At 45.1% G+C, this 115,343-nt stretch carries 100 protein-coding genes and 1 riboswitch; of the genes, 58 read left to right on the forward strand and 42 right to left on the reverse strand.

Annotated features, from left to right (window positions below):
• The first annotated feature begins 363 nt into the window (after positions 1 to 363).
• The gene (locus KF839_RS02930; protein ID WP_292916332.1) at positions 364 to 4,104 is read left to right on the forward strand and encodes an ATP-binding protein; all 3,741 of its coding nucleotides are present in this window, start codon (positions 364 to 366) and stop codon (positions 4,102 to 4,104) included.
• 159 nt (positions 4,105 to 4,263) lie between these two features.
• Here KF839_RS02930 and KF839_RS02935 read toward each other — a convergent pair whose 3' ends face one another.
• The 10 genes from KF839_RS02935 to KF839_RS02980 all read right to left on the reverse strand — a co-directional run bounded on the left by KF839_RS02935 (position 4,264) and on the right by KF839_RS02980 (position 15,396).
• Positions 4,264 to 4,875 (reverse strand): exopolysaccharide biosynthesis protein, encoded by a 612-nt coding sequence (locus tag KF839_RS02935; RefSeq protein WP_292916333.1) that lies wholly within the window; start codon positions 4,873 to 4,875, stop codon positions 4,264 to 4,266.
• A gap of 45 nt (positions 4,876 to 4,920) precedes the next feature.
• Complete coding sequence (locus KF839_RS02940) at positions 4,921 to 6,144, reverse strand: ABC transporter permease (protein ID WP_292916334.1); 1,224 nt, start codon at positions 6,142 to 6,144, stop codon at positions 4,921 to 4,923.
• 67 nt (positions 6,145 to 6,211) lie between these two features.
• Positions 6,212 to 6,958, reverse strand: a complete 747-nt coding sequence (locus KF839_RS02945; protein ID WP_292916335.1) for an ABC transporter ATP-binding protein — start codon at positions 6,956 to 6,958, stop codon at positions 6,212 to 6,214.
• Positions 6,958 to 8,103, reverse strand: coding sequence for an efflux RND transporter periplasmic adaptor subunit (locus KF839_RS02950; RefSeq protein ID WP_292916336.1), 1,146 nt, complete (start codon positions 8,101 to 8,103; stop codon positions 6,958 to 6,960). The genes KF839_RS02945 and KF839_RS02950 overlap by 1 nt, the downstream gene beginning before the upstream one ends.
• Positions 8,104 to 8,511: 408 nt before the next feature.
• Positions 8,512 to 9,786, reverse strand: coding sequence for a hypothetical protein (locus tag KF839_RS02955; RefSeq protein ID WP_292916337.1), 1,275 nt, complete (start codon positions 9,784 to 9,786; stop codon positions 8,512 to 8,514).
• A gap of 195 nt (positions 9,787 to 9,981) precedes the next feature.
• Positions 9,982 to 11,493 carry a M48 family metalloprotease gene (locus KF839_RS02960; RefSeq protein WP_292916338.1) on the reverse strand — a complete coding sequence of 504 codons (1,512 nt, stop codon included), beginning with the start codon at positions 11,491 to 11,493 and terminating at the stop codon, positions 9,982 to 9,984.
• Between the two features lie 256 nt (positions 11,494 to 11,749).
• A complete protein-coding gene (locus tag KF839_RS02965) occupies positions 11,750 to 13,126 on the reverse strand; it encodes a phosphomannomutase/phosphoglucomutase (protein ID WP_292916339.1) in 1,377 nt (458 codons plus the stop codon).
• Positions 13,127 to 13,226: 100 nt separating this feature from the next.
• Positions 13,227 to 13,430: a zinc-finger domain-containing protein gene (locus KF839_RS02970; RefSeq protein WP_292916340.1), complete on the reverse strand. Its 204-nt coding sequence runs from the start codon at positions 13,428 to 13,430 to the stop codon at positions 13,227 to 13,229.
• A gap of 27 nt (positions 13,431 to 13,457) precedes the next feature.
• The gene (locus KF839_RS02975; protein ID WP_292916341.1) at positions 13,458 to 14,378 is read right to left on the reverse strand and encodes a branched-chain amino acid transaminase; all 921 of its coding nucleotides are present in this window, start codon (positions 14,376 to 14,378) and stop codon (positions 13,458 to 13,460) included.
• A gap of 112 nt (positions 14,379 to 14,490) precedes the next feature.
• A complete protein-coding gene (locus KF839_RS02980) occupies positions 14,491 to 15,396 on the reverse strand; it encodes a hypothetical protein (protein ID WP_292916342.1) in 906 nt (301 codons plus the stop codon).
• 281 nt (positions 15,397 to 15,677) lie between these two features.
• Between KF839_RS02980 and KF839_RS02985 the strand changes: the two genes are divergently transcribed.
• From KF839_RS02985 to KF839_RS03000, 4 genes are all read left to right on the forward strand, one after another.
• Positions 15,678 to 16,541, forward strand: a complete 864-nt coding sequence (locus KF839_RS02985) for a hypothetical protein (RefSeq protein WP_292916343.1) — start codon at positions 15,678 to 15,680, stop codon at positions 16,539 to 16,541.
• 170 nt (positions 16,542 to 16,711) lie between these two features.
• The gene (locus tag KF839_RS02990) at positions 16,712 to 17,935 is read left to right on the forward strand and encodes a bifunctional alpha/beta hydrolase/OsmC family protein (protein ID WP_292916344.1); all 1,224 of its coding nucleotides are present in this window, start codon (positions 16,712 to 16,714) and stop codon (positions 17,933 to 17,935) included.
• Between the two features lie 7 nt (positions 17,936 to 17,942).
• Entirely contained in the window at positions 17,943 to 18,347 is a 405-nt protein-coding gene (locus KF839_RS02995) for an RNA-binding S4 domain-containing protein (RefSeq protein ID WP_292916345.1), read from the forward strand.
• A gap of 12 nt (positions 18,348 to 18,359) precedes the next feature.
• Positions 18,360 to 19,145: an aldolase gene (locus KF839_RS03000; RefSeq protein WP_292916346.1), complete on the forward strand. Its 786-nt coding sequence runs from the start codon at positions 18,360 to 18,362 to the stop codon at positions 19,143 to 19,145.
• Between the two features lie 92 nt (positions 19,146 to 19,237).
• Here KF839_RS03000 and KF839_RS03005 read toward each other — a convergent pair whose 3' ends face one another.
• Both KF839_RS03005 and KF839_RS03010 read right to left on the reverse strand, forming a co-directional pair.
• Positions 19,238 to 20,215, reverse strand: a complete 978-nt coding sequence (locus tag KF839_RS03005) for an isoaspartyl peptidase/L-asparaginase family protein (protein ID WP_292916347.1) — start codon at positions 20,213 to 20,215, stop codon at positions 19,238 to 19,240.
• 102 nt (positions 20,216 to 20,317) lie between these two features.
• Entirely contained in the window at positions 20,318 to 20,830 is a 513-nt protein-coding gene (locus KF839_RS03010) for a protein tyrosine phosphatase family protein (RefSeq protein ID WP_292916348.1), read from the reverse strand.
• Between the two features lie 96 nt (positions 20,831 to 20,926).
• Here KF839_RS03010 and KF839_RS14850 point away from each other — a divergent pair, with 96 nt between their 5' ends.
• A complete protein-coding gene (locus KF839_RS14850) occupies positions 20,927 to 21,250 on the forward strand; it encodes a hypothetical protein (RefSeq protein ID WP_416362344.1) in 324 nt (107 codons plus the stop codon).
• On the opposite strand, the gene KF839_RS03015 is transcribed toward KF839_RS14850, so the two are convergent.
• From KF839_RS03015 to thiS, 4 genes are all read right to left on the reverse strand, one after another.
• A complete protein-coding gene (locus KF839_RS03015; RefSeq protein ID WP_292916349.1) occupies positions 21,189 to 22,616 on the reverse strand; it encodes a cytochrome c peroxidase in 1,428 nt (475 codons plus the stop codon). The two genes, KF839_RS14850 and KF839_RS03015, sit on opposite strands and share 62 nt — an antisense overlap.
• Positions 22,617 to 22,994: 378 nt before the next feature.
• A complete protein-coding gene (trmB, locus tag KF839_RS03020; RefSeq protein ID WP_292916350.1) occupies positions 22,995 to 23,666 on the reverse strand; it encodes a tRNA (guanosine(46)-N7)-methyltransferase TrmB in 672 nt (223 codons plus the stop codon).
• Positions 23,667 to 23,700: 34 nt separating this feature from the next.
• Positions 23,701 to 24,516, reverse strand: coding sequence for a thiazole synthase (locus KF839_RS03025; protein ID WP_292916351.1), 816 nt, complete (start codon positions 24,514 to 24,516; stop codon positions 23,701 to 23,703).
• A 48-nt stretch (positions 24,517 to 24,564) separates the two neighbouring features.
• On the reverse strand, positions 24,565 to 24,768 hold the full coding sequence (gene thiS, locus KF839_RS03030; protein WP_292916352.1) for a sulfur carrier protein ThiS: 204 nt from the start codon (positions 24,766 to 24,768) through the stop codon (positions 24,565 to 24,567).
• A gap of 622 nt (positions 24,769 to 25,390) precedes the next feature.
• On the opposite strand from thiS, the gene KF839_RS03035 reads away from it, so the two are divergent.
• Complete coding sequence (locus KF839_RS03035; protein WP_292916353.1) at positions 25,391 to 26,584, forward strand: response regulator transcription factor; 1,194 nt, start codon at positions 25,391 to 25,393, stop codon at positions 26,582 to 26,584.
• Between the two features lie 181 nt (positions 26,585 to 26,765).
• Positions 26,766 to 27,110, forward strand: coding sequence for an exosortase system-associated protein, TIGR04073 family (locus KF839_RS03040; RefSeq protein ID WP_292916354.1), 345 nt, complete (start codon positions 26,766 to 26,768; stop codon positions 27,108 to 27,110).
• A gap of 132 nt (positions 27,111 to 27,242) precedes the next feature.
• Here KF839_RS03040 and htpX read toward each other — a convergent pair whose 3' ends face one another.
• The 6 genes from htpX to argH all read right to left on the reverse strand — a co-directional run bounded on the left by htpX (position 27,243) and on the right by argH (position 34,063).
• Positions 27,243 to 28,124 carry a protease HtpX gene (htpX, locus tag KF839_RS03045; RefSeq protein WP_292916355.1) on the reverse strand — a complete coding sequence of 294 codons (882 nt, stop codon included), beginning with the start codon at positions 28,122 to 28,124 and terminating at the stop codon, positions 27,243 to 27,245.
• A gap of 160 nt (positions 28,125 to 28,284) precedes the next feature.
• Positions 28,285 to 28,620, reverse strand: coding sequence for a cell division protein FtsB (ftsB, locus tag KF839_RS03050; protein WP_292916356.1), 336 nt, complete (start codon positions 28,618 to 28,620; stop codon positions 28,285 to 28,287).
• A complete protein-coding gene (eno, locus tag KF839_RS03055; protein WP_292916357.1) occupies positions 28,617 to 29,900 on the reverse strand; it encodes a phosphopyruvate hydratase in 1,284 nt (427 codons plus the stop codon). The genes ftsB and eno overlap by 4 nt, the downstream gene beginning before the upstream one ends.
• A gap of 108 nt (positions 29,901 to 30,008) precedes the next feature.
• Positions 30,009 to 31,685: a CTP synthase gene (locus tag KF839_RS03060; RefSeq protein WP_292916358.1), complete on the reverse strand. Its 1,677-nt coding sequence runs from the start codon at positions 31,683 to 31,685 to the stop codon at positions 30,009 to 30,011.
• Positions 31,686 to 31,779: 94 nt separating this feature from the next.
• Entirely contained in the window at positions 31,780 to 32,664 is an 885-nt protein-coding gene (locus tag KF839_RS03065; RefSeq protein WP_292916359.1) for a fructosamine kinase family protein, read from the reverse strand.
• On the reverse strand, positions 32,657 to 34,063 hold the full coding sequence (gene argH, locus KF839_RS03070) for an argininosuccinate lyase (RefSeq protein ID WP_292916504.1): 1,407 nt from the start codon (positions 34,061 to 34,063) through the stop codon (positions 32,657 to 32,659). Before argH ends, KF839_RS03065 begins: the two co-directional genes overlap by 8 nt.
• A gap of 266 nt (positions 34,064 to 34,329) precedes the next feature.
• Here argH and KF839_RS03075 point away from each other — a divergent pair, with 266 nt between their 5' ends.
• Positions 34,330 to 34,941: a hypothetical protein gene (locus tag KF839_RS03075; RefSeq protein WP_292916360.1), complete on the forward strand. Its 612-nt coding sequence runs from the start codon at positions 34,330 to 34,332 to the stop codon at positions 34,939 to 34,941.
• Between the two features lie 72 nt (positions 34,942 to 35,013).
• Here KF839_RS03075 and murA read toward each other — a convergent pair whose 3' ends face one another.
• Positions 35,014 to 36,267, reverse strand: a complete 1,254-nt coding sequence (gene murA / locus KF839_RS03080) for a UDP-N-acetylglucosamine 1-carboxyvinyltransferase (RefSeq protein WP_292916361.1) — start codon at positions 36,265 to 36,267, stop codon at positions 35,014 to 35,016.
• A 151-nt stretch (positions 36,268 to 36,418) separates the two neighbouring features.
• On the opposite strand from murA, the gene KF839_RS03085 reads away from it, so the two are divergent.
• From KF839_RS03085 to KF839_RS03095, 3 genes are read left to right on the forward strand one after another with little or no spacing between them, the layout of a single operon-like run.
• Complete coding sequence (locus KF839_RS03085) at positions 36,419 to 36,802, forward strand: RidA family protein (protein ID WP_292916362.1); 384 nt, start codon at positions 36,419 to 36,421, stop codon at positions 36,800 to 36,802.
• A 17-nt stretch (positions 36,803 to 36,819) separates the two neighbouring features.
• On the forward strand, positions 36,820 to 38,883 hold the full coding sequence (recG, locus tag KF839_RS03090) for an ATP-dependent DNA helicase RecG (RefSeq protein ID WP_292916505.1): 2,064 nt from the start codon (positions 36,820 to 36,822) through the stop codon (positions 38,881 to 38,883).
• Positions 38,884 to 38,906: 23 nt separating this feature from the next.
• Positions 38,907 to 39,839, forward strand: a complete 933-nt coding sequence (locus KF839_RS03095) for a bestrophin family protein (protein WP_292916363.1) — start codon at positions 38,907 to 38,909, stop codon at positions 39,837 to 39,839.
• Positions 39,840 to 39,864: 25 nt separating this feature from the next.
• Here the strand turns inward: KF839_RS03095 and KF839_RS03100 are convergent, their stop codons facing one another.
• The gene (locus tag KF839_RS03100; RefSeq protein ID WP_292916364.1) at positions 39,865 to 41,010 is read right to left on the reverse strand and encodes a GGDEF domain-containing protein; all 1,146 of its coding nucleotides are present in this window, start codon (positions 41,008 to 41,010) and stop codon (positions 39,865 to 39,867) included.
• Between the two features lie 344 nt (positions 41,011 to 41,354).
• Between KF839_RS03100 and KF839_RS03105 the strand changes: the two genes are divergently transcribed.
• From KF839_RS03105 to rsmA, 8 genes are all read left to right on the forward strand, one after another.
• Positions 41,355 to 41,897 (forward strand): chorismate--pyruvate lyase family protein, encoded by a 543-nt coding sequence (locus KF839_RS03105; protein ID WP_292916365.1) that lies wholly within the window; start codon positions 41,355 to 41,357, stop codon positions 41,895 to 41,897.
• Complete coding sequence (ubiA, locus tag KF839_RS03110) at positions 41,894 to 42,763, forward strand: 4-hydroxybenzoate octaprenyltransferase (RefSeq protein WP_292916366.1); 870 nt, start codon at positions 41,894 to 41,896, stop codon at positions 42,761 to 42,763. The genes KF839_RS03105 and ubiA overlap by 4 nt, the downstream gene beginning before the upstream one ends.
• A 9-nt stretch (positions 42,764 to 42,772) precedes the next feature.
• Positions 42,773 to 44,236 carry a 4-hydroxy-3-polyprenylbenzoate decarboxylase gene (gene ubiD, locus KF839_RS03115; protein ID WP_292916367.1) on the forward strand — a complete coding sequence of 488 codons (1,464 nt, stop codon included), beginning with the start codon at positions 42,773 to 42,775 and terminating at the stop codon, positions 44,234 to 44,236.
• 3 nt (positions 44,237 to 44,239) lie between these two features.
• Positions 44,240 to 44,584, forward strand: a complete 345-nt coding sequence (locus KF839_RS03120; RefSeq protein ID WP_292916368.1) for a DMT family protein — start codon at positions 44,240 to 44,242, stop codon at positions 44,582 to 44,584.
• 198 nt (positions 44,585 to 44,782) lie between these two features.
• A complete protein-coding gene (locus KF839_RS03125) occupies positions 44,783 to 46,978 on the forward strand; it encodes an LPS-assembly protein LptD (RefSeq protein WP_292916369.1) in 2,196 nt (731 codons plus the stop codon).
• Between the two features lie 39 nt (positions 46,979 to 47,017).
• Positions 47,018 to 48,343, forward strand: coding sequence for a peptidylprolyl isomerase (locus tag KF839_RS03130; protein WP_292916370.1), 1,326 nt, complete (start codon positions 47,018 to 47,020; stop codon positions 48,341 to 48,343).
• Entirely contained in the window at positions 48,340 to 49,338 is a 999-nt protein-coding gene (pdxA, locus tag KF839_RS03135; protein ID WP_292916371.1) for a 4-hydroxythreonine-4-phosphate dehydrogenase PdxA, read from the forward strand. Before KF839_RS03130 ends, pdxA begins: the two co-directional genes overlap by 4 nt.
• A 2-nt stretch (positions 49,339 to 49,340) precedes the next feature.
• On the forward strand, positions 49,341 to 50,114 hold the full coding sequence (gene rsmA, locus KF839_RS03140; RefSeq protein WP_292916506.1) for a 16S rRNA (adenine(1518)-N(6)/adenine(1519)-N(6))-dimethyltransferase RsmA: 774 nt from the start codon (positions 49,341 to 49,343) through the stop codon (positions 50,112 to 50,114).
• A 7-nt stretch (positions 50,115 to 50,121) separates the two neighbouring features.
• Here rsmA and KF839_RS03145 read toward each other — a convergent pair whose 3' ends face one another.
• The 8 genes from KF839_RS03145 to KF839_RS03180 form a co-directional block, all read right to left on the reverse strand.
• Positions 50,122 to 50,901, reverse strand: coding sequence for a flagellar brake protein (locus KF839_RS03145; protein ID WP_292916372.1), 780 nt, complete (start codon positions 50,899 to 50,901; stop codon positions 50,122 to 50,124).
• A 2-nt stretch (positions 50,902 to 50,903) separates the two neighbouring features.
• A complete protein-coding gene (locus KF839_RS03150; protein ID WP_292916373.1) occupies positions 50,904 to 51,233 on the reverse strand; it encodes an EscU/YscU/HrcU family type III secretion system export apparatus switch protein in 330 nt (109 codons plus the stop codon).
• The gene (fliK, locus tag KF839_RS03155) at positions 51,220 to 52,275 is read right to left on the reverse strand and encodes a flagellar hook-length control protein FliK (RefSeq protein WP_292916374.1); all 1,056 of its coding nucleotides are present in this window, start codon (positions 52,273 to 52,275) and stop codon (positions 51,220 to 51,222) included. Before fliK ends, KF839_RS03150 begins: the two co-directional genes overlap by 14 nt.
• A 65-nt stretch (positions 52,276 to 52,340) precedes the next feature.
• A complete protein-coding gene (locus KF839_RS03160; RefSeq protein ID WP_292916375.1) occupies positions 52,341 to 52,673 on the reverse strand; it encodes a flagellar protein FliT in 333 nt (110 codons plus the stop codon).
• A gap of 24 nt (positions 52,674 to 52,697) precedes the next feature.
• Entirely contained in the window at positions 52,698 to 53,123 is a 426-nt protein-coding gene (gene fliS / locus KF839_RS03165) for a flagellar export chaperone FliS (RefSeq protein ID WP_292916376.1), read from the reverse strand.
• Positions 53,124 to 53,174: 51 nt separating this feature from the next.
• Entirely contained in the window at positions 53,175 to 55,145 is a 1,971-nt protein-coding gene (gene fliD / locus KF839_RS03170) for a flagellar filament capping protein FliD (protein WP_292916377.1), read from the reverse strand.
• 25 nt (positions 55,146 to 55,170) lie between these two features.
• Positions 55,171 to 55,521 (reverse strand): flagellar protein FlaG, encoded by a 351-nt coding sequence (locus tag KF839_RS03175; RefSeq protein WP_292916378.1) that lies wholly within the window; start codon positions 55,519 to 55,521, stop codon positions 55,171 to 55,173.
• A gap of 87 nt (positions 55,522 to 55,608) precedes the next feature.
• Complete coding sequence (locus KF839_RS03180) at positions 55,609 to 57,060, reverse strand: flagellin N-terminal helical domain-containing protein (protein WP_292916379.1); 1,452 nt, start codon at positions 57,058 to 57,060, stop codon at positions 55,609 to 55,611.
• 297 nt (positions 57,061 to 57,357) lie between these two features.
• On the opposite strand from KF839_RS03180, the gene KF839_RS03185 reads away from it, so the two are divergent.
• From KF839_RS03185 to KF839_RS03205, 5 genes are all read left to right on the forward strand, one after another.
• Positions 57,358 to 58,920 (forward strand): hybrid sensor histidine kinase/response regulator, encoded by a 1,563-nt coding sequence (locus KF839_RS03185; RefSeq protein WP_292916380.1) that lies wholly within the window; start codon positions 57,358 to 57,360, stop codon positions 58,918 to 58,920.
• A gap of 16 nt (positions 58,921 to 58,936) precedes the next feature.
• Complete coding sequence (locus KF839_RS03190; protein ID WP_292916381.1) at positions 58,937 to 59,569, forward strand: response regulator; 633 nt, start codon at positions 58,937 to 58,939, stop codon at positions 59,567 to 59,569.
• 135 nt (positions 59,570 to 59,704) lie between these two features.
• Positions 59,705 to 61,417, forward strand: a complete 1,713-nt coding sequence (locus KF839_RS03195; protein WP_292916382.1) for a GGDEF domain-containing protein — start codon at positions 59,705 to 59,707, stop codon at positions 61,415 to 61,417.
• A gap of 205 nt (positions 61,418 to 61,622) precedes the next feature.
• Positions 61,623 to 62,420, forward strand: a complete 798-nt coding sequence (locus tag KF839_RS03200; protein ID WP_292916383.1) for a GGDEF domain-containing protein — start codon at positions 61,623 to 61,625, stop codon at positions 62,418 to 62,420.
• A 136-nt stretch (positions 62,421 to 62,556) separates the two neighbouring features.
• On the forward strand, positions 62,557 to 63,795 hold the full coding sequence (locus KF839_RS03205) for an EAL and HDOD domain-containing protein (RefSeq protein WP_292916384.1): 1,239 nt from the start codon (positions 62,557 to 62,559) through the stop codon (positions 63,793 to 63,795).
• 70 nt (positions 63,796 to 63,865) lie between these two features.
• Here KF839_RS03205 and lpxK read toward each other — a convergent pair whose 3' ends face one another.
• Complete coding sequence (lpxK, locus tag KF839_RS03210) at positions 63,866 to 64,888, reverse strand: tetraacyldisaccharide 4'-kinase (RefSeq protein ID WP_292916385.1); 1,023 nt, start codon at positions 64,886 to 64,888, stop codon at positions 63,866 to 63,868.
• A gap of 236 nt (positions 64,889 to 65,124) precedes the next feature.
• On the opposite strand from lpxK, the gene KF839_RS03215 reads away from it, so the two are divergent.
• The 8 genes from KF839_RS03215 (at position 65,125) to KF839_RS03250 (ending at position 74,617) form a co-directional block, all read left to right on the forward strand.
• Positions 65,125 to 66,018, forward strand: a complete 894-nt coding sequence (locus KF839_RS03215) for an alpha/beta fold hydrolase (RefSeq protein WP_292916386.1) — start codon at positions 65,125 to 65,127, stop codon at positions 66,016 to 66,018.
• Between the two features lie 341 nt (positions 66,019 to 66,359).
• On the forward strand, positions 66,360 to 67,529 hold the full coding sequence (gene moeB, locus KF839_RS03220; protein WP_292916387.1) for a molybdopterin-synthase adenylyltransferase MoeB: 1,170 nt from the start codon (positions 66,360 to 66,362) through the stop codon (positions 67,527 to 67,529).
• A 95-nt stretch (positions 67,530 to 67,624) separates the two neighbouring features.
• A complete protein-coding gene (locus tag KF839_RS03225; RefSeq protein ID WP_292916388.1) occupies positions 67,625 to 68,065 on the forward strand; it encodes a M67 family metallopeptidase in 441 nt (146 codons plus the stop codon).
• 223 nt (positions 68,066 to 68,288) lie between these two features.
• A complete protein-coding gene (locus KF839_RS03230) occupies positions 68,289 to 68,561 on the forward strand; it encodes a MoaD family protein (protein WP_292916389.1) in 273 nt (90 codons plus the stop codon).
• Between the two features lie 40 nt (positions 68,562 to 68,601).
• Positions 68,602 to 70,479, forward strand: coding sequence for a CoA transferase (locus KF839_RS03235; RefSeq protein WP_292916390.1), 1,878 nt, complete (start codon positions 68,602 to 68,604; stop codon positions 70,477 to 70,479).
• Positions 70,476 to 72,161 (forward strand): class I adenylate-forming enzyme family protein, encoded by a 1,686-nt coding sequence (locus KF839_RS03240; protein WP_292916391.1) that lies wholly within the window; start codon positions 70,476 to 70,478, stop codon positions 72,159 to 72,161. Before KF839_RS03235 ends, KF839_RS03240 begins: the two co-directional genes overlap by 4 nt.
• Entirely contained in the window at positions 72,161 to 73,363 is a 1,203-nt protein-coding gene (locus KF839_RS03245) for an acyl-CoA dehydrogenase family protein (RefSeq protein ID WP_292916392.1), read from the forward strand. Before KF839_RS03240 ends, KF839_RS03245 begins: the two co-directional genes overlap by 1 nt.
• Positions 73,364 to 73,447: 84 nt before the next feature.
• A complete protein-coding gene (locus KF839_RS03250; RefSeq protein ID WP_292916393.1) occupies positions 73,448 to 74,617 on the forward strand; it encodes an MFS transporter in 1,170 nt (389 codons plus the stop codon).
• A 15-nt stretch (positions 74,618 to 74,632) separates the two neighbouring features.
• On the opposite strand, the gene KF839_RS03255 is transcribed toward KF839_RS03250, so the two are convergent.
• On the reverse strand, positions 74,633 to 75,418 hold the full coding sequence (locus KF839_RS03255) for an alpha/beta fold hydrolase (protein WP_292916394.1): 786 nt from the start codon (positions 75,416 to 75,418) through the stop codon (positions 74,633 to 74,635).
• 60 nt (positions 75,419 to 75,478) lie between these two features.
• Here KF839_RS03255 and KF839_RS03260 point away from each other — a divergent pair, with 60 nt between their 5' ends.
• From KF839_RS03260 to KF839_RS03280, 5 genes are all read left to right on the forward strand, one after another.
• Complete coding sequence (locus tag KF839_RS03260; RefSeq protein WP_292916395.1) at positions 75,479 to 77,014, forward strand: alginate export family protein; 1,536 nt, start codon at positions 75,479 to 75,481, stop codon at positions 77,012 to 77,014.
• A gap of 11 nt (positions 77,015 to 77,025) precedes the next feature.
• On the forward strand, positions 77,026 to 78,159 hold the full coding sequence (locus KF839_RS03265) for a glucuronyl hydrolase (protein WP_292916396.1): 1,134 nt from the start codon (positions 77,026 to 77,028) through the stop codon (positions 78,157 to 78,159).
• Positions 78,160 to 78,213: 54 nt separating this feature from the next.
• Positions 78,214 to 79,488 (forward strand): amidohydrolase family protein, encoded by a 1,275-nt coding sequence (locus KF839_RS03270; protein ID WP_292916397.1) that lies wholly within the window; start codon positions 78,214 to 78,216, stop codon positions 79,486 to 79,488.
• Positions 79,489 to 79,806: 318 nt separating this feature from the next.
• Entirely contained in the window at positions 79,807 to 81,336 is a 1,530-nt protein-coding gene (locus tag KF839_RS03275) for an amidohydrolase family protein (protein WP_292916398.1), read from the forward strand.
• Positions 81,337 to 81,492: 156 nt separating this feature from the next.
• Positions 81,493 to 82,305: a PEP-CTERM sorting domain-containing protein gene (locus tag KF839_RS03280; protein ID WP_292916399.1), complete on the forward strand. Its 813-nt coding sequence runs from the start codon at positions 81,493 to 81,495 to the stop codon at positions 82,303 to 82,305.
• A 153-nt stretch (positions 82,306 to 82,458) separates the two neighbouring features.
• On the opposite strand, the gene KF839_RS03285 is transcribed toward KF839_RS03280, so the two are convergent.
• Together KF839_RS03285 and KF839_RS03290 are read right to left on the reverse strand one after the other, a co-directional pair.
• Positions 82,459 to 84,159: an alginate export family protein gene (locus tag KF839_RS03285; RefSeq protein ID WP_292916400.1), complete on the reverse strand. Its 1,701-nt coding sequence runs from the start codon at positions 84,157 to 84,159 to the stop codon at positions 82,459 to 82,461.
• A 306-nt stretch (positions 84,160 to 84,465) separates the two neighbouring features.
• A complete protein-coding gene (locus tag KF839_RS03290; protein WP_292916401.1) occupies positions 84,466 to 85,326 on the reverse strand; it encodes a radical SAM protein in 861 nt (286 codons plus the stop codon).
• A gap of 42 nt (positions 85,327 to 85,368) precedes the next feature.
• On the opposite strand from KF839_RS03290, the gene queD reads away from it, so the two are divergent.
• The 6 genes from queD (at position 85,369) to KF839_RS03320 (ending at position 90,674) form a co-directional block, all read left to right on the forward strand.
• A complete protein-coding gene (gene queD / locus KF839_RS03295; RefSeq protein ID WP_292916402.1) occupies positions 85,369 to 85,818 on the forward strand; it encodes a 6-carboxytetrahydropterin synthase QueD in 450 nt (149 codons plus the stop codon).
• A gap of 29 nt (positions 85,819 to 85,847) precedes the next feature.
• Positions 85,848 to 86,630: a TatD family hydrolase gene (locus tag KF839_RS03300; RefSeq protein WP_292916403.1), complete on the forward strand. Its 783-nt coding sequence runs from the start codon at positions 85,848 to 85,850 to the stop codon at positions 86,628 to 86,630.
• Complete coding sequence (locus tag KF839_RS03305) at positions 86,614 to 87,267, forward strand: ankyrin repeat domain-containing protein (protein ID WP_292916404.1); 654 nt, start codon at positions 86,614 to 86,616, stop codon at positions 87,265 to 87,267. The genes KF839_RS03300 and KF839_RS03305 overlap by 17 nt, the downstream gene beginning before the upstream one ends.
• A gap of 28 nt (positions 87,268 to 87,295) precedes the next feature.
• The gene (locus KF839_RS03310) at positions 87,296 to 88,039 is read left to right on the forward strand and encodes an SDR family oxidoreductase (protein WP_292916405.1); all 744 of its coding nucleotides are present in this window, start codon (positions 87,296 to 87,298) and stop codon (positions 88,037 to 88,039) included.
• 21 nt (positions 88,040 to 88,060) lie between these two features.
• Positions 88,061 to 89,182 carry an alanine dehydrogenase gene (gene ald / locus KF839_RS03315; RefSeq protein ID WP_292916406.1) on the forward strand — a complete coding sequence of 374 codons (1,122 nt, stop codon included), beginning with the start codon at positions 88,061 to 88,063 and terminating at the stop codon, positions 89,180 to 89,182.
• 157 nt (positions 89,183 to 89,339) lie between these two features.
• Positions 89,340 to 90,674 (forward strand): DUF3422 family protein, encoded by a 1,335-nt coding sequence (locus KF839_RS03320; protein WP_292916407.1) that lies wholly within the window; start codon positions 89,340 to 89,342, stop codon positions 90,672 to 90,674.
• 102 nt (positions 90,675 to 90,776) lie between these two features.
• On the opposite strand, the gene KF839_RS03325 is transcribed toward KF839_RS03320, so the two are convergent.
• A complete protein-coding gene (locus KF839_RS03325) occupies positions 90,777 to 92,963 on the reverse strand; it encodes a cytochrome-c peroxidase (protein WP_292916408.1) in 2,187 nt (728 codons plus the stop codon).
• Positions 92,964 to 93,144: 181 nt separating this feature from the next.
• Positions 93,145 to 93,972: an FxDxF family PEP-CTERM protein gene (locus KF839_RS03330; RefSeq protein WP_292916409.1), complete on the reverse strand. Its 828-nt coding sequence runs from the start codon at positions 93,970 to 93,972 to the stop codon at positions 93,145 to 93,147.
• A 162-nt stretch (positions 93,973 to 94,134) separates the two neighbouring features.
• Positions 94,135 to 94,214, reverse strand: a riboswitch (cyclic di-GMP riboswitch).
• Positions 94,215 to 94,517: 303 nt separating this feature from the next.
• Here KF839_RS03330 and KF839_RS03335 point away from each other — a divergent pair.
• From KF839_RS03335 to KF839_RS03350, 4 genes are all read left to right on the forward strand, one after another.
• Complete coding sequence (locus KF839_RS03335) at positions 94,518 to 95,312, forward strand: FxDxF family PEP-CTERM protein (protein WP_292916410.1); 795 nt, start codon at positions 94,518 to 94,520, stop codon at positions 95,310 to 95,312.
• A gap of 879 nt (positions 95,313 to 96,191) precedes the next feature.
• Positions 96,192 to 98,501: an acyl-CoA dehydrogenase gene (locus KF839_RS03340; RefSeq protein ID WP_292916411.1), complete on the forward strand. Its 2,310-nt coding sequence runs from the start codon at positions 96,192 to 96,194 to the stop codon at positions 98,499 to 98,501.
• Between the two features lie 332 nt (positions 98,502 to 98,833).
• The gene (locus KF839_RS03345) at positions 98,834 to 100,672 is read left to right on the forward strand and encodes an AMP-dependent synthetase/ligase (RefSeq protein ID WP_292916412.1); all 1,839 of its coding nucleotides are present in this window, start codon (positions 98,834 to 98,836) and stop codon (positions 100,670 to 100,672) included.
• A gap of 179 nt (positions 100,673 to 100,851) precedes the next feature.
• Positions 100,852 to 101,262 carry a helix-hairpin-helix domain-containing protein gene (locus tag KF839_RS03350; RefSeq protein ID WP_292916413.1) on the forward strand — a complete coding sequence of 137 codons (411 nt, stop codon included), beginning with the start codon at positions 100,852 to 100,854 and terminating at the stop codon, positions 101,260 to 101,262.
• Between the two features lie 27 nt (positions 101,263 to 101,289).
• On the opposite strand, the gene KF839_RS03355 is transcribed toward KF839_RS03350, so the two are convergent.
• Complete coding sequence (locus KF839_RS03355) at positions 101,290 to 101,814, reverse strand: SixA phosphatase family protein (RefSeq protein ID WP_292916414.1); 525 nt, start codon at positions 101,812 to 101,814, stop codon at positions 101,290 to 101,292.
• 60 nt (positions 101,815 to 101,874) lie between these two features.
• Between KF839_RS03355 and ppx the strand changes: the two genes are divergently transcribed.
• The 3 genes from ppx (at position 101,875) to dapD (ending at position 105,572) form a co-directional block, all read left to right on the forward strand.
• Positions 101,875 to 103,362 (forward strand): exopolyphosphatase, encoded by a 1,488-nt coding sequence (gene ppx, locus KF839_RS03360; RefSeq protein WP_292916415.1) that lies wholly within the window; start codon positions 101,875 to 101,877, stop codon positions 103,360 to 103,362.
• Between the two features lie 161 nt (positions 103,363 to 103,523).
• Complete coding sequence (gene dapC, locus KF839_RS03365) at positions 103,524 to 104,729, forward strand: succinyldiaminopimelate transaminase (RefSeq protein WP_292916416.1); 1,206 nt, start codon at positions 103,524 to 103,526, stop codon at positions 104,727 to 104,729.
• Between the two features lie 21 nt (positions 104,730 to 104,750).
• Entirely contained in the window at positions 104,751 to 105,572 is an 822-nt protein-coding gene (gene dapD / locus KF839_RS03370; RefSeq protein ID WP_292916417.1) for a 2,3,4,5-tetrahydropyridine-2,6-dicarboxylate N-succinyltransferase, read from the forward strand.
• Between the two features lie 56 nt (positions 105,573 to 105,628).
• Here the strand turns inward: dapD and KF839_RS03375 are convergent, their stop codons facing one another.
• Positions 105,629 to 105,964 carry a BON domain-containing protein gene (locus tag KF839_RS03375; protein WP_292916418.1) on the reverse strand — a complete coding sequence of 112 codons (336 nt, stop codon included), beginning with the start codon at positions 105,962 to 105,964 and terminating at the stop codon, positions 105,629 to 105,631.
• Between the two features lie 156 nt (positions 105,965 to 106,120).
• Complete coding sequence (miaA, locus tag KF839_RS03380; protein WP_292916419.1) at positions 106,121 to 107,107, reverse strand: tRNA (adenosine(37)-N6)-dimethylallyltransferase MiaA; 987 nt, start codon at positions 107,105 to 107,107, stop codon at positions 106,121 to 106,123.
• Positions 107,108 to 107,268: 161 nt separating this feature from the next.
• Here miaA and KF839_RS03385 point away from each other — a divergent pair, with 161 nt between their 5' ends.
• From KF839_RS03385 to KF839_RS03415, 7 genes are all read left to right on the forward strand, one after another.
• Positions 107,269 to 107,463, forward strand: coding sequence for a twin transmembrane helix small protein (locus tag KF839_RS03385; RefSeq protein WP_292916420.1), 195 nt, complete (start codon positions 107,269 to 107,271; stop codon positions 107,461 to 107,463).
• 49 nt (positions 107,464 to 107,512) lie between these two features.
• A complete protein-coding gene (locus KF839_RS03390) occupies positions 107,513 to 108,739 on the forward strand; it encodes a BaiN/RdsA family NAD(P)/FAD-dependent oxidoreductase (RefSeq protein ID WP_292916421.1) in 1,227 nt (408 codons plus the stop codon).
• Positions 108,740 to 108,825: 86 nt separating this feature from the next.
• Positions 108,826 to 109,074 (forward strand): hypothetical protein, encoded by a 249-nt coding sequence (locus tag KF839_RS03395; RefSeq protein ID WP_292916422.1) that lies wholly within the window; start codon positions 108,826 to 108,828, stop codon positions 109,072 to 109,074.
• A gap of 351 nt (positions 109,075 to 109,425) precedes the next feature.
• Positions 109,426 to 110,235, forward strand: coding sequence for a methane monooxygenase/ammonia monooxygenase subunit C (locus KF839_RS03400; RefSeq protein ID WP_292916423.1), 810 nt, complete (start codon positions 109,426 to 109,428; stop codon positions 110,233 to 110,235).
• Between the two features lie 167 nt (positions 110,236 to 110,402).
• Positions 110,403 to 111,227 (forward strand): methane monooxygenase/ammonia monooxygenase subunit A, encoded by an 825-nt coding sequence (locus KF839_RS03405; protein ID WP_292916424.1) that lies wholly within the window; start codon positions 110,403 to 110,405, stop codon positions 111,225 to 111,227.
• Positions 111,227 to 112,489 (forward strand): methane monooxygenase/ammonia monooxygenase subunit B, encoded by a 1,263-nt coding sequence (locus KF839_RS03410; RefSeq protein ID WP_292916425.1) that lies wholly within the window; start codon positions 111,227 to 111,229, stop codon positions 112,487 to 112,489. Before KF839_RS03405 ends, KF839_RS03410 begins: the two co-directional genes overlap by 1 nt.
• A gap of 201 nt (positions 112,490 to 112,690) precedes the next feature.
• On the forward strand, positions 112,691 to 114,214 hold the full coding sequence (locus tag KF839_RS03415; protein ID WP_416362343.1) for an APC family permease: 1,524 nt from the start codon (positions 112,691 to 112,693) through the stop codon (positions 114,212 to 114,214).
• An 82-nt stretch (positions 114,215 to 114,296) separates the two neighbouring features.
• On the opposite strand, the gene KF839_RS03420 is transcribed toward KF839_RS03415, so the two are convergent.
• A complete protein-coding gene (locus KF839_RS03420; protein ID WP_292916426.1) occupies positions 114,297 to 114,656 on the reverse strand; it encodes a rhodanese-like domain-containing protein in 360 nt (119 codons plus the stop codon).
• Positions 114,657 to 115,343: the final 687 nt, after the last annotated feature.

Here is a 115,343-nt window from a genome sequence, read left to right on the forward strand (position 1 = left end):
TTTATTGAACATGTTCTCATAAAACTATTTTAAACAATCACTTTTCGCATACTTAATCACTAGCTTTCGTCTTACTTACAACAGTTTGTTGTAGTATCGGTAATGCTGATTGATTAACACAACTTTAATGAATCGAAATAATGTTTAAATGCTTGTGCGAAAAGGTTTGACTGATGTTACGACAGAAAGCTTGCAATCTTAATTTGCAATAGAAAGGCATATCGAGGGGTATTTGAACGATACAATCAACTTGCTTGTTGATTGCGTGAATTCTCCTTAATTAAGAGTTAACTCTTTTCATGATTGAATTACAGGTGAAATGTGTTTTCGAATAATAATTCGGATTGATGCAAGGAGAGGCTGATGAAATTCACTTCGCTTACACAACGCTTTGCTGTCTGGTTTACATTAGTTTCCTTATTGCCCATCTTACTGATTGGTAACAGTTTGCTGCACACGTTGGAAACTGAAGCTAAGAAAACCGCTATCCACACTGTTTCTGCCATTGCTGACAAAAAAGTTGAGCAGATTGATAGTTATTTACAAGAGCGCTTGCTTGACGCCAGCTTACTCCGGGATGCGAGTACGACATACGATGCAATGATTAAGCTTTCAAGGGCATTTTATGAAAGCGGTATCGACTCGGATGAATATCTTCAATTGGATGCTAACTATCGCGGAAACTTCCGGCGCTTTGTTCAAGAGGCGAAATATTACGATCTATTTTTAATCTCATTAAAAGGTGACATTGTTTATTCGGATGCGCACGAGTCTGATTTTGCAACGAATTTATTTACGGGTCCTTACCGGGATACCGGGCTTGCGATAGTTGCACGCCGTGCGTTGGATGATTTAATCAGCAGTATTTCCGATTTTGAGTATTATGAACCTTCGCGAGGAGCGATTGCCGCTTTTGTTGCAACGCCGATTATTGTTTCCGGGGAGTTAAAGGGCGTACTGGCATTGCAAATTTACAGCGAACGTGTCTTTGAGGTTATTGCAAATAATGTGGGATTAAGCGACAGCGGTGAAACAATAGTTGCCCGCTTGGAGGATAAGCAGACAGCACTCATTATGGCTCCGCTGAAATATGATGCTGGAGCGGCATTAAAGCGCACCATTCCACTCAATAATTTACCGTCATCCACAGCCATGCAGCATGCTTTAAATGGGGAGTCTGGCGGAGCGATTACCGTGGATTATCGGGGTAAAGAGGTTATTGCGGCATGGCGCTATTTGCCGAGAATGAAATGGGGAATCGTTGTTCATATCGATGCCGATGAAGCGTTCGCTTCCGTATATACGGTTCATTACATGGGGTTGATATTGCTGGCTTTGACCGTATTAGCCGCATTGTTTGGTGCTGTTCTATTTAACCGTCGGGTCGTAACACCCTTGAAGCACTTGAATCAGAATGCGCTAGACATTTCAGCGGGTAATTTTCATCAAAGGGTCGCAGTCGAAGGTTGGGATGAAATGAAGCAGCTCGCCGATACATTTAATGTCATGACAGAGCAACTTAACGCCAGTGATCAGAAACGCAATAAAGCGGAGAATAATTTACTAAAGCTCAATCAGGAGCTTGAAGAAAGAGTGACAGCCCGGACTGCCGATCTGCAACGCGCAAATATCGCTTTAGCAATAAAAGAAGAAGAAATGCGTTCAGTTGTTGAGCATATGGTGGATTGTGTTGTTACAACCGACGAGAAAGGAACGATTCTCTCAGTCAATCCGGTCATGGAAAAACTATTCGGCTATAGCCATGATGAAATGATCGGACAGAATATTGCGATCATTATACCGGAGCCTGATCGAAGCAAACATGAGAGTTATATGGAAAATTACTGTCGGACCGGACATGGTCAGGAGTATGTCGGTCGCCCGTATCTTTCAGGTTCTCATGGAATTGGATTGGGTCGGGAAGTGATTGGCGTCAATAAAGATGGGGAACAGTTAGAGCTCTATTTAGCGGTCAGTGAATACTTTGTTGCCGAGAAAAGACATTTCACCGGTGTGTTGCGGGATATTCGCGAGCATGTGCGCATTATGCAGGACTTAAGGCAGGCTCAAGTAGATGCGGATCAAGCTAATAAGGCCAAATCAGCATTTTTGGCCGCAATGAGTCATGAAATCCGCACACCGATGAATGGTGTAATCGGTATGATTGACGTGCTGAGGCAGACCAGTCTAAGCGGTTATCAAATGGAAATGGCCAATTTGATAAGAGATTCTGCGTATGCATTACTTGCCATCATTGAGGATATTCTGGATTTTTCCAAAATTGAGGCCGGTAAGCTGGAAATCGAAAAGATTCCAATGTCAATCGCCAGCATTGTCGAAAACGCTTGCGGTATGTTGGCGCAACTGGCTCTTAACAAGAAAGTTGAGCTAACGTTGTTCATTGACCCCGCTATTCCGAAAAATGTGCTGGGTGATCCCCTACGGTTACGTCAAGTACTTGTCAATATTGTCAATAATGCAATCAAATTTTCCAGCAAGCAAGAAAAACAAGGCAAAGTTTCGGTGCGGGTTTTATTGACGGAGTCCGATTCGGAGAAAACTGTAGTTACGTTTCAAATTACCGACAACGGGATCGGTATGGATAAAATGACACAAGAAAAGCTATTCAAATCCTTTTCCCAGGGAGATCCATCGACCACCCGGCGATTTGGCGGAACCGGTCTGGGATTGGCGATCTCCCATCATCTTGCAGAATTGATGGATGCGGAAATTACCGTACAGAGTGAGCCCCAGCATGGCTCCGCTTTTATTATCCAAATGCCTTTCATTCCTTTACCGGATAAGCCTAACGCTATACAGACAATTGAAGATCTCGCGGGATTGAATTGCTTGATCCTAGGGAGCAATGAGAGTCTAAGTAATGATTTGGCGGTTTATTTACAAAGCGCGGGTGCAAGCGTCAAGCAAGTCACCGACTTTTCTCAGTTGAATCGATTGATCCGGCGATTAACTCCCGGGCTCTGGCTTGTTGTAATCGATGCGGGGCAGGAAGGGCCATCGATTGACGAGCTTCGCGCGGTATTCAGTGAACGCTCCGAAAAGATCAAGGCGAATGTGCACAGTGTGACGGATAAATCGACAGCATTTATTGAACCCCGCTTTGTGGTGATCAAACGCGGCCGCCGCAGACAGGCACGTATTGAAGATATTGATATTATCACGCTGGATGGTGATGTGATGTATCGTCAGTCGCTGCTGCGAGCAATGGCAATCGCGGCCGGAAGAACCGATGCATACGAGGAAAAAACATCGATCGTTGATGTTTTAAAACAGGCGCCGGTGCCTATTTCCCGTGAAGAAGCTTTGCGGCAAGGTAAATTAATTTTGGTTGCGGAAGATAATGAGATCAATCAGAAAGTTATCCGGCAGCAACTCAATCTGCTTGGTTATGCCGCTGATATTGCCAATGATGGATTGGAAGCATTGAAGCGTTTTCAGCAATGTAATTATGGGCTGCTTCTGACAGATCTGCATATGCCCGAAATGGACGGTTTCGATTTGACGAAAAAGATTCGTGCGACGGAAACCGGGCAGAAGCATCTGCCAATTGTCGCATTGACCGCTAACGCGTTGAAAGGAGAAAAAGAACATTGTTTGAGCATTGGTATGGATGATTATTTAAGTAAACCGGTGCAACTGGAGGACTTACATTCTTTATTGGAAAAATATTTGCCAAACTCAAAACCGGAATCAGAAATACCATCGAATGATCCGCTGATCGAACCAATCGATGACATAAAAGCAACGCCAGCGGTTGTGGATGTGAGTGTATTAAAAGAATTGGTAGGCGATGACCCGGCAACGATCAAGGAATTGCTTTTGGAATTTCGTACCGACGCCGAAAAAATCGCACTAGAGATACTTGCGGCATATCAATCAAAACAATTCGCGGTGGTTGGATCGCTGGCGCATAAACTTAAATCATCTGCGCGCTCGGTGGGAGCGATTGCTTTGGGTGATTTGTGTGCTGAAATCGAACAAGCTGGTAAAGGGAGTGATGCGGCAACCCTGGCAACAATCTTGCCGCAATTCAGCACTCAATTGGCGGCGGTGAGGTCTTATTTGGAAAAAAACGAGTCGTAGTTTTAGAGAAACCTTTAGAGCGTTTTTTGAGAGCTAAACGAGATGCGGTAATCAGCTTGAATTACCATTGATCTGATTGGGTGGAACGGTTATCGCCGGTAATGCCGGGCTTTTAGTGCCGCTTCCTAAGCATGAATTTTACAGACGATTACATCGGAATCAATAAAAAGCGGGCATGGATATTCCCATCCACAGCATCATGAGAACAATCATCGTAATGCCGATTCCGATGGTGCCAATGATCATTCCGATTAGAATCGTAACGCCGTCTCGATTGAGAAGCCCTAAAGACATCACCAGAACTCCCCATCCGGGTGGAAAATTTGTCAAAGGAATCGGAAGAGCGATGGATACGGTGAAAACAAATGCAAAGATACCGATGATTCGTTCCCATGTATGTACGCTGATGTAAGTCATGCGAGGTTGCATTCTATTCTCTATTTTTCTCAACCAGGGATTTGCCTTAGTGATTATTTTTTCCAGACTTTCTCGCTTAACAATTTTTTTCTCTATCCAAGCTGGAAGCCATGGGGCGCGCATACCTAAAATCATTTGAGTAGAAAAAATGAATAATGGAATTGAGAAAAGGGTTGTGTATCCCGGGGGAACGGGGATTGGCAAGCAAAGCGGTAAAGCTCCGATTGCCATTAAAATGCCAAAGCCTCGTTCATGCAGGGCATTTTTGATTTCACCCACGGTCATGGCTTCTTTCTTATTTTCAATTACAACAATTGCCAGGAAATCAGAAGTAGGGCGCTCTTTAATTGTCATTCTCAATTCCTTTTTTAGTTTCGAGGCAAGCCGCGCATCAGGGAATTACTCATAACGTAGCGCATCAACGGGCTTTAACGAAGATGCCTTCCTCGCCGGATAAAAACCAAAGAAAACCCCGACAGCGGATGAAAATAGAAAAGCCAGACCGATCATGCCGAACGTGATGACGATCAGCATATCCGCGACCTGGCTTACGATCCATGCCCCTGTGATTCCTAGTAACAATCCGATACTACCTCCCAAAACACAAATCATGATCGCTTCCAGTAAAAATTGAGTAAGGATTGCGCGTTGATTGGCGCCCAAAGCCATCCGAATACCGATCTCGCGAGTACGCTCCGTAACCGAAACCAACATGATGTTCATAATGCCGATGCCACCTACCATCAAAGAAACTGATGCAATGGCGCCTAGCACAATTGACATGATTTTTGCGGCATCCGTAGCCACATCGGCAATCGCTGTTAGGTTACGCACAGTAAAATCATTATCCTTACCTTGTTGAATCCGGTGGCGTTGACGCAGTAACTGGGTTATTTCGATTTCTGCGATATCCATGTCATCGGCAGATTTTCCTTGTACCAACATATAACGGATAGAACCTGGAAACTGATTGCCGGTAATTTGTCTTTCGCTGGTGGTGATAGGGATATAAACGTTATCGTCTTGATCGCGCCCCGTTAGACTTTGTCCTTTAGCCATCAGTACACCGACGACTTGGAAAGGCCTATTGGTGATCCGGATCGTTTTGCCAATCGGATCCTCTTCCCCGAAAAGATTTTTCGCAGTAACCGAACCTAAAACAGCTACACGGGCGGCGGAACGTAAATCGGATTCGGTGAAAGTTGTGCCGGATTCCATTTTCCAGTTACCGACAACAAAATAATCGGGCGTGGTTCCCGTGATGATCGTGCTCCAGTTCTTGGAAGCATAGTTGAGTTGCACTGTTCCGGTCGTAACCGGTGACGTTGCTGCGATCGATGTCAAATCCGCGATGGCATAAGCATCATTGATGGTTAGTGTTCTTACGCTACCGCTGCCGAAGCTGAAGCCGCCGGATGATGTGGCGCCCGGTACTACAAGGAATAAATTGCTACCCATTGCTGCAATCGTTTCATTTATTTTAGTGCGCGCGCCTTGTCCAATGGACAGCATCAGCACTACTGCAGCGACACCGATAATCATACCCAGCATCGTTAGCCCGGTTCGCAGGCGATTTTGACGTAAAGCGCGGAACGCTTCGCTGAGAATTGTAGTTAAGTTCATCGAGTTCGATCCATTCTTAAGAATTGCATGTTATGACTAACCCAAATGGAATCAAACTGAACCTGGTTTAGTGATCGCCGGTAATGGTATTTTTGTCGTCATAAATGACACATCCGTCTTTTAATCGGATTAAACGCCTTGCATAGGACGCGATGTCGTCTTCATGAGTCACCAGTACGATTGTTATTCCTTGCTCGCGATTCAGTTGCTCAAATAACAACATAATCTCCTTGCTGGTTTGGGTATCCAGATTGCCGGTTGGTTCATCCGCAAGAATTAAAGGAGGGTGATTGACCAATGCGCGGCTGATCGCAACACGCTGTTGCTGCCCACCTGATAGTTGATTGGGTTGATGCATGGCAAATTTTTCCAGACCGGTGCGGCATAAAAGCGCGAGTGCTTGCTTGCGGCTTTGGGATCGATTAATGCCGGCATATAACAGTGGAACGGCGACATTATCCAAGGCTGTCATGCGTTTTAGAAGATTGAATCCTTGAAATACAAACCCGATACTTTGATTCCGAATGCGTGCCAATTCATTTTCGGTCAGTGTGGAGATATTTTTGCCCGACAACCAGTAAGATCCACTGGTCGGTATATCCAAACAACCGAGGATATTCATTAATGTTGATTTTCCCGATCCCGAATGTCCCATGATGGCAACAAATTCACCTTGATACACCGTCATGTTGATGTCAAATAACACCTGATTGACAATGGATTTGCCATCGGTGCCTTGTAAGCTATAGCTTTTACACAAATTTTCAATTCGTATGACGGTCGTATCAGCGTTATTGTTTTGAGTCAGAACCATTAAAAGAACCTTAACCTAAACTTGCTCTCGGATTCCTTCTTATCAACCGCTTCACTAATAATGACCTGATCTCCGGGGTTAATTTCTCCACTGATGATTTCCGTGAAATTCCCATCGGAAATTCCAGTGACAATATTCACAGGCAGGGGGGTATTTTCCTTTAGAACGAATAGCTTTGATTGCCCGGTTTTAGGTGAAGTTTTACCCGATTCATTAAAATGATTGTCTTTCGGTTGAAATCGTAAAGCTGCATTGGGGGTCCGTAGAACATCGTTTTTTTGCGCCACAACAAAGTGAATATTGGCAGTCATGCCAGGGAGCAAAGCTTCATCTTGATTATCGACGATTGCGACGACGTTGTAAGTGACAACATTTTCCTGAATGGTCGGATTGAGCCGGACTTGCTTTACAGCACCGGTAAAATGGCGATTCTGGAAAGCATCGACCGAGAAATTGATCGCTTGTTCGGTATGTAATAAACCAATATCCGCTTCCGCAACGCTGATATTAATTTGCATCTGATGTAAATCTTGAGCAATTTTAAATAAGATCGGTGTCTGAAAGTTGGCTGCAACGGTTTGACCGATATCGACATCCCGGTCAATCACGACCCCTGATATCGGAGAGCGAATAATGCTGTAGTTAAGATTGGTTTGATCGCGTTCCACTTGCGCTTTACTGACAGCTAATTGCGCGCGCGCTGTCTCGGTTTCTTGCTCGGTTATCTCCAAGGCTTCCGGCGAGATGAATCCCTGTTGTTGTAATAATCGATGGCGCTTTAGTTTATTTTCCGCAATTTTTAATGCTGTTTGCGCACTTAGAAGATTGGCTTTGGATTGTTGCAATTGCGCACGTAATAATGCCGGATCGAGTTCTGCCAGAATCTGGCCGATTTCTACGCGATCGTTATAGTCTGCATGCAGCTTTGCCACGGTACCCGAAACCTGAGTACCGACATTGACTAAAATAAGCGGCGTTAACGTGCCATTGGCGGAGATCGTTTGAATAATGTCGCCGCGTTCAATACTTCTGGTTTTATATTGATTCGTCTGAGATTCTTTCTGATTGATACTGTACCAATAAGTAATAATGGCAATAATCAATACTAATAGAAGAGCAATTCGCTTGCCATTTTGAGTAAACATCTGGAAATATCTTTTTTCAATGAGGTAGCGCTAATGTCGATTACTTTTACGAGTGTTTAAATAGTATAAAGCATTCGTATTTTAAACTTTAATAGGGGAGAGCAGTATCAGAATATGTTGGAGCTGAAGCGGATCAGAGCGCCTCAGAAATGTATTGAGAGGTTAAGTCGTAGTTTTTAGTTAAGAAAGCATGGATCCAGTGCTTTTTGAATATGAGCAAAATAAGCAGTTACCAATTTCGTACGGTTGATTGCTTTGTGAAGCTCTGAAAAATGATGCGTGATGATCAAGCAAGTCAAAATCAGGCGAAGAAGCGCAGTTTACATCAAGGTAAATGAGCTTCCGCACCTGATTCCGATACTGCAGATCAAACACTACAATTTTTCAGAACTTCTTTAACAATAAATACTAGGGTTGCAGTTTTTTCATCATTGGCTGCAAACGTTTAATCGTAGCCGGAGAGATTAAATCTTTCCGCTCAATTAATTTAATGGCCGATGCCGGTGCGCAATTAGTCACCTCTACCAATCGGACAACCAACGGGTTAAAAGTCACATCGACACCGGTATAGCTACCTGCATCATCGCCGTCTCTATCGCCGCGGAATACAAATTCTTTCACCGGTCCATTGGGGCCACCGCCCTGACGGTCTTCGTTATGGTCGGTATCCACATAGTGCGCTGTGCTTTCCGAGCCACTGATGATGCGATCGATGCGTTTGCCGGGCGGTGCCGTATAATACTGTATGACACGCTCGCCTTCAGCAGTAGTCCAATCTTGGCGTGTTTCCTGCGCTTTCATCCATAAGCGGAAACTGATGTGAGTCCCATCATTAATCCAGCTTGCTTTAGCCCATACCTCCGGTCCGTGACCGGCGTATTCTTTATCACCACGGGTATGCGGCGGTGTATAGGTTAATTTAGCTTGTGGCAGCACGGTATGATCTTCTTCTTTACAAACCGGTGTTGCTGGCTGGATAACCGCGATGCTGGAAATTTGGCGGTTTTGCCATTCCAATATGAGCCGGTCGCTGGTTTTTGATAAAGGCACTCCGTTACCACCAAGGTTGAGGGTCATGTGATAATGCGTCAAGCGATCAAGCTGGGACGACACGTCTTGCGTGCGTGTTCCATCGTGTAGTGTAACTTTGATCGGGGTGGTATCGAAATCGTAACCAAAGAATTCCAATTTTGTGCGGCGGCTTGGGTCCAGCGCCATATCGACGGCTGCCGGGGTTACTTGGCACAAAGCGGGTTCAACTGCGGGCACCGGTTGATGCATCAGGCGGGCGCGAATTCTAGCTAAGGCCTGACGCACACGGGCGCCTACGAAATCCATGTTGCAACGCAATTCACCACCCGTTGCAGCAACGCTGCGATTTAACAAGTCTGAAACTTCATTTCGAACAGTGGATTGCGCATCGCTGGTCAACTTCGAAGTGGTATCTTGCAGCACAGCCTGCCATGATGCGGAATTCCGATCTAAAGCATCGATGGCGCCATCCAAGGTGGCTAATGTGTCGCCGGTTACGTCGCTAACGGTATCAGTGACTTTTTCAATTTTGTCGCCGATACTGCAACCTGCGATTAAAATCGATAGAAACAACAAAGACCAGGGTAAAATTGCCGGAATTGCCCGGTCAATCCAAACGAAACGTGATGAAAAATTTGAGGTTGCTGACATGCTGTTATTCTCCTTTGGGTTGTAAGGTAAACTCGCATTTCTACGGTGCGCAGCAAGATTTAGCTAGCGGACATAGCTATATAAAACGATCTTAAGTTAAAGTCAAATATGAATATCGAAGTTTAATTCATTATTGCGACAAACTTTCTGCAAGTGGCTTTATTCCGCAACGCGAGAAGCATCAACAATAAAGGTTCATTTTTCTTTTTCCTCTTCATCAATCAGTGTCTGGATTTGTTTTAAGCGCGCTTCGATGCTTGAGAGTTGATAAAAATTGCCATTGTCATTCTGCAGTGCAGTTTTTAATTGGTTTGCAGCCGCTTTGTAATGAACTTTCAGAAAATACACTTCGGCTTGCGCACGATGCTCAAGCATTTTATCGCCCAGAAGGGAATAGCATTGGGCTTGCAGTCCATATAACTTTGGGTCATTGTGGATCAGTTGCAATTGCTGGTTGATAAATTCGAGTGCATCTTTAACTTGCTTATTCTGAATTAAAGCTCGCGCATATCCATGTATCAAGGCCTGATATTGCGGGTAAATTTTTAAAGCGCTTTGATAGATCTTCAATGCCGCGTCAATTTCTTTATTTGCTAGTTTTACGCTGGCCGCCAGTGTCTCGATCATGGCGCCTGCGATAATATTCTTGGATTCAATCCGGATGGTGGCGCCTAATTGATGACCAGCGAGAGACGAGGGTGTCGTATCGTTCTGCAAACGCTGATACAAGTGGGTTAGTTCCGAGTTAGCTTGTTTATATTTTTTATTACGCATCAACGCTTGGATATAGCCGTACCGTTCCGCGATTTCGTTGTTATACCGTTTCTCATCCAAGCGTGTTTTGAATTGCGTGACTGCATCATGCGGTTTTCCTTGTAATGCGCGTAACTTGGATCGGACCAGCAGGAAATCGATACTGTCGGATACTTGGCGATAAGGCATGTCGCGGATTCGGTTTTGGATGTCGGCAATCCGTTCATAGGTGATTGGATGCGTACGCAAGTAGGACGGTGCTCCGGTTTCGTGAAATCGGCCGGATTTTTGCAGACGCTCGAAAAATGTCGTCATTCCTTGCGGATCGAATCCGGCATCAAGCAAAATATTCAAACCAATTCGATCAGCTTCTTTTTCATGATTCCGGGTAAAGTCCAGCTTCGATTGAATCATGCTTGCCTGCGAAGCAATCAATACCGCTTGACTTGCTTGAGGACTGGAACGTGTGGCGATGATTGCGACCGCGAGTGCTGCGATTGATTTAATCCAGTCGTACTTTTGCGCGGCTATCATACGTGCCAGATGCTTTTGCGTAACATGCGCGATCTCATGAGACATCACGGCAGCCAATTCGGATTCGCTCTGCGCCGCGATCATAAGACCGCTGTTAAAACCCATGAATCCTCCGGGTAATGCAAACGCATTGATCGATGGATCTTGGACGGCGAAAAACTCAAATAACTGATCGACGCTGGCTTCATTGGATTTTGTGATTAATTTATGACCGAGATTGTTGAGGTAGTTGGCAATTTCCGGATCGTCCATATAAGCCGGATCGGCGCGGATCTGCCGCATGATTCTTAAGCCAAGCTGCCGTTCTTGGTGAGGTGTGATGGTGACTTGCGATACATCGCCTAATTCGGGAAGCTCATGGGCAAAAACTTTAGCTGGGAACAACAACGATAATGTGATGATCAAGTAAACAAATTTCATGAACATTAGAAGAACTGAACTGCTCGATTCAAACGGTTAATGCCTGAATTAAATGAAGTTTTTGAGCCGAAAAACTGATTATTGTACTATTTGATAGATTGGACAATGCAATGTAATTGTCGTTGCCCATTTCAATGGGAATAATTTCTGACCAATTGCTTGATCAATCTGTTTTGCAAGACAAAAGAGGAGTTTGAAGGTTCCTCTTTTGTTGATCGGTTAATATTCAATATTGAAACCGATTTGTCGGCCTTTATTAAAAAGGCAATTGCGCATCCGGTTTTGCTTGCAGGATGTTGTGACGAAAGTCTTCTTGAATGCGTTGCAGCGCAGCCGGATTATCCGCTTCAAAACGTAGCACGACCACCGGCGTGGTATTGGAGGCGCGCGCCAAACCGAAACCATCCCGGTATTCCACGCGTAAACCATCGGTCGTAATAATTTGTTGCGGATTATCAAACACTGCATTTTTTTGTAATTGTGTTATCAGCAAATGATTTTCACCTTCCGCAGTACGTACTTGCAGTTCCGGCGTGTTGAGGCTATCGGGTAAATTATTCAGTACCGCATTGATATCGGACTCACGACTGAGCAATTCGAGTAGCCGCGCACCGGCATATAATCCATCGTCAAAACCATACCAGCGTTCTTTAAAGAACAGATGACCACTCATTTCTCCGGCTAATAACGCTTTTTCTTCGATCAATTTGGATTTGATGAACGAATGACCGGTTTTCCACATTACGGGAGTTCCGCCATGCTGCGTGATCCATGGCGCTAGATTCCGTGTGCATTTGACATCAAAAATAATTTTCGCACCGGGATTACGTGATAGCACGTCAGTGGCAAACAACATCAACTGGCGGTCCGCATTAATGATATTGCCATTTTTAGTAACAATACCAAGCCGATCGCCATCGCCGTCAAAAGCCAATCCGATTTCAGCATCCGTAGTTTTTAATGCTTGAATGACATCGCTCAGATTGTCGGGTACGGACGGATCCGGGTGATGATTGGGAAATGAGCCGTCGACATCACAGAATAACTCGGTTACATCACAACCCAAACTTCGATAGAGCGCTGGCGCATAAGCACCGGCAACGCCATTGCCGCAATCAACAACAATTTTAAGCGGGCGAGCCAATTGCACATCGCTGGTTATTCGTTGCAAATAGGCGTCGGTGATATTGTGCTGGGAATAATTACCGGTGCCATGGCTCAATTCATTATTTTCGATGCGGATTCGCAATGCTTGTATGGTCTCAGCCGCCAAGGTCTGGCCGCCTAAAACAATCTTAAAACCATTGTATTCGGGTGGATTATGGCTGCCGGTCACCATGACGCCGGAATATTGACATAATTCATGGGCAGCAAAATAAAGCATCGGTGTGGCAACCATGCCGACATCGATGACGTTGACTCCACTTTTTTGAATACCCCGGGCTAAGGCTTGCGATAACTCGGGACCGGATAAACGGCCATCACGGCCAATGGCAATGGCTGTCAGATTTCTAGCGCGCGCTTCGGAGCCGATGGCATGGCCAATCTTTTCGACATTCTCAGCAGTGATCGTTTTATCAACGATACCGCGAATATCATAAGCTTTGAAAATTTCGTGTGGAATAACTGGCATTATGTTAGCAACCCGGAATTGGAACGATTAATGAGATTTTCAATCGGTGTGGAATAAAACGCATTGTAAAGCTCGAATTCGAAAATATTGTCGGCGATCATTAATGGTGCGCCGCAGTGGCTCCACCTTTGAGAATATAGTGTGTGCCGCAATAAGGGCAGAGTGCTTCACCCGTTGCTTCAATCGGTAGAAAGACCCGTGGATGCGAGTTCCAGAGCATCATGGCCGGAGTGGGGCAGTGTAGTGGTAAATCATCTGCCGTTACTTCAATAGTCGGTGTTTTATGGTTCGCTGGTTGACTCATCTTTGTTGCTGCTCCCGTATTTAATGATTAGACCAAAGTTAGCCAATTTTCATGATTCTTGGCTTTGCCTTTGACACAATTGAAAAATAAAGTTTGTATTTTTTCGGTAATCGGACCACGTTTACCTGCGCCAATAGTGCGATTATCCAGCTCACGAATCGGTGTTACTTCGGCGGCCGTGCCGGTAAAAAAAGCCTCTTCGGCACAGTAAATTTCATCACGGGTTATGCGCTTCTCAATGACCGGAATACCGAGCTCAGCAGCTAATTCCATGATGGATGCTCGAGTGATGCCTTCCAGGCAGGAAGTGAGATCAGGCGTATAAAGTTTGCCTTGTTTAACGATAAAGATATTTTCCCCCGATCCTTCAGCGACATAGCCTTCCACATCGAGTAGCAATGCTTCGTCATAACCATTGAACGCAACCTCTTGATTCGCCAGAATCGAGTTAGCATAGGTCGTTACCGACTTGGCGCGGCACATATTGATGTTGACATGATGGCGGGTGAACGAAGAAGTTTTAACGCGAATGCCATTCTCCAGCGCTTCGGCTCCTAAGTATGTTCCCCAAGGCCAAGCGGCGATTGCGACATGAACCGATAAGGTTTTTGCTGAAAGCCCCATTGCTTCGGCGCCATAGAATGCAATGGGGCGAATATAACCGGACGTCAATTTATTTTGTTTGACCACATCACACTGGGCTTGCATGAGCGTAGCCTTATCGTACGGTATTTTCATCATGAAAATGTGCGCCGAGTTGTACAAACGGTCGGTATGTTCCTGCAAACGAAAAATCGCCGGACCTTGTGCGGTTTCGTAGGCTCGTAAGCCTTCAAAAACCCCTAGCCCATAGTGCAGTGTGTGCGTTAAAACATGCGTGTTGGCATCCCGCCAGGGAACCATTTTCCCGTCATACCAGATTACTCCGTCACGGTCAGCCATCGACATCCAGGTACTCCTGATAAAAGTTCTAAAAGCGCATATTCTAACTTATTTTTTATAAGACGTTGAAACACCCGGCGTCAATAGGTGGCTGCGCGTATTCGAATCCATTGATTGACTATCTTCGTCTTTGGGTCAGTTGCTCGAAATACTTTTCAAATCGGAGATAAGGATTGTGTGGCTGGTGCAAAATTGTATTGATTAATTGCAATAATGGATATTGCTGGATGTTGATTAACTGATGCTTCTCAATCATTTGCAGAGTGTGCGGTCCTTCACCGGAAATGTTATCGGTTTTTCCTTTGGCAATTTTCCGCCCTAATTCATGGTGGTGTGAGTTTTCACTGGTTGCCGTAGCGACAAGATCACCTAATCCTGACAAACGATAGGGCGTATCTGTTTGACCCCCCATCGCTTTGGCGATCAGCTGCAATTCTTGCAACGCTGCAGTCGTCAGGTGGCCGCGCATATTGGCACCCAGCATTAATTCATCCGCGATGCCAAATAGCATTGCATATACATTTTTCAAGATTACTGACCAGCTGATTCCTTCGATATCAAAAGTATGTTCTAAGTATAATTTGGTATGATCAAAACAGGTTTGTATCGTCTTAAATGCCGTAAGATCGCGGCATCCCAATTGTGCAAATGCGTAGCTCCCGGCGAGAATTTCTTCGGCGATCATGGGACCGTACAGAAGCGCATGCGGGTGACCCGGCGGCAAATTTTCATTAAAGATTTGCGCTGCAGTTTTTCCAGTCTCATCCAATCCTTTTGCGACACTGATACATAAGCAATTTCTTTTCAGATGAGGTGTGATTCGTTGAGTGACTTCCCGGTGCGCATTAACGGGTAAACAAAACAACGCGATGTCGGCTTGCGGTACCAATTGTTCTAATGTAACCGGTATGAAATTTGCTGATGGGTATTTATCCCAAACTGCTACTGGACAATGCTTTTTAAGTAAAAATTCTAGGGCATGACCAATTTCTCCATAACCTAAAATAAGAATTTTAGTAGACATTTTTAATTGAGCGGCGTTGATTGGGATGAAACATCGTTTTTATCATAAAAAATATTACTTAATTCTCCCCCGTAGTTATTAGATAATATTTAATAGATTGGTTTAAGAATAACGTGCAACTATTTGTAAATATAAATACATAATCCGTGTTGCGACAATTTGTCGCATTGCAAACTAAATAAGAATCATTAACAATGCGAATATGGCATACTTAAGCATTGGTTGTCGTTTTAGTCATAACAAATTGTCAAAAGCATACTTATTTTGAGGAATAATAACGAATGCCGCATTTATCTCAACATCAAACCACGATTCTTCAGCTTTTTCTGGCGATGTTTAATGCGTCTCCCGGTTTGGATAATTTAAGAATACTTGCATCACAATTACATGATAATCAATCGCTGGCAAGCTTGACACAATGGTTGGCGAACAGTGCGATATTTTATGGTAAGGATTATGCACATTTGAATTCCGAAGCATTCGCGCATAGGCTCGTCGATGATTTGTTCGGTGAACAGGTTTCAAATGCTAATAAGATGCTTATTTATGATTTCATTGTCAATCAATCGGCTGCTGGCGTATCGCAAGATCAACTGATTACCGAATTAGTCAATGCTTTATCGGTAATTTCGACATCCGATCGCAATTGGGGGCAAGCCGCGATACAACATAATATCAATGGTATCAATAAGATTCTGGATCATTTGTTAGCCGATACTTTTGCACTAAACAATCGGGCTATCGTGAAGGATCATATGATCATGCAGATCATGAGTGGTGGAACCCTCGGCGAAACAATAATATGGGCGGTCAATACGGTGGGGAATGTCGATCTTGATAATATTGTTTGGGGAAATGCTTCCAGGCTATTTAAGAATCGATTGGAAGTTTCAAAATATTATTCGGTTGATATGGCTGGAAAATCAATCGATTTTATATCGACGCAAAAAATTCTTGAGGCAGTTACTGAAGATAGCGATACGGTTGTTAAAGCCAAGATGATCATTGATTCCAAGCTTAATAACAGCGGTTCTTCATTTACATCGATTGATTTTCAACTGTATCAAACGATCAAGAAAATACATGACAATTCACTGTCAATGATTCTAAAAAACTTACCTTCGAACGAATTAATGGTTGGCTGAAATAAGCAGAGAGAATTTTATAAAATATTGTTTAATAGAGATATCTACACCGATTATAGTGTTTTTATAAATACTACCGTAACACGCTAGAAATTCATTCGCGTTAGGTTATTTTTGATACTATGCACACTACCGATCAACTTTGTGCGATTTGCTGTTTAAAGTAACCCATGCCCCGTATCGAAACGAAGTTTCAAAATTCACAAGGCGAATTGCTATCAGGTTCGCTGGAGTTACCCATTGGCGCCACGCAATCATACGCAGTGTTTGCGCACTGTTTTACTTGTTCCAAAGATAATCCAGCCGCTGCGCGAATCGCATCGGCACTTGCGAATCATGGTATTGCAGTATTGCGTTTCGACTTTACCGGGTTAGGGAGTAGTGAAGGGGATTTTTCTAACACTAATTTCTCATCAAATTTACAGGATCTAATAGCGGTTGCTGATTATCTTAAGCAACACTATGCGGCTCCGTCTTTATTGATCGGCCATAGTTTGGGAGGGGCTGCCGCTTTGGCCGTTGCGCATGATATTCCTTCGGTCAAAGCAGTCATTACCATCGGTGCGCCGGCTACTGCTGCACATGTTAAGCACTTATTCGCAGATTCATACAAAAAACTCAATGATGAATCAGTCGTATCGGTACAATTATCGGGAAGGAGTTTCAATATCAAACGTCAATTCATTGATGATTTGGAGAAATATAATTCTGCGGAACACATTGGGGCGTTAAAAAAAGCATTACTGATCCTTCACTCGCCGGTCGATACGATTGTTTCAATTGATGAAGCAGCCAGGATTTACAGCGCCGCCAAGCATCCTAAAAGCTTCGTATCGCTGGATCACGCCGATCATCTGCTATCCAATCCGGTGGATTCACGCTATGTCGCAGAAGTGATAGCTGCTTGGGCAAAACGCTATCTGACAAACGATTCATTATCGATAGAACCAAAAGAGCAGTCAATCTCAGAAGGCACGGTTGTCGTTCGGGAACGCGATAAAAAATTTACCCGCGAGATTCTGACGCATCGGCATCGTTTGATGAGTGATGAACCGATCGCATCGGGCGGTTCCGATCTGGGATTGAATCCTTACGAGCTTTTACTGGCGGCTTTGGGGAGTTGTACTTCGATGACGCTTCGTATGTACGCTAATCATAAGCAAATCGATCTTCAGGATATCCGTGTTGAATTACATCACAGCCGGATTCACGCGGATGATTGCTCGGACTGCGAAAAACAAAAAACGCTCATCGATGTCCTGACGCGCACCATTCAATTAACGGGAAACTTGAGTGATCAACAACGGAATCGGTTGCTGGAAATTGCCAATCAATGTCCGGTACATAAAACGCTGCAGGGTAAAATTCGAATCGATACCAATCTTGTAGATTAGTAAGAAAATGCAATCAGCGGATAGTATAGAGAAATATCGTATCGATAAATGGTTGTTTGCCGCTCGCTTCTTTAAAACACGCTCTTTGGCGGCGGAAGCCATTGATCGGGGGCGAGTGACTGTAAACGGTCTGCGGGTAAAGCCGGCCAAAGTGCTTTCAACAGGAGACATGTTGATAATTCGCATCAATAATTGTCGCTATGAGATTGAAGTATTGGATTTGACGAATAAAAGAGGTTCCGCAACAATTGCACAACAACTTTACCGCGAAACCGAAGAAAGCCGCAAGCAGCGTGAACTGCTGACCGCTTGTCTCAAAGCCCAACCGCAGCCGTTTTCCACCAAAGGCCGTCCGACTAAGCGCGATCGCAGGGAGATAGAGCGTTTTATCACCGGCAACGATGACTATTAAGAATTTCTAATAATGGCTAATGACACTTTTAATTTAGATAAAGAGCGGCTTATCAAGCAGTCTTTTGTGGAAATGGATAAGCATTTGCAGGGGACCGATTATTCACCGGCGCAAAAATTGGCGCTTACTTGCCGAATATTATTCGACAACGGACATGATTCCGGATTAGCCGGGCAGATCACCGCTCGCGGCGAAACGCCGGGAACCTACTTAACTCAGCGGCTAGGGTTTGGTTTTGACGAAATTTGCGCAAGCAATCTGCTACTCGTGAACGAAGATTTGGAGGTTTTGCAAGGGGACGGTATGGCGAATCCGGCCAATCGTTTTCATTCGTGGCTTTATCGTGCCAGACCCGATGTCCAATGCATTATCCACACGCATGCGGTGCATACTGCGGCGCTCAGCATGCTGGAAGCGTCTTTGGAAATCTCGCATATGGATAATTGCGTGCTATATGACGATGTTGCTTTCTTATCCAAGTGGCCGGGTGTTCCGGTCGGTAATGAAGAGGGCGAGTTGATTTCCAAGGCTATCGGCAATAAACATGCATTATTGCTGGCGCATCATGGGCTTCTGATCGCCAGCTCGAGCATTGAAGAAGCTTGCATACTGGCGCTTGCGTTTGAGCGGGCGGCGCGGATGCAATTACTTGCGATGTCCGCTGGTAAAATTCAGCCGATCGATCCTGATCTTGGGCGAGAAGCGCGCGATTGGATTTTGCGCGGTCAGCGGAGTGCGGTCGCTTTTGCTTATTATGCACGGCGCACTTTACGCAAAGGCGCTGATTGTTTGGATTAGTCCGGCACCGATCTCAATTGCTGAAACTGCAATAGAGCGTCTGTCTATTGGCTTTCCTGGAAGTATTTCGGTAAGTATGGGGAGTGCTTACTTTATATCTCTGATTCGTCATGGAAGATACCAGTCCATGCAATGCCATTATGACCGATGGTGCCTTGATACATGCCGCTGGTGTTAAACCGCATCGCATAATCACCTTTGACATTCAGTACAATTAAGCCGCCGTCTCCACCGATGCTTGAGATCTCTTTCAGCGTGGTGTCGGCGGCTTCGTGGATCGGTTTTTGCAGCAACATTATTTGCGCAGCTGTTTGATATGCGGCGGCGGTGCGAATAAACATTTCTCCGGTACCCGTTGCTGATACTGCAACCGAGCGATTGTCGGCATAAGTGCCAGCGCCGATGATCGATGAATCACCTACACGCCCCCGCCGCTTATTGGTCAATCCACCGGTTGATGTACCGGCGGCAAGATTGCCATGGCGGTCTAATGCAACTGCACCGACAGTTCCATGTTTTTTATCGTTGTTTGTAAATGGACGATTGGAATCGATATCGTGATCCCGCAGCACTTGTTTCTTAGCGAGCGCTTTTTGTAATTGTTCCCAACGATAGGAGGTATGGAAATATTCAGGATCAACGATCTCCAAACCTTGCTCTGCGGCGAAAATTTCTGCACCTGGTCCAATCAGCATCGTATGCGTGCTTTTTGTCATGACCGCATGCGCAGCACGAATCGGATTGCGAACCGTTGTGACGCCGGCAACCGCGCCTGCTAAGCGCGTGGAACCCTCCATGATTGAAGCTTCTAATTCATTTTGCCCTTCACGGCTAAAAACCGACCCCTTGCCGGCGTTGAAAAGTGGCGAATCTTCCATGACCACGATGGCGGCAGTCACAGCATCGATACAGCTTCCGCCGATTTTAAGCACGTCGTAACCGGCACTTAGTGATTGTGTCAGCACCTGACGGTAAGCCGCTTCACGTTCTGCAGACAAGCGGCTTTGTTTTATCGCACCGGCACCGCCATGAATCACCAATCGAAAAGGAACATCATGCGATGCTGTCATGTGTAATCGAGTTTATTGGAGGGATCAAGGTCGCGAAAAACTGACAGCCAGTGACAACCGCACAATTACCATTTAATGATGGATCGTTATTGTGATTAGATTCTAATGATTCAGAGATTCCCGAAGCTTCTCTTCCATGGGCGGACGCAACCCCGATTTACGAGCAGCTTCAATGGCAACTTCCGGGTCCATTCCTTGACTGATTTGGTATCGCGCCCACATGGCACTCGCACGATTGCCGGATCCGCAGTGAATGAGTATGGGTTGTTGTGCCGTTTCGATTGCTTTGGTGAAAGCGGCCAGTTGTTCGCTGCTAATGCCGGCTACAGTCATAGGGATATTTATATAATTCATGCCGGCACGATCAACGAGGGATTTTTCTTCGGCGGTTCCTTCATTGGCGGTTCGCATATCGATAATGGTCTTAAAGCCGGTTGCAGCCAATGCCGACGCGCCGCCTTCGCCGATGAGGCCGGATATGGCGATTTGATCGGAAATACGACTGTAATTTTGTACTGCGCTGACCTGATGACCAAAAGGTGTACGCCCGGAAGCTTGTGTTGTACCGGTAAAGATTAGGGCGCTTAATGTCATCAAAGTGATAAAGTATTTCATGAAAAACCTCATTGCGATATTAGGAAAGAAATCACTGTTCATCAGGATTGTAGCCGCACTTTTTATTCGAGTACAGATTATTCGAGTTCTAGGTCGATCAATTTTTTGATGTCTGTCGGTATATTGGTACTACTTCAAATTCTGTTTACTTATCTATCCGCTTTTCAATTAATTTTTGGTACAGTCGCGCTTGATGTCGATGCTTGGGCAAGGATTATCGCAACCGGCTTGGTGTTATTTTTTATCATTGAATTTGAGATATATTTACTGTGGTGCAGTGGTGGAGAAGAATTGGAGGGGCAATCGACTCGAATTTCATCGAGTAACTGCCCCTTTTTAGAGAGAGAAAATTGTGACTTTATAAAGCTGCAAGAAACGCGATCAAATCGTCTTTTTCACTTTCAGTCAAACCGATATTAAAGCGCGTATTGTAGAATTCCACGACTTCATTCAAGTTTGCGGCGGAACCGTCATGGAAGTAAGGTGGACGTGAAGCGACCGAGCGTAAAATGGGTCCTTTAAAACGGCCGATATCTTTCCACTTACCGGTAATCAGAGCCCGTCCGGGATCGGTAGTCTTGATGACTTCGTTCGTTGTTTTATTTTTCAGGGTGTACAAAGGCATATCCGGTGTGCGGCGCGATTCGTCAGCGACACCGATATCCAATGGCATTGGTGTCGAATGATTTCCTGAATTAGGTGTATTGTGGCAGGTTGTGCACGTGCCTGGCAGTATCGCGATGTTCAAATCATCGTTAATGCCTTTGACACCGCTGATCAAGATTGGCTTGGTATTAAATAGCGCCTGACCGCGTGCGATTGCGGCGCGGGCATTTTTAGTGCTGTTTGGTGATTTGTTCGGTTTAATGTCGTTCCAGCTGTTATAGAGCGACATGACAACAGGATTAAATGGTTTGCGAGTTTTATAATCGCCAACTAAAGTGTCATTAATACCAAAATAATAACGCTGTTTTGTTAATTCCTCAGGACTACCCAGCCCTTTTTCCGCGGTTAGATTCCCGGCTTTGTTGTCATTGATTTGCGCAGTAAATAAGCCGAGTTCAAATGCTACGATGGCATGACGCTCTTCACTGGTCAGATCCTGCAATGCTTCGGCATGACCTAAGGTCGCGTGGTTTGCCTGGGTACTTAAGTCAAACGATACGGGCGAGAAGCAAGTTGCAGTGTTATAGATACAGTCACTGGAACCTGGCATTTGAGTTGTTTCGCGTCCATCCCACATGACAGCGCTGAGAAATTTCAGATTGGTGGTTGGCATTGGGCGGCGGAATAATGATAACTCCGTTTCGTTTGCATATCCATAGGGGTCATCGGCTTCGATCAATTCGAATTCGGCGTCAGCGGGAATACCGATTCCAACTCGAATGTTACCCTTGTTTAGCAGCATACTGTAAGCCTCGCGGCGTGTTTCTACGGTAGATACATCAGCGAGCGGCGAGTTGGCGCCGTCAACCAAGCGGAACAATGGATCCAATCCTTGGGTTTTGTCGAAAAGTTTTTGCACGCCGGATGGTGTGATGGTCCATCCTTGCGTGGGGGCATGGCACGAAGCACAACTACGACCATTGGTTCCTAAGTTTTTGAAAAAAGGATTTTTTAAATCAATAAATCCTGTGGTACTGTAAGTGGCATCTTCGCCATGGTTATTTTTTGATTTAAACATATTCGGTAATCGATAATCTTCATGCTCGTGATCATCTTTTGCAAAAACTGGTGAAGATAGTAAAAAAACTAATGCAGATATTGCTTGCATGCTAACAATCATTGTGTTTCTCATTTAGATTCCTTCTGTTATATATAAAAAAATGAGCTAAATTTCTTGGAAATTTAGCTCGGTGACACTTCAGTCATTTGCGATTAATGGCGCGAAGTCTAATCAAAGTATGGACGGTGCGCTATAGTCGAAATGTACTGAAGATGCAGCTTAATGTACTAGGCAATAAACGGCAGTGAGAAAAATCACAGGGGCATCAGGATCGGAAATTAATTTTGATTTTGATCGAGATTTTGCAATGAATATGATTTGTGTCGAGTGAATTATTTTCGTGACGCAATTGCATTGCGGGAGCGATTCCCGCTTCAATGAAGCATGAGGAAATATGGAGTATTAATGAACGGTGGCGAATAGGAGGTTGGTGAGAGGTTATTTTTTCAGAAAAAACAGATCCCATACACCGTGTCCAACCTTTAATCCACGGTGCTCAAATTTGGTTATCGGTCGATAATCGGGACGTGGGGCGAAATCTCTGACGCTATTGCGAAGCTGCTGCTCTCGGCTGAATACTTGCAAGATTTGCATCGCATAATTTTCCCAATCCGTAGCGGCATGGATATAGCCGCCGGGTTTTAGATGTCTGCATAAGTGTGAGATAAATGCCGATTGAATTAATCGGCGTTTATGGTGACGGGCTTTCGGCCAGGGATCCGGAAAGAAAATGTGGATGCCGTCGAAACACTCAGCAGGCAACATGTGCTGCATTACCGCAACGGCATCGTATTGGATGATACGTAAATTTGCCAGTTCGTTTTGCTGAATCAGCTTGAGTAAGCTGCCAACGCCAGGCGTATGAACTTCGATGCCGAGATAGTCGATATCCGGATGCATTTTGGCGATACTTGCAGTGGCTTCACCCATACCAAAGCCAATTTCAAGAATTCTGGGTGCTTGACGACCAAATACTTGATCCAGATTCAATAGGTTTTCGCGATACGGAATGCCGTATTGTGGATATAAGCTTTCACAAGCGCGACGTTGTGCATCCGATAACCGGCCTTGCCGGAGTACAAAACTGCGAATTGATTGCTGCTGTTGCATGAAGCGATTAATCAATGATTACCGGGTATTCAGCTTAACTATTTGCCGATTTTTTAGTTAAAGCTTCAGTGCTGGTAATGACGCCATTGACGGGTGAGCTTGGGTTGGCGCTATAGAGTTTTTTTGCCATGCGTCCGGCCAGATAAGCTTCACGCCCGGATTCGACCGCCTTGCGCATTGCCGAAGCCATTAATACCGGGTTGCTGGATGTGGCGATGGCAGTATTCATTAAAACGCCATCGCAGCCGAGTTCCATTGCTATAGTGGCATCTGATGCCGTACCAACTCCGGCATCAACTAATACTGGAATGTTTGCATTTTCAATAATTATCTGCAGATTCCACGGATTCAAAATACCCATACCTGAACCAATAAGTGATGCTAATGGCATTACGGCGACACATCCTAATTCCTCCAATTGCTTAGCGACGATCGGATCATCGGAGGTATATACCATGACTTGAAATCCTTCCTTTATAAGGATTTTTGCAGCTTTAATAGTTTCCATCACGTTTGGGTATAACGTTTTCGGATCACCTAGCACTTCTAACTTTACGAGACTATGGCCGTTAAGCAATTCCCGTGCAAGGCGCAGTGTTCGAACGGCGTCATCAACGGTATAACAGCCGGCGGTATTCGGCAGTAACGTGTATTTTGACGGTGGCAATACGTCTAGTAGGTTAGGTTCATTGGCATTTTGCCCGATATTGGTGCGCCGGATTGCAATGGTTATTATTTCCGCACCGCTGGTTTTAACCGCCATCTGTGTTTCGTTGAAATCTTTATATTTACCTGTACCAATAAGTAAGCGGGATGTATAGGTTTTTCCGGCAATGACTAAGTTGTTCATAACGTGCTATTTTATTTTGTGTCTCAGCGTAAATTTGCAAAAACGATTTTAACCACCACCGACTGCGACCACGATTTCGATCTGATCGCCGTTTACTAATATTTCCTCTGAAAATCGACTGCGTGGCACGATTTCACCGTTGCGCTCAATAGCAATGCGTTTGCCCTGTAATGAAAGGTGATCGACTAATTGAGTGATATTGATCGGTGATTCAAATTGCTGCGGTTGTCCATTGATCGAGAGTTGTACCATGAGTGATAAAGCTGAGAGTAAAGTTATTGGTTAGCTGAGTGATTCACATCGGACAAGCCGGATTTTATCATGTGAGGGATCGGAGATTCGAATAATTTAACTAGAAGACTGTTCAGGTGAAGAATGATTGCTTTCAATGAAATATTGTAATGAATTTTTGCGGTAATGTGCGTTTTGTCATACATTCACCCTATATTTCTTGGTAGTATCAATATGAATGATTGGTTTAATTTATGAAAGGAAGCAATTGAGCCAGTGTGGCGATGCTTCTCTTTATTCTATTGATGATAAAGTGATATTGATGGATCTTTCGTCTGAGTGATTATTGGAAATTTGATAAAAAGATTTGAACAAAGGTATGCGAGTGAATTTTACTAAAGTTTTATACATTGACACCCGAAATAGAAGCTTGAAAAATATAAATTAACTGTGTGGTTAGGATTAAAGCCATTTTTATAATGATTAAGATTCAAATCAAAAACAGATTAATTGGATAAATACTAACGGAGCATGGTTCTTAATCGGGAGTATATATTATATTTTTCAATTGTTCATTGATTTGCACTCGAGTAATAGTGTGATTATTTTTTATAAAAAACTGTTTGTTTAAAGGTAAAGCTAGATGACCAACAAAACAGAACGAGTAGTTGCGAGAATCCCGCACAATGGTAGATTTGGTGAAACCAAGATATTAATCGTTGTTGAAAAATACATATCTGGTAAAACTTTACAAGATATGCTCGATGAATGGGAATATGACATCACAGGTATATGTACTTCAAGTCAAGAAGCTCTAGCGAGGGTGAAGAAAGATAAGCCCGATCTTATTTTGACGGATATGGAATTGAATGATTGTGATGGCATTTACTTAGCTCAACAATTGAATTTGCAAACTGATCATTCGAATCTTTGCATTTATTTCACTGCTTATGCGTCTGATTTAATAGTTCAGCGCACTATGACTATAGCAACTGCTTTAGGTCATAATATCAATAAAGCTATAGGAAATGATTATTCTGATTTTGAGTCTTGCTTCTGCCAGTATCATGGTATTGATAAAACAAAAAGCCTGATCGCCCAATTTTCTGCGCCACAAATCCGGGTTTTGTTAGTCGATGATCAGCAGATAGTACTCTGGGGATTGGAAAAACTCATTAATGGTGAGAAACCAAAGATGGAAGTTATCGGCGTTGCAACAAATATTGTTGACGCCAAGAAAATTGCAGTAGAAAGGCAACCTGACGTCGTTATACTCAATATTTTTCTGAACAATATTGACTGTGTGAGTCATATCCCAGAGTTTGCAAACAATGGAAATACTCGAGTTGTAATTTTTACTGAGACGCAAGACAAAGAAGTAATTGATAGAGCGGTACTTAGTGGTGCAAGAGGAATATTACACAGAAAAGAATCGATGCAAACAATACTTCGCGCCATTGAGAAAATTCATGAAGGTGAACTATGGTTAGATCGGATTACAACGGGTCGTATTTTGTTACAAAATTCGCGAATTCGAGGAAAAGTTTCATCCGACGCCAATAGTGAAAAAATAACTATGTTAACTCGCAAAGAATGCATGATTCTTAGAGCATTTTCTGATGGCACTGGTGGGGAGCAAAATAAGCAGATTGCAGCTAAATTGTGCATGAGTGAACATACATTACGTAATCATTTAACTTCTATTTTTAGTAAGCTCGGAATTAAGAATCGATTTAGTCTTTTTGCTTACGCAAAACAACATTACCACCAATTAGAATCAACCGTAGGAGAATCTTACAAAGGAAGTGGTAGTCTCAAGGCAGAAGCACAAAAGTAGCGCTTATATTTGTGTTTCTTAGATCAGAGTGGGAAATCTTCTATTTCTTTGTTTAATTCCTCTATAACAGGTTAAATTAAAATTGTCTGATCAAAAATGGCAAGGTAAACTTCCATTGATTTCTGCTATTAAATCATTCTAAACAGAAATTAAATTATAAAACTGTATAAAGGGGGTTTTCATGAGAGGCATTGTTAAATTATTTTGGGTGCTTTCAGTATTTTTCCTTTTCTCATCGCATGCGGTTGCACAAGAGAGTTATTTTAATAATTCAGGCGAGAGATTTGTTAGCGGAATTGCGAATGTAGCAACCGGGTGGACAGAGTTACCTAAGAATATCGTTTTAACGGGCCAGAGAGATGGGCCGGTATACGGAATTACAGTTGGTTTGGCGACCGGTCTTATGCATACCATTGGGCGGACACTGGTTGGAGGATTGGATGCTGCGACATTTTGGCTTCCATTGAAACCATCGGTGAATCCACCTTATGTCTGGGAAGATTTTTCTAGAGAAACTTCTTATTAATGAAAAACTGTGATAGCGGGAAATTTTGTTGTTGCTAGTCAGAGTTAGAGAAGAATAGCCAAAAATGACCTTCTGATTAATTTCACCAAGGTCATTTTTTATAGTAACTTGAGCTTCTATAGATTTGCATATTTAATGCTGGGCTTGTAGTGCTGCGATTCTTTCTTCTAATGGTGGGTGTGACATGAATAGTCTCATGAGGCCATTACTACCTCCTGCGATACCGAAAGCAGCCAACTGATCGGGTAAGGCTGCTTGTTCATGAACCGATTGAAGGCGTCGCAATGCCGCGATCATCTTATCTCTACCCGCCAGACTTGCACCACCCGCATCGGCGCGGAATTCCCGCTGGCGACTGAACCACATGACGATAATGCTGGCTAGGACACCAAGAACAATTTCAGCAATAATTGTGGTAATCCAAAATGCGGGACCATGACCTTCCTCATTTTTGAATACTGCGCGGTCGATGGTATGACCAACAATACGCGATAGGAATATGACAAAAGTATTTACTACGCCTTGAATAAGTGCCAATGTTACCATGTCGCCGTTTGCTATGTGACTGACCTCATGAGCCAGGACAGCTTCCGCTTCATCTTGGCTCATATTACTTAATAACCCAGTACTGACTGCAACCAGAGCATCATTTCGTGACATACCGGTGGCAAAAGCATTGACATCCGGTGCAGGGTAGACGGCCACTTCCGGCATGCCGATTCCGGCTATTTTCGCCTGACGTTGAACAGTACTAAGCAACCAGTGTTCTTGCGCATTTTTGGGGACCTCAATGACTTGCGCACCTGTAAAACGTTTGGCTGTCCACTTGGACATGGCGAGGGACATGAATGACCCACCAAAGCCGAAAACGGCAGCAAATATAAGCAGGGAATTGATATTTAATCCGGTTCCTTGTTCATCTAAAATTCTTTCGAAACCAAACAAACGCAATGTAATACTTAAAACAACAACAATTGCCAGGTTTGTTGCTAAAAAAAGAAGGATTCTTTTCATTTTTTACTCCTGTGTGTCGAAAAATGCACAATACGCAGATGAAACTGATATGTGATCAATCAATCATTTTTCAAACGTAATTATTATTTGAAATTGCCGAAACGAAGCTATTCGAAAAATATTCCCGATTAATAAACAACAATTCCTAAATTTAGGCGGTTTATCGGCTGAAGAGTTCAGAAGAAAGTGGCGGCGTCACGCTAGGTTGCGGAGATTTGGAATGACCGCTTTTGACAATGTGAAAAAGGATTTCGCCTTCCTTAACCATGCCTAAGTCGCTACGTGCACGTTCTTCGATGGCTTCCAATCCTTGCTTTAGATCATTGACTTCCGCTTCAAGCTTATTATTGCGGTCTTGCAGCGCTAAATTATTCGCGTGAGCTGCGACAACCTCCTGCTCGACTTGCATGACTTTTAGCCAGCTTGCTTTACCGAACCATAATGGATACTGTAATACAACAATCAGTAACAGCAATATGAAACTTAGCAGCTTCATTTGAGTTGATAAAATGCGCCCCGGCCTGCATATCTCGCACCATCTCCAAGCTCTTCTTCGATTCGCAATAATTGATTATATTTTGCGAGCCGGTCGGAACGGGATAAAGAGCCGGTTTTTATTTGTAAAGCATTGGTGGCTACAGCGATATCGGCAATCGTATTATCTTCGGTTTCTCCGGAGCGATGTGAAATAACTGCGGTATAACCGGCACATTTCGCCATCTCAATGGCGGCAAGCGTTTCGGTCAGTGTGCCAATTTGATTAACTTTAATGAGAATTGAATTGGCGATGCCGCGTTTAATACCTTCTTGAAGAATTTTTACATTGGTAACAAAAACATCATCGCCAACAAGCTGAATCGATTTGCCTAATTTATCAGTTAACAATTCCCAGCCATCCCAATCATGCTCGCTCATGCCATCTTCAATGGTGATGATCGGATACTTGTCGACCCAGGATGCGAGATAATCAGAAAATTGTGCCGAAGTCAGATGCAACCCATCGGATGCCAAGTGATACTTACCATCATGATAAAATTCCGAACTGGCACAATCGATCCCAATGGCAACTTCCTTACCGGGTTGATAGCCTGCTTGATCGATAGCTTGCACGATTAATTGTAATGCCGCTTCGTTGTTTTCCAAATTTGGCGCAAAACCGCCTTCATCGCCGACGGTCGTCGGCATGTTTTTACTGTTAATCAGTTTCTTCAACGTGCTGAAAACTTCCGCACCGCAACGGACCGCATCGCGGAAATTGGTAATTCCCAATGGAACAATCATAAATTCCTGCATGTTGATATTGTTATTGGCATGCGCGCCGCCGTTGATCAGATTCATCAATGGTACGGGCATCGACATCGAAGCAGCGCCACCTAAGTAACGATAAAGCGGCAAATTACAATCATCTGCAGCGGCCTTAGCTGCCGCTAACGATACCGCTAAAATCGCATTAGCGCCAAGTCTCGATTTGTTCTCGGTGCCATCGAGCCGGATGAGTTCGTGATCGATAAAGCTCTGATCGATCACGTCGAATCCCATTAAGGCTTCCGAAATTTCCGTATTTACGTTATTAACTGCCTTGAGTACACCTTTACCCGTATAGCGTTGCGGATCGTCGTCGCGTAATTCAACGGCTTCCCGGGTTCCAACCGATGCGCCGGAAGGGACGGATGCCCGGCCAATGATGCCGGATTCCAGCACGACGTCCGCTTCAATGGTTGGGTTGCCCCGTGAATCCAATATTTCGCGGGCGATAACTTCTACGATTGCACTCATGCTACATTTTTCCTGTTATTGGCTGTTATTAGTTGGTCAAGTAATTGCTTATAGTAATGGGTCGACCGATTGATCATTCTTTGGAATAAAACCTTTTTTCTAAATTAATTAGTTGTTGCGTACTACATGTATTTTTTCATCTTCGGTATGTTGATGTTGATTGGAATAGTTGATTGCTGCTTGTACATAAGATTTGAAGAGTGGATGGCCTAATCGTGGCGTAGAGGTGAATTCAGGGTGAAATTGGCAACCAAGAAACCAAGGATGTACGACTTCCGGCAATTCTATCATCTCACACAAATGTTCTTCTTTGGATAAACCGCTGATACATAAACCCGCCTTCTCCAATTTTGGAATATAAAAGCTATTGACTTCATACCGATGGCGATGACGTTCGATGATACAGTCCGCGCCATAGCTTTCCCATGCGAGAGAATTCTTTTTTAGTAAGCATTCTTGGCCGCCAAGCCGCATGCTGCCGCCGATATCGGAGTTTTCATCCCGGATTTCAACTTGACCGTCACGTGTGCGCCATTCGGTGATCAAACCGATGACCGGAAAAGGGGTCTCCGGGTTAAACTCGGTACTATGAGCGCCTTTCATGTCGGTTTCATTACGTGCGTATTCAACCACAGCAAGCTGCATTCCCAGGCAAATACCCAGATAGGGAATACGGTTGGTACGGGCGAAATGGATGGCCATGATTTTTCCTTCAACCCCGCGTTTGCCAAAGCCACCGGGAACCAGAATCGCATCCATCTTTTTCAAGCTGTCGACGCCTTCTTTCTCGATTGCTTCAGAGTCGATGTACACGATATTGATTCGGCTGTTGGTATGAATACCCGCATGAATCAATGCTTCAGACAGTGATTTGTAAGATTCGGTGAGGTCGACATATTTACCGACGATGGCGATCGTAATCGTGTGTTTGGGGTGTTCCAAGGCATAAATCAATTTTTTCCAAACGCTCAGATCAGCCGGTTTAGCCAGGATATTCAGTTTATGGCAAATAATTTCATCGAGCATTTGCTCGTGCAGTAAAGCAGGAATTTTATAGATACTGTCAACGTCGATCGCGGATATTACGGCTTCTTCCTGAACGTTGGTAAACAACGCAATCTTTCGCCGCTCTTCTTTGGGAACTTCCCGGTCGGAACGGCATAGTAAAACATCGGGTTGTATGCCGATTTCTCGTAATTCCTTAACGGAGTGCTGTGTCGGTTTTGTTTTCAATTCACCTGCTGAACCGATGTAAGGAAGAAGCGTGAGATGGATGAAGCAAGTGTCCGTGCGCGGATTTTGCACCGCCATTTGCCGGATTGCTTCCAAAAACGGAAGCGACTCGATATCGCCCACCGTGCCGCCGATCTCGATAATCGCAACTTGCGCATCGCCAACGCCCATTTGAATATATCGTTTGATCTCATCGGTGATATGCGGGATAACCTGCACGGTTCCACCCAGATAATCCCCTCGGCGTTCTTTGCGGATGACGCTTTCGTAAATCTGACCGGTCGTAAAGTTATTGTGCCGGGTCATGCGGGTGCTGATAAAGCGTTCGTAATGGCCTAAATCAAGATCGGTTTCGGCGCCGTCTTCCGTGACGAATACTTCGCCGTGCTGGAACGGACTCATCGTGCCGGGATCGACGTTGATGTACGGATCCAGTTTGAGCATTGTGACTTTGAGTCCGCGTGATTCGAGCAATGCAGCGAGGGACGCAGCAGCGATCCCTTTACCGAGAGAAGAGACGACACCGCCGGTCACAAAGACATATTTGGTCATGAGTGATTATCGTATCTTGAAGAGTTCATAGGAACAGTAGCAAAGCTTTGTATTTCGTATAAACCAGCAACGCAACGTGATCAATGTGTATTTATTAGCGAATTTCTGCAAGTAAACTACTCATCATTTGCTCAGCTTGATAGAGGTAACTACCGCCGAAAAGATTTAAATGATTGAGAATGTGGTATAGGTTGTACACTATTTTCCGGATATTATAACCGGAATCCAGAGGATAATTATAGCGGTAGGCAGAATAAAAATCGGATGCGAACCCACCAAACAATTCAGTCATGGCAATATCCGCTTCGCGATCGCCATAATAAACTGCGGGATCGAATACCACCGGGTTGCCGCGGTCGTCGTAGGCATAATTGCCGCTCCAAAGGTCACCATGCAATAGCGAAGCAACAGGTGGAGTTGTTGCAAAAAACTTATTCAAATCCATTAACAATTGTTCCCCGAGTTGTTGCAATTTTCCATGAAAGCCGTTTTGACGGGCTAAAGCCAACTGATAGCCTAAGCGGTGCTTTTTCCAGAATTCTATCCAATCCGCATAGGCCGTATTTATCTGCGGCGTGGTACCTAGCGTGTTGTTGCGGTACCAGCCAAACTGCGGGGAAGTGATACGATGCATGGCGGCAAGTTGCTGACCTAAGTCGGATCCTTTACCTTTCGTACTTTTGTTGAGATTGAGATATTCCAGTACCAACCATGTCAGCTGGTCATCCTGTCCGTAACAAATGGGTTGTGGTGCACGAATTGTATGCGATTGTCGGATTTCCTCGAGACCGGCGGATTCCGCGGCAAACATATTAAGATCATCGGCGGAATTAAGTTTGACAAAAAAACGCTGTGAACCGTCAGTTATGCAATATGTTTGATTGATGCAACCACCACCGATCGAGTCCGATTCTTTTACTATGAAAGGTTTGCCAATGACAGCGGAAATTTGTTCGCTGATGTTATGCCAGTTATGCACGTGAAAAAATATGATCGGTTGTTAACCACTTTTTGGCTTTTTGGATTGCTATCCGTACTTGATCAGGCGCGGTGCCGCCGGTATGATTGCGGCTATTCATGGATCCTTCCAGCGTCAATACGGTAAAGACATCGGATTCAATCTGTATCGAGAATTGCTGCAATTCATTCAACGCAAGCTTACTGAGATCGCAATCTTTTTGCTCTGTATACTGCACCGCTTGCGCGACGATTTCATGTGCATCGCGGAACGGAATACCTTTCTTGACCAGATAGTCTGCCAGATCGGTGGCGGTGGCATAACCGCGTAATGCCGATGCGCGCATTGTTTCCTGATTCACACGGACACCGCTCAGCATATCGGCGTAAATTCGCAGCGTATCGGTTAAGGTATCGACAGTATCAAAGAGCGGTTCTTTGTCCTCTTGATTGTCCTTATTATAAGCCAGCGGCTGCGCTTTCATCAGCGTTAATAATGCGATCAAATGACCATTGACCCGGCCGGTTTTGCCGCGTACCAATTCCGGCACATCCGGATTTCTTTTCTGTGGCATGATCGATGAACCGGTACAGAACCGGTCGGCCAGTTGTATAAAACCGAACGACGGATTCATCCATAAAATGAATTCTTCCGACATCCGCGACAAATGCGTCATGATCAATGCTGCACAAGCACTGAATTCGATCGCGAAATCACGGTCGGAGACGGCATCCAGTGAATTCTGGCAAATTCCTTCGAAATGAAGTAATTGTGCAACCCGTTCACGATTGATCGGGTAACTCGTGCCCGCCAAAGCAGCCGCTCCCAATGGCAACTGATTGACCCGTTTCCGGCAATCGATTAAACGTTCGGTGTCGCGCTTCAGCATTTCAAAATACGCCATCAAATGATGGCCAAAAGAGATCGGCTGGGCAACTTGCAAGTGGGTAAAACCGGGCATCACCGTGTGCAGATGTTGCTCTGCCAGATCGAGTAACGCCTGCTGCATGGCTTTTATTAATTGAATGATTTCATCGATCGCCGCGCGTAAAAACAAGCGGATATCGGTAGCGACTTGGTCGTTACGTGAACGGCCGGTATGCAATCGCTTGCCGGCATCGCCGACTAAAGCCGTCAATCGTTTTTCAATATTCAAATGAACATCTTCCTGCTCTAACAGCCAGGAGAATTGTTGATTCCGTATCTCTTCAAGAATTTGTTGCAAGCCGTGTTGTATGGCGCTGAAATCGTCGGTACTGATAATTCCTTGTTCTGAGAGCATTTGCGCGTGCGCCAACGATCCTTGGATATCATATTCAGCCAGCCGCTGATCAAAATTCACCGAGGCGGTATAGCGTTCCACCAGGGCGGATACCGGTTCGTTGAAACGCCCTGACCAAGTCTTTTTATTATCTTCCATATCTTTTTTATTGTTATTCATTGTCTTACTTGATCTCCGGTTCGCTGTGCCATGTGTGATGCGAGTCAATTTTGCATGAAAAACATGAATTCTAGAGCAATTATTGAGTAGGTTTGAGCTTTTTAAGCGTTTTGTATAATTTTGATGTATAAATAACAAATTGGGACGGGGCCGCGTATCTATTTGGCGTACGCTACTTTTCCTAACTTAAGGATTCATGGATAATCGAGCTTTATCCCTGCTACCTATAACACAAGGAGTTATCCATGACGGATTACAACAAACAAAACCCGAATCAATCGAAGGCCGAAACATTATTTTCGTTATTAAGCGCCAAATTTGAGTGGATGGCTAAAATTCCAACCATGCAGTTACCCGCTAAGCATGCGGCTATCCTGATCGGTATTATCGTTGTACTGCTGGTGTGGAAGTCGATCGCTGTCAGTAAAGTGGAATCGGATATGGTGAAGAGACTTGAAAATGAACGTGTGTTGATCACCCAGCAAGCACGGGAATACGCCGATCAGCAATATGTTAAAGAAGAAGAGCGATTTGGTCAGGTTCTGTCATGGGCGGTGCGCGGCGAGTTGATCCGTAACAATGTTGATCAAATCGATCAATATTTAAGTGAAATCGTAAAGATGAAAGATACTGAGCGGGTTGTACTGATAGGTGACGACGGGCAATTGCTGGTTTCGACGGATAAGCGCTTGGAAGAAACCAAAGGCGTTGAGATTTATCCTAAAGAAATTCTAAATCTGCAGAAGATCACGCTTCGTTCGGATGTCGAAGGTAAAAAGATTCTGGTAGTGCCAGTCATGGGGTTGAACAAAAAAATAGCGACGGTAGTGGTCAGCTATAAACAGCCGCGTTTTTAGGATGCAATAGCGTTTTTGAACAAGTTTCACACCCGGATGGAAGGCCTTTGTGAGAGCAAAGGCCTTTTCTTTTTATTGGGCGCGTTTAATTTGCGCACCAAGTGCGGTTAGCTTTCCTTCGATGTTTTCATAACCGCGATCCAAATGATAGATACGATCGATGATCGTTTCACCTTGGGCTACTAAACCAGCGATGACAAGACTCGCCGAGGCGCGCAAATCGGTTGCCATGACATGAGCGCCATCCAGTTGCGGGATACCGCTAATGATGGCCGCATTGCCTTCGACCTCGATATTGGCATTCATGCGTTTTAATTCCTGAACATGCATCAAGCGGTTTTCAAAAATGGTTTCGGTAATGATGGCGGTACCATCGGCAATACAATTCAGTGACATGAATTGTGCTTGCATATCGGTAGGGAATGCGGGGTAGGGCGCTGTGCGTATATTCACCGATTTCGGTTTTTTTTGCATGCTTAGATGAATCCAATCTTTACCCGAGTCGATGGCAGCGCCGGCTTCGGTCAGTTTGTCCAACACTGCATCCAACAAGTGCACATCGGTTTCTCTCAGGTAAATATCACCTTTTGTAGCGGTTGCAGCGACCAGGAAGGTTCCGGTTTCGATCCGATCCGGCATGACTGTATGTTCGGCGCCATGCAATGACGGAACGCCTTCGATGGTAATAATATCCGTTCCAGCTCCTTGAATGTTCGCGCCCATGGCGTTAAGGCAATTGGCGAGATCCATTATTTCCGGTTCCCGGGCGGCATTTTCCAGAATCGTGGTGCCAGTCGCTAAGGTGGCTGCCATCATCAGGTTCTCAGTCCCGGTTACCGTGACAATATCAAAAATAATGCGCGCACCATGTAACCTGCTTGCGACCGCATGAATGTAACCATGTTTGATCTGAATTTCCGCTCCCATTGCTTGCAGACCTTTGATATGCTGATCGACCGGACGCAAACCGATGGCGCATCCGCCCGGCAAGGAAATATTGGCTTCCCCCGCGCGGGCCAGCAAAGGACCAAGTACCAAAATTGCGGCACGCATGGTTTTAACCATTTCGTAAGGCGCAACCAGGTGTGTCAGTGTTGCGGCGGATAGTGAAACTTCCGAAGAATAAGGCGACGCGATGGTTGTTCCCATCTGCTGAAGCAATGACAGCATAGTCGTAATATCATGGAGCGCCGGTACATTCTTTACTGTGAGCGTTTCTTTTGTCAGGAGTGCCGCGCATAACACCGGTAATGCAGCGTTCTTTGCGCCTGAAATGGATATTTCACCTCGTAAGGGCGATCCGCCCTCGATAATTAGTTTCTGCATCGCTTGGAGATTGAATAAAAGCTCGAAAATTTTTGACTTGGTTGAAATGTACCCGAGTTCACTGCATCATAATAGCGTAGTTAGCGATCTAAGATTGCATCCAAGCGGCAACTATAACAAAAAAAATCGAATACATTCATCAGGAGAGAAAATGACGAAACAAATTATCCATACGAACGATGCGCCACAGGCGATAGGCACCTATTCGCAAGCAGTGCGAGTCAACGGAGGGGACACTGTTTATTTGTCGGGTCAGATCGGATTGAACCCGGTCAACATGCAAATGGCGGAGGGGATTGAAGCGCAGATTCAGCAGGTATTTTCCAACTTGAAAGCGGTGGCAAAAGCCAGCGGCGGTGATTTGAATGATATTGTGAAATTGAACATTTTTTTGACGGATCTGGATAATTTTGCATTAGTCAACGAAATTATGGCCAGTCATTTTTCGCAACCTTATCCAGCGCGTGCCGCTGTCGGAGTCAAAGCATTACCGCGTGGCGCATTGGTGGAAATGGATGCGGTGATGGTACTGTAAAACTCAGCGGAAATTTTATTGCATCGACTGTAGATGACGCGATGACCATCAGCCCCGGTGTGCAGGAAAAGTTATCGCGTTTAGGCATTCGTACTGAATGGGACTTGATTTTGCATTTGCCGATTCGATACGAAGATGAAACGCATTTGTTTCCAATTGGCGATGCGTCGGCTGGGCAGACTGTACAAGTTGAAGGTGTCATCATTCATAACGAGGTGGTGGTTCGTCCCAGGAGGCAACTGGTGTGTCAAGTCGAAGACAAAAGCGGCATCCTGGTAGTGCGTTATTTGAATTTTTACGCCAGTCAAATAAAGACTTATGCGATTGGGAAGCGCGTACGCCTGTTGGGCGAGATTCGCCATGGATATCAGGGGATGGAAATGATTCACCCCAAATGCCGTATCGTGTCGGTAAGCGAGCCTCTCGCGGATACCATGACACCGGTTTATTCTACGACAGCAGGGTTGTCGCAAAAGACTTTGATAAAACTTATCGGGCAAGCATTGCATAATGCCGAGCAAACGAATGTCTTGACTGAAACGGTGCCGGATACGATCGTCAAAAGATATCAACTGGCCAGTTTCAAAACGAGCGTATTCAATCTGCATCATCCTTCGCCGGAAGTATCAATCGGATCGTTACAAACACGGACGCATCCGGCATGGCGGCGCATTAAATTTGATGAATTGCTGGCGCAACAATTATCGATGCGTCTGCATTACCGGCAGCGACGCAGCCGTGGCGCACCGGTATTAGCGCGAAAGCATGAATATGCAGCAAGATTTCTTGAGCAATTGGCTTTTAAGCTGACACCGGCGCAAGTCAGAGTTTCCGAGGAAATCAGCCGCGATCTGGCCGCCCCGTATCCGATGCAACGTTTACTGCAAGGCGATGTCGGCAGCGGAAAAACGGTCGTGGCGGCGTTGGCTGCGCTACAAGCGATTGAGAATGGATTTCAAGCAGTGCTCATGGCGCCGACCGAAATTCTTGCTGAGCAGCACTTCCGCAAGCTATATGCATGGTTTGAACCATTGGGGGTACGAATCGCCTGGTTGTCGGGAAGTCAGAAAAAAAAGCAAAAGCAAATAACGCTGGAAGAGATTTCTACCGGCGTGGCGCAATTAGTCGTGGGGACTCATGCGTTATTTCAAGACTCTGTGATCTTTCAACAATTGGGATTGGCGATTATTGACGAGCAGCATCGGTTCGGTGTGCATCAGCGTCTGGCATTGCGGATGAAAGGTGCGCGATCCGACCAACTGCCGCACCAGTTGATGATGAGCGCGACGCCGATTCCCCGAACGCTGTCAATGAGTTATTTCGCCGACCTGGATGTCTCGATGATCGATCAGATGCTGCCCGGCCGATCACCCGTGATGACCAAGTTGGTTGCGGACAGCCGCCGTGACGAAGTCATCATGCGTATACGGCATGCTTGCATGCAGGGTAAGCAAGTATACTGGGTGTGTCCGTTGATTGAAGAATCAGAAGTTTTGCAGTTGCAAACAGCGGAGGCAACTCATGCGAATCTGACGGAAGTATTTCCGGATTTGACTGTCGGGTTGGTGCATGGGCGCTTGTCTCCGCAGGAAAAATCCGAGGTGATGGATTCGTTCAAGCAAGGTATCGTTCAATTGCTGGTAGCGACGACAGTGATCGAAGTTGGTGTGGATGTACCGAATGCGTCGTTGATGGTGATCGAAAATGCCGAACGTATGGGGTTATCGCAGTTACACCAATTACGTGGACGCGTAGGCCGCGGATCAGAGGCCAGTATCTGTATTTTGTTGTTTCAACAACCATTATCCGAGGTGGCTCGCAAACGGCTGCGCATCATTTTCGAGCAATCCGATGGTTTTGAAATTGCCCGGCAGGATTTGCAATTGCGTGGCCCCGGCGAGTTTCTCGGCGCCAGACAGAGCGGTGTGCCGATGCTGCGTTTTGCGGATCTCGAACAAGATAGCGATTTACTGACAGCTGCACAAGCTACTGCTAATGAAATGCTTGATCATTATCCGCAGCTGGCGCAGCGGCATATCGATCGTTGGTTAGGCGATAAAAACGAATATTTGCGAGCATAAAAGTTTAAGAGAAGGTGATGTAATTGATTGTAAAAGATAAAGTCTCTTGGGTGCGATTGCTGTTTCAGGTCCGGGGCAGCAGCTTAACGGAAACCTGGCCGCGGATTTTGTGTGTAACCATGGTTGCAATGATTGTGACTTATGTGGAGATGTATTACAGCATTCAGAAATATACCCTGACAACAATCCCATTTGCGTTAATCGGTGTGGCGATCGGTGTTTTTTTGGGCTTCCGCAATAATGCTTCCTACGATAAATTCTGGGAGGGGCGTAAACTTTGGGGGGCTTTGGTCAATACGACGCGCAGCTTGACGCGCCAGGCTTGCCATATGATCGATTCGCAGCAGGCTCATGAAGAGGTCAAACAATTTCGTGCTGTTTTTGTTAAACGTATCATCGCCTTTACACACTCGCTTCGCTGTCATTTGCGCAATGAGGACTCGGCGAAAGAGATAAAAAAATTTTTATCTGCGGATGATTTTTCCAGAACGATTGCATCAGCCCATCGTCCCTTGGCTATTTTGCAACAATTGAGTGGTGATCTGGCTGCGGCGCGGCAGCGCCAGTGGCTGGGTGAGTTTAATCATCCTTTTATGGAGGCGCAGCTCAATGAATTTTCGAATATTCTAGGTGCTTGCGAGCGCATTAAAAACACCCCGATTCCATTCAGTTATTCAGTATTAATTCACCGCATCGTTGCGGCGTATTGTTTGTTTTTACCGTTCGGTCTGGTTGAAACCACCGGCGTGTTGACGCCGATTGTGGTGCTGATGATTTCCTATGCGTTTTTTGAATTGGATGCGATCGGCGATGAAATCGAGAATCCTTTTGGGTTGCAACCGAATGATCTGCCGTTGACTGCGATTTCACGAAATATTGAAATTAATTTACTGGAACTGATTAATGATCCCGATCGTCCGGAAGCTTTGAAACCTGTGGATGATTTATTGATTTAATAGGTTGATTGCTGAAGATTGATGGCTAAGTGCTGCATATAACACGATTACGTCCCAGTTCCTTCGCTTTATACAAGCGGATATCCGCTACGGACATGAAACTATCAATCGTATCCGTCTTGCCGGGTATTTGTGTGACGCAACCGACCGACACGGTCAAATATTGTTGCGTGCTCGAGTGTTGAACAGGAATATTCAAATCTTCAATTTCTTTTCTGATAATCTCCGCAAATTCCACAGTGCCTTGGTGATTCAGGTTGGCTGCGAGGATGCAGAATTCTTCACCACCGAGACGAAAAGGAAAATCGCCGGGACGATGACAAATTTCTTTTAGCTTCTGACTCACTTGAATCAGCACCCGGTCGCCAGCGCTATGACCAAGATGATCGTTGACTTTCTTGAAGTGATCGATATCCAGCATGATCAAAGCCAGCGGAATTTTATCGCGTTTGGCTCTTTTCAATTCGCGGGTAAAAACATTATTAAAATGCCGCCGGTTGTGCAGATCGGTCAGTTGATCCGTTATCGCCAGCGCTTCCAACCTCAGATTGGCTTTAAGTAACTGTTTATTAGCTTTGTGTAGTTCCTTTTCAATCGCAAGCCGCTCATGGCTCTCGCGCATCAGTTTTAACGTTGTGGAAGATAGGCTGTCGTACATGCGCATGACAGTCTCAATCACGAGTCGGATTGAACCGCTCATTTTCTTGTCGGCTGCAATCTTTGCATCATCGAAAGACAAATCCTTATTACGATACTGTATAAAATATGCCATGCGTTTGTCGCTATCGAGAATATGGAATGCCAACCAGCGAATCAGGAATAGAATAATTCTTTCAATTACTTCAGTATGTGACTGAGTGCTCCCGTTTTCTTTAAGTTCAAGAACTTTAGGAAGAAAAGATGAATGACTGAGCTGATGGGAAGAAAGCCAGGAATCGTCGCCAAAATGTTCGGCCCAGATCACTTCTTCCGTTTCAAAATGAAATTCGGCGTATTGCGTCAGTTTAGTAAAAATGTCATTGATTTCTACCACATTACCGCGAACCAGCGTGTCAGCTAATTGATTAAGCAACAAGACAAGCCTTTTATGTTGCTCATCAATAATCGCGATTCCGGTATCAAGATTTTCATTCCAAGGAAAGACTTCCAATTTTTCCAGCGGATTATTCATTTAATGTATTGAAGAATTGATAAAAGTAGTGAAAAAGTAATTCAGTGTAAGCTCTATTTAATATTAGAGTTTTTACTGAATTAACGAGAATAAATATAACATGGTAACGAATAAGGGAAAGTATCTATGAGATAAATTAACAAATTCATGGTAAAAATTCCTACAATGCTTGGGCATTTTAAGTGATATCGGCAAATTTCTGGAATGATTCTGCATGACTAGGTTTGCTTTGCAATTCCTTTGCAAAGACTGTTGTATAATTGCAATCCGATTTTTTAGCGACTTCGTTTCCGCTTTCAGACCGTTCTTATCATGCGACATTTCGAAGTAATCGTTTTACCACGATGAATAAAGCGTATCCGTTGGCATGGCATGCGGCATTGACCTCGGTTTCACACTCTCAACGTATTTGGTTGCAAGATCGCGGCTCTTTGACACGCCGCATCCAAGAACGTTGTTCGCATTTTTTCGTACAACCGGTGTTTCAATCATTACGGAGAGTGTATGGCGATGAATTGGATATTTTGCAACTACGGCCTTGCGAATGGGCCATGGTGCGTGAAGTGTATCTTTATTGCGACCAGAAACCGGTGGTGTTCGCGCATTCGGTGGTGGCGCGTAAAAATTTACGCGGCGCTTGGCGCGGTTTAAGCGGTTTGGGTAATAAATCGCTCGGAACCGTTTTGTTTACAAATCCGAAAATAAAACGTACTCCCTTGGTGTATAAAAAAGTCAGTCGCGGTCATTTTCTGTACGATCGTGCTTGTCGCCGGTTGTCAACAAAACCGCCTCATTTATGGGCGCGGCGTTCGATGTTTACGCTGCATGGACAATCAATATTAGTGACGGAAGTATTTTTGCCGGATATTTTGGATTTACCGTTATGAGCATGGCAGATCGAATTCAAACCTATGCGCAACTGATGCGGTTGGATAAACCGATTGGTATCCTGCTGCTGTTATGGCCGATGCTCTGGGGGTTGTGGTTTGCTGCTCAGGGATTACCTGATGGGAAGGTTTTCGTTATTTTTGTACTCGGCGCGGTACTCATGCGATCTGCCGGGTGCGTAATCAATGATTTCGCTGATCGTGATTTTGATCCGCACGTCGAACGTACCCAGCACCGGCCGATGGCAGCGGGCCGGGTGAGTTCGAAAGAAGCCTTGTCGCTGGCGGGTGGATTGAGTCTGGTTGCATTTTTGCTGATCCTGCCGCTGAATCAATTGACGATTCTGTTATCGGTGCCGGCGCTTTTGTTGGCTGCTTCGTACCCGTTTACCAAGCGTTTTTTCGCGATGCCGCAGGCTTATTTAGGCGTTGCTTTCAGTTTCGGCATACCGATGGCGTTTGCCGCGCAAACCGATAGCTTGCCGCTCATTGTTTGGGTTCTGATGCTGGCTAATTTATTTTGGGTGATTGCGTACGATACCGCCTACGCCATGGTTGATAAACCGGATGACTTGAAAATCGGCATTAAAACTTCGGCAATTACTTTCGGTCAGTTTGACGTGTTAGGTGTGATGGTATGCCATAGCTGTTTTATCGCGATAATGGTGGCAATCGGATTGTTGCAATCGATGAATCTGCTCTATTACGCAAGTTTGGCGGTGGCGTCCGCTTTGATTGCCTATCAATATTCGTTGATTCGCAACCGCGACCGGGCGTTGTGCTTCAAAGCTTTTCTGCACAATAACTGGGTCGGTATGGTGATATTTGTCGGTATTGCGCTTGATTTTCAGGTTTTTCCGCGCTAAGGATTTCTAATGCAATATAAAGATCTGCGTGACTTTTTAGCACAATTGGAGGCGATGGGTGAGCTGAAACGTATTGCAGCGGTAGTCGATCCTGTTTTGGAAATGACCGAAGTTTGCGATCGTATCCTTAAAGCACAAGGGCCGGCGTTGTTATTTGAACATCCTAAAGGGCATACCATACCGGTATTAGGTAATTTGTTCGGCACACCCAAGCGAGTGGCTTTGGGCATGGGGCAGGAATCGGTCGCAGCGTTGCGTGATGTCGGGAAATTACTGGCGTACTTGAAAGAACCCGATCCGCCGAAAGGACTCAAGGATGCTTGGGAAAAACTGCCGATACTGAAACAAGTGTTGAATATGGCCCCAAAAGAATTGGGCAGTGCACCTTGTCAGGAGATTGTATGGGAGGGCGGTGAAGTTGATTTGAGCAGATTGCCGATTCAAACTTGTTGGCCGGGTGATATCGCACCGCTGATCACGTGGGGTTTGACGGTTACCAGGGGACCGAATAAAACCCGTCAGAATTTGGGTATTTACCGCCAGCAAGTAATTGGTCCCAATAAGGTCATCATGCGCTGGTTGGCACACCGCGGCGGAGCGTTGGATTTTCGTGAATTTTGTTTATTGAATCCAGGTAAACCGTATCCTCTGGCGGTTGCGTTGGGAGCTGATCCGGCGACAATTCTGGGAGCGGTGACGCCGGTACCCGATAGCTTGAGCGAATATCAATTCGCTGGTTTGCTGCGTGGCGCAAAAACTGAGGTGGTGAAATGCATCGGTAACGATTTGCAAGTCCCCGCCAGCGCCGAAATTGTGCTCGAAGGCGCGATCCATCCCGGAGATACCGCATTGGAAGGGCCTTATGGCGATCACACCGGTTATTACAACGAGCAGGAATCCTTTCCGGTATTTACCATCGATCGGATAACGATGCGGCATAACCCGATTTACCATTCCACCTATACCGGTAAGCCGCCGGATGAACCGGCGATTCTGGGTGTGGCGTTGAACGAGGTGTTTGTGCCGTTGCTGCAAAAACAATTTCCTGAAATTACCGATTTTTACCTGCCGCCGGAAGGCTGCTCGTATCGTATGGCGGTGGTCAGTATGAAAAAACAATATGCCGGGCATAGCAAACGCGTGATGTTTGGTATCTGGAGTTTTTTGCGCCAGTTTATGTACACCAAATTCATCATCGTGACCGACGATGACATTGATGTACGTGATTGGAAGGAAGTGATTTGGGCGATTACCACGCGAGTCGATCCGGTTCGCGATACCTTGCTGGTGGAAAATACGCCGATCGATTATCTCGATTTCGCCAGTCCGATTTCCGGACTGGGCGGTAAGATGGGATTGGATGCGACGAATAAGTTTCCAGGAGAAACCAACCGGGAGTGGGGTACGCCGATCGTGATGGATGAGGCGGTTAAAAAACGAGTCGACGCGATTTGGCAGGATTTGAAAATATAAAAAATGCGTGAAATCTGGCAGACCATTCTGTTGTTGATCATGAGTAACGTGTTCATGACATTTGCTTGGTATGCGCATTTAAAGGAATTAAATCACAAGCCTTGGATAATCGCCGCTCTGATCAGTTGGAGTATCGCGTTTTTTGAGTATCTGCTGCAGGTTCCCGCTAACCGCATCGGTTTTACCGTTCTATCCGTCGCACAGCTTAAAATACTGCAGGAAGTGATTACACTGACGGTGTTTGTGCCTTTTGCACTGTTGTATTTAAAGGAACCGTTGAAATTGGATTATTTATGGGCTGCATTATGTATGGTTGGTGCGGTTTATTTTATGTTTCGCGCACGATAAAACCCTGGGAACGAATAATTTATTTGAATAAAAAGACCGTTTTTTGATGGATGGGGGACTGGAATAAATAGTACAATGGCTTGTAAATTAATTAATAAGATCCGCTAAATGTTGATAGGATTCTGATCCAAACATTGGATAACAAGTGAAGCATGCAATTACACCCATTCAATCGGGATTCTCAACGTTAGTGTCAGAATGAATATACGATTCTTTCACAGTATACTCATCCCGGTTTTCCTGCTGATCTTGCCACTGACGGGTTGGAGCCAACGATCCTCTGATCCGGTGGTGAGTGAAAAGAAGCCTATCGTTAAACCTCAAAAGAAGCCTGTGTTAATCGAAGCGGACCACATCAAAGGTTATTATAAGCAAGAAATCGAGGCGACAGGAAATGCCGTGCTGCATCATGGTGATAATGTGTTAACCGCTGACCGGATGAAATATTATGAACAATCCGAGGATACGGAAGTAGAGGGAAATATCCGCCTGGAACGGCCTAAGGATGTGCTGCAAGGCAAACACCTCGAACTCAATATGAAAACTGAGGTGGGGCAATTAACCGAGCCGCATTATTCGATGAAGACCGGAGAAGGTCGAGGTGCCGGTGATATGCTTTTTTTTGAAGGTAAAGACCACTATCGAGTGAAGGAGACCAGTTATACAACATGTCCGGAAGGCAATCATGATTGGTATTTGCGTGCCGAAGAGCTGGAAATCGATAACAAAAAGGAAGTTGGAACAGCCCGGCATGTCAAGGTGGTATTTAAAGATACGCCCATTTTGTATTCACCGTGGATAGATTTTTCTTATAGCGGACAGCGGAAATCGGGATTGCTCGCACCGGTTGCCGGTTATAACGCCAGAACGGGTTTTGATATGGGGCTTCCCGTTTATTTGAATGTCGCACCGAATCTGGATGCTACGATTACTCCTCGTATCATGACAATGCGCGGTTTTCTGCTCAGTAATGAGTTGCGTTATATCGGTAGCAATAATATGAATGGTAATTTGTTATTCGATATTCTTCCGCATGATATCCATACGAATCAAACCCGCTGGGGTATTTTGTACACACATACGCAAAGCCTTGCTAACGGCTGGCGTGGTTTCCTGAATTATAATCAAGTATCGGATGATCGTTATTTCCGCGAACTGACCCCGAATCTGGCGCAAACCAGCTTGACCAACTTATCGCAACAAGGCGGTTTCACTTATAACGGACGATTGGGACATGATGGTGTGGTCCATTTCACCGGTTTTGCGCAGCGTTTCCAAACATTGCAAGATCGTTCCGCGCTATTTGTTTCTCCCTACGAGCGGCTTCCTCATTTTTCCTTAAATGCAGCGAAATATAATGTCGGGAAATTAGATTTTGAGCTGCAGAGCAGTTGGACGAACTTCTATCACCCGACACTGGTCGACGGCAATCGGACGATACTGTATCCCACGGTCAGCGCACCCCTGCGGAATGAGTTTGGTTTCATTACGCCGAAATTCGGTTTGCACTACACGCATTATAATCTTGCTGCACCAGTCGGTGACAAAGGGGAAAATGTCGACCGGGCTGTTCCAATTGTAAGCTTGGATAGCGGAATTGCATTTGACCGGCAACTGAAAATGGGCGGTAGGGATTTTTTGCAAACATTGGAACCACGCTTATTTTATGTTTATGCACCTTACCGCAATCAAAGCTTTTTGCCGAATTTTGATTCCGCGGTCAATGACTTCAGTTTTGCCCAAATCCTGACTGAGAATCGCTTCAGCGGCGGTGACCGGATCAATGATGCGAACCGGACGGTACTGGCTTTAACGTCGCGGTTTATTGAAAAAGAGACAGGTATCGAGTATTTGCGTGTTGCCGTGGGGCAGCAAATCAATTTTACGGATCCACGAATTAGCTTGCCGTTTCCGCAGGTAACCAGTGGCAGAAATGATTTTGTTGCTGCGATATCCGGCCGTCTGACTCCAACGCTTAGTACCGATTCCAATATTCAGATGGACGAATCCAGGGGGTGGGTGGAAAAAGTCCGCAGTGGTATCAGTTATCAGCCGGAACCGGGAAAAGTGCTTAATTTTGGTTATCGTTTTTCCCGTGAAGTGTTGGAGCAGGTTGATACGTCATTTCAGTGGCCGCTTTACGGGAACTGGCATGGTGTGACGCGGGTCAATTATTCGCTGAAGGATGACAAGATTCTTGCGGGCTTGGCCGGACTTGAGTATAGCGCCTGCTGCTGGGCGCTTAGACTTGTCATGCAACGATTGACAACGGCAACGCAAACGACTACGACGGCATTTTTTGTGCAACTGGAACTGAAAGGTTTGATGGGGATCGGCAACAATCCATTGCAAGTATTGCAACAAAGTATCCCGGGTTATACCAGCGTTCATTGATTCGGTTTATTGCAATCTTTCTACAAGTACCACTATTTTATGCGTAAGAGATTCAATTTCTGCATTTTCCTTTTATTTACCAGCATCTTTTCTATACCTATCAGCGCTCAAGAACTGGCATTTATTCCTGCGGCGGCTAAGCCAATCAATCATATCGTTGCGGTGGTTAACGAAGATGTCGTGACCCGTCAGGAACTTAACGAAGCAATTAAAATGACGGTTGCCCGATTGCAGCAGCAAGGGGCGCGCATTCCTGAACAGCAAGCTTTAGAAAGTCAAGTACTGGAATCGGTGATTACAAAACACATTCAACTGCAACATGCTAAGGAAGTAGGATTGTCTGTTGCTGAAAGCGAGGTGGATGAAACTATTCAGCGTATTGCCGAAGAGAACAAGTTGTCTCTTCCAGAGTTTTATACCGCACTGGAACATGAAGGTGTCAGTCATAGCAAGTTTCGTGAGGAAATTCGTGACGAACTAACAATGACAAGACTCAAGGAGAGGGAAGTTAAGAACCAAGTGAATGTGACAGAAGGGGAAGTCGACAATTATTTGCATACCCAAGAAACGAGTAGCGAAGGTCAGGAAGAGTTTCGATTGGCGCATGTGATGATTCTGGTTACAGAGAATATGAATAATGCCCAAATAGAACAGAGAGCTGAAAGGGCGGAAATGGCGTTGACGAAACTGAAAGAAGGAGCGGATTTTGCGCAGGTAGTCGCAGAATTCTCAGATGCGGCGGATGCCAGGACCGGAGGTATTATCGAATGGCGTCCGGTTACTCAATTGGGGCCGTCTTTTGCACAATTACTGGAGCCGATGAAACAAGATGAAATCACACCGGTTATCCAAAGTCCGAATGGTTTCCACATATTCAAATTACTGGGTAGACGCGCTCAGGAAGTACCGACAGTCATTATTGATCAAACCCATGCCCGTCATGTGTTGATAAAAATTAACGAGTTGACATCGGAGAGCGAAGGAAAGCAAAAAATTCTAGCGATTAAAAAGCGGCTAGATAATGGCGAAAATTTCGAAGAAGTCGCGAAGCTCTATTCGGAGGATTCCAGCGCTTCAGTCGGTGGCGATCTCGGTTGGCTTTCACCGGGTGATACCGTGCCTGATTTCGAACACGCTATGAATGAATTGTTGCCGGGGCAGATCAGTGAACCTGTGAGAACACAATTCGGCTGGCATTTGATCCAAGTGTTGGAACGCCGCTCGCAGGATATCAGCCTCGACCGGCGCCGCCAGGCGGCGCGTCAGGCAATACGCGCCCGAAAGGCGGATGTGGTTATTCAGGAGTGGTTAAGGCAGTTACGTGACCAAGCCTACGTGGAATATCGTCTGGATGAAGAACTGTGAGCGATCAATTTGTTCCTACGCTGGCACTGACGGCTGGAGAGCCCGCCGGTATCGGTCCCGATTTATGCGTACAAATAGCTCAACAGCCTTTGCCATGCAGATTGGTGGTTATAGCGGATGGCGATATGTTGCTGGAACGCGCGCGGCAACTCAAATTGCCTTTGGAACTTATTGATGTTGCGACAGTTACCCCGGCTCAACATCAACCAGGTAGTTTACAGTTTCTGCATATCTCATTGTCTGAGCGAGCGATAGCGGGTGAGTTGAATTGCGCTAATGCCCGCTATGTATTAACAACATTGCAGTGTGCTGTCACCGCTTGTCAAACAGGCGCAATGCATGGCATGGTGACGGCGCCTGTACATAAAGGGGTGATTAATGATGCTGGCATTCATTTTTCAGGCCACACTGAATATTTAGCCGGGTTGACACAAAGTTCTGTGGTAATGATGCTGGTGGGCGGTAACATGCGGGTAGCATTGGCAACGACCCATTTGCCGCTCAAGGATGTTGCGGCTGCTATTACTGCCGATTGTATTGAAAGTAAGTTGCGCATCATACAGCGCGACTTGATATCATGGTTTGGAATTGATACACCGCGTATTGCCGTGGCGGGGCTTAATCCGCATGCAGGTGAGTCTGGTCACTTGGGTCGAGAAGAAATTGATGTAATAATCCCCGTACTGAATCAATTGCGTTCGGAGGGTATGCAGGTGATCGGCCCAATTCCTGCTGACACCTTGTTTAGTCCGATATATCTCAAACATTACGATTGCGTTTTTACAATGTATCACGATCAGGGACTGCCGGTATTAAAGCATGCCAGTTTTGGTGAAGGTGTCAACATCACACTTGGATTACCCATCATTCGCACATCGGTTGATCATGGCACTGCCTTAGAGTTGGCTGGCACCGGACGAGCCAACGCCGGAAGCTTGCTGGCAGCGATAGAGTTGGCTGTCCAATTAGCGAGAAATCAGGTTTTTTCCAAGTGATTATGCGGCATAAGGCACGCAAACGGTTTGGTCAGAATTTTTTAATCGATCAGTCCATTATTGCGAAGATAATCGCAGAGATTCATCCTCAAAAAAACGATCGTATTATCGAAATTGGCCCTGGGCTAGGTGCATTAACCAAGTCTTTAATCCGGATGGTCGACCATTTGGATGTGATAGAGATTGATCGCGATATTGCGGCTAGACTGCATGATGAGTTTGCAAGGGATAAATTGACTATTTATACGTCGGATGCACTCAGATTCGATTTTGCCAGTTTAGGCAATAATCTAAGAATTGTCGGCAATTTACCTTATAACATCTCAACTCCTTTGTTATTCCATTTGAGCCAATTTAAGGAACATGTTTTCGATATGCATTTCATGTTGCAGAAGGAAGTGGTTGAACGCATGGTGGGCGCCCCCGATTCTTCCAATTATGGCCGACTCTCGGTCATGTTGCAGTATCGTTTTGATATGGAGTATATCCTTGATGTTCCGCCTGAATCTTTTAGTCCCATGCCTAAAGTTGAATCGGCTGTAGTTCGTATGACCCCTAAGACAAAATTCATTATAAAAGCCGCTAATGAAGACTTGTTTTCACAGATTGTCTCAGCGGCATTTTCTCTGCGGCGTAAGACCCTTCGAAATGCTTTGTATCACTATTTGAAGGCAGAAGATTTTATAGCATTGGAGATCGATTCCAGGGCGCGCGCTGAAAATTTGCCTTTAGAGAAATTTGTTGCGATAACAAACTATCTGAGTCATAAAGATTAATCCGCAATCATTTATTTTTTCTTATTTGCTCTTGCTTTATGATATATCGCTGAATCAATGTTTGCATATTCCCTTTGAGCTCAATAAACTGACAGCCGGCGCGAAAGCAGTTTTGACCACTGCGCAATGTAATTTCATACGTGTTTTTTACCTGGATACTAACCGTGATAGTGCCAACTTCTGGAAGTGCAATCTGACAATTGTTATAAATGGTTCCTGGTTCAAAATTGATAACAGGATGTTGATCAATAACGGCAATACCACCGCAGCTAATATCGAGTAATGCGACTTCCGCTTTAGAAGAATTGGTTCCAGGAATAGGAATAACGCATTTCAGTGGCTTTGCAATCGGTGTTGTAATACGAAAATGACTTCTGCGTTGGATGCGTAGTAGCGACTCTGGTATGTTTATCGCAAAAGCATCTTGTCCTTCAAATTGTAATTTTCTAACTTGGTTACAGACAAATTCTATTTTTACCCTGTTTTGTGTGGTGACTATAGCCAATTTTTCAGACTGCAGCGCTTTCTGGCAACATTTTTCATTAGCGCCATAATCAATGATCATTTGTTTTTTATCAGGATAAATTGCGAGGATTGATGACAGAATGAAATCACTATCGTAATTGGGGTAGACAGTGATTAGGGAATTTGCTTGCATTATCTCTCTAAGAATAAAGAGAATATCAATTTCCGAATGAATCCGGAAATTTTCATCGTTTTCTTCCTGTGTAAATTGCGTTGGTTCTAATACTGAAGAAGTTTCGGGTTTCGGATTTAGAATTTGCATAACTATTTACTCCCAAGTATTTTTTGTATAGCTGTTGTATCAGTACTATGAGTAGTTAATGGATTTGATTTTGCTTGTTCCAGACGATAGAGCCACGCAAGCAGTTCTGCAACGGCAACATAAAGTTGCGGAGGAATGCGATCATCTAGATTCACCTGCATCAATAATGAAACTAATTCGCTGGACTCATGAACATAAATACCGGCTTCTTTGGCGCGCTTAATAATTTCTTGAGCAATCATGCCACGCCCTTTCGCAACGACTTTGGGCGCAACTTGTCCTTCTCGATAAGCGAGTGCTACGGCGGTTAAATGTGATTCATTTCGTTCCATTGTACTGAACCTCAACCGATTGAATATTCAATCCGGCTGATTTTAGATCTGAGGTGAACGGAGTCTGATTAATCTTCAGAAGATCGGCTGTGCTAGGTTCTGATGCATGCAAATCAATCTTGACGCCTTGTGAATTGAATCCAATTGTGGCAACGATCTCGCCAAGTTGCGGCATAGTTAGTTTTATTTTCGTACGCCATTGCTCAATATTTTCATACTCATCAGTATGTTCATCATTTTGAGATTGCTCATCAATTTCCCATTCCATCAATTGTCCTTGCCAGATTTCTCCTCGCCATAATAAATGTCCGGTTTCAAGTGTGTTAAGTTGATGCTGAACCAGTGGAATTATCTGATTATGCACGGGCATATCAGAACTCGAAGCCGTTGTGGCGCTCGTCCTAGTTGATGATGGATCCATTGATAGCACCATCAATTTTCCTTGTGGTTCTTGTTGTAAATTTTCAAGCTTTTTTTCTCCATTGATCCATTGTGCTTGATGTGATTCATAGAATAATCCACTTTGTGTAATTGTTTTTTGCAATAAACCGGGTAATTCAGTCCTATTTATTGGATTTCCAGTCAGAATGGGGGTCGAACTGCTAATGGAAGGAGAGTTGGTTGTATGCAATAAGGAGGATGGTTTGGTTGCGGTTGGTTCCAAAACATCTTTTATAAGATTACCAAGGAATTTCCCCGTAGAACTGATTGATATGTCTTTCTCGGTTTCAGCGAGTGATTCATTTAAGAGAAGAAATTTTAGTTTTGATTCTTGTGGGCTAAAAACGAGTTCTAGTTTGTTCCCTGGTTGTAAATATTCAGGTAAACGCATTTGCAAACGCTGACCATCTACCAGAATCTGCGAATTTCCATTTTGTAAGCGTGCTTCTATTACTGCTTGATATTTTTCTCCCGGTATAAATTCATTTGCAATACTTGCGACAGGAGGGATCGCCGTAACTGGTGAGGTTGCAGATGTAATAGACTTTAATTGAGACGAAGTGACATTGGGTATTTCGATTTTTGGGATCGAAGGAATCACGGCAGTTTATCTTTCTTGAGTCAATTAAATCTGGTAGTAGTTATTTACTTGGATGATTATAGACATCATAAGCTCAGGGGTTGATAGGCTTGTTGTAAGCTGTATGTGTGATCTTTTGTATTCAACATATCTTCAAGTTTTTTCAACCAAGGCTCTGTGATTGCTTTAATTTGAGCATCATCTGCTAGGATTTGATGAATTATTTTTACTTTTGCCTGGAGGAGTTCTTCATCCAAGATAGGTTCCGGGTCATTCTCAATCAATAGCTCAGTCAATTGTCTGCACTCTTGTTCAAGTTTGGTCAATTGCTCCCATTCACTATTTTGGGCAGCAATTAACATTTTTCCGGTAGTTGCTAATATCGCGTTATAAGTCATGAGTGTTTGTGTGCTATTCATTGTACGGCGGCCTTTTTTCAAATACTATTTATCAAGCGGCGATTCTTTTTGAGTTTCTGCGAATTCTCCAATCTCTTTCCATGCACTATAGAGTTCAGATAAAAGCTTATTTACCTCGGTAATTTTTTCTATACTATTCTGAACATTGGCGACTAATAGTTGGTGCGCCATGTAATCATAAAGTGCTTGTAATTTTATTGCTAAGTCTCCGCCAGCATTCATATCAAGACTGGCTTTCAATCCGTGGTCAATAATCATGATGGCTTTTGAGATCATTTGTCCTTTTTCCGCAATCTCATTATGTTGCATATGCATTTTTGCTCTATTTAGAGCTTCTTGTGCGCCTTCAAATAGCATTAGAATAAGCTTGTATGGATTAGCAGACTCAACGCTTGTTTCAATACCGATACGTTGGTAGGCAGAAATGGCAGAGTTTGTAGTCGAATACATATTGTTTCTCCTCACATCGTGTAAGACTCATGCTTCTTCAAGTTTAATTGTTTAAGTTGTACTTGGAAGTTTGGATAATTGCTGCTGTAAGAAATTACTCGTTTGAGTCATGCTGGCAATCGTTGCATCAAGAGTGGTGAATTGTGCGCGTACGCGTTTTTCAATATTCTCGAGTCGCAATTGCAATTTCTCACGCTGTGCTTCAATGTCTTTAATCGATGTATTGATTCCGTCAATGCGGCTGTCTATTAGTTTTCCCGTCAACATTCCATCCACTATTTTATTTAGTTTCTGGGCAAAACCATGTGCAAAGTCAATTTCTCCTCGACTGCCTGTGCTGCCTCCGGTGATTTTTAGAATCAAGCCGCTACTTTCCGCAGCACCAGTTAGGGTTTGACCGGAGCCTGTTGCAACAACGCCGTTAATTGTTCCTGCAACATCGCTTCCAGTGATTTCTACGGAAGTGCCGAAGAGATCCGCTTTTCCATTACCTCCAGTTATTTGTACGGATGATTCGGAGCCATATTTATTGGAAGTAACCGTCAAGATTCCAGAAGATTGACTGGCTGCTACTTTTAATCCCGCTGATGATATTGCGGATGCTCCATTGATTCTGGATTGAATTTCCGCTGCAAGAGAAGTTGCAGTATAGGTGCCCGCTGCAATCGTGATATTGGCATTAATCCCATCAATTGCGAAACTTAATGAATCATTGACTCCCGCGTTGATAGTTAGCGCTGCGGCAGTGCTACCTATAGCCGTACCGTGTGTCGCAATTTGAGTGATATTTAGAGCATACTTGCCATTGACTGTATTGGAATCTGACCCGGCGAACGAAACAAGACTGTCGCTCGTCTTTCCCACTGAAGCAAATAATGTTGAAACATCTTTAGTCGGATCGCTTAAAACTTGAGTTAGTTTACTGGAATCAAATTTTAGCGTTCCGTCTGCTTGAAATGAAACCCCCACTTCTGATAATAAGCTGAGGCCGCCTCCGGCTGAAGTCAATGGATCAGAGATTGCTTGGCGAATCTGGGTTTGCACCGAACGAACTGTTGAATCCCCAGTTAAAATGGAAGCCTTTTTAGTTGCAGCATCATATTTTGAAACATCGACAATTGTTTTATTTAAATCGTTATACGCTTTAACAAATGCGGATATTGCGCTATTAATACCAGCAGTATCTCGTGTTAAATTTAAAGTTGTGGTGGTACCAGCATTTGCTTTCAATAGATCGAGTGTAACACCTTCAATAGCATCCGTAATTGTATTACTGGCTTTATTGATTGCAATACCATCAATGACCAATGAAGCATTACTGGCGGCAACTGTCTCAGTCATGTTAGTTGTGCCACCTGTTGAGACATCGTACGCAAGCTGTGATAAACCTGCATTATCAGTATTGTTTAGATCATTGTCGCTTGTGGTTATTTTTAGCGCATTACTTAAACCAGTTTCATTAGAAGCAATTACTAAACGATTGCCCGAGCCATCATTGATAATGCTGGCGGTTACGCCTGCCTTGGCCTGGTTAATTGCATCCCGAATGCCAGCAAGCGAAGAATTTCCAGATGAAATGGTTATTGATTCTGCAGATTTCTCAGGATTGAGAACAAATGAGCCACCACTATATGTACCAAATTGTATAGTAAGAACCCCGCTTCCAATGGTTGCGTCAGTTGTGGAGAAATTGGCGGATTTTAATTTTTGAGCTTGTGCCAGAGCTTGAATCTCAACCGAGTGATTCCCGATGGCTGCAGCGGATGTTGCACTTACGTTTGCTAGCGTGTTATCGGCAATACTAGCTGTCATCGCGGTAAATTTTGCCGGACTTGACAGTGCGGTAAGACTACCTTGAAAGGAAGATAGTGCACCCTTCAGGCTACCAAAAGCAGTCAATTGAGTTTGTTGCTTGGCTTCTTTGCTATCAAGCGCAGTAAGTGGTTGGCTTTCCGCTGTCATTATTTGACTAACGATGCCATTAATATCTAAACCTGATCCGATTCCGGGTGATGAAAGCATTTCAGAGCTCTGTCTATGTTTAAATTTAAGCTTTACCGTTGAATAGTAAGCCTTGTACCTTGTCTAGTGTGCGTGCTATCTCGATAGCTTCCTCTGTCGGAATCTGTCGAATGACTTCTTCAGTATGCACATCCACTACTTTGATAATTGTTTTTCCAGTATCTTCATCAATCGAGAACTGCAAATTTTGTGCCAAATTATTTACAGTTCCTTGAATTTTATGAACAGCTTGCTTTATTTGTTCTGCAGATTCTGCACCACCAATTCTTGATTCAATAGCAGGGTTTCCCGTATTTGAAGAAGATGCTTTTTGGGCGATTGTTGTTAATGATGGAACTGGTGATGGATTTGTTCCATTTAATTGACTAATAGTCATAATATGACTCCTTATTGCTGAAAGAACCTAAATTCTTTCTGATTCAGTGCTCTTTCAGCTTTATTTGTTGCATTATTACTGTTGTTCTTAACGTAACAACGAAAGTACGTTATTAGGGAGCGAATTAGCTTGTGCTAGTATCGCAACACCGGCTTGTTGCAGTATCTGTCCACGTGTTAGGTTAGCTGATTCTGCTGCGAAGTCAGCATCTTGAATTCGGCTACGAGAAGCAGAGAGATTTTCCGATGCAGTTTGCAGGTTTGCGATTGTCGAACTAAAACGATTCTGGATAGCACCCAGATCACCGCGTGAGCTGTTAATGGCTTTTAACGCTTCATCCAATGTTCTGATTGCTGTCTGAGCATTAGCTGCGGTTGATATATCCAGAGTGGCGACAGAATTGAAGGAACTGGTGGTAGCTCCAAATTCCGTTGCATTTGAGCCAGCCGCAGTAATTTGTCCATTAGAGCTAGTGAGTTCAACGGTACCGGTGATAGTTGTTGAGTCATTACCACCACTGGTTAGCGTTCTTGTGGTTGAGCCAGCAGTGACGTCAGCAGTTATAACGCCATTCGTGAAATCTGATAAATCAATGTCTCTACCATCTGCTGTTGATAGTGTTATTACTGATTTATCTGTTGCAGAAGCGAATGAAGCGGTGATGCCGGTTGTGGATTGCAATCCATTTATGGCTGAAGCCAAGCCGCTCAGGTCTGCAGTGTCGGTAACTGTAGCAGAAACTGTGCTGCCGTTTAATGTCATGGCGACGGTACCGGTTCCTGATAAATTACCGAGTGTGGCGCTGTTGGATGCGGTTGCAGTGATGCCGATACCGGAAGCAGCTGAATTAATAGCAGCAGCGATGGCTTTAGCATCGGCGCCTGCAGCATAGCTAATGTTACCGGTGACTCCTTTATTGTTGGCAAGCGTTAAGCCGGCTTCTACTGCAACACCATTAGCGGCAGAAGCAGCGGCAGCAGCAGTTGCGGTGCCCATTGCCGTACCATTAGTGCTCAGAATATGACTACCTAATGCAGTAGCTCTTGCATCAGAAATCGATGCGATGTTGATAGTTTGGTTTGCGTTAGCACCGACTTGGAAGCTTTGATTCAAGAACGAACCGTCGAGCAAATTCAAACCGTTAAATTGGGTTTGGCTGGCAACACGAGTAACCTCGGCACTTAATTGAGAAGCTTCAGCTTGGAGTGAAGCTCGATCACCGGCGCTATTGGTTGCATTTGCAGCTTGTACAGCCAATTCACGGATACGTTGCAAGTTTGATCCAATTTCACCTAAAGCACCTTCAGCTGTTTGTGAAAGAGAGATACCATCATTTGCATTGCGAACGGCTTGATTTAAACCGCGAATTTGTGAAGTCATTCTTTCCGAAATTGCAAGACCTGCCGCGTCATCTTTTGCGCTGTTAATGCGTAGACCAGAAGATAAGCGCGTCAATGAAGTGTTTAATGCATTTTGTGAATTGTTAAGGTTACGTTGTGCATTTAATGAGGCGACATTAGAGTTAATAATTTGTGGCATTTGGGTTCTCCTTTTTCATAACTATTTCGTTTAGGCACTATTGCCTTTAATACGCTGGCATGCCCCGCAATCCAAGAGGGTATACAACCACCGTTGCTTGCAGTTATCGGACAGCGATTTTAAAAGTTTAGGAATTTACCTGTTTGGTTGTTATCTAATACTTGAATTAATAACGGTAATTCATGGTATAAAGCATTTCCTAAATTATAATTTCTTTGTAAAACCGAAAGATTATTCAGGCAGTTATTATAGAAATTGCTTCTTAATGTGATTTGGCATTAATGGATGAAGAACTATATGATTAGTGACGCGGCATTAAAGGTCTTAATGGTTGAAATCTCGAGTGAGGATGAGCATCGGATAAGGGAAATTCTCGCGGAAGGTGGTTTCCGAATTGACTATATTTGTGTTGATACGAAGAAAGCCTTAGAAGATGCTCTTCAAACGCGAACCTGGGATGTGGTTCTATCAGAAAATAATTTGCCGCGACTTGGTGCGAAACAAGTTATTGATATTGTAAAAAAGAATAAAGTCGATATTCCATTGATAGTGGTATCCAATCATGTCAGTGATGAAGTAGTGGAACATCTGATGGCATTGGGTGCCTATGATTTCTTGACGAAAGCGAATTTGGCTAAACTGGTTCCAGTGATACGACGAAGCATCAACGAATCTAAGAACTATCAACGATTTATTTCAACGCAATCTGCACTGCAAAAAAGCGAGGAGCTTTTTCAAGCTATTACATCCAATCTTCCTGGTGTTGTTTTTCAATTCCAACTGAGCACTAATCACCAAGCAAGCTTTTTATATGTCAGTGATGCCAGTGAAACGCTGTTGGGATTATCACCGCATATGCTAATTAGTGCCCCCGGCTTATTTACAGAATTAATTTTGACCGATGATAGAGTTTTTTATGATCAATTAATGATGATATCCGCTAAGCAGCTTTCAACCTGGAATTGGGAGGGGTGTATTCAAGTTAAAGGGGATAGTGATATTAAATGGATTAGCTTACGAGCAACACCCCGCAGAATGTCGGATGGTGTGACGCTTTGGGATGGTATCATGATAAATATTACGCGCAATAAGTTGGCCGAGCGCGAGATTGCACGTTCCCGCGAACAGCTTGCAGAATTATCTTCATACTTGCAGAAAGTCAAAGAACAGGAACGCGCCAGGATTGCAAGAGAAATCCATGATGATATCGGAGGAACGTTGACAGCTATTAAGTGTGAATTGTTTCCCTTCCTGGATACAGCGGCCAGGCCGGTTGATTTTTATCAACAGAAAGCAAAATCTATAGAATTGCTTGTTGATCGTGTAATTGATAGTACGCGACGAATTTCATTAGACTTACGGCCTGGAATTCTTGACTGCGGAATTGTTGCGGCCGTGCAATGGCAAGCCAAAGAGTTTAGTAATCGGACGAGTATTGTGTGCCGAGTATCATGCAGCAGCGATGAAATTTCATTAGATTCTGATCTCTCGATTGCAATTTTCAGAATTTTCCAGGAGACTCTTACAAATATTTCTAAACATGCAAGCGCAACGCATATTCAAGTCAAATTGGTTGAATTAGACAAAGTGGTTTTGCTCGAAGTAATAGATAATGGTCGAGGAATTACTGATCTCGACTTGGAAAAACATGAATCTTTTGGGATTCGTGGGATGCGTGAACGTTGCCAACAATTAAAAGGAAATTTTCACATCGTGGGAGAACCGAGGAAAGGCACCAAAGTAACGATTTTAATTCCGACCGAGAATTTAGAGCCTGAATATATGACTGAATCCAAAGATGAGATAGAATTATCCAAACCTGAGATACTGAAAGTAAGAAAGAGAGCTATGAAACGCTGAGAAACCGGGAGGTTACATGATAAGCGTGATGATAGCCGATGATCATGCAATAGTTCGTCAAGGTTTAAAACAAATACTGAGTGAGACTGATGATATTAAGGTTACCGGCGAGGCGGAAACAGGTTTTCAAGCAATCAAAATTGCTCGGCAGCAGGATTTTGATGTTATGCTATTAGACATTTCTTTGCCCGATAGGAATGGTATAGAAATATTAAAACAAATAAAGAAAGACAAACCAAACTTGTCGGTACTCATGCTTAGTATGCATAACGAGCACGAGTTTGCAATTCGTGCTTTAAAAGCCGGAGCTTCCGGTTATCTCAATAAGCAAAGTGCGCCAGCGCAGCTTGTGATAGCAATACGTCAAGTTGCGACGGGTGACAAATATGTTAGCCCGGCAGTAGCACAAGAATTAGCCAACATCATTAATACAGATGTTGATAAGCCCCTATATACCACGTTATCCGACCGTGAATATCAAACTTTATGTTTTATCGCAGCAGGTAAAACGCTGTCAGAGATATCTGCGGAAATGTTTCTAAGTCCCAAAACGGTCAGTGTTTATCGTGCACGTTTACTTGAAAAACTTAAATTATCTAATAATTCAGAATTAATTCGCTATGCGATAAAGAATAAATTAGTGGAATAACTTTGAGTCGTCAGTGAAATCATTAGAATCATGTTGATGGTTTTCTGAATCATTCAAGATCAAGAAATCAGTGTTACAGTCGATATTTTTGCGAAGAATGTGTTATTTGAATATGTTTATTCTTTATTGTACTTTATGAAGCAGCTTAAAGATTCTAATCCTACTATCATCGCACGTGAGACATTACGTCAGTTAGCGGCACTCAAGATCCCCCCAACACCGGACAACTATTTTAGGCTTTATTATCAAATTTCAGGGAATTCCGGAGATAGTGCCGATTCGGTTGCTAATGTGGCAATAGGTTCTTTAAATCAGATGGATAATTCTGCATCCGAGACCACCTCTTGGGGAGAGACCATTGAAGCATTGTTAAAGCAATTAGAAAATAAACAGGGCACTTTAACAATTGCAAAAAAAAGAGAAGGAGTCAAACGAGTGCTTGCTAGGTTCTCGAAAGACTCGAAGCAATTACACAATAAGCTAAAAGCATTAGTGGATTCTTGGGGAGAGTCTAACGTATCGTCTCCTGAGTTAACAGAAATAGATCCACTTGAGAATTCTTCTGCTCAAGCTTCTCGTTTAGATGTTCAAAATACGCTAACTGAACAACCCACCTTAGAAAAAACCGAAATAGGTAATCCGTTTTCTGATCAATTGCGGGAATTAGTGTCGGAAATGCTCGAACATATCATTGCACAGCGGATTGACGATGCAATGTTGGCTGATGAGGTAAGAGCCTTGGCTCACCAGCTTCGGAAAATACAAAATAAATCGGAAATGGAGAGTTTTCTTGATATTTTTCGTAATCTTAACAACCGGATTGTTAATTATGATCAATGCGGAGACAAGTTGCAGCAAGGTTTGCTTAGATTGCTGAATATGCTGATGGATAGTACAGGTGAATTCTTGGCGGAAGATCAATGGATAGGTGCCAGAATCTGTCAGCTGCGAGAAACAATTGCTAAGCCATTAAATTCTCAAGTGATTGAGCAGGCTGGGCATTATTTGGAAGAAATTACGCAAAGACAAGAAATCGTCAAAAGTAGTCTAAGCGAAGCCAAAATAACCTTGAAGAAAATGGTTACTTCGCTAATTACCAATATTGAAGGACTCACCGATACGACGGACGGATATCAAGAGAAACTTGAGCAGTATGTTGAGAAGATAAGTAAAACCGATGATATTAAAGAACTGAACCAGTTGCTTGCGTTGATTATGGAAGAAACCAAGCAAATGCAGAAAAGCACATCCAGCTACCGAAATGATTTTTTAGCTGCTCGTGCAGAGGTCAGTTTAGCCCAGAGTAAGATCAACCAACTTGAAACAGAATTGCAAGCGATGGGTGAGAAGGTGCATGAAGATCATTTAACCGGGATATTGAATCGCCGGGGACTGGATAGCGCTTTCGAACGGGAAGCGGCACGGTCCAGCCGCCATCAGGTACCGTTATGTTTCGCCTTACTGGATATTGATAATTTTAAGCAACTGAATGATACGCATGGCCATAAGGTCGGCGATGATGCACTGGTTTATCTGGTTGAATCAGTTAAAGATACCACTCGTCCAGAGGATGTTGTATCACGCTATGGCGGTGAAGAGTTTGTCATCTTGTTACCTAATACGAATCTTGAAGAAGGTGTTCAAATTCTTTCCAGAATCCGGCGGAATTTGACAAAGAAATTTTTCTTGCATGAAAACAAACGCTTGTTAATTACTTTTAGTGCGGGCATTGCGCAACTTCATTCCGGAGAATCACAAGAAAGCATCTTTAAGCGTGCCGATGAAGCACTCTATCGAGCAAAGAAAAGCGGTAAGAATCAAATATTAACATCGGAATATGTTCTGTAACTCTTTGTTTTTAATTATTAACATAATGTATGATTGCAAATAACATGGATTTCCCTTGTTATTCATTCAATTCAATACGGGTTAGCTCTGTTAACTTTATGTCCATGGCAGTCTATACCGGTATGGGTTCTCCTTCGCAATCCAACGAATTATTCCCGAACTGGCATAGCCTGGCATTCAATGCGGTTAATTGAGGAGAATAGCTATGCAAGGAGCTACCAAAAAAGGACAAAAAGGGATGTTGCGACTGGTTAAATCAGATGCTATTACAAGTGAGCGAAAACCTATGATTGATTCTGAAGATTACTACAAGCAAGTTGAACGCTATGCTGATCAGATTCGAAGAACGAGGAATCCAGATGAAATCATTCGTATTCTTGACATCGTCCTATCTGAAACCAAAGAGTTAAGAACCAATGATGAAGTTTTTACTGCGCGAGAGCAGATTAAACGTGCAGAACAGAAAATTGAAACATTAAAAGATGAGATCGAGCAATTACGCGGGCTTGTACAAACTGACCAGATGACTGGAGCTTTTAACCGGCGTGGATTGGATGAAACATTTATTCGTGAGGCAGCTCGTGCGGATAGAAATGCACAATCACTAGGTGTGGTTGTCATTGACCTGGATAATTTCAAGCAAATTAACGATAATCTTGGTCATCAGTATGGCGATAGCATTCTGATTAATTTTGTAGCCGTGGCGAAGGAAACACTGCGCCCTACCGATATCGTTGCGCGTTTTGGTGGCGAAGAATTTGTAATTCTATTGCCTGATGTTGTGATGGAAGACGCATTGACCATTATTCAGAGGTTACAAAATAATCTGTCTAAAAGCTTGTCAATACAAATTGATAATAAATCAATCCCAGTTACGTTTAGCGCCGGAGTGGCGTTGCGTTCATTTGGCGAACATCAGAATTCCGTGGTCAGCCGGGCTGATAAAGCGCTCTATCAAGCAAAACGAACCGGGAAGAATTGCGCAATTCCTGCGCTAGCATAACAATTTCGCAATAGCCAGTATGTATTAAACATGCCGTTATCCCTAACGGTTCGTGGTGATTATTTTTCAAAATTCAGTTTGAAATAATACGCGTTCTGATTTTAAAAATACTGATAGGTTTAATGTGAGGAACTAGATGGAAGGTTTTTTTCTTGGGCGACAACCGATTTTAGATCGTAACCAAAACCTGGTGGCATTTGAGCTTCTTTTTAGACGGGAAGAATCGGATGAGTCAGCTACGATAACAAACGACTTATCAGCATCGGCCAATGTCATTATCAACGCGTATTGCCAGTTGGGCATCCAAAATGTGCTGGGTAAATTACGGGGGTTTGTTAATGCAAATCCTGAACTGGTGATGAGTGACATTATCAGCTTGATGCCAACTAAGCATGTTGTCCTTGAAATTAAGGAAACAGAATCGATTACAGCGGAATTCTTGACGCGATGCAATGAGCTCAAGCAAAAAGGATACCAATTTGCCCTCGATAATATCGTCGAAATTAATAGCAGGGTTGAACAGTTGCTTCCGATCGTCAGTGTTGTGAAAGTAAACGTACTGGCGCTAGAAAAGCCGGAATTGACTAAAATCGTGGCGGAATTGAATCGTTGGCCGGTATTATTATTAGCACTCAAAGTTGAGAGCCGGGAGCAAGAAGCACTATGCCGACAATTAGGATTCCAAATGTTCCAGGGATATTATTTTGCCAAACCGGAAGTCATGGCGGTTAAAAGAGCGGATCCAGGAAAGCTTGCGTTGCTAAAATTGTTAACATTGGCTATGGGTGATAGCGATGTCGAGGAATTAGAAAAAGAATTTAAACATCAACCCGGACTCAGTTATAACTTGATGCGTATGGTCAATTCGGTAGCGAATGGTTTGCCGCAAAAGATTAACTCAATTAAACATGCGATTTTAATTCTAGGGCGCCAGCAGCTGCAAAGATGGATTCAGTTGTTGCTGTATACTGCGGACCAAGCTGATGGCGGTACATCCAATGCATTGATGCAAACAGCGGCTGCGCGAGGAAAATTACTGGAATTAATCGCGAAAGCGGAACGTCCGCATGATAAGAATCACCATGAAAGAGCTTTTATGGTTGGAATATTATCGCTTTTGGATATTCTACTGGGCATGGATATGCAACAGATAATAGACAAATTAGGCATTCCGGAAGATATGAGTCAGGCTTTATTGACGCGTGATGGGCGTTTAGGTCAAGAACTAAAATTAGTCGAGGCCAATGAGAAAGGGGAAGTGACGGCGATTCAAACAATTTTGAATAGCTTGGGTTTTATAAGCTTAAGTGAACTGGCTGACATTGAACTGCAAGCGATTGGCTGGGCCAACCGGATTGGTGAATCAGTCGATTGATGCGGGTTAACTTCCTGAATCTATCAAGCGCTAGCATCCCTCAGCGTCTCCTGGTATGAAGCATCATAGTTTAGTGACTTTGATTCGAAATATTTCGAAGTTTATTTAACAAAGCGGATTGTAGCTCGCTATCGATCCAAGCTTTCTGAGGTAACGCCCAAAGCTTATCATTTGCAAAATCCTGGCACTGAAGTGCATTTTCTTCGGGCATCAGCACCGCATCAGCATTTGGAAAATCAATGTCCTGCGGGATAAATCGATGATTCTCTGAATATGTATGGAACTCGGCATCGATTCTGGCTTTTAAAAGCGCTTCATGAAACCAGTGAAAATTATTAACATCTGAAACAGCATGCAGTGGTTCATTTCCGAAATCTGAAACGGTTTTTCTGGTTTTGGAATCGAGTATTTTATAAGCGATTTCGTAGAACAGTTTCATGACGTAGGTTTTACGTCGATTCGCGAAGTTTCTCAAATACCCGGGGTCGTTGTTTGTCACAATAAAACTTTCTTTATTGAGATCATCGAGGCTTGCTCTGAGTGGGCCGGCGGGCAATAGCAAACCATTCCCAAAGCTTTGTTCGTTAAAATCAACTACAATTACCTCGATATCCCGCTCAAGCCGGCAATCTTGGAGACCATCCGCGTAAAGAATGACGTTACAAGCCGGATATGCATTTAGCAATGCTTCAGCGACGGCAATTCTGTCATTTCCAGACCAGATCGGGCAAGACATTCCAATGTGTTCGGCTATTAACAGAGTCTTGGTCCCGTAACGTTGGCGATCGGCGTTAAGTGTCACCGGTGCGGGTAATCCGGGATTGTCGGGATTACCCCGGGTGATAATGGCCGGTGAGAACCCATCGGCCAATAAGCAGTCAACTAACCAAAGCAATAAAGGTGTCTTGCTGTCATTGTCAATACTGACGCTATCAACGACTATTACAGGAACCGTCAGTTTGACCGAGTGAAAAATATCCAGCCAATAACAGGCTTTTTTAATCATTAAAAAGAACCTGTACATAATACTGAGCGGCCATAACAGTATATGTAATGGCGTGATACGATGCCAATAAAGCTCCGATAATTTCATCTTTCTTCGTTTTTGTAAAAAATAGGTCTGAGAGGGATTGTACCGGAAGCAAAATAATATTCGAATTATTGATAAATTTTTTTTGTATACTATTGATGAGTCAAGAAAAATTGAAAGCAGATTTAATATAATGGATTATCGGTTTTCAATGTTGCCGTGTGTAGGGTTTCATTTTGAGTTTATAAGAAAATGCGACTCTTTCTTGAGTGCTTAAGATTCATAACAGAGAAAATGTGATGGATATATCAATTCAGAGGTTATTAGTTCCGACTCTCTCAGCAACCGGAGAACAGCGTAAGCCGCATCATATTGTTTATACCGATTGGGGGAACCCAAAAAATCCGGAAGTCGTTATTTGTGCGCATGGGTTGACAAGGAATTGCCGGGATTTCGATTATCTTGCAGATGCTTTGCAAAATGACTTCAGGGTAATCTGCGTGGATGTTGTTGGGCGCGGCCAAAGTGATTGGCTGGAACATGCGCAAGATTACGATTTTTACCCTTTATATTTGTCAGATGCGCTGGCATTGGTGACACATATCCAATCGCAGTATCAACGGAAAATCACATTGAATTGGGTCGGAACATCAATGGGAGGATTGATAGGAATGGTCCTGGCGATCCAACCGAATCTCCCGGTTCCTCTCAACAGATTGGTCATGAGCGATATTGGTCCATTAATTCCTGCAACAGCGCTGAACAGAATTGCCGATTATGTTGGCAAAGACCCGAGATTTGATAGCTTTGAAGCATTTAAAACGTACATGAAAGCGATTTCGGTGACGTTTGGTCCATTAACCGAAGAGCAATGGACCCATATGGCCGTTTATAGCGCGCGTGAATATGCGGATGGCACCTATGGTTTTCGCTATGATCCAAAAATTGCTTTCACTTTCCAAGCCCATGAAGTCACTGATATTGATCTCTGGCAACAATGGGACCAGTTGACGACACCTACATTGGTTTTACGTGGCACCGAATCGGATGTGCTATCGGTAGAGACGGCGGCACAAATGCAGATACGCGGTCCTAAAGCACGTATTGTGGAGTTGCCGGGAATCGGTCATTCGCCGATGCTGATGGACGATTATCAAATTAAAATAGTTCGGGATTTCATCAAGAACTCCTAGTTTCTCCAGGTGATTCTCCTAGAGAGATCAGATAATAAAGAACCGAATCACTCGCTGCTGCTGAGTAATAATCGCGTGCGCCTATACTCACTCCGATTTCAAGTTTTTCATTGAATTTTCCATAGATAATCTTTAAAAAAATTCGCTGTGGCAAATTGTCGCGCGGCAATTTGCCACATTCCCAACATTTCCCTTTTCATTTAAATTTCGCAAATCTTAGCGAGCTATGTTCGCTATAGAGAAACCAGGCGCAAAAATAAGCGTAAATCCTGTATGCAGCGAATTTAAACGCTAGCAGCGACAAATAGATACGCGATAAGAATTTTTGAATGGAGAGTCTCATGCAATTGCCACCATTAGTGAAATCTGTTGAAAATTTAAGCAAGCCAGAGATTTCGCGCTATAGCCGTCATGTCTTGATTCCCGAAGTGGGATTGAAAGGACAGCAGCGGCTTAAAAATAGTAAGGTTTTAGTGATAGGCGCCGGTGGGTTAGGTTCTCCGGTGCTCATGTATCTTGCCGCCGCTGGTATCGGAACACTCGGCATCATTGATTTTGATATCGTCGATGAATCGAATTTACAAAGGCAAATCATTCATGGCCAATCGGACATCGGTCGACTCAAATCCGAAAGTGCCCGGGACGCCATATCAGAGATTAATCCGTACGTAACCGTGCAATTGCATCGCGAACGGCTGGAAGCAGCCAATGCCATGACGATTATTGCAGCGTATGACTTGATTATCGATGGTACCGATAATTTTGCCACCCGGTACTTGGTGAATGATGCCTGTGTGCTGGCAGGAAAACCTTATGTATGGGGATCGATCTTTCGTTTTGAAGGGCAAGTTTCAGTGTTCTGGGAAAACGCGCCGGATGACGTCGGCTTGAATTATCGCGACCTGTACCCGGAACCGCCACCGGCGGAAATGGCGCCTTCCTGCGCGGAAGGCGGCGTGTTGGGAGTTTTGTGCGCGTCGATTGGTTCGATGATGGCCACTGAAGCGATTAAATTAATTACCGGTATCGGTGAGACCATGCTCGGACGATTAGCCGTTTATGATGCGCTGGACATGAGTTACCGGTTCATTCCAATCCGGCGAGCACCTGTTAGGACTGCGATCACGCAATTGATCGATTATCAGAGATTTTGTGGTATGAGCCGCGTACCGGATCGTGACACATCGATTCCTGTGATTAGTGCAAGGGAACTGAAAGCGATCAAAGATCAAGGGAAAGACGTGCAACTCATCGATGTTCGTGGCATCGAGGAATGGAATATCGTACATATCGATGGCGCCAAACATATTCCCAAGAATCAGATGATGTCCTCAGAAATGCTGTCTTCTCTGAATAAAGAAGATTTTATCGTTTTGCATTGCAAAATGGGCGCGCGTTCTCGCGATGTGCTGATCGAAATGCAGAAATATGGATTTAGCAACGTAAAAAGTCTGGAGGGCGGGATTCTGGCATGGATTAATGATGTCGATCAATCGTTGCCAACTTATTGAGCACATGCGCGATTAACAAGTGGAATAGCCACAGTAATAGGAAAGACCTGTTTTTTTACTGATTAATTGGTTTTTATATTAGGAGACTAGCAATTATGTTAACGATACATCACAAGTTGGTGGAAGCCATGATTTCGCAAGCGATGAGCGACCATCCGATCGAAACCTGCGGCGTTATTGCAGGACCTGCAGGATACAACTTACCGCTGCGCTTGATTCCTATGAAGAATATCGCACAGTCGGAAAACTTTTTCAGGTTTGATCCGCAGCAACAATTGCTGGTCTGGAAAGAGATGGATGCTCGCGGCGAAGAGCCGATTGTCATCTACCATTCGCATACCAGCAGCCAAGCTTATCCGAGCCGTGCCGATGCGGAACTTGCGACCGAGCCGCAAGCGCATTATGTGATTATTCCGACGGCTTCTCTCAACGAAGAAGTGCGCAGCTTTCGCATTATCGATCAAATGGTGATCGAAGAACGGATCCGCATCGTGCATCAATACCAGCCGGAACTGGAATTGCAAATGGTTGCATAAATAAGCGATCGACTTCAAAGGCTTCCGGCGAAATTTCTGGAAAGTTTCCGGAATGAATAATCAAAGTGTTTTGTATGGCTCTCCCTTCAGATTTCTTCGAGTTCAATGCAAAAGCATTGCTCGCGCAAAGAATCGAAGAAATCTGAACTTTCATTTCCATGCCGTCGCCGATCAAGCAATCCATCCATCGTTAGTTACGTAAGTTTTTTCTACAGGAGCAGAGATGCCGATTAAAGTCATAATCCCAACGATATTAAGGCCGCTGACAAATCAGCAAAAACATATTCATATTGATGGTTTCAAGGTTTCCGAAGTGATTGATCGGATGGAGCAGCAATATCCCGGTATTAAAGCGAAACTGGTGTCGGAAGGAAATGCGCATCGTTTTATCAACATCTATGTTAACGATAATGACATCCGATTCCAGGAAGGGCTTGCCACATCCTTACAAGAGGGCGATGTGATGACAATACTACCCGCAGTGGCCGGTGGTTAAACAGTGCCGTTCAATTAATGAATATGCATATAACGCACCCATGAATCATTCTTTACAGAATTGCGTGATTACCGGGCCATGGGAAAATCCGGCTTCAAATTTCTCGGCGGCAATTTTTTCTTTGTTTTATCAGACCAGTACGATAGGGATGAAAATCAAAGATGCGCATGACGGAATTGATGAATCGGGTTTTTCATTTGTACTGGAAACTCCTGTGACGACTCCGGTTGTTTGCGAAGTGACTGCTTGGGATCAAGCAAGCGAATCGAATAATGTCGCGAGTGAAAATATCATCCAGGCTGCATGCGGACTGATGTCGGTTCATGGGCGAGCTTCCGGAAAAATACAATCACTTGGTCTCAATTATGTATCAACCCTGACGGCCGCATTAGCATTGCAGGGTGCGACCGCCGCCGCACTTGGTCAATTGCGCGGCTTGCCGCATGCCGATGTGCGGATTTCTATGGTTTCGGCGGCGTTACTGAGTGTTTCTCAATATTTAGCGGATGCGACAGTTAATACAACGGATGAAAATTTACCGGCCGCGGCTAAAAATCGAATTCCTGCGCCGCCCTTTATTTCTTCGGATGATGTGGTTTTTGAGTTGGAAACTTTGAATGCCGAACCATGGCTGAAGTTTTGGACCCGGTTGGGCATCAGTGCAACGTTGGCTGGTAAAGGCTGGACCGCCTTTTTACTCCGTTACGCCAAAGCGATTGCACCGTTGCCTGATGAACTATTTCATGCGCTCACACACGTGACGTACCAAGATATTGCGGCATTATGTTCGCAAACGGGGTTATCGATTTGTCCTGTGCAAACGATGAGCGACAGAGTTACCGATGAGCAGCTTAAATGCGAATGGTTGAATGGCCCTTGGGCATTCGAATTGACTACAGCTGCGACAGCTTCGTTTCGCAACAATAACAATCATGGATTGCCTCTGAGCGGATTGACGGTCATCGAGTCTTGCCGCCGCATTCAAGGCCCGCTGGCCGGTCATTTACTGGCGTTACTAGGAGCCGAAGTTATTCGTATCGAACCACCGGGGGGCGATCCATTACGCGGTATGCCACCGCTATCGGACGGATGTTCGGTGAGATTCGATGCATTGAATCGGTTTAAGACCATTCGTGAGATTGATATTAAATCCGCTGCCGGTCGCGCTGAGGTGATGGAATTAGCAAAGAACGCGGATGTTTTCTTGCACAATTGGGCGCCTCATAAAGCCGCGCAGTTGAAACTGGATGCTGCCGATCTGGCGGATGTCAATCCGGCTTTGGTCTATGCCTATGCGGCCGGCTGGTCAAATGATGGCGATTCATCCTTTAGGCTCAATGCAATACCGGGCACCGATTTTATGGTGCAAGCCCATTCCGGTGTCGCGCACAAAATATCGCAAGCATGCGGCATCCGTGGGGGAACGCTATTTACTGTATTGGATCTGCTAGGTGGCGTTGTTGCAGCCCAAGGAATAACCATCGCCTTACTCAATCGTTATCTGAACCATACCGGTGGCAAAGTCACATCATCGCTATTGAGCGCGGCCACACTATTATGCAGCGAAGATTTTCAGCATCAATATCATTTCTTCGAGACCAATGTTCCAGCCGTAAGCCGATTTAACAATATATATGCAACCAAACAAGGAATGCTGGCAATCGAGTGTTGTGACGAAGCGGCGTTGCAGCGATTGTTTCAGATTATTGATGATGGACAGATCGATATTATGCAGCGGTTGGATGAGATACTGCTCACAAATAGCGCGCAAGAATGGGTAAAACTGTTTCAGCAAGCGGGGATTCCCGCTGCAGTTGTAATTGAAGATCTCGCTGATCTTTATGATTGTCCTCAGTTGCGACCCTTGCTTAATCGAGGGTCTTACACGCAAGTGACTTCTCCATGGAGTTTTCAATGAATCATTCTGGAATATTGGATCTGGTTCCGGTCGAGGTGCGGAATCAGTGGATCAAGAGCGGTATATATCCCAATAAATCTTTGTATCAGCTTTTTTGTGAAAAAGTTCAGATACATCCGGACAAACAGGCAGTCGTTTCTTTGGAACAGACGATTAGCTATGAACAATTGCAGTATCGGGTTGCGTGCTTGGCTGCCAGTTTCCGCTCGTTGGGTATCGTTGCCGGAGATGTGATCGCATATCAACTGTCCAATAGTTGGCATCATTGTGCGATTGATCTGGCGGCTGCTGCACTGGGAGCGATTGTCGCGCCTTTCCCGCCCGGCCGCGGGCGCCTTGATACGCAATCACTGCTAAGCCGCTGCGATGCGCGGGTTATTATCGTCGATTCGAAATTTGTGCAAATGGACGTGTGCGAGATGATCGAATCGCTACGTCCTAACTTATTGTCACTAAGAATTCTTGTCGTGAATGGTGAAACGCGTAGTGGTTGGCATTCTCTGGAGTCGCTTTACCAATCAAAACCGATCGCTTCCAATCATTTGCCGGATGTGGATCCCGGCTGGCCGGTACGATTATTGATATCGTCAGGTACCGAATCGGATCCGAAATGGATCGCTTATTCGCATCACGCATTAGCAGGAGGGCGCGGTCGTTTTCTGCAACGTGTTCATCCGGATGGTGACAGTTTTCGCGGTTTGTATTTGATGCCATTAGGAACCGCTTTTGGTTCGACCGCGACATTTGGGGTTTTGTCTTGGCTTGGAGGTACGGTACTGGCGTTGGCGCAATTTAATGTCAGTACCACTATCCGCGCGATCGGTGAGTTGCATCCGACACATGTTTTCGGAGTGCCCACGATGTTTCAGCGCATTGCAGCGGATCCTGAGCTGACACATACGAATAAATCCAGTTTAATCGCTATCGTCAGCGGCGGTGCAAAGATCGATGAGGCATCGATTCGCCGATGTACCGAGGCATTTCAATGCGGTTTTATCAGTTTGTACGGTTCGGCTGATGGGGTGAATTGCCACACGACACTGAGTGATAGCTTGGAAACGATTTTGCACAAAACCGGCCGGCCTAACCCTGACGTGTGTTCAATCAGGATTGTCGATGAACACAAATGCGAAATGCCGCACGGCCGTATCGGCGAGATTGTCGCCAGGGGACCGATTACTCCGATGCAGTATGTTAATAACCCGGAATTGGATGCACTCTATCGCGACGAGAATGGTTGGGTTTATACCGGTGATCTTGGCTATCTCGATGAAGCAGGCTATCTCATACTAACCGGAAGGAAAAAGGAAATCATCATCCGTGGCGGCGTTAATATTAGCCCGGCTCAAATTGAAAATATTGCTGCATCGCATCCATCCGTGATCAGCGCCGTATGCGTACCGGTTGCCGATCGGGATCTCGGTCAGCGGGTTTGTCTTTGTCTGGTGATGCGTGATGGTGTCGAACGGCCATCGTTGGTGCAATTCACACGTTACTTACTGGATCAGGGACTGGAAAAAAACAAGCTGCCGGAATATCTCCGATACCTACGGCAATTACCGCTCGGGCCGGCTGGAAAGGTTGACAAAAGACGCTTGGCTGCGGATTTGGAAAGTGCGCAATTTACTGCGACCCCGGCTGTTGTGAACAAAGCGGTTTCATTAATGCAGAGGGCACATTAATGGTCGAACATTGGCAGAAAACAAACCATACAAGCGCAGCGAAAGCATTGGCGGGAAAAGTGAGGGCATTCGTTGACGAAAAGATTATCCCCAATGAATCCAAGTTAGCACTGCGGGATCAGGGCTCGATGGGATTACAAATGGAATTGACGCAATCGGCGAGACTCGCCGGACTGTGTAATTTGTTTTACCCGTTGTCGCATAGCGGGAAAATCGCTTCACTCGAAGATTATTTGATCGTTGCGGAACAAGAAGGACGAACGGAGTTTTCCCAAGATATTTTTGGCAGCCACACAGCACTGGATGCCCATATGTTGCTGCAATTCGGTAATGAGACAATTCGCCGGCATTTTCTCGAACCGATGGTCAACGGTACGGCGATACCTTGCTATGGCATGACCGAACCCGGCCATAGCGGTTCGATCCCGAGTCTGATCTCGACGACTGCCAGTTTGTCGAAAGGCAAGTGGCGTATCGATGGCAGAAAATGGTTTATTTCCAATGCTGATCGCGCGACTTTCATGACGGTACTGGCGCGTACCGGAAGTGCGGACATGCCGATTCATCATGCGCTTTCGATGATTGTTGTACCCACTGATATAGCCGGATTTAAAATTGAGCGTCAATTAACACTGATGGGGCATTTGTATGGACAAGGAGAAGTTTCACTGACCGACATACAAGTACCGGAAGAATATTTGCTGGGTATTTGCGGCAATGGCATTGAGTTGATGAACAAGCGACTGAGTTTGGGGCGTGTGCTGCGGGCCATGAATTGGATCGGCTTGGCGCAGCGCTGCTTGGATTTGATGGGTGCCCGCATTCATTCGGCTCGCGGTAAATTCAGCAGACTGGCTGACAAGCAATTGGTGCGGCAGCATATGGTCAATGCTTACCACGCGATTGCCAGCGCGCGTGAACTGATTCGAGTCGCCGCGCGCAGCGTTGATGCTCAAGCGCCGGATGATATCGCTATCAATATTGCGAAATTGGCAGCTTCTCGTGCGTTATGCACGACTTCTGATTCTGCGATTCAACTGTATGGTGCGGAGGGTCTCAGCGATTTAACACCATTGTTTGGCATTAGCCGGATCGCCCGCTCATCCCGTATTCTCGATGGCAACGATGAATCATTAATCAGTTCGGTTGGGCGTCGATTAATCAATTTTTATCAACGAGAAACGGTTTATTCCTTTGATTGATAAAACAGTGATGATTCGATTTTTCATAGTGTGTGAACACTTTTACTACCAATTATGCTAATTGCTTCAAACAAAACGACAACGGTGACGGATGTTGCATTGCAATTTCTGCTAGTTTTTGCGATGACGTTGCCGATGCTTATTTTGTATGCGACCAGCACATTGGGTTTGTTATTGAGCTCGGATCTGGGATTTGAAGCTACGTCTCTCGGTTACTTGATCATGAGTTCATTCGGACTGGCAGCGGTATTGTCGCTGTATGCCGGCCGAACGGTCGATTGTTACGGTTCGCGTCAAGCGTTACTGATACTCTTTTGTGCGGTTGCGATGGCTTTCTCTGTCATTGCCGTTGCGGTGGATTTTTATAGTTTGTTGCTCGCCGCTGCGATGTGCGGTATTGCGCAAGCGTTGTCGAATCCGGTGACCAATTCGCTCATTGCACAGCAAATTTCACCACAGAAGAAAGCTTGGGTGGTGGGATTGAAACAATCCGGCGTACAGCTTGCGGCACTTATTGCCGGATTGGCATTGCCCGCCATCGCGTTACAGTTTGGCTGGCGTACAGCGTTTGCTGTCATTGTGCCGGTTGCTCTTTTATTTTTGCTTGTAACGGTTTTTATGATTCCCCGGCAACACGTCATTGCCAATAATAGTGAATCATTCACGCGGCCTAATGCGCTATTGGGATGGTTAATGGCGATCCAGTTTTGTGTCGCGATTTCATTGTCCGCATTTGTTACCTTCTTGCCGACATTTGCAACGCAGCATGGCATGGAGCTGCTATGGGCGGATACGTTGATCGCTGCTTTCGGTGTTATGGGTATGTTGTCCAGAATCTTATTGACGCCCATCGGCGCAAAGCTCAAAGATGAATCCTTGCTGCTCTTTGCACTCATTGCTGTCGCGGCTTGCACCATGATTCTAATGCAGCAAACGGACTCTCATAGCCATTGGCGCTTGTGGATAGGTGCTGTTGGCATGGGATTTACAGCAGTCGCTACCAATGCGATCGCTATGAGCATGTTGATTAGAGACGCTGGATTTGGTGCGGTTACGACGTCTTCAAGTTATGTATCTGTAGCGTTTTTTTCGGGTTTTGCATTGGGACCGCCATTATATGGAATGATCTCCAATTATTTCGGCAATCCCCGGTTTGGCTGGGGGGTGATGATCGGTGTTTTGATTATCGCGTGCACGATGACGTTACTGCTTGCCAATGCGCGACGACAAAAAAGCCGGATCGTTATGCGGTAATTCTTTGCTGAATTGTTACGGGTGATCAAGAAATTCAATGATGGTTCTTGCAAATAATTCAGGTGCGTTGCGCATGGCGCTGTGTTGTTGTCCTGGCAAGATGGCGCGCTGGCTATGGACCAAGCATTGCTGCAGTAAATCGGCTGTTTTGAAGCGTCGTTCATGACTATCTCCGCCGATCATGAGCAGAATGGGGATTTTTAGACCTTGGAATCTTTGTGGCGCAAAAACGTAACGGTCAATGCTTTGCAATTCGCGCAAGATGGTATGAGCGGCGGCTACTCTTGGAGCCCAATTGGCACTGGCTCGTAGAGCGGTAATTTCGTGTTGCGGTGTTTTAAGCAAATCACAAAAAAATAATAACAGCGATTCTTCCCATGCATTCTGATCCCATAGAACTTGCAAGTGATGTTCCAATTCCGCGGACCAGCCGCTGCCTGTCAGTGTGATTGAAGGTTCATAAAGAATCAGCTTGCCGACGTTGGAAGTCAGCAGCGCAGCCTCAAGTGCGCACAATCCGCCAAATGAATGGCCCGCTACATTAACGCGGTTTCCAATGGCGTCGATGACCGCGGCGATATCTTCGCATTCGCGTGCAAAAGCATAGCTGTGACTATCGCCACTATGACCCCGGCCACGCCGGTCCAAGCTCCATACGGTGAAATGCTGTTGCAGTAGCGCGAGTGACGATGTCCACGTGGTGTGATCGCCGGTTGTTCCATGAATCAATAACAGCGGATCGCCGGTGCCGCCTTGCCAGCAAGCAATCGCGGTACCGTCTTTGGATGGGATGAGTTTCATTGATGGTTACAAAGTTATTTTACGGAATATAGATTAAATAATAATTATTTAAATTAATTTATGGTTATTAATCAAACGATTTTCAGAAAAGAAATTAGCTTTACTTCGATTGCAAGAACTATCCAAACAGCATTGCTTTGTTTGGCGATACCGGTATTTTCCATGGCTGCTATCGCCAAGGCAAGCAATGATCCCAAGCCTTTGGGGTATATCAACCAGCATCTGCGGATCAATGGTGAATGGATGAGCAGTTATGAAGTATGGAATTTCTTTCGTCCGGAAGCGGCTGTCGATAGTTCTTACGATTTATGGGTGCTGCGCGCCAGACTGGGTGCATTGTTTACATCATCCTATGTGGATGGTTTTGCGCAAGGGCAATATGTTGGTTTATACGGTTTACCAAATGACGCTATCGTGCCGGGCGGCAGACCGTTGGGGTTGGGTGCTGCTTATTTTCAAACGAATCAAACAACCGATGCAAGTAATGTGTTTCTGAAACAGGGCTATATGAATTTCAAATTGCATGCGATGGGGGTGCCGGGTACATCAGTCAAAGTCGGACGTTTCGAACTGACGGATGGCATGGAGACCACCAGCGGTATGGAGAAATTCGATGCGTTGAAACGCCGGCGCATTGCGAAGCGGCTATTGGGCGGTTTTAATGCAATTTATATCGGACGGACATTCGACGGTTTCTCAGTCGTTTATGATCAACCAACCGTCAATTTGACTGTCAGCGGCATACGACCGACGCAAGGTAATCTTACGGTTCAGGGACAGCAGCAGATAAATGATATTAATATTGTTTTTGCTGCGCTGACCGGTAAAAAAGATGCGTGGCTACCTGGAACCGAAGGCCGCTTGTTTTACATGAATTACAACGATCAACGCGATACGCAAGTGGTCGATAATCGCTCTTCCGGTGCAAGGCCGTTTCTTAATCAGCAAAGATTGGATATTCATACCATTGGAGCAAACTTGCTGTCGCTGCATACCGTGGGTCCCGGCAGTTTCGATGCTTTGTTGTGGGCGGCTTACCAGTTCGGCCATTGGACTTCCCAATCGCACCGTGCCTGGGCTGTTGCGGCTGAAGCAGGTTATCAATGGACGCAGTTGCCACTGAGGCCATGGCTGCGAGCCGTCTATTACCGCAGTTCGGGCGATAGCGATCCGCACGATGGCACCCATCAAACTTATTTCTCCGGGGTGCCGAGCGGCCGGCTCTATGCCAAGTTTCCATTTTATAACCTGATGAATATCCAAGACGCATTTGTCGAGGTCATTACTTCGCTCACTCCCAAATTACAGGCAAATATCAATGTGCATCAACTGTCTCTGGGCAACTCCAGCGATTTGCTGTATGGCGGCCTGGGAGCTGCTTTGAACAAAGGCCCGTTCGGTTATTCGGGTAACTCATCGGGCGGGGCCAGCAATATCGGTCAATTGGTGGACATTGCATTGACCTATACGTATAGCAAGCAATTTACCGCGCGTCTTTATTATGGGCACGCATTCGGGAGTGGCGTGATGAAAAACATCTATCCGGGGAAAAGCGATGCGAATAATTTTCTTGTTGATTTTAATATGATCTTTTAGGGAGAGTACGTATGTCGGCAGTTTATACAACCGGCGAACAACTGGTTAGCGTTCAAGAGATGATTGGTGCAATCGAATCGCTATTTTGCCGCATGGATGCGGTCGATAAGCAATGTGGTAGTGAATTTCCACTGTTTTCTCCTGGAAATAGCAATGCATGGACGGTGTCACAAGGCGGTTCGTGGGCTGGTGGATTTTGGAGCGCTTGCTGGTGGCTGAGAGCGAAGGTAACCGATTCAGTCCGTGATCAACGCAGAGCATCCGAGATTGCGCAACAATTGGTTGCAAAGACTACGGTTGATTCGGGTTACCGCAGTTTGATTTTTTGGTACGGGGCAGCCTTGGGTGCGTTGTGGTTTCGAGATGCGCTTGCACAGCAACTGACGCAACAATCGTTGATTGCGATTACGCATAGTTTCGATCCTAAGCTTAATTGTTTTCCACTCGGTACGGCCATGGGAGGCGGCAAGCGTGGCAACCAAGTGGTGACGATTGATAGCTTTGCCTCGATGGTTCAGCTTTTGGGCAATAGCGAACAAAGTCTTCATCGTTTTATGGTGCAACGGCATACCGAAACAATGCTCGCAGCGTGTTACCGCGATAGCGGTGCGGTCCATGCCACAGCGCATTTTGATGGCCGGGGTTTTGAGCCGGTCGGGCAAGCCGGTCAGTGGTCACGCGGACAGGCGTGGGCGATGCTGGGGTTGAGCCGGTCAGCGGCGTTGTGGGGAGAGCCTTATGTCACGCTTGCGAGAAACGCGTGCGAGTATTGGATAACTTCCAGACCGGACCCGCTGGCGCCTAACCGGCTTGATGAATCATCACCGGGCTATGATCCGTCCGCATCGGTGATTGCTGCGCTGGCAATGCTGTCACTGGCAAATATTGTTCCGGACGGCGAATCTTTGCGGCTATTTTCACATCGCCAAGTTAGTGCAGTTATGCGCAGTCACTATTTCACAATTCTCCAGGCAGATATGAATTCTATGATGGATCAAGGCGATAGAAATTCCGCCATTTTCTGGGGGTGTTGCTATAAAACGGATTCCAAGGTTGAAGAACTGGTGGAATCAGCTTGGGGCAGTTTTTTTCTAATGGCTGTCCTTTGTGCATTAACAGGGTCTGTTGAGCCCGGGTATTGTTAGTCAGCATTTTAAAATCAATAGAACGATCTCAAAACTCCAAACCAGGTGAATTTTATGCAGCTATCTATCCTTAATAAAATTTCGACTCCAATCGTATGCAATCTTTTTCTAATGGTCTTGTCATTTTTCTCTGCGCCGGTTCTTGCACAAGATAAAGCAGCTCCTCTATTGTTGCATGCCGCGCGTGTTTTTGACGGCGATAGCATCAAAACCGATATGTCCATAATTATCAAAGATGGTGTGGTTGCGAAGATTCAACCTCGCGGACAGACGATCGCAGAGACTGAAATGACTGTGATGGATTTAGGTGATGCGACTATTTTTCCAGGTTTTATCGAGCTGCATGCGCACTTGACTTGTCAGAACGTTTCGCCCGAAGTTGTTTTGCGTCATGGTATTACCACAATCCGTGATTTGGGAGGGCCGGTTCATTTACCTTTCGGTGGTGCGGGCAGCTTGCGGGTACTCACATCCGGTCCGATTATTACGGCGTCTGGCGGATACCCGATCGTAACCATGGGCTCTGAAAATATTGCCGTTGCAGTGGTTGACGAAAAGGAAGCGCGCGCGACGGTGAAACGCTTGGTTGGTGAGGGCGCTGTTGTCATTAAAATCGCCCTCGAACCCGGCGGGGAAACTGGTGCACCCTGGACATCTCATCATCACGACCCCGCACATCACGGATCGCATCACTTAAAACACGACGACGCGAATCATCATGCAATGCAACATTCGCATCAGAAAGCAACTTGGCCGGTCTTATCCGAAACGGTTGTAAAGGCGATTGTCGATGAAGCTCATCAACAGAAACGTAAGGTGTCGGCGCATGTGGCCGAACCTGCCGGGGTACAAATTGCGTTAAATACAGGTGTCGACGAGTGGGCGCATATGCCTTGCGAGTTGATTCCGGAGGCGCTCTTAAAGCAAGCAATTGCGCAGCAAGTAACAATAATCAGCACCATCGATACGCTATCAAAATGTCCGGGTATCGTCCAAAATGCAACCGCTTGGGCGGCATTGGGCGGCGAGCTTTTATATGGTTCCGAAATTGCGCACCCGGATGTTCCCTGGGGTATCAACGCGCAGGAACTTATGTACATGATGCAAGCTGCCAAAATGGATCCACTGGATGCGGTACGCGCCGCAACTTCCAAAGCTGGGCGGCATTTAGGCATACCGTTGCTGGGTACTCTGCAGCCGGGCGCTCCCGCCGATCTCATCGTTTTCAAGGGGAATCCATTGCAAACTATGAAGCGTTTTGAATATCCGGATCTTGTGATCTCCGGCGGTCAAATTGTGGTCAATCAAATTGAATCTCCCAGCAAATAGGATGTGCTGGGTCATTTTCTCTGTATCAGCAGCTTTATCTGCATTCGTTAACGTCAAAAACGTATCGTCGTGATGTATTTCTGTATTGTCAAGCCCGCTATCCGGAAAAATTTATCACACGCGTTTCTTGTTTCATTGTGATGTGACAATTTGTCGCATTTTCAATGAAAATTCCTAACTTTATAATGAATTTTTGCTGCAAATGTCAGCAAAATCTTCAGGAAATTTTTCTTGATCCATTTTTATTGTGTTGTTGAAACAAGTTTTGGCGACATCAATAAGAGCACTATTAATATTCGAAGGAAATACATTTCTAAAATGATTAAAAAATTTTTTTCTCAAACTGCAATTAAGGTATTGATCTTAACTATCCTTTCGGCAGGAATCAGCCTCAATGCGCATGGACATGATGGCGAGGATGATTCCGGGGCTACATCTGTACCTGGTCTTCCGGCTTGTCAAATACTTTCAGCCGCGCGATTATTCGACGGTATCAACTTTCCCGAAGATAACAAAGCTGTTCTCATCGAAGGTAATAAGATTAAGCAGGTTGGTACCCTGGCGGAATTAAGCAGTTCATGCGCCAATCAATTGGATTTGGGTGATTCGACGATACTACCGGGATTTATTGAATCGCATGCGCATATTACATTTCAAAATGTAAATAAAGACACAGTGCTGAAGCATGGCATTACAACGGTACAAGACACAGGCGGTCCTTTGATGGCGGTCGAAGGAGGGCAAGGCACTTTGCGATTGCTGAGCGTCGGCCCGATTATTCAGGCGGTCGGAGGTTATCCGTTGAACATATTCGGCGGTGGTGATGGCGGTTTGGATCAAATTGGGATTCATGTGGCTTCCGTGGCCGAAGCCGAGCAAGTCGTCACCGATCTTGTCACCGGAGGAGCGACTGCCATTAAGGTCGCACTGGAACCGGGAGGTGAAAGCGGCGCGCCATGGATGCAACCGCATGATGGTCCGGTACCGGCTACCCCTTGGCCAATGATATCGCAAGACATCGCGAATGCCATTGTGGCTAAAGCACATGCATTGGGCAAACGTGTTCTCGTGCATGTCGGTGAGAATACCGGCTTTGAGCGAGCGCTTAATGCCGGGGTGGATGAATTCGCACATATTCCTTGTGCCGAGATTAGCGAAGATCTGCTGCAACGAGCTGTAGACCAGGGAGTGACCTTTGTTACGACGATCGATACCCTGGCTTCCTGCGTCGATACCGCTACTGGTAAAGGTATTCATTCCAATACGATGAGTTTGGCTAGCAAGGGCGCTAAATTTATCTATGGATCGGAAATTGGACACGATAACGTTCCGTGGGGAATTAACGGCGAGGAGCTCCATGCGATGTTGCACTTAACCAGTGGAGAATCAATCGATTTTACCGATGTGGTAAATGTCATTAAAGCAGCAACTTCAAAAGCCGGCGAGCACCTGGGATTGGCTCCGTTGGGAACCTTAACGCCCGATGCTCCGGCGGATGTAATTGCGGTAAAAGGCAATCCATTTGAAAAGTTCAAGATCCTGGAATATCCGGATTTAGTTCTGTCTGGCGGACGCACAATTGTCAATAATTATATCAGTGAGTTATCTGAGGAAAAGATCAACTGTTTCTTTAATTGGGCGGAAGGCAAATATTCCGAAGCTCTGGCACCGGCAGGCGCAGCCACTCAAATTTCAGGTATTTACAGTTATCGTTACTATTCGGGCACGAAAGCCTATCTGGGCGTTTCCTCGGCAGACTATCATCTGTATTACATGCATGAAGAAGATGGCGAATTGCATGATCAAGGCTTATTGGTGAATTGGTTGCCGGTGTCTGAGTGTAATTAGTAAACAAGGGAATGCTGAGCGATTCTTTACGTGGTACGCGCTCCCTCGAATATCGGATTGATAAATCTTGATCGCTGTGTTTCGTGCAGTTTCATAGCATCTTATCGCGTATCCGGATTCCTCAGCCTTCCTTAAATATAAATTAGAGGAATTAGCATGATGTTAAAACAAATGCGTTGGATTGGTACTACCATATTGGCGTTCGGTTTTATTACCGTACCGGCTCAAGCAGCCGGCTCGCTGGTCATCGGCAGCACGCTGCATAAACTCGCAGAAGGCACCACCTTTGATGTCTGGAAATTTAAAATACTGGGTACCGGTACATTTACCGTCGATGTCGCCGCGTATGAAGCCTCACAAAACAACGTGACCACTCCAGGTTATTTCACGAGCGATATCAACGGTGATGGGGAGTTGACCTGGCTTGACGCCGATACCTATTTTTATCACGATACCGGCGCTATTAAAACGACCGATGCTATTTTCCGCTGTGACGACGTCGAGAATAATTGCGGCGGTACTACCGGTGCCAGCAATTATTTCAACGGTTATACACCCGAAACCAGTCCCTTGACGCGTACCACCCACCTACTGAGTGAAGCATCCGTCGACGGTTCGGTGCATTTCCGCCGTGATCCCTGGTATGACGTAACCGTTAACACGCCGGGTGATTATCAATTTCTGATTGCCGATTTCCGCCTGGATCCTGCCGAAGCTGTCGCAGGTATTAATGCCGGTGACAATTTTTCGGCTCCTACCGGTTTTGTCAGTCCGATTCTGGATCATGCCGATTATCGCGTTACCTTTAGTTCGTCTGATATGTATATCAGTATTTCCGGTGATACGATTACGATGACGCCCGTTCCGGAACCCGAAACTTGGGTAATGTTGCTGGCCGGTTTGGGTATTCTCGGCTGGCGAATGAACGAGCAAATCCGCGAGAAACTCGGCGCGACATTTGCCGGATAAGTTATTAAGCAGAGACTAAAGGAGTCGCTGCTTAATTCGCAGAAAGTATCGCATCTTTCAGGTTACCGGAATTTCGTTCAAACAAAGCAAAGTACTTTCTGAAAACAACAACGGCATCCATTTGGATGCCGTTGTTGTTTCGTGCAAAGATTCTTAGAAACGAATGTTGTATTGAACGTAGAACAAATCCGGATTGGCGCCTGGCCGTTGCCGGTCGAGGAAGGTACCGCTCCAAAGTTTCGAATATCCCACCAAAACATCCTGGTGACGGCTGACGTGCAGATTGAGACGGAAATCCAATTCGTCGCCGACATGACTGCCGGATTGACCGGTCACATCCCGTAGTGTTGCCAGACCGGCTGCGTTATACAGATAGTCACGCTTATTCGCTAAGTAAAAGCGATGATATTGCGTAATGAATGTGATCCATGGCATCGGGTGCATGGTAAATTGCGCGTTAAAATCATGAATGTTCTGGCGTCCGACCCGATCCAGGTAGCCCATGTAGTAATGACCGAACGGAAACAGTTGGTTGAAGGTATTGCTGCGGCCATCGGTATGACTACTATCACCGGATGCAAAATCATAGCGGATCCAACCTTGTGGATTCATCGGTAACGGAAAGCGGTAACCGACACCCGTAGCGGTTGCAAACGCGGATACATCCAGTCCCGAACGGCGTCCAAACTGGTACATACCTTCAATTTCGTATAACAAATTATCAAAATTACCGACTAAACGTCCGCCGATCGTATGGGTGTCGGCATTTGCGCCTAGAATGTTTCCTGCCAGTACGTTGGCTGCGGAAATGTTACGGTCGTTGATTAAACTCAAGAAATAAAGATCAATTGCGTGCCCGGGTTTAGGTTTGTTGGTCGCCCATAAACCGAAGAAGTTTTGTTGCGTATCCCAATTGTCAACATTGCTTTTTTCGGTAATCATCGGACGAACCCAGAACGCATCCAAATCCCATTGCGGATTGCGCCAGAAAAATTTAACGCCCTGGAAAGTGCGGCGGGTATTTACCCAATCCAGTGTTGAGATCAGCCGTTGTGAGCCATACATTAATTCTTGCCGGCCAACACGCGCATACACCGGACCGTTATTGACGGAAGCCAATTTGATGTCAGTGAACATGTTCAGGAAGTCAGCGTGATTACGGTCAGTAGGAAGCGGCGGCAATTCGGAACTGAAAGCTCGTGCATCCAATAACTCTGCGAACAACCGGACTCGGTCGCGGTACCATAAATCCGCATGAAAACGAGTGCGCAGCAGATGAAAATCATTATTGAGATCGGCTGCATTCAAGCGGCTATCGGTTTCATGGGTATAGCGATACCAGAAGCTGCCGCCGAATGATAGCAACCAATCGTTACTTAACTTGATTCTTTTGACCGGATCAAAAAAGTCCTTTTCATGATCCGGGGTGTCCAAATAGCGAAAATCGATGTCATAAGAAGGAGTTGTTAATAACGCGAAAGGAGCATAAGGCGCTACAGGCGGTTTTTCGCGCTTGTTACCCGTTGCCATGTCCCATAGGGAGTAATAGCCCGGACCTGCGGGGGGCAACATAAATAACCCGGGGCGCGATGGCACAGTAACCGGAGGTACTTTCGACATATCGAAAGCACCGTCAGCAGGTTTTTCTGCGGTAGTGCTCGAAGTCGCAGGTGCCGCGCCGGGAGTTGCGCTCGCAGGCGCCGGACTGGTTGCATGGACTGGGAAAGTCAAACACGCAGCGACCGCAACGATTAAACCGGTGTTTAGTATTCGATGCTGTATGTTTTTTATCCAATGCATTTCGGTTTCAACAGGAGAGGCTGTTAAAACCGATAAAATGCGACATGAACTCATAACAAAACTCCTATTATTTAGATTAGGGTGATATTGCGGCATATGTAACATTTCTCCGGTATCATGTTGTTTTTTAAAAAAATATCGATGTATTATAAATGATAACTTTCTGATGTATGGGCAAGGAATAGCTATTTTATGGGCGTTAATTGTGCTATTTCAAAAGAAAATGAAACAGTTCTGTATATATATCAACTACATAAAATATCAGTCTTGATCGAGATCAAGAAAACATAAACTGTTGTAAATAAGTTACAAACTCTTTATTCAGTGGAAGATTGTTGTACGAGGGAGATTCTTCTGGATTTATGGATTGGGTCTAACAGTTACACCCAGTGCGCCGATTCTTTCTTCAAAGTCTTGAAACCAGGTTGATTCGACGGGGGTGAGTCTGGATGCTTCGGGTTGCAGTGAGGGTCTGGCGAGGCCATATAACAAAACGCCTTGGATGAGTATGTGATTGTCGAGCAATTGCCGCATGAACGTCAGGTAACTTGATACCTCCGCTTCCGTCGGCGGCATGCCGTCGATTTGGAAAACACAAGTCTGCAACCAAGTAGGGCAATGTGCCGTCGCGATACGAAGATGCTCTTGAATTTTCTTTAAACTCATAGAAGTATGATTGATGCGCTGTCTTTCTTTGGCCGATGCGCGGTCGAATTTAAACCAAACTTCGCCATTAATCTCAGCCATTCGTCGTAAACCGGTTTGTACGTTAGCACGGTGAATTAAGCTGCCATTGGTGATGAGCACTGTTTTCAGATCAACCGGTAACGCAAAGTCTTTTTTGATATGGCCGATGAGTTCGATGATTCGGTCAAATTCTCTGGCGCTGGTCGGCTCGCCGTTTCCGGATAATGCGATATCGCTGATTTTTCTGACTTCCGGGGGTACATGGCGATCCATAAAATCGCCATGGATCAAATCACTCAGAAATAAACGCAACTCGGCTTCAAATTTTTCCAAGTCGATAGACGGCGCTGTGCCTCGCTTCAGATCGGGAACCTGGCAATAGACACAACGCCAGTTGCAAGCGTTATTGGGGTTCAGGTTAATGCCGATCGAAACACCACCGGCGCGCCGTGAAATAACCGGGTATACATAAGTCAACCCGGCGCTATCGCGACTATGGTCAGTGGTATTCAATAGTTTAGAAGTTGTTTGCAATGTTACAATTCCGCATATTCATATTGCGAAAAAAATGGACGAATGTTAATCACACGGCGGTTGGAATTTGATGCAGGTCACCGGATTTCTACACATAACAGTCAATGCCGACACCTGCATGGACACCGCTACCGCATGGAGATTACACTCTCCGGCGATATTATCGCTGACAAAGGCGTGGCGCAGCAAGGCATGGTGATGGATTTTTCCGAAGTAAAACAAATTGCGAAATCGGTGTTAGTCGATCATTGGGACCATGCTTTTCTGGTTTATTCTCGTGATACCAAAGTGCTGCAGTTTTTGCAATCAATCGAAGATCATAAAACGGTGGTGTTGGATGCGCAACCAACCGCGGAAAATCTGGCATTAATCGCTTTCGAAATTTTAGACGGAGCGTACCGCGACAAATATGGCAACCATTTGCAACTCGAACAAGTCCGCTTATATGAAACGCCTAATTGCTGGGCCGATGCCGTACGTGGCAAACGCTGATTTTAAAAATATAATGATTTCTGAAAATTATGTTTATTGACTCGCATTGTCATCTCGATTTCCCGGATCTTGCCAAAGATCTGGACGCCTTATTACAGAATATGCAACACAACCAAGTTACCCATGCACTGTGTGTCAGTGTCAATTTGCCGGATTTCCCGCGTGTGCGGACTCTGGCGGAAACCCATGTCAATTTGTTTGCTTCGGTGGGTGTGCATCCTGATTATGAAGATCAAATCGAACCACAAGCCGATGAGCTGGCTGATTTAGCCAGGCACCCGAAAGTAATCGCGATCGGGGAAACAGGGTTGGATTATTTTCGTTTGCAAGGCGATCTGGAATGGCAGCGCGAGCGCTTTCGCCAACATATCCGGGCGGCCCGTAAAATCAATAAACCTTTGATCATTCATACGCGCTCGGCGGCTGCCGATACGTTACGCATTATGCAAGAGGAAGGCGCGGATCAAGTGGGTGGAGTGATGCATTGTTTTACAGAAAGTTGGGAAGTCGCGCAGCAAGCCATTGCAATGAATTTTTTCATATCATTTTCCGGGATTGTAACTTTCAAAAATGCCGTTGCATTGAAAGAAGTTGCTAAGAATATTCCATTGGATAGAATGCTGATTGAAACCGATTCACCTTATCTTGCACCGGTGCCTTTCCGCGGCAAGCAAAACCAACCGGCTTTCGTCCGGCATGTGGCGGAAGAAATTGCGCGGATACGAGCGGTAAGCGTTGAAGAGATTGCGAATGCGACGACTGACAATTTTTTTAACTTATTTAAACTTTCCAAACATGGCATACCCAATTAATTTACAGACAATCTTACGATTCGCTGCAGTACTGTTTATTTTGCTATCGAACAATGTATCCGCCGGAATTCAAGAAGATTTTATATGGGCGGTGGAAAGGGGGAATTTATCCGAAGTTTCCCGGTTACTGGAAAAGGGCGCCAATCCGAACCTTCCAAACAAGGAAGGCTATACGCCGTTAATGATCGCGGCGCAGGAAAAGAATTTTAAAATGGCTGAATTATTGATCGAGGTGGGAACGCAACTGGATCTGCGCAATCATTTTGGCGAGACTGCAATTATGCTGGCAAGCTATCAAGGTCTTACGGAAATGGTTAAATTGCTGTATATCAGAGGCGCTGAAATTAATCATGGCGGTTGGAACCCATTGATTTATGCTGCTTCCGGAGGTCATTTGGATACCATGCGGGTGCTGCTGGGCGGTGGCGCCGATATTAATGCCACTTCGGATAATGGATCGACGGCTTTGATGATGGCTGTCAGGGGCAATCATTTAAAGGCGGTTTCTTTTCTGCTCAGTCATGGCGCGGATCCCAAAATAACCAATGAGCAGGGCGATAATGCATTGAGCTGGGCGGAAAAGCGCGAACATGCCGAGATTGCCAACTTTCTCAGAAACTATGGAAACTCCAAATAATCGTTTACATTAATTTGATACGTTGATCATGCGGCCGTTACTCGGAAAAGTTGCGATTGTAACCGGTTCTTCGCGGGGAATTGGCGCGGAAATTGCCTTAACGCTGGCAAAAGCGGGGGCAACCGTGGTGATCAATTATGCGAAAGATAAGCTGGCCGCTGAGGAAATCCGTACCGCCATTATTGAAGCTACCGGCAGTGAGTGTATCGCCATCCGAGCCGATGTCAGCAATCCTGATGACGTAAAACAGCTTTTTGATCAAACCATCGAGCATTTCCAGCAGATCGATATCCTGATCAATAATGCCGGTATTCTGTTGTTCAAGGAAATCTCGGAAATTCATAACGATGAATTCGATCGCATTATCGACATTAATCTCAAAAGCGTTTTTTATACTTTGCGTGAAGCTACCGAAAAACTCGCGAATCATGGGCGGGTCGTTACCATTTCCAGTACTGTAACGCGGCTGATGTTGCCGAAGTATGGCGTATATGCGGCGACCAAAGCTGCGGTGGAACAGTTGACTCGCATTTTTGCGCGTGAAATGGGTAAACGTGGCATCACTGCCAATTCGGTTTTACCGGGTCCGGTCGATACCGAATTATTCAGGACAGGAAAAACCGCTGTGGATATCGAACGCATGGCGGCGATGGCGGCATTGGGACGGATTGGAGAAAGCGGTGACATCGCGCAAGTTGTTTTATTTTTGGCGAGCGATGAGGCGCGTTGGATGACGGGGCAGAGTATCGGTGTCAATGGCGGTATTATTTAACGGATAGCAGGGGAGAGACGGATGCTGATCGGCGTACCCAAAGAAATTAAAATACATGAATCCCGGGTTGGGTTGACACCAACGGCAGTTCGCGAATTGGTCGCCAATGGTCATCAGGTCATGGTGCAGAAGGAGGCCGGTTCACAGATCGATTTAAGCGATGACAAATATCGATCGGCCGGTGCTGTTATGGTTGACACGCCGCAGGAGATATACGCGCAGGCCGGGCTAATTGTCAAAGTGAAAGAACCGCAACCTTCCGAGATTCCTTTGCTGCGGGACGAACAAATTCTTTTCACCTATTTGCATTTGGCACCGGATCCCATACAAGCCAACGGATTGATGGAATCGGGTTGTATTGCGATTGCTTATGAAACTGTGACCGATCGCTTTGGTGGTTTACCATTGTTGGCGCCGATGAGCGAGGTGGCCGGAAGAATGGCGATTCAAGCGGGTGCGCATGCTTTGGAATTGGATCAAGGCGGTCGCGGGATGTTGCTTGGCGGGGTATCCGGTGTGCCTGCGGCACGCGTCGTCGTTATTGGCGGCGGCGTTGTCGGCACCAATGCCGCACGGATTGCCATGGGCGTGGAAGCGCATGTCACGGTATTGGACAAATCGATTCATCGTTTGCAGCAGTTGGATTCTCAATACGGTTCGAAAATAAATACCGTTTTTTCCACGGTGGATACTTTGGAAGAGCATGTCTCAACGGCCGACTTGGTCATCGGTGCTGTCCTGGTGCCCGGAGGGACGGCACCCAAGCTGGTGAGCCGCGAGTTGGTCAGCCGCATGAATCGCGGAGCGGTGCTGGTCGATGTCGCGATCGATCAAGGCGGCTGCTTTGCAACCTCCAGACCGACTACATTGGCCGATCCGATTTTTATCCGCGACGGTGTGGTGCATTATTGCGTTTCCAATATGCCGGGAGCGGTGGCGCGCACTTCGACATTTGCGCTCAATAATGCCACATTACCGTTTGTAATCGCACTTGCAAACAAAGGATACCGCAAGGCGTTGCTGGATGACGTACATTTGCGCAACGGCTTGAATGTCTATCGTGGCCGGATCACCTATGAAGCGGTTGCGCAAGCATTGAAGTTAAACTACTCACCCGCCCTTGAAGTGCTGGCGTCCGAGTAAATGATACATATGGAAGTTTTCATTTAAAAATTGCACCATCAGAGCTGCAATCCAAAATTCGATCGAGTATCGATAACGGTGATCAGGTACTCAGTTTTTTGACCGCATAACGGATCCTTGCTACATTCAGACCTCAAATCTCATTCAAATTGCTTATATGTATTCAACGATTGATTCTGATGTTATCGATTTGTTGCCTGATAACGATCCGCAGCGTATTTTGTTGCATAACGAAGTGCATGCCCGTCCCAGTCAGCGCATCCGGTTGCCTGCATTGGTTATTTATGTGGTTGTCATCAATGACGGCATTTCACGCGAGCAAGAATGCGAGCATCTGCGGCGGCTTCCCGGGCAGCAAGGTTTGCTGTCCGAACAATTGCAAAACAATTTCTTGCGGTTGCGATTGCAAGGTTATTCGTTGCGATGGGAGCGTCATACAGAATTTACCCGCTATTCATTGGTGCAGTATTTACCGGATGAAGCGCAATTGGGTGCGACAGATCCTGAATTGCTGTCATGTTTGGCGTTGCCACGCGATTGGCTGGCGGATATTCCGGGACGGACATTTGCAGCGGTGAAACTTGCGATGGTTCAAGGCAATTTGAATGCTCCCCATGAATTGCTCAAGCAATCGCGGCAGTGGTTTGGTGGAAATCCGATAGTCGCTTCGCTGATCGGCAGAGAAGAACACTCACTGGCAGTGACGGATTTTATGTTGCGCCCCAGCGGATTTGAGCGCTTTTTGGTGATTATGTCAGCCGATGCATCCGAGACGCGTGCAGGGCGTGTTTCACAGCGACTGCTGGAAATTGAAACTTATCGGTTAATGGCATTACGCGGTTTGCCGGTGGCAAAGCGTCTCATCCCGGAATTGACCAGCGCCGAACAGCGATTAGCCGAAATTACCGCGCGGCTGGAAAATAAAGGCGCTTCGGATCAGGAATTACTGGATACGCTTATTTCTTTGGCCGTGCGCATCGAGCGGGCAACGGTTGAACATGCTTATCGCTTTGCAGCGACGCAGGCGTATTACAAATTGGTGATGCAGCGGATAACGGAATTACGCGAGACGGCTACACCCGGCACGCAGACCATCGGGGAATTCATGCAGCGGCGGTTATCTCCGGCGATCAGCACGGTGGAAGCAACCGCGAAACGGCTCAATTATTTGTCAGCGCGCGTGTCACGCACCAGCTCGTTGTTACGTACGCGCGTCGATATTCTGGCGGAAACACAAAATCAGCAATTGCTGGAGAAATTGACACGCGGGCAAGCGTTGCAACTAGGATTGCAAAGTACTGTGGAAGGCTTGTCGATTGCAGCGATTTCGTACTATGTGATCAGCTTGCTGCTGTATGTTGCCAAAGCGGGCAAAGCAGCGGGATTGCCAATCCACCCGGAACTGGCGACCGGGTTGATGATTCCGGTGGTGCTATGGGTCGTATGGCGAACGACACGGCGTATTCACGACAAGTTTTTCAAGTTGCATTGATTCCGTTTCAATGAAGACCGGTTTCCGGAAAGACAATGCCTTTCGATGGTTATCGAAAGGCATTGATATTTTTCCAGGAATTTCTGTCAGTATTCGAAGAGGTTAGTGCAAATAACGTTCGAAAGGCATGACAGGACTCGAATTTCCTTCGGCGCCGACAGCAGGAATGACCATCCATTCATCCGCAGCCAGTGCGCTGCTGATCGGATTGCTGAACGAATTGCCGCTATGACCATGCGGTATTCTGATCTCCGGATGATCAAACGGTGCTCTTTCATACCGCACGCGATCGTCTGTCAGACTCTTCAGAAAATTGAGCAAATCTTCGCGGTGTTGTGCGGATAATTGCAACTCAGGTTGTGAAAAAACCTTGCCGAAATCTTTCGGTGGCGTTACGAAATTACCACCTCGAATGTAAAATTCCAACACTTGCTCCAGTGTCGCCATGCCACCGTTGTGCATGTAAGGTCCTGTCAATTCGATGTTTCTGAGAGACGGAATTTTATAGGAACCTTTGGCGGCGCTCAAAAGACGTTTTCGACTGGGTTTCGCCAATTCAGCTTGAGCAGCTGCTACCGTTGGAATAAAAGTGCCACTCGGATTAAAACAACCTTCGGTGCTTTGAAATTGTTTTTGTATGCCGTCCGATCGTGTGAAAAGCAAGGGATGCGGCTTGTCGCGATCGATTGCAATAGCGGTATCAAGATCGCATGGCCGTACATTGACCACGAAAGGATCAACCAACGCTGATAGGTTACCGGCCAGTAATTGGATGTATTGATCGGCAAATGACAGAGGATTGCCGAAAGGATCGGTTGTACCCAGTCCTGGATCGTTTTCCACCGGTGTTACGCCGGTGCCGGCAAATCCGGTATCCTGAAACATCATGCCGCTGGTCAAGGGCAAATAGGTCAACACATTCAAGGTGCTGATGCGAAACAGGTCGTTTCCAAAGGCATGCGGGTTGGTTTTTTGCAAAATGCTGTTGGTGATGACTGCGGAAGCAGTGAAGTTAGGGCCGATATGGCAAAGCGCGCAATGTGCATCGCGAAAGAAATCCAAGCCGCGCTGGGCCGATTCACTCAACCCGATCGGCTCACCATGCTCGTCGACTTCACTGCGATCGAATGGAGAGTCATCGGAAATCAGCGTAGTCATATACATCTGCAACGATAATCCAAAGAACATGGCGAAATTCGCCTCTGTCTGACTGTAAGGGATCGCATGACTGACTGAAGATGCGGGCGGGAAACCAAATCGTTCATTAGGCGTGTCATTCCAGTATTTTGGATGAAATGCTTTTTTGATCATTTGGTAATACCGGGCTTTCAGGCCCTTTTGCAGATTATTGGGAGTGCTCTGAGCCAAACCACCCAGTACGCTGTCATTCCAATGGACTTGTTGATGTTCCAGCGGTCTGCGGTAAAACAACTTGCGGCCGAGCTCAGGGAAGGTCCGTCCTTTGCAGCTCATTTCGAAATCATCGAGCGGTGGTGCGACGGAAACGGACGCAAGTGACGAATTAATCAGCTGGAGCCGCTTCCTGGTGAATGATCCATCGGGATTTTTTATCCATACACCGGCGTTCGGGTCACGATCCCCCCAGGGGCTGCTGCCATTAAAAATATTATTGGCACGACCATCCCAGAAGCTGCGGAAATTAAAAACGGCATTAATCACTGTCGGCGTGTTACGCGGTTCAACCTTGCGAGCGCTGATAGAGCCGATATGAAAAACCGGATCAACACTACGATCACACACATCGTTCATTTCCTCGAATGCTTCAGCATCCCGATAGGTGCCGCCGAAAGTGCCTGCCGATGAAATCACATCATTGTTGATGTAGACCGGAGCACCTACGGGGCTCATGGGATCATCGGTTTGGAAAAATGGAAAATCGTTTTTTCTCAACTCGGTATAAGGCCCCATCAAGCTTCCATCACGGGCCTGTGAAAATTCCTTGGGCAGTTCGCTGTTTCTGCCGGTGGGTGAAATCGAACTTTTAGTGCGGCGATCGGTGCCGGCATGATAATGGCAGCTGGCGCAAGCGATGCCGTCGCTTCCTACATTGGTATCCCAGAATAAAGCTTTACCCAAAGCGATGGCGCTTGCTTTGTCGATGATGATCGGATTATTGCCGTCCAACAAACCGGGTACTTCAGGAACCGGCGCGCCTTTCAGAGACGTGGGCAGTGGTCCGAAGTCGGCGTGCAAGACTGAGCTGGTCAGCAATATCAGACAGCTTGCTGTCAGTAACTGGATGCCGTATTTTTTAATAGTTTTTAGCATGAATTGAATTCCTCGCAGTTCAATACCCCGGCATTTCCGCTGTAAATATTGCTTGCTAACTGATATAAAGAAAGCAACCGATTCGAATTCTTGCGAGAACAAAGCCGAGTGTACTTTTTTTAGGTAAAAACGGGGGCGATGTTGCTACCCCCGTTTCTCCCGTGGCTAAATGTTCCGCTGCTTAGGCTGTAGCCTGAATCGCAGCTTTGTGATGCTTACGCATACGCCATCCGACCAAGCCTAAGCCGGCCAGCAGCATCGCCCAAGTTTCGGCTTCCGGTACCGCACTGACGGTCAGTGTATAAGCGCCACCGGCGGACGTGTGATCCGTGCCGCCGACATATACCGTATACCAGCCAGGCGCCAGGTCGTTAAATGCAAGTGATGCGGTATGCGCACCAACGCTGCCGCCAATACCGTTCTCAAAGGTGTTGGTCAGGCTGACATCATGAGCGCCGTTTAAAATGCTCTCGCCCCAACCGGTATCGGTCGTGTGTGAAGGACCTGAAACCGCATATCCCAGGGTTTCCAGCACATTGCCGCCTTGACCATTGGCCATCCAGAGCGTGCCGTCATCACCCATTGCACCGGTTGCATTGAACGAATGCGGGGTACCGAAACCTGCCAAGCTGATTTCCGAGCCGAAACCTTCGGTACCGCCATCAAACGGATTCGCGCCGGTTGCCCACACGGTTACGCCAGGTACAAATCCTGAACTGCCGTTAACGGTTACGGTGACATCACCCAAACCGGTATTCTGGAAGACAAACCAATCACCGGTGTGCGCCCATGCGGAATAATTCAAACTCGGGTTATCGGAATAAGCGCTTTTCAGTGCGCTTTCATCGACAGAAATAGTCTCGCCCGGGCCAACGATATTGTCACCGCCGGTCCAAGGTTTAGGAGCTACCGCATCGGCAGCATAAACATTGCTGCTAACCAGTGCCACAGCGGAAACAATCGCGAATGAGACCAGCGAGCTGGTTTTGTTGTAATATGATTTTTGCATATTTAATTTTCTCCAAAAAATGCATTAGTTTGTTTTCAAGGCGCCGTCGATTGTTTGCTGCTTTGGGAAACGGCCAATTGACAGCGCCTCTTTTTTGAATGACATTCTGAGAATGAATTGGGATCATACGCAGTTCATTTCAGAGACTCCCCATCATTCGAAGGAGGCAACCAGGCTATCTTCGTTGCAAAGACCCTGCGGTTTTCCGGACTTGCCTTGCGGCAAGGGTGGCTATTCTTACGTATCTCTATTGTCTTTTAAATTCAGAAAAAAACAATGCGACAAATTGTCGCGCCCTTGCGAATAACAAATCATATTGACTGATGAAGGTGAGTCATCATTCATTAATTCATTGTTCCAATTGATTTAATGAATGATGGAATTGATAGAATTAATCGGGGGAGCATGCGGTGGTGCGACAATTTACCGCATTGACCCCTTAAAAGCTTTGATAAATACTGCGGGCGCGTTGGCCGACGTCAGGTGCGGGATATAGGAATATTTCCGCGTTTTTAGATGATCAAATTAGTATTTTCAGGGTCTTTATGAAAAATAAATCAATCAATAAAACATTAAGATACGCATTATTATTCGCGGGTCTGACTTCTCTGCCTGCAATGGCTCATATCAGCTATGGCGGCCGTGATTTCGGATCATTTACGGGAACTACCGCGGCATCAAGTACCATCAGCAATCAAGCCGCTACCGGCTGGCACGGCTGGATTGACGGCACCGATGCCGATTGGGGCGATTCTCATCGTTTACGGGCATTTAGATTTCATCTCGATAATGATGCCGATGTTCAAATATCCTTCAAGGAGCAAGTTTGGGGTACCGCACTTGGCGGAATCATGCCCGGTTTCACTGTTTACAAGGGACTGGCGCATTTGGCACCACTTGCTGCGGATTATGACACTGCACCCGGATCGGTAGCGATCCGCGATACTGACAGCGGTGGTGCAGTCACCGAAGGTTCGTTCAGAGCATTGAATGATTGGAGGATTACCAACGATAACGATGATCCGGCCAGTGTCTTTACCTACGTTGGCCATGCTTATGACGGCACGGGTATTGATTACGGTACCGGTGTAATCTCTGGCGCTGACGGCCTGGCCGATCACTCGGTATCGAAGGTTTTTCATTTGGCAGCCGGTGATTATTCAATCTTTGTCGGTGGTACCGATTATTTCAATGATGCTACACCGTTTCCTTCGTTAGGCATCGAAGGTATGGTGGCGGTTGTTCCGGAACCTGAAACCTACGCAATGTTATTAGCTGGTTTAGGTTTGCTGGGTGTCAGTGTTAGCCGCCGCCGGTCGATTCAAAACGAACGCGTGTGATTTGAAAAGCACTGCAGGGAGTGCTGAAAATTTTCGACTTACAAGCTGCAAATTTAATGGAAGAGTGATCATGCAACCTATCCATGATAGGTGAATTTCAGCATGTTTCCGGATAATTGCTTGCGTGGAAATTTTCAGTATCTTCCCAGTGGGTTACAGTGGGTTAGTATGTATTTGAAGTTTACCTTGTATCGTGTTCAATCTACCTCCTGAGCATGATACAAGGCTTTTGCTGTTCAGATTGGAAAAAAGTACTTGCTCGCGAAAGTTCGATCGAGTGACTTTCAACAAAGCTGCCAGAAGTGAGCTTTCCATAAGCTACGCAAATTAATTGCAATAATAATTTTCCAGCGGTGTTATTCCAAACAGTGTGTGTTGGCAATTCATGGGTGTAATATAGATTCATGATTCAATTTGTCATATTTCCATAATTCTTTAATAAAATTAAATGATTAGGAAAAATAAATACGGATTTTTCTACCGGAAAACCCGGGTAACTACAAAATATATCCTGCCGAGCTTGTTGTGATCGAATAAGTATCTGATAAACTCAAGCGAATACATCAATGTATGGCCATGAACGGCATTTTCTGAATACTGCAAGCAGTGCTGGAAATTCTCACATTCAATGAGTTATCCAGCACTTGGTAAAACAAGTGTCACCGTCAGTATTCGGCACAGAATGACCGAAGGTGTCTAAATTTCACAACAATTGATTTGAAAAACTTCTGCATTAAAGTAGGGGTTTGAGCGAATATCATGTAAATTCGAGACTGTAAGTTTTTTAACAGAAGCTGGATTCAATTCGGATTCGGGTTTGCGCAATCGGAAGGCTAAGTTTGTCACTTTTAGGCTTCTCTTTCTACGGGGAAAATCATCATGCTCCTGTTTCTCTTCTATGTCTTCTTGTTTCTTGCTGTAACCGCAGGTTTGGTTTTGGGAATTCCTGCGATTCGCCGTTTTTTGGTTACCGGTCCGTTATTAAAGGTTTTTCGCAAAATGTTGCCGCAGATTTCGCAAACCGAGCAAGAGGCTTTGGATGCCGGGACTGTTTGGTGGGAGGGCGATTTATTTAGCGGTAAACCGGATTGGAAAAAAATGCTGGCTTACCCCAAACCGCAATTGACTGCGGAAGAGCAAGCATTTTTGGATGGCCCGGTGGAAGAATTATGCGCAATGCTGGACGAATGGAAGATTACTCATGAGCTTAAAGATTTACCGCCGGATGTATGGCAGTTCATCAAGGATCAAGGTTTTTTCGGATTGATTATCCCCAAACAATATGGTGGTTTCGGTTTCTCGGCGTTAGCGCATTCAGAAGTGGTGATGAAAATTGGCTCTCGCAGCGGCTCGGCGGCTGTAACGGTGATGGTGCCGAATTCGCTGGGGCCGGCTGAATTATTGCTGCATTACGGGACTGATAAGCAGAAAGAGTACTACTTGCCACGCCTTGCTAAGGGACTGGAAGTACCTTGTTTTGCTTTGACATCCCCGCACGCCGGTTCGGATGCCGGTTCGATGCCGGATTTTGCGATCGTTTGCCGCGGTGAGTTTGATGGAAAATCCGATGTGCTCGGCATGCGGGTTACTTGGGAAAAACGCTATATCACCTTGGGTCCGGTTGCAACCATTCTGGGATTGGCTTTCAAATTATATGACCCGGATCATTTACTGGGTGGCGAAGAGGATTTAGGTATTACCTTAGCGCTAATCCCAACCAATACCTCGGGTGTTCATATCGGGCGCCGGCATTATCCTTTGAATGGCGCATTTCAGAACGGCCCGAACTGGGGTAAAGAAGTATTCATTCCGATGGATTGGATTATCGGCGGACCGGAAGGTGTTGGCCAGGGGTGGCGCATGCTGATGAATTGCCTTGCCGCAGGTCGATCGATTTCATTGCCGGCAACCAGCGTTGGAGCCGCAAAATTGGCGGCTCGTACCAGTGGTGCTTATAGCAGAGTGCGTACTCAATTTAAAGTGCCTATCGGTTATTTTGAAGGCATCGAAGAAGCTCTGGCGCGGATTGGCGGAAATACCTACATGATGGACGCGGCTCGTGTGATGACCGCCGGTGCTGTCGATTTGGGTGAGAAACCATCGGTAATATCAGCGATTGTTAAGTATCATTTGACTGAACGTGGCCGCCAGGCGATTAACGACGCAATGGATATTCATGGCGGCAAGGGGATTTGCATCGGTCCGCGTAACTATCTCGGACGGACGTATCAGCAAATTCCGGTGAGCATTACGGTTGAGGGCGCCAATATTTTGACGCGCAATATGATCATTTTCGGTCAAGGCGCGATTCGTTGTCACCCGTATTTGTTAAAAGAAGTCAATGCGGCGCATGACAGCAATTCAGACCGGGCTCTATTGGCATTTGACGAAGCACTGGTCGGTCACGTCAAATTTACCTTCCGCAATATTGGCAATAGCTTGGTGTATGCGCTTGCTGGCAAATACATCAAGACCAATGCGCCGGATAATTGTGCGCCGGAAACGGCCGATTATTACCGCCAATTGGCGCGATTCTCCGCCAGCTTTGCTTGTATCGCCGATATCGCGTTAATGCGGCTGGGTGGTTCGCTGAAGCGCAGGGAGCGATTATCCGCGCGATTGGGTGATATTTTGAGTATGCTGTATTTGTGCTCGGCAACTTTGAAGCGATTTGAGGATGATTATCGCCCGAGCGCCGATTTGCCGTTGCTGCATTGGTCGATGCAAGATGCGCTTTATCGTCTGCAGCAGGCTTTGGATGAATTCTTGGACAATTTTCCGGCACCTGCAGCCATAGTTTGGTTCTTAAGGAGATTAATATTTCCGTTGGGTAAATACTGTAAACCGCCTACCGATGCATTAACACACGAAGTGGCCAAACTGATGATGGAACCGGGTGCTGTGCGCAACCGGCTGACGCTTGGAATCTATCTGCCGACAAAAGATCGGGAGCCTTTGGCGGATTTAGAGCAAGCATTGCAGTGCGTGATCGAGTGCGGTGCTATTGAAACTAAGCTGCGGCAGGCGATTAAATCACATAAAGTTACCGAATATGGCGATCAGCAGATTGCGCAAGCCTTGCTGCACGATATTATTACTGCTGAAGAAGCGGATCTTTTGAATAAATTGATTGAATTGCGTGACCGAGTCGTGAAAGTGGATGATTTTTCTCCGGATCTGGGTGTATAGTGAAAAATCTATCGCGATGCGACCAGAATGATTCGGAGATAAGCAGATAGAAGCAACTGTAGGGTGCAGCAAAAAAGCATAATCGATGCCGAAGCTGCGATTGATATTGCTAAGATATTGAATGATAAGAATTCATAAGAACAAGGAAAACGCTGATTAATCGTTTACGTAATGAAATTGCTGTTTGGCTGATATCTTGAAAATTGCCTATCTGAATGATATGCCTCGTTTTCTGTGTTTCATCCTTCTTGTATTTTGATTGCTCGGCAAATCAGTCAGTACTTTCCGAAGTATTGTGAACTACTGTAATCCGTTGTCCGAGGTTTTAAAAAATGAGCGCTACGCAACTTGAACATGACGGGATGATCGGGATTATTCCAGTGGAGGAAGCTAAAACACTGGATGGTCTTTTTAATGAACGGGTGCGGCGTACTCCGCACAAGCCGGCTTATCGCTACTTCAATCCAATCAGTGAAGAATGGGCGGATTATAACTGGGAGCAAATGAATCAATTCGTGGCGCGCTGGCAAGCCGCTTTGGAAAAAGAATCGCTGGCGCCTGGTGACCGTGTGGCGGTCATGATGAAAAATTCTCCGGAATGGGTAATGTTCGAGCAAGCGGCATTAGGTCTCGGATTAGTGGTGATCCCTTTATATACGGATGATCGCGTTGAGAATGCCGCTTATGTGATTAATGATGCTGATGTTAAAGTTTTGCTATTGGAAAATGCACACCAATGGCAGCAATTCCTAACCATTCGAAACGAAATCGAGGGATTGCAGCGGGTCGTTATTCTTCATCCTCTCGAACCGGATTGCGTTGATCCATGCGATTCTGTCCGAGTGATTGCCGCGAAAAGTTGGTTATCGGTGCGTGCCGGTGCCGTTAAACATATTCCTGTTGATTCGCATGCACTTGCGACGATTATCTACACCTCCGGAACATCCGGTCGGCCTAAAGGCGTCATGCTGAGTCATCACAACATTCTGTCCAACGCCGCAAGTTGTTTGCAAGTGATTCCGGTGTTGGCGGATGATTGTTTGCTTTCTTTTTTGCCGCTGTCACATACGTTTGAGCGTACTTCGGGCTACTACGTGCCGATGATGGCTGGGGCGATGGTTGCGTATGCGCGTTCGATTCCGCAATTACAAGAAGATTTATTGACGATTCGTCCGACTTTGTTAATTTCCGTACCACGTATTTATGAGCGGGTATTTTCGGGTATCCGCGCCAAGCTTGCGGAAGGCTCCGGTTTGGCAAAGTGGTTATTTAACTTTGCTGTGAATGTCGGTTATAGCCGATTTGAGTGCCAGCAGGGGAGAGGCAACTGGAAATTCTCGCATTGTCTGTGGCCATTGTTAAAGCAAATGGTGGCCAATAAGGTACTAAGCAAACTGGGCGGACGCTTGCGCTTCGCATTGAGCGGCGGCGCTGCATTATCGCCGCAAGTTTCGCGTGTCTTTATCGGACTGGGTCTACCCGTTCTGCAAGGATACGGTATGACTGAGAGCAGTCCAGTCGCTTGCGCTAATAGACTGAACGATAACATGCCATCAAGTGTTGGAGCGCCAATCCCCGGTGTGGAAGTAAAACTTGGAGAGAGCAATGCGCTGCTTATTCGCGGGCCCAATGTAATGCTGGGTTATTGGAATAATCCGGAAGCCACGGAGGCAATCATTTCTTCCGATGGCTGGTTAAATTCAGGAGATATCGCATCAATTGATGAACAGGGGCATGTAACCATTACGGGGCGTTTGAAAGAGATTATTGTATTATCGACCGGCGAGAAAGTACCTCCTGCTGATATGGAAGCAGCGATTTTGCGTGATCCGATATTTGAGCAAGTAATGCTGGTTGGTGAAGCGCGCTCTTACCTAAGCGTTCTGGCTGTTTTGAATAGAACCCTATGGCAGGATTTTATGGCACAACATGGCTTTGATGGCAATTTGACCAGCAATCAACAAAAACAGCAATTGGAAGAATTTCTACTGGAACGGATAGCGTTACAAACCAGTGAGTTTCCAGGGTATGCCAAAATACGCAGAGTAGCGGTGATCGAAGAATCATGGAGTGTGGAGAATGGATTACTGACACCGACGCTCAAGCTAAAGCGCGGAAAAGTTTTCGAGAAGCACAAAGCGGATATTGATCAATTATATGCTGGACATTAGCGGTCTATCGCGTTATTTATTCGTGCAGAAAATTCTGTAAGCAGGAAATCACTGGTTTAAATGTTGAAAATTTTGACTCGAATCCACTCTACAAAGTAATGCGAGGAGTGAGCGCAGGAGTATCGAATCGAGCATTTGAATATGATTGAGTTTTTCATGAAAAACACAAGGAGTCTGTCATGGAGAAGTTAACGGACGTTGCCGGTATCGGTCCGGTAACGGCAAAATTGCTGCTGGATCATCAAATCAAAACGGTAGCGGCGCTTGCTGCCGTTAAACTGATAGAACTACAAAAGATTCCGGGATTTGGAGGTGAAACGCGCGCTCGAGCGGTTAAGCAAGCGGCTGCAGATTACTTAAAAGAACAAAGACCTAAGCCGTTGGCTGCGAGAAGCGATCAAACGCAAACTCCTGCCGTGAAAACAACACGTAAAGAAAATGCCGCGAGCAAAACCATAGCGGCGATCGAACCCGAACAACCCAAAGCAAAAAAGAAGAAAAAAAAGAAAAAAGACGGTAAAGAAAACACAAAAGATAAAAGTAAAAAAGGTAAGGATAAAAAGAAAGGTAAAAACAAGAAAAAATCCTGATTGGCGTGAAGCGCACTTTTTATTGGATTAGTGGCTCGTGCTTCGTAATTCCTTGGGTCTGATGAGATACGATAAATGCGCTTGGCAGGGGTCGGTGGTAATCGGGTTGTGATCGTAGTCAAGGATTGCAATTGCAGCAGCGGTCAAAATTTTACCGCTTTCATTGATGGGTGGCGGGTCTTTTGAAAGATGGCAAAGCAGTTGTTCAAGGCCGGGATTATGAGCAATGATGAGCAAAGTTTGAGTATTTAGGCGATGATGATTGATGATGGCAATCAAGGCATCCAGCGAGGCTTCATAGATGGCAGACTCCCAAATGATCTGTGAATAAGGAATACCTAATTCTTTCAGGACAAGCTGGCCGGTTTGTCGTGTTCTTACCGCTGGCGAACAAATGATCCGATCTAAGTGAAATGGCTGTTGTTTTAACCACTTTCCCATTTGGATTGCAGCTTTTTGCCCGCGCGCGGTTAAAGGGCGCTCAAAATCAGTACAGTGTTTCTTTGTCCAGTCCGACTTGGCGTGACGCATTAGAATCAGTCTATTTTTCATTTGTTAAAGATAATATAGCTTTTAGTCATTCAATTCACCGGTATTGAGAAAACACTTATCATGGATGAATCCTACGCAGCAGTTGATTTAGGTTCCAATAGTTTTCATATGATCGTCGCTAATTTAATCGATGGTCAACTGCAGGTTATTGACCGGATGAAGGAAATGGTCAGATTGGCAGCAGGTTTAAACGACCAACAGGAGTTGTCAAAGGAATCCATGCAGCAAGCGCTGGAGTGTTTGCAACGGTTTGGCCAACGCATTCGCCAAGTTCCTCATTTAAATGTTCGTGCTGTCGGAACCAATACATTGCGTCAAGCGAGAAATGGCAGTGAATTTTTAACGAAAGCTCATGCTGCATTAGGGCATCCGATTGAGATCATCGCTGGACGTGAAGAGGCGCGGTTGATTTATTCGGGAGTTGCGCACAGCTTGTATGATGAAGTTCATAAACGATTGGTAATCGATATTGGCGGTGGGAGCACGGAATTGATTATCGGTCGCGGGTTTGACACATTCTATATGGAAAGCTTGTATATGGGATGTGTTAATGTGGGGCAACGGTTTTTTGAAGACGGCAAAATAAAAGCGAAACGAATGCGTAAGGCGGTATTGTTTGCGATGCAGGAACTGGAATCTTTGGAGGCTGCGTATAAGAAAATGGGCTGGGATTACGCATTGGGATCTTCCGGTACGATAATGTCGATTGGTGAAGTATTGCGGGAGCAGGGGTGGTGCGACTCGGGCATCACTGCGGATGCATTGACGCGCTTGATGGATACTTTGATTGCAATCGGAGACAGTGCCGCGATCAATTTCACCGGTTTGCCCGATCGCAGAAAACCGGTATTTGCGAGTGGTGTAGCAATATTGGTCGGTGTTTTTGAAGCATTGAAGTTGGATAAAATGGAAATTTCGGAAGGCGCCTTACGTGAAGGCTTGCTCTATGATCTGATTGGTCGTGAGCATGACGAAGATATTCGAGATAACACCATCTTGGCAGTCGTTCAGCGTTACAGTGTCGACGTGGAGCAGGCTCAACGTGTGCGGAAAGCCGCTGAGAATTTTTTTGTTCAAGTAAAAGATGACTGGGGATTGAATAAAAAGACAGATCTGAAATTATTGTCATGGGCGGCGCTGATTCACGAAATCGGATTGTCTATCGCGCACAATCAATATCACCGTCACGGCGCTTATCTGGTCGGCAATTCCGATTTGGCCGGTTTTTCCCGTCAGGAGCAAATGAAATTGGCGCTGCTTGTTCGTTGCCATCGACGCAAATTCCCGTTGGAAGAATTTGAAACGTTTCCCGCTTCAATGCGGATTACCTTGATAAGACTCTGTATTTTGTTACGGCTGGCGGTTGTATTGTATCGGAGCCGTCCTAATGATAGTTTGCCGGAAATAAAAATTAACGTGGAAAACAATAAAGTAAATCTCCACTTTCCACCGGGTTGGTTTGAACAGCACCCGCTGACTTTGGTTGATTTAATGACAGAGCAGGGCTTCTTACAAACTGCCGATTTCAAATTAATGTTTGACGAATAGTCAATTTCTTCAGCCGCAGAATGTGAGTGCATATTTCCAGTGTTTGTCGGAACTTCAATCGGTTGGTCATCCCGCTATAACCGTTTATAATTCGTACCAATTCAATTGACTTGAATCGATCGATAGAAAAGCTTTTCCTCAAATATTTTGCTTACAATGGAATGAATTCAAAACTAAATTTACTGCAGCCCTATCCATTCCAGAAGTTACGGTATTTGTTTGAAGGATTAGAACGGAACATTGATTTGCCACCGATCGAATTACAGATCGGCGAACCCAAGCATCAAACACCGGATTTTATTCGTCGCGCTTTAGCGGATAGCTTGGATGGATTGTCAACTTATCCGACGACATTGGGGATACCCGCTCTCCGAAATAACATTGCGACCTGGATCCAACGGCGCTTCAATTTGCCGGAAATCAATCCGGAGACTGAGATTATTCCTGTCAACGGTAGCCGGGAGGCGTTGTTTTCCTTTGCGCAAGCAGTGATCGACAACGATGGTGTTCGTCCGGTCGTTGTTTGCCCTAATCCGTTTTATCAAATTTATGAAGGCGCTGCTTATCTTGCAGGCGCGACACCGCATTTTCTTAATACGCTGCCGGAGAATCGTTATCAACTGGATTTCTCACAGTTAAGCGATGACGTATGGGCGAGAACGCAGCTTATGTACGTGTGTTCACCCAATAACCCGACCGGGAGTGTTATGACGTTGGATGAATGGCGAAAAGTTTTTGCATTGTCGGATCAATATGGATTTGTCGTGGCCGCAGATGAATGTTATTCGGAAATTTATTTTGATGAAGCGAACCCTCCGCTGGGCGCTTTGGATGCTGCCAATCGGTTGGGACGTAAGGGTTTTCCACGTTTGGTGGTATTTAATAGTTTGTCGAAACGTTCTAATGTGCCGGGATTACGGTCTGGCTTTGCTGCCGGTGATGCCGGGATATTGGAAAAATTCTTGTTATATCGAACCTATCACGGCTGTGCAATGAATCCGGCTGCGCAAGTTGCCAGCGCAGCAGCTTGGAACGATGAGGCTCACGTAGTGGAGAATCGTTGTTTGTATGCGCAGAAATTTTCTGATGCAATTTCGCTGCTTTCTGGTGCGATTACTGTGCAAAAGCCGGATGCCGGTTTTTATTTATGGCTTAAAACACCGGTCAGCGATACTGAATTCACTAAAAGGCTTTATCAAGATTATAATGTGACCGTGTTGCCCGGTAGTTATCTTGCTCGTGATGCGCATGCTGTAAATCCGGGTAGAAATTTTGTGCGAATTGCGCTTGTTGCTTCGCCGCAGGAATGTATCGAAGCGATGAACAGAATCAATAGCCTGTTGACCGAATTAGGCGGAAACAATTGAATTTTATAACTAGGAAATAATATGACCGAATTAAGAACCATCATTGAAGAAGCTTTTGATCGCCGGGCCGAGATTACGCCACGAAATGTGGATGCTAGCTTGAAAGAAGCTGTGACGCAAGTATTGTCGATGCTGGATAATGGCAAACTGCGCGTGGCTGAGAAAATTGATGGCGATTGGATTACACACCAATGGATTAAGAAAGCCGTATTGCTATCATTTCGTATTGAAGATAATAGCTTTATTAAAGGCGGATTCTCCAACTATTTTGACAAAGTGCCATCGAAGTTCGCGGATTATAGTTCCAGGGATTTCCGCGATGGCGGTTTTCGAGTCGTACCGCCTGCTGCCGTAAGAAAAGGTGCTTTTATTGCAAATAATGTGGTGCTGATGCCATCTTACGTCAATATTGGTGCGTATGTCGATGAAGGTACAATGGTTGATACTTGGGCGACAGTCGGATCTTGCGCGCAAATTGGCAAGAATGTGCATTTGTCCGGAGGCGTCGGTATCGGCGGTGTGTTGGAGCCTGTTCAGGCCAATCCGACAATCATCGAAGATAATTGTTTTATAGGCGCGCGCTCAGAGATTGTGGAAGGCGTTATCGTCGGAGAAAATTCGGTGATTTCAATGGGTGTGTATATCGGTCAAAGTACTAAGATTTACAATCGAGAAACCGGAGAAGTGTTATATGGACGAATACCTCCAGGTTCAGTTGTCGTGTCAGGTAATTTGCCGGCGGAAAACGGAAAGTATAGTTTGTATTGTGCCGTGATCGTCAAACAGGTTGATGCCAAAACCCGCTCAAAAACTGGAATTAATGAGTTATTACGAGGAATCTGATTAATTCTGCCATCTGGAAATATTAAAAATCCCCGTACGGGGATTTTTAATATAAGCTATCGAATTGAAACTTGATTGTCGACTTTCTTGACACCATCGGCGATCCAAGCGTGCATATTGATGCGCGTAATTTGATCTTCGTTCGCCGCAGTGCCGGTTAAAGTAACATTGCCGTCTTTAACGTTAATATCGATATTGATTCCGCGCAAATCAGAATCGGTTTGCACAGCTTGTGCGATACGCGCATAAATAGTCGAATCATCAAAAACAGCACCTGCCGGTGGCGCAACCCACGATGGATGAGTTTTTTCTGCATAATTTTCACATCCAATCAACAGTAATGTGCTGAAGAGTAAAAGGATGAATGCAACTACTTTAGATTGGTTAAACATAATGATTTTTCCTATCGGTAATTTAATGTTTCTGGTCAGTAAGTTAAATAAAAATTACAGTTTCCTTATTGTTTATCGATTTCAATCCAAGGCGATTTGTCTCAAATCATAACCTTTCAGCTTGTTAATCGACAAGCGAACGTGTTGAATACCTTTTTAAGATGATTGCTTAGTATGACTCAGATGGGCCGGTATGGCGGTATCCAGAAAGTTTTTGATTTGTGCTGCTAGGCTCTTCTCTAAACAATCGAATTCGAATAGTTTATCAGTCGTTTTCATGCTTCGTAACCAAGTGAGTTGACGTTTAGCTAACTGGCGGGTGGCTGCTATTCCCATATTAGATAATTCATTGCGATCAATGACATTATCCAAAAAAAGACATGCTTGACGATAACCGACGCAGCGCATTGATGGTGACTCGAGATTCAGCCCGGGAAATCGTTGTCGAATCAATCGGACTTCATCAATGAATCCTTGATCAAGCATTGTTCCAAAGCGCTCCGCTATTCTTTGATGTAATTGAGTACGATCACTAGGAAGAAGTGCGATGCGGATCGTGCGGAATGGAAAATCGGATTGTCGGGGTGATTGTAAAATTTTCGACATGGGTTGTTGAGTGAGATGACAGACCTCAAGCGCACGTTGAATTCTTTGACTATCGGTTGGTTTGATCCGCATGGCAGTGACTTCATCCAATTCGGATAGTTTGCGATGCATGGCAGGCCAACCGATTTCTTTTGCCATTTCTTCCAAGCATTGACGGAGTTTTATATCGGCCGGCGGCAGATTCGAAAGGCCATTTTGCAATGCCCGGAAATAAAGCATGGTTCCACCCGCGAGTAATGGAATCTTATTGCGTTGACTGACTTCATGCATGATGCTCAATGCATCCTGCCGAAACTGAGCGGCGGAATATCTCTGATCCGGATCAATAAGGTTGATAAGGTGGTGAGTAACCCGGGTTAATGTTTTGGGATCCGGCTTGGCCGTACCAATATCCATATATCGGTATATTTGCGCGGAATCAACGCTGATAATTTCGACAGGGAAACGATCGGCAATTTCTAGAGCAATCCGGCTCTTTCCGCTTGCCGTTGGCCCTAATAAGAATATAGCGGGAAGTAAATTAGGCAAATGTTGCATCGATTAATGATTGATGGAGAAAAAATCAAGAAGTATTACCATTATGATTAACCAAATAATAGTTGTCTGAAATAAGGAAAACGATGGCAAGAAAATAGTCATTGGACAAATTCTAAAACTCAGCTAAACTTTCAAGAAATTTACTTTTGTGGAAAATACCATTGAAGATCTTCGCCATTACATTATTTGTAATCATTGTATATAGTTTGGGTTCGGCACTTTATTACATGTTTAAAGACAAAGGGAACTCAACCCGTATGGTCAAATCATTAAGTATCCGTATTGGATTGTCGCTTTTTCTTTTTATTGTGATGATGATAGCAACTCGGTTGGAAATGTTGGCTGAATCTGAGTAAAAATAGCTTTTCTTTGTTTAATAAAAATTCAAATACATTCCGCAATTAAATGCGGCCGCAGAGGTTCTCCAAAGATGTGGTAATCATCGGAGCAGGTGCAGCTGGAATGATGTGTGCAATCGAAGCTGGGAAGCGAGGGCGTCGAGTACTGCTAGTTGATCATGCTCGAAAAGTCGGTGAAAAAATCCGCATATCGGGCGGTGGACATTGCAACTTCACTAATCGTTATGTCAAATCGGAAAACTATATTTCCAGTAATCCAAATTTTTGTCGTTCAGCACTAGCTCGTTATACACCTCAGGATTTTATCGCGCTGATCAAGAAACATGGTATTCATTTTCATGAAAAGAAATTAGGGCAATTGTTCTGTGATGGGAAATCTCAGCATATCATCAATATGTTACAGAATGAATGCTTATCCGCCGGGGTTGATTGGCAAATGCCATCGCAAGTACAAAAAATAGAGTATTCGTTCGCTAATAAAGAAAATGAGTTTTCCAATCATAAGTTTAGTATAACAACAGAAAGAAATTGCATTGAAGCGCACTCTCTTGTTGTTGCGACGGGTGGGCTATCCGTACCACAAATTGGCGCAAGTGCGTTGGGTTATAAAATTGCTGAACAATTTGGTGTTCCTGTTATTCAATTACGGCCTGCGTTGGTGGGTTTAACTTTTGCAGGCGAAGATTTTGCAGAATTTAAAAATATTCCAGGCATTACGATTGATGCTGAAGTCAACTGTAATAATGCTTCTTTTCGTGAAAATATTTTATTTACACATCGCGGTTTGAGTGGCCCGGCTATTTTGCAAATTTCCTCCTACTGGCAACCTGGGCAGATGCTAGAAGTAAATCTTTTTCCTGAGCAGAATTTGCAGCAATTATTCTTTGAGAATCGTAAACGAGAAGTGATTTTGCCTAATTTATTAGCGCGTTACTTACCCAAGCGTTTTATAAAAATTTGGTGTTCAAAATTATTTTCTAATATGTTAGTTTTTTCTCAACCGATGTCCCAGTATCGTGGCAACGAGTTACATTATATTGCCGAGAAACTCCATAGATGGTCAATTGCTCCCAGCGGAACAGTTGGCTATAAAAAAGCAGAAGCTACAGCAGGCGGTATTGATACTCGTGAATTATCATCAAAAACAATGGAATGTAAGCATGTGCCGGGTTTGCATTTTATTGGAGAAGTCGTAGATGTTACGGGACAGCTGGGAGGATATAATTTTCAGTGGGCGTGGTCATCCGGTCATGCAGCTGGTCAATTTGTGTAATTTTTCATTCAAATTATATTTAGTGACTTAACAGTGAAGCATACTTTTTTAAATTAGATCTTAAATTTTGCTTTTAGGTATGAAAGATGATTGATAAGAATAATACGATAACCTCCAATAATGAGAAACCGGCTGTTTCTATTGGTTTTAATATGATAATCATTATTGCTACTTTAATTTTCCCTGTAATAGGTATAGCTATGGGCTTTACCTATTACAGAAAGAATCATCCCGATGAAAAGAGAGCCGGAAAAAGATGGTTGATTCTAGGAATCATAATGTTATTGTTAAATATCTTGTTCATTAATTTGGTCGCGCCACAAAAGAATATTTAACAATTTTTTGCTATGTGAAAAACTACTACAGTCTCTCATGTTAAATTGATTAATGATTTTTCCAAGGAAGGGTTGTATATCGAGATTTTTTACAGGCTATGGTATTAATTATTGTCGCTAAAGGGAAAAGGGGCTATATTTGCAATAAGTCCATTTTTTGGGGAAGGTGATTTTATGACAAATGACTTGACTTTGGACCCCAAGGTCGACTAGCCTGAGAGGCGTAGCGAAATTAGGGACGGAAGAGATTCTAATGTAGCTGCCGAAATTATAAGCAGTACTAATTAATTAGTATTAGAAGTAGTAGAAGAAAAGAGAAGTAGTTTTGATTAACAGATAGGAGGTATAGAGATGGCAACAACGTATGGCACAACGAGTGGCGCGTCGAGCGCGAGCTATGACATGTCGCTGTGGTACGATTCCAAGTACTACAAACTGGGCATGGCGACCATGCTTCTGGTAGCGATATTTTGGATTTGGTACCAAAGGACCTTTGCGTATTCGCACGGGATGGACTCAATGGAACCGGAATTTGACAAAGTGTGGATGGGACTGTGGCGAGTGCACATGACCCTGATGCCGTTGTTTGCGTTGGTAACCTGGGGTTGGATATTGAAGACCCGTGACACCAAAGAACAATTGGACAACCTGGACACCAAACTGGAAATGAAACGTTATTTCTACTGGATGATGTGGCTGGGTGTGTATTTGTTTGGTGTTTACTGGGGCGGCAGCTTCTTCACCGAGCAAGATGCAAGCTGGCACCAAGTGATTATTCGTGACACGAGCTTCACGCCAAGTCACGTAGTGGTGTTTTACGGCTCATTCCCGATGTACATTGTATGCGGCGTTGCTTCATACCTGTACGCGATGACCCGTCTGCCACTGTACAGCCGCGGCACATCGTTCCCGTTGGTAATGGCGATTGCTGGCCCATTGATGATTCTGCCGAACGTAGGTTTGAACGAATGGGGTCATGCATTCTGGTTCATGGAAGAGCTGTTTAGCGCGCCATTGCACTGGGGATTTGTGATTCTGGGCTGGGCAGGTTTATTCTCGGGCGGTATTGCAGCGCAAATCATCACCCGTTACTCTAACCTGACCGACGTAACCTGGAATGGTTCAAGCAGAGAGATTCTGAACAATCGCATTGTTCCTTAATTTCTGAGCGGGATAGCCATGCCTGTATAGGATACGGGCATGGTAGAAGAAGTTAAGGCACTAAAAGTTATGGAAACGTACTGAAGGTTGACGATAAAAGAGGAAGTAAAGGGATCGTCGAAGGTTTTCATATTTAATATCACACGAAATGAAGAAGGGAGGGTCTAGTGAGTAGAACAGACGAAATTTTAGCAGCGGCAAAGATGCCGCCGGAAGCGATCAGGATGTCCAGATATATCGACGCGATATATTTTCCGATTCTGTGTATTTTGTTGGTAGGTACATTCCACATGCACTTCATGCTGTTGGCAGGTGACTGGGACTTCTGGCTTGATTGGAAAGACCGTCAATGGTGGCCGGTAGTAACACCGATTGTAGGTGTTATGTATTGTGCGGCACTGCAATACTATTTGTGGGTAAACTATCGTTTATCGTACGGTGCGACACTGTGTATCGTATGTTTATTGGTAGGCGAATGGCTGACCCGTTACTGGGGTTTCTACTGGTGGTCACACTACCCGTTGAACTTCGTACTGCCATCAACGATGATACCTGGCGCATTGATGCTGGATACCGTTCTGTTATTGACAGGTAACTGGCTGATCACGGCACTGGTGGGTGGTGGATTCTGGGGATTATTCTTCTATCCTGGCAACTGGCCGATTTTTGGACCGACCCACTTACCGCTGGTAGTAGAAGGCGTACTGTTATCAGTAGCTGACTACACAGGCTTCTTATATGTACGTACCGGAACACCGGAATATGTACGCCTGATTGAACAAGGCTCACTGCGTACCTTTGGTGGTCACACGACGGTAATTGCGGCATTCTTCTCAGCGTTTGTATCGATGTTGATGTACTGCGTATGGTGGTACTTTGGCAAGATCTACTGCACCGCTTTCTTCTATGTTAAAGGAGAAAGAGGACGTATTTCTATGAAGAATGACGTAACAGCGTTTGGTGAAAAAGGCTTTGCACAGGGGATTAGATAATGAATATAAGAAGCATATTTAAGCTGGGCGTATTGGGCCTGTATGGAGCGGCGATTGGAGCGGCCTCACTGGCGCTGACGCTGACGATAGATGTTAAGACAGCGGCGGCACATGGTGAACGTTCGCAAGAACCGTTTCTTCGTATGCGTACGATTCAATGGTACGATCTGAAATGGCAACCGAAAGTCACCAAAGTGAACGACATTGCGACGATCACCGGTAAATTTCACTTGGCGGAAGATTGGCCACGTGCGGTAGGTAAACCGGAACGCGCATTCTTCAACATTGGTAGTCCGAGCCCGGTGTTTGTACGTTTGAGCACCAAGCTGAACGGTGAACCGACGTTTATTTCTGGACCGTTGCAAATTGGTCGCGACTATGAATTTGAAGTCAGACTGAAAGCGAGGATTCCAGGACGCCATCATATGCACGCGATGGTAAACGTAAAAGAAGCGGGCCCGATTGCAGGACCGGCATCTTGGATGAACATTTCAGGCAACTGGGATGACTTCACCAATCCGGTAACCACTCTGACAGGCAAAACCATTGATCTGGAGACATTCAACTTCAGCAATGGCGTGTTCTGGCACTTGGTATGGTTAGGCTTAGGCTGTTTCTGGATTGGCTACTATGTAGCACGTCCGATGTTCCTGCCACGTAGCCGGGTACTGTTAGCATACGGTGACGAACTGCTGTTGGATCCAATGGATCGTAAAGTAGGTATGGCAGTCGCGATTCTGACCTGTGCGCTGGTATGGGGCGGTTATCGTTATACCGAGAGCGTTCATCCATACACAGTTCCGATCCAAGCGGGTGAATCGAAGGTAGAACCGATGCCAATCGCACCGAATCCGGTAGCGATCAAGGTAACGCATGCTAACTACGACGTACCTGGACGCGCACTGCGTGTGACGATGGAAATCACCAACAATGGTGACTCGACCGTTAACATTGGAGAGTTCACGACAGCGGGTGTTCGTTTTGTAAACGACTTGGGACGTAAATATCTGGATCCTGACTATCCACGCGAACTGGTAGCGACCGGTTTGACGATGGATGATGACAGAGGGATTGAACCAGGAGAAACCCGTGAAGTTAAAATGGAAGCCAAAGACGCGTTGTGGGAAGTACAACGTTTGATGGCGCTGTTGGGTGACCCGGAAAGCCGCTTTGGTGGTTTGTTAATGACATGGGATGACGAAGGCAATCGTTATATTAACAGTATTGCTGGCGCAGTAATTCCAGTCTTTACCAAGCTATAAGATAGAGCGAGTCTAAACACCGGTACACCACTGTCGCAAGACAGCCGGTGTACCGGTTTTTTTATAGAGAATCTGAAAACTTTTGTCTATTGGCATTTATGAATTAGCTGTAATTAATGCTGAGCTTGTCTTAATTTCTCGAGATTACCTATTTAAGTACAATCAAAAATCTCTTCATTAAAAATAGAAAAAATCGTAATAATGCACGAAGATACAAAGATGCATGGCTTGAAGGCCAAAGGATTAAAGAAGGGATCTGTTTCAACCGTCGCAACAGTAACTATAGGTTTAGCTGCCACTGCTCCTGCTTATTCATTAACAGGAGCGCTTGGACATGGTGCTTCCGAAAGTGGGTATCAACTGCCGATTATTTTCATTTTATCTGTCATTCCAATGTTTTTTGTAGCACTATCCTATAAGAACCTAACATCTTCTGCGCCTGATTCGGGAACGGTCTTTACTTGGGGGTCAAAAGCAATTGGCCCGAAATTTGGTTGGGTTGGTGGGTGGGCGCTGCTGTTAGCAAGTATATTGGCGGGGGTGGCCGCAACTCAGATTATTGTTAATGCAGTAGCGATCTTAGTGAATGCCCGAGAAGTTTCGTTATTGCTTCATTTCGGTGTGGCAATATTATTTATTGTAAGCACAACATATTTAACCGCGCTTGGTGCTGAAGAGTCGTCACGTACTACAATGGTTTTGACGATTACTCAGTATGGTGGATTGATAATGCTTGCGGCAGTATTATTTTTGCAAGTTGCGCAAGGAAATGCGGTTAGTACTGCTGAATCTCTTTCATTAGAATGGTTTAATCCATTTGCCATTTCTTCTTTTGATGCGTTTTTAAATGGATTCTTGGTTGCATTATTTATTTTTTGGGGATTCGATGCATCGCTTGCGATGTCCGAAGAAACCGAAGGTAGTGCTGAACAAGCCGGCCAAAGTGGTGTCATCGCAATGATTATTACTGTAATAACTTATGTAACTTTTTCTACGGCTGCATTGGCATATGCAGGTATTGATGCGAATGATCATTCTAGTTTGACTTTCAAAGAAAATATTGACTCCAGTATTACTGTGTTAACTTCCCAAATTGTCGGTTCCAATGGCGCGTTACTTGCTGCACTAATAATCGCTATCTCAGCATTCTCATCCACAATGTCAACAATCATGCCGGCAGCAAGGGCAGCATTGGCAATGGCAACCTATCGGGCAATTCCGCGTAAATTTTCTTCGGTCAATGAAGTGACAAATACCCCAAAATTCGCAACTTGGACAATTGGATTGATGACATTGCTTATTTATATTATCCTTACTTCAATCAGTGAATCGGTTGTCAAAGACACAATTCATAGTGTTAGTATCGCCGTATGTACTTATTACATTGTTGCAGCACTATCATGCATTTTGTATTTTCATCGAACCGCGTTCAATCACTGGAGAACTGCTTTGTCCCAGGTGATTTTTCCATCAGCCGCGGTTATTGTATTGATTTTCGTAGTGATATTACAAGCTTGGAATATGATTGATCCGAGCTATGGCTCCAGTGGATCAATTGCAGGAGTAGGTGCTGTTTTTTTTATTGGTGTTGTTACACTTCTATGTGGTATTCCTTTAATGATAATTTGGAGCATTTGTGAGCCAAGATTTTTCCGCGGAGAAACATTACCATTGGAAAGAGCGCATATGGTGCTCGATAGTGAGGATAAGAATAATCTGCGGTAATTACGGATCGCTAAGCTGCTATGGCGATTGAACCATTTCTAACACGTGTGAGAAGTAAAGAAGCCTTAAAATTGATCAATTACTAAATTGCTTTATCTTTCTCAAGCGGGAAGCCCGCATCACGCCATGCTTTAATGCCACCTCTCATGGATTCAACATTTTGATAGCCCATTTGCTGTAAGGCATCTGCCGCTAGAACAGAACGATACCCGCCGCCGCAATATAGTACAATCTCAGCTTGTTTGTCGGGGATTACCGCTTCAATATCCCGTTCAAGAATTCCTTTGCTGAGATGACTGGCTCCAGAGGCGTGATCTATCCAATATTCGTGGTCTTCGCGAACATCTATAAAATGAAATTTTTCTCCACGAGCGATACGAGCGTGCACATCTTCAGACGTGCATTCTTTTATTCGCTTTCTTGCTTGTTCTACTAGCTTCAAAAATCCTGAGCTGTGATGCATTATTTTGTCATGAAAACTTAAGCAGTTGATAAATTTATGGTATCTGGCATAAAGAGTATCAAATAATTACAATAAATGCGAATCTTTACGTAACAAGGATCGGATCAGGGGGCTGTATTTAATATTTAACAGTTTGTATTGGTAACGAAGGGCCTTATTCTGATTTCCTATAGATCCAAATTATTTGGATGCCATCTGACTTTGTGAAAAATTAACCTGAAACAGGGATTATCTTTCCAATTCTTAAAATAAATAGACGCAACATTCATACCAATCAATAGAACTGATAAATAAGGGAATATGAAGGTAAATCTACCGGTTTTAAACACAGAATATTATATCGGTAATGATATACTGATTTTACTAATTACAATCCAAAGTTTAAAGTTATATATAAAAAACAATATATTATCTAATATGGTAAGCTTTTAGGATAAATTAATAGAAGAAGTGCACAATATTGTGTGATGTCTTAATAAGCTATCGGGAGTATTTACTAATTTATGAAACCTCTCCAAATTAGTAAGCCATAGGTCAGTTTTTCAAAAAACGACGATAGCATATTTTTAACCAATCTAGTTTATGTATATCTAGCTTCAGTAAGCTTCCATCCAAACAATATTAACAATAATTATAATGGTTATGATCTTTCTAAGAAAAACTTCA

The organism is Nitrosomonas sp. (genome assembly GCF_019635155.1).
GTDB lineage: Bacteria > Pseudomonadota > Gammaproteobacteria > Burkholderiales > Nitrosomonadaceae > Nitrosomonas.

Excerpts from the sequence above, each read along its gene's own strand:
- KF839_RS03100 (WP_292916364.1), bottom strand. The coding sequence starts at position 41,010 with ATGAATAATCCGCTGGAAAAATTGGAAGTCTTTCCTTGGAATGAAAAT.
- KF839_RS03205 (WP_292916384.1), top strand. The coding sequence starts at position 62,557 with ATGGAAGGTTTTTTTCTTGGGCGACAACCGATTTTAGATCGTAACCAA.
- KF839_RS03085 (WP_292916362.1), top strand. The coding sequence starts at position 36,419 with ATGACGAAACAAATTATCCATACGAACGATGCGCCACAGGCGATAGGC.
- KF839_RS03285 (WP_292916400.1), bottom strand. The coding sequence starts at position 84,159 with ATGAGTTCATGTCGCATTTTATCGGTTTTAACAGCCTCTCCTGTTGAA.
- KF839_RS03345 (WP_292916412.1), top strand. The coding sequence starts at position 98,834 with ATGAGCGCTACGCAACTTGAACATGACGGGATGATCGGGATTATTCCA.
- KF839_RS03195 (WP_292916382.1), top strand. The coding sequence starts at position 59,705 with ATGAAGCAGCTTAAAGATTCTAATCCTACTATCATCGCACGTGAGACA.
- trmB (WP_292916350.1), bottom strand. The coding sequence starts at position 23,666 with ATGCAACAGCAGCAATCAATTCGCAGTTTTGTACTCCGGCAAGGCCGG.
- miaA (WP_292916419.1), bottom strand. The coding sequence starts at position 107,107 with ATGCAACATTTGCCTAATTTACTTCCCGCTATATTCTTATTAGGGCCA.
- KF839_RS02960 (WP_292916338.1), bottom strand. The coding sequence starts at position 11,493 with ATGAAATTTGTTTACTTGATCATCACATTATCGTTGTTGTTCCCAGCT.
- KF839_RS03200 (WP_292916383.1), top strand. The coding sequence starts at position 61,623 with ATGCAAGGAGCTACCAAAAAAGGACAAAAAGGGATGTTGCGACTGGTT.
- KF839_RS02945 (WP_292916335.1), bottom strand. The coding sequence starts at position 6,958 with ATGGTTCTGACTCAAAACAATAACGCTGATACGACCGTCATACGAATT.
- queD (WP_292916402.1), top strand. The coding sequence starts at position 85,369 with ATGTTAATCACACGGCGGTTGGAATTTGATGCAGGTCACCGGATTTCT.
- KF839_RS03300 (WP_292916403.1), top strand. The coding sequence starts at position 85,848 with ATGTTTATTGACTCGCATTGTCATCTCGATTTCCCGGATCTTGCCAAA.
- KF839_RS03015 (WP_292916349.1), bottom strand. The coding sequence starts at position 22,616 with ATGATTGTTAGCATGCAAGCAATATCTGCATTAGTTTTTTTACTATCT.
- ppx (WP_292916415.1), top strand. The coding sequence starts at position 101,875 with ATGGATGAATCCTACGCAGCAGTTGATTTAGGTTCCAATAGTTTTCAT.
- KF839_RS03160 (WP_292916375.1), bottom strand. The coding sequence starts at position 52,673 with ATGAATAGCACACAAACACTCATGACTTATAACGCGATATTAGCAACT.
- KF839_RS03280 (WP_292916399.1), top strand. The coding sequence starts at position 81,493 with ATGATGTTAAAACAAATGCGTTGGATTGGTACTACCATATTGGCGTTC.
- dapC (WP_292916416.1), top strand. The coding sequence starts at position 103,524 with ATGAATTCAAAACTAAATTTACTGCAGCCCTATCCATTCCAGAAGTTA.
- KF839_RS02955 (WP_292916337.1), bottom strand. The coding sequence starts at position 9,786 with ATGTCAGCAACCTCAAATTTTTCATCACGTTTCGTTTGGATTGACCGG.
- ubiA (WP_292916366.1), top strand. The coding sequence starts at position 41,894 with ATGAGCATGGCAGATCGAATTCAAACCTATGCGCAACTGATGCGGTTG.
- KF839_RS03185 (WP_292916380.1), top strand. The coding sequence starts at position 57,358 with ATGATTAGTGACGCGGCATTAAAGGTCTTAATGGTTGAAATCTCGAGT.
- KF839_RS02975 (WP_292916341.1), bottom strand. The coding sequence starts at position 14,378 with ATGTCGATGGCTGACCGTGACGGAGTAATCTGGTATGACGGGAAAATG.
- KF839_RS02965 (WP_292916339.1), bottom strand. The coding sequence starts at position 13,126 with ATGCCAGTTATTCCACACGAAATTTTCAAAGCTTATGATATTCGCGGT.
- KF839_RS03410 (WP_292916425.1), top strand. The coding sequence starts at position 111,227 with ATGAATATAAGAAGCATATTTAAGCTGGGCGTATTGGGCCTGTATGGA.
- KF839_RS02930 (WP_292916332.1), top strand. The coding sequence starts at position 364 with ATGAAATTCACTTCGCTTACACAACGCTTTGCTGTCTGGTTTACATTA.
- KF839_RS03395 (WP_292916422.1), top strand. The coding sequence starts at position 108,826 with ATGATTGATAAGAATAATACGATAACCTCCAATAATGAGAAACCGGCT.
- KF839_RS02970 (WP_292916340.1), bottom strand. The coding sequence starts at position 13,430 with ATGAGTCAACCAGCGAACCATAAAACACCGACTATTGAAGTAACGGCA.
- KF839_RS03235 (WP_292916390.1), top strand. The coding sequence starts at position 68,602 with ATGAATCATTCTTTACAGAATTGCGTGATTACCGGGCCATGGGAAAAT.
- KF839_RS02950 (WP_292916336.1), bottom strand. The coding sequence starts at position 8,103 with ATGTTTACTCAAAATGGCAAGCGAATTGCTCTTCTATTAGTATTGATT.
- dapD (WP_292916417.1), top strand. The coding sequence starts at position 104,751 with ATGACCGAATTAAGAACCATCATTGAAGAAGCTTTTGATCGCCGGGCC.
- KF839_RS03240 (WP_292916391.1), top strand. The coding sequence starts at position 70,476 with ATGAATCATTCTGGAATATTGGATCTGGTTCCGGTCGAGGTGCGGAAT.
- KF839_RS02980 (WP_292916342.1), bottom strand. The coding sequence starts at position 15,396 with ATGTCTACTAAAATTCTTATTTTAGGTTATGGAGAAATTGGTCATGCC.
- KF839_RS03130 (WP_292916370.1), top strand. The coding sequence starts at position 47,018 with ATGCGTAAGAGATTCAATTTCTGCATTTTCCTTTTATTTACCAGCATC.
- KF839_RS03310 (WP_292916405.1), top strand. The coding sequence starts at position 87,296 with ATGCGGCCGTTACTCGGAAAAGTTGCGATTGTAACCGGTTCTTCGCGG.
- KF839_RS03335 (WP_292916410.1), top strand. The coding sequence starts at position 94,518 with ATGAAAAATAAATCAATCAATAAAACATTAAGATACGCATTATTATTC.
- KF839_RS03000 (WP_292916346.1), top strand. The coding sequence starts at position 18,360 with ATGGCTAATGACACTTTTAATTTAGATAAAGAGCGGCTTATCAAGCAG.
- argH (WP_292916504.1), bottom strand. The coding sequence starts at position 34,063 with ATGGAAGATAATAAAAAGACTTGGTCAGGGCGTTTCAACGAACCGGTA.
- KF839_RS02990 (WP_292916344.1), top strand. The coding sequence starts at position 16,712 with ATGCCCCGTATCGAAACGAAGTTTCAAAATTCACAAGGCGAATTGCTA.
- KF839_RS03415 (WP_416362343.1), top strand. The coding sequence starts at position 112,691 with ATGCACGAAGATACAAAGATGCATGGCTTGAAGGCCAAAGGATTAAAG.
- KF839_RS03275 (WP_292916398.1), top strand. The coding sequence starts at position 79,807 with ATGATTAAAAAATTTTTTTCTCAAACTGCAATTAAGGTATTGATCTTA.
- KF839_RS03305 (WP_292916404.1), top strand. The coding sequence starts at position 86,614 with ATGGCATACCCAATTAATTTACAGACAATCTTACGATTCGCTGCAGTA.
- KF839_RS03145 (WP_292916372.1), bottom strand. The coding sequence starts at position 50,901 with ATGCAAATTCTAAATCCGAAACCCGAAACTTCTTCAGTATTAGAACCA.
- ald (WP_292916406.1), top strand. The coding sequence starts at position 88,061 with ATGCTGATCGGCGTACCCAAAGAAATTAAAATACATGAATCCCGGGTT.
- KF839_RS03025 (WP_292916351.1), bottom strand. The coding sequence starts at position 24,516 with ATGAACAACTTAGTCATTGCCGGAAAAACCTATACATCCCGCTTACTT.
- htpX (WP_292916355.1), bottom strand. The coding sequence starts at position 28,124 with ATGAAAAGAATCCTTCTTTTTTTAGCAACAAACCTGGCAATTGTTGTT.
- KF839_RS03120 (WP_292916368.1), top strand. The coding sequence starts at position 44,240 with ATGCGTGAAATCTGGCAGACCATTCTGTTGTTGATCATGAGTAACGTG.
- KF839_RS03350 (WP_292916413.1), top strand. The coding sequence starts at position 100,852 with ATGGAGAAGTTAACGGACGTTGCCGGTATCGGTCCGGTAACGGCAAAA.
- KF839_RS03265 (WP_292916396.1), top strand. The coding sequence starts at position 77,026 with ATGTCGGCAGTTTATACAACCGGCGAACAACTGGTTAGCGTTCAAGAG.
- ftsB (WP_292916356.1), bottom strand. The coding sequence starts at position 28,620 with ATGAAGCTGCTAAGTTTCATATTGCTGTTACTGATTGTTGTATTACAG.
- KF839_RS03255 (WP_292916394.1), bottom strand. The coding sequence starts at position 75,418 with ATGAAACTCATCCCATCCAAAGACGGTACCGCGATTGCTTGCTGGCAA.
- KF839_RS03230 (WP_292916389.1), top strand. The coding sequence starts at position 68,289 with ATGCCGATTAAAGTCATAATCCCAACGATATTAAGGCCGCTGACAAAT.
- KF839_RS03375 (WP_292916418.1), bottom strand. The coding sequence starts at position 105,964 with ATGTTTAACCAATCTAAAGTAGTTGCATTCATCCTTTTACTCTTCAGC.
- lpxK (WP_292916385.1), bottom strand. The coding sequence starts at position 64,888 with ATGAAATTATCGGAGCTTTATTGGCATCGTATCACGCCATTACATATA.
- KF839_RS03180 (WP_292916379.1), bottom strand. The coding sequence starts at position 57,060 with ATGCCACAAATTATTAACTCTAATGTCGCCTCATTAAATGCACAACGT.
- thiS (WP_292916352.1), bottom strand. The coding sequence starts at position 24,768 with ATGGTACAACTCTCGATCAATGGACAACCGCAGCAATTTGAATCACCG.
- fliS (WP_292916376.1), bottom strand. The coding sequence starts at position 53,123 with ATGTATTCGACTACAAACTCTGCCATTTCTGCCTACCAACGTATCGGT.
- KF839_RS03215 (WP_292916386.1), top strand. The coding sequence starts at position 65,125 with ATGGATATATCAATTCAGAGGTTATTAGTTCCGACTCTCTCAGCAACC.
- KF839_RS03400 (WP_292916423.1), top strand. The coding sequence starts at position 109,426 with ATGGCAACAACGTATGGCACAACGAGTGGCGCGTCGAGCGCGAGCTAT.
- KF839_RS03190 (WP_292916381.1), top strand. The coding sequence starts at position 58,937 with ATGATAAGCGTGATGATAGCCGATGATCATGCAATAGTTCGTCAAGGT.
- KF839_RS02935 (WP_292916333.1), bottom strand. The coding sequence starts at position 4,875 with ATGACAATTAAAGAGCGCCCTACTTCTGATTTCCTGGCAATTGTTGTA.
- eno (WP_292916357.1), bottom strand. The coding sequence starts at position 29,900 with ATGAGTGCAATCGTAGAAGTTATCGCCCGCGAAATATTGGATTCACGG.
- KF839_RS03105 (WP_292916365.1), top strand. The coding sequence starts at position 41,355 with ATGAATAAAGCGTATCCGTTGGCATGGCATGCGGCATTGACCTCGGTT.
- KF839_RS03390 (WP_292916421.1), top strand. The coding sequence starts at position 107,513 with ATGCGGCCGCAGAGGTTCTCCAAAGATGTGGTAATCATCGGAGCAGGT.
- KF839_RS03005 (WP_292916347.1), bottom strand. The coding sequence starts at position 20,215 with ATGACAGCATCGCATGATGTTCCTTTTCGATTGGTGATTCATGGCGGT.
- KF839_RS03260 (WP_292916395.1), top strand. The coding sequence starts at position 75,479 with ATGGTTATTAATCAAACGATTTTCAGAAAAGAAATTAGCTTTACTTCG.
- KF839_RS03175 (WP_292916378.1), bottom strand. The coding sequence starts at position 55,521 with ATGACTATTAGTCAATTAAATGGAACAAATCCATCACCAGTTCCATCA.
- KF839_RS03270 (WP_292916397.1), top strand. The coding sequence starts at position 78,214 with ATGCAGCTATCTATCCTTAATAAAATTTCGACTCCAATCGTATGCAAT.
- KF839_RS03075 (WP_292916360.1), top strand. The coding sequence starts at position 34,330 with ATGACGGATTACAACAAACAAAACCCGAATCAATCGAAGGCCGAAACA.
- rsmA (WP_292916506.1), top strand. The coding sequence starts at position 49,341 with ATGCGGCATAAGGCACGCAAACGGTTTGGTCAGAATTTTTTAATCGAT.
- KF839_RS03325 (WP_292916408.1), bottom strand. The coding sequence starts at position 92,963 with ATGCTAAAAACTATTAAAAAATACGGCATCCAGTTACTGACAGCAAGC.
- KF839_RS03245 (WP_292916392.1), top strand. The coding sequence starts at position 72,161 with ATGGTCGAACATTGGCAGAAAACAAACCATACAAGCGCAGCGAAAGCA.
- murA (WP_292916361.1), bottom strand. The coding sequence starts at position 36,267 with ATGCAGAAACTAATTATCGAGGGCGGATCGCCCTTACGAGGTGAAATA.
- KF839_RS03060 (WP_292916358.1), bottom strand. The coding sequence starts at position 31,685 with ATGACCAAATATGTCTTTGTGACCGGCGGTGTCGTCTCTTCTCTCGGT.
- KF839_RS02985 (WP_292916343.1), top strand. The coding sequence starts at position 15,678 with ATGCCGCATTTATCTCAACATCAAACCACGATTCTTCAGCTTTTTCTG.
- fliD (WP_292916377.1), bottom strand. The coding sequence starts at position 55,145 with ATGCTTTCATCACCCGGAATCGGATCAGGTTTAGATATTAATGGCATC.
- moeB (WP_292916387.1), top strand. The coding sequence starts at position 66,360 with ATGCAATTGCCACCATTAGTGAAATCTGTTGAAAATTTAAGCAAGCCA.
- KF839_RS03340 (WP_292916411.1), top strand. The coding sequence starts at position 96,192 with ATGCTCCTGTTTCTCTTCTATGTCTTCTTGTTTCTTGCTGTAACCGCA.
- KF839_RS03330 (WP_292916409.1), bottom strand. The coding sequence starts at position 93,972 with ATGCAAAAATCATATTACAACAAAACCAGCTCGCTGGTCTCATTCGCG.
- KF839_RS03355 (WP_292916414.1), bottom strand. The coding sequence starts at position 101,814 with ATGAAAAATAGACTGATTCTAATGCGTCACGCCAAGTCGGACTGGACA.
- KF839_RS03225 (WP_292916388.1), top strand. The coding sequence starts at position 67,625 with ATGTTAACGATACATCACAAGTTGGTGGAAGCCATGATTTCGCAAGCG.
- KF839_RS03320 (WP_292916407.1), top strand. The coding sequence starts at position 89,340 with ATGTATTCAACGATTGATTCTGATGTTATCGATTTGTTGCCTGATAAC.
- KF839_RS03035 (WP_292916353.1), top strand. The coding sequence starts at position 25,391 with ATGACCAACAAAACAGAACGAGTAGTTGCGAGAATCCCGCACAATGGT.
- KF839_RS03010 (WP_292916348.1), bottom strand. The coding sequence starts at position 20,830 with ATGAAATACTTTATCACTTTGATGACATTAAGCGCCCTAATCTTTACC.
- KF839_RS02940 (WP_292916334.1), bottom strand. The coding sequence starts at position 6,144 with ATGAACTTAACTACAATTCTCAGCGAAGCGTTCCGCGCTTTACGTCAA.
- KF839_RS02995 (WP_292916345.1), top strand. The coding sequence starts at position 17,943 with ATGCAATCAGCGGATAGTATAGAGAAATATCGTATCGATAAATGGTTG.
- ubiD (WP_292916367.1), top strand. The coding sequence starts at position 42,773 with ATGCAATATAAAGATCTGCGTGACTTTTTAGCACAATTGGAGGCGATG.
- KF839_RS03125 (WP_292916369.1), top strand. The coding sequence starts at position 44,783 with ATGAATATACGATTCTTTCACAGTATACTCATCCCGGTTTTCCTGCTG.
- KF839_RS03040 (WP_292916354.1), top strand. The coding sequence starts at position 26,766 with ATGAGAGGCATTGTTAAATTATTTTGGGTGCTTTCAGTATTTTTCCTT.
- KF839_RS03150 (WP_292916373.1), bottom strand. The coding sequence starts at position 51,233 with ATGGAACGAAATGAATCACATTTAACCGCCGTAGCACTCGCTTATCGA.